The following is a 115,343-nucleotide window of genomic DNA, read 5'->3' on the forward strand; positions in this document are numbered from 1 at the left end:
GAGCGAGAACCCGCCGACCTCGCCGACGGCCTCGGTGACGCCCTCGAACAGGTCCGGCCGGTGCTTCACCAGCCACTGCGCCCCGTACGAGCCGCCGGCCTCCTCGTCCGCCACGAAGGCGAAGACGATGTCGCGGGGCGGCACGTAGCCCTCCCGCTTGAACTGCCGGGCGACCGCGATGATCATCGCGACCATGTCCTTCATGTCGACGGCGCCGCGGCCCCAGACGTAGCCGTCCTGCACCGCACCGGAGAAGGGGTGCACGGACCACTCGCTCGGCTCCGCCGGCACGACGTCCAGGTGGCCGTGCACCAGCAGCGCGCCGCGCTCCGGGTCGGCCCCCTTCAGCCGACAGAAGGCGTTGGCGCGGCGCGGCGCCCCGGACTCGAGCACCTCCACCTCGTAGCCGACCTCGGAGAGCTTCCCGGCGACGTACTCCGCCGCCTCCTGCTCCCCCGTGACGGTGTCCGGGTCGCCGGTGTTGGACGTGTCGATGCGGATGAGGTCCGAGCAGAGCTCGACCACCTCGTCCACCGCGCTGAGCGGGCCGGTCATGACGATGTTCCTACCATCCCCGGCCCACACCCGTGCCCCCTCCGCGGGGCACCGGATCGGCTCCGCTATGCTTCAACGGTCGCACCGGGCGGGGCCCGGGCGGTGCAGGTCCGAGTGGCGGAATGGCAGACGCGCTAGCTTGAGGTGCTAGTCCCCGAGTAGGGGGTGGGGGTTCAAGTCCCCCCTCGGACACAAGATCATCCACGGCGTGCGGCTCGACGAGCAGCCCGCTGACGTCGACCTCGGTGAGATCACCGTCCGGCCGGCAGCCCCGGCACCGTCCCGTCCTGCGGATCCGCACGGACCGTCTGGCTCCCGATGACCGACAGCAGCTGCAACTTGTCGTGGCTCTCGCTGCCCGGGGCCGCGGTGTAGACCATCAGGTAGTGCGACTGCTGCGGGTCGAGCAGCCGCTGGCAGTTCAGCTCCAGTCTGCCGAGCTCGGGGTGGACGAAACGTTTGGTGTCGTGGGGCCGGATCCCGATCTCGTGGTCGTCCCACACGCGCCGGAACTCCTCGCTCTGCTCGAGGAGGAGATCGGCGAGGTGCGCCGCCCGGGAACCGGGACCGCGCAGCGTGACGATCCCGCGCAGGCCCGCGGCGTACATCCGGGACAGGAACCGGTGGTCCTCGGGCGCGTACATCCGCCGGCTGGTGGGGTCGGTGAACCAGCGGTAGCCGTTGCTGCGCGCCGGGCCGGTGTAGATGGTCGTGTCACCGGTGAGGGCGACGCCGAGCGGGCTCTGCCGCAGCGTCTCGCCCAGTTCGGTGACGATCTCCGCAGGGGTGTCGGCGAGGCGGTCGAGCACGCGCAGCAGACCAGGGCTGATGTGCTCGCTGTCCGCTCCCCGGGCGGGTGGGTGGTGCCCGGCGAGCCGGAACAGGTGGTCGCGCTCGTCGAGCGAGAGGTGCAGGCCCTGGGCGATGGAGGCGATCATCTGCTCGGACGGCTGGGGCCCGCGTTCCCGCTCGAGCCGCGCGTAGTAGTCGGTCGACATGTGGCAGAGGGAGGCGACCTCCTCGCGCCGCAGCCCGCTGGTCCTGCGCCGTTGCCCCCGCGGGAGGCCGACGTCCTCGGGTTGCAGTGACTCCCGGCGGTGGCGCAGGAACGCCGCCAGTCCGGCCCGGTCGATCATGGTCCGCCTCCTGGTCCTCGGTGCTGTGTCGTTCCTACCGCCGGTGGGCGCCGGCAGCCACGGATCGTCGGTCCACCCGTCGGGCGTTGCGCTGCGGTGGCTCGCCCATCCACGGATCGGAAGGTCGTGGATGTCCTCACGGCCGGCGCGGAAGTCTCGATCGCACACCCCCTGACCCCAGGAACGACGACACCAGGAGCTCCGTCATGCCACGCACACGACCCGACATCAGCGTCCCCGACCTCTCGGGGAAGCGCGCCGTCGTCACCGGAGCCAGCGACGGCGTCGGGCTCGGCCTCGCCACGAGGCTCGCCGCCGCCGGAGCCGAGCTGGTCCTGCCCGTCCGCAACCCGGCCAAGGGGCAGGCCGCGATCGGCAGGATCGCCGACCAGGTCCCCGGAGCGCACGTGTCCCTGCGCGAGCTCGACCTGTCCTCACTCGCCTCCGTCGCGGCCCTCGGCCGGACCCTGCGCGACGAAGGCCGGCCGATCCACATCCTCGTCAACAACGCCGGCGTCATGACCCCGCCGGACCGGCAGACCACGGCCGACGGGTTCGAGCTGCAGTTCGGCACCAACCACCTCGGCCACGTCGCCCTCGTCGCCCACCTGTTGCCCCTGCTCCGAGCCGGCCGAGCCCGCGTGACCTCGCAGATCAGCATCTCCGCGCGCTCGGGCGCGGTCCACTGGGACGACCTGAACTGGGAGCGTTCCTACGACGGCCGGCGCGCCTACAGCCAGTCGAAGATCGCGTTCGGGCTCTTCGGCCTCGAACTCGACCGTCGCAGCCGGGCAGGCGATTGGGGCGTCACGAGCACCCTCTCCCACCCCGGGGTCGCCCCGACGAACCTGCTCGCCGCCCGTCCCGAGATGGGACGCGGCCAGGACGCCCCCGGGATGCGCCTGATCCGGGGACTGTCCCGGCGGGGCATCCTCCTCGGGACGGTGGAGACCGCCCTGCTCCCCGCCCTCCACGCCGCGACCTCCCCGGACGCCCGGGGCGGCCGGCTCTACGGCCCGAACGGGTTCGGGAACCTCTCCGGCGCCCCCACTGAGCAGCGCCTCTACCGCCCGCTCCGCAGCACGGAGGACGCTGCGCGCATCTGGCGCGTCTCCGAAGAACTGACGACGGTGTCCTTCACAGCGCCCGGCCACACGGCAGGCGACGCCTCGAGCGGGTCGTCCCGGTGACCGGAGCCCGGTCCGCGCGGACCGGGCTCCCGTCGTCCTCAGGGGGTCGCGGGGACGACGGCCGGGCGGATGGTGCGGCGGGTGCGGGCGAGGATCCCGGCGAGGAGGACCAGGCCGCCCGGCAGGGTGCTGAGGACGGTCAGGACGCCGTAGGCGACGGCGGCGGAGAGGCCCTGCGCGGCGCCGAGCCCGACCGCGCCGAACGCGACGGCGGCCACGGCCTCCCGCGGCCCGAACCCGCCGACGTTGACCGGCAGGCCCATCACGAACAGGGCCAGGACCAGCAGCGGGAGCAGCTGCGCGGTGGGCGCGGTGGCGCCGACGGTGCGGGCCGCGACCAGGAACAGCCCCAGGTAGCCGGCGAGTGCGGCGAGGGAGAGCAGCGCGACGCCGGGCCACGCGTCCCGGGCGAGGAGGCCGCGGCGGGCGTCGGCGAGCAGGGTGCCCAGCCCGGTGCGGACCCGGCGGACCCGCGCCGCGAGCAGGGCGCCCGCGGCGAGCACGCCGAGTGCCGGACCCCAGACCTGCGCGGGCAGCGACAGCGTCCCCAGCACGGCCGGCTCGGCGACCAGCACGACCGTGCCGACCACCACGAGCGCGATCTGCCCGGCCACCTTCTCCAGCATCACAGCCCGGGCCCCGCGGCCCACGTCGCCCACCGCGCGTCCGTGCTCCACGGCCCGGCCGACGTCGCCGAGGATGCCGGCGGGCAGCACGGAGTTGAGGAACAGCGCCCGGTAGCAGTGCGCCACGGCCGGGCCGAGGCGGAGCTCCATCCCGAGCCGCCGCGCCACGAGCACCCACCGGGCCGCGCCGCAGACCGTGGTCGCGGCGCCGATGCCGAGGGCCGCGAGGACCGCGGGGAGGTCGAGGGCGCGCAGCCCGTCGACCACCGGTCCGGCGCCCAGCCGCCACACGACGACCGCCAGCAGCGCCACCGCCGCCGCGGTCCGCACCCGTGACGACCCCAGCACCCCGACCGCTCGCCGCCACGCCGGGACGCTCACGACCGCACCCCGTCGAGGATCGCGGCGAGGGCGGCGGAGGGGACGTCCCAGGCCGGGACCGTGTTCCGGCGCTCGTGCGCGGCGCGGCGGAGCCGGGTGCGCAGGGCCGGGTCGTCCAGCCAGTCCTGCAGTCCGTCGGCGAGCCCGTCGGCGTCGGGCGCCACCACCAGGCCGGGCACCTCGCCGGACGACGTCGTGCCCAGGGCCTCCCGCACCCCGCCGACGTCCGTGGCGAGGACCGGGATCCCGCGGGCCAGTGCCTCCAGCACCACCATCCCGAAGGCCTCCGCGCGCGAGGGCAGCACGAGCAGGTCGGCGGCCGCGTACGCCTCGTCGAGCGCGGCACCGGTGAGCGGGCCGTCGAGCCGGACCCGGGCGGCGAGGCCGTGCCGGTCGAGCTCGCGTCGAACCAGGTCGACGTGCGACGGCGCGCGGCCGAGCGGCCCGACGAGCCGACAGGTCCACGACCGCGACGCGACCCGCGCCAGCGCCGCGACCAGCAGGTCCTGCCCCTTGGTCGGGGTCACCGAGCCCACGCACAGCAGGCCGCCCCCGCCGGAGCCCGCCGCCGGCGGCGCAGGGTCGGCACCGGGGGTCACCACCGGGACGTCGTGCAGGCCGTGCAACGCCTCCAGCCGCCGGGCCGACCACGTACTCGTCGCCACGACCGCGGCCGCGGCACCCAGCACCGCCCGCTCGCGGTCGGCCAGCGCGGGGTCGGCGCCGGCCTCGTCGGCGAGCGGCAGGTGCACGAGCACCACCAGCCGCAGCCGCCCGGCCTCCGGCACCACGGCCTCGGGGACCCCGCAGGCCACGAGCCCGTCGAGCAGCACCACGGCGCCGTCGGGAAGGGCGGCCAGCGCGCCCGCGAGCGCCGCCCGGTCGGCGGCCGTCGGGTGCGGCCAGCTCCCGCCCGCCGCGATCTCCTGCACCCCGCCGAGCCGGGCCAGGACCCGGCGGTCGTAGACGTTGCCGCCGCTGGGCCGTTGCGGGTCGTCGACGTCCCCGGGCAGCACGGCCGCCACCACCGGCGCGGACACGATCACGGGAGGGGCCGCTCGTAGCTCGCCCACGCGACGTGGGACTCGTGCAGCGTGACCACGAGCGCCTCCAGGCCCTGTGCGCCCTCGCCCAGCTCGCCGGCGGCCACCCGCTCGGCCAGCCGGTCGGCCACGACCTTGGCGAGGAACTCGGTGGAGGTGTTGCGCCCGGCGAAGGCGGGATCGTCGTCGAGGTTGCGGTAGGTGAGCTCGCCGAGCACCGCCTGCAGGGCCGTGGTGGCCAGCCCGATGTCGACGACGAGGTCGTCGGCGTCGAGCTCCCTGCGCCGGAAGGTCGCGTCGACCACGAACGTGGCGCCGTGCAGGCGCTGCGCCGGGCCGAAGACCTCTCCCCGGAAGCTGTGGGCGACCATCATGTGGTCGCGGACGGTGATCCCGAACAACGTGCTCCTCCTCGCGGTGTCAGTAGGCGACACGGTGGAGGAGCCCGGACGGTTCACCGCCCTCCGCGAGAATCCGCGGCAGGTCCACGGGCAGCGCGTCGAACGGCCCCTCGCTCGTGACGAGGGCGTCGTACCGCGGATCGGCCAGCAGGCGAAGCGCGAGGGCGATCCGGTCGCCGAAGCCCCGCCGTGCGCGCCGGGCGGCGGACACCATGCCGACCTGGCTGCTGCGGATGGTCAGCCGACCGGGGTGGAAGGCCTCGCCCAACGGCACCCGGACCGGGCGGTCGCCGTACCAGGACATCTCGACGACCTCGCCCTCCGGCCCCAGCAGCTCCAGGGACCGGGCGAGCCCCGCCTCGGTGGCGCTGGTGTGCACCACCAGGTCGCAGTCACCCGCCGCCTCCTCCGGCGGGACCCACCCGACGCCGAGGGCGTCGGCGACCGCGGACCGCGCCGGCAGCGGGTCGACCAGTTGCACCCGCACGCCCGGGAACCCTGCGAGCAGCGCGGCCACGCAGCAGCCCACCATCCCGCCCCCGACGACGGCGATCCGGTCGCCGACCAGGGGCGCGGCGTCCCACAGCGCGTTGACCGCGGTCTCCACCGTCCCGCCGAGCACCGCGCGGGCCGGCGGCGTGCCGTCGGGCACCGGGGTCACCGCGGAGGCGGGCACGACGAACCGGGTCTGGTGCGGGTACAGGCAGAACACCACCCTGCCGACCAGCGCGGACGGCCCCTCCTCGACCACGCCGACATTGAGGTACCCGTACTTCACCGGCGCCGGGAAGTCGCCCTCCTGGAACGGCGCCCGCATCGCCGTGTGCTGGCTCGCCGGCACTCCCCCGCGGAACACCAGCGCCTCGGTCCCCCGGCTGACGCCGGTGTACAGGGTGCGGACCAGCACCTCGTCCGGGCCGGGTGCGGGGAGCTCGACCTCGTGCAGGGAGACGCGGCCCGGGGCGTCGAGCCAGAGCGCGCGGTCAGCCACGCCCGGCCCGATCACTCCGGGGCAGGTACCGCAGGAACACCAGGTCCCCGATCTGCCGCGTGTCCGCCAGGGTCATCCGCGAGGTGGGGCCCTGCGGGAAGTCGGCGGGGTTGACGAACCGCGGCGCGTCCCGCTGCCCGACGAAGAAGGGCGCGTAGACCACGTGCAGCTCGTCCACCACGCCCGCGGACAGGAAGAGCGTGTGCACGGCCCCGCCGCCCTCGACCATCAGCCGCTCGATCCCGCGGCCGCGCAGGTCGGCGAGCATCCGCGGCAGCTCCAGCGGGTCGCCCGCGCCGAGGACGGTCGCGCTCCCGCCGAGCTTGGACCGCACCTCGTCCAGCGTGGAGTCACAGGTGTAGACGTACCGCGGGGTGTCCCCGGCGGTGAAGAACCGCGCGCCGGGATCGACCTTGCCGCAGCGGGTCAGCGTGACCTTCGCCGGCGTCTCCGGCCTGCCCGCGGCGACCCGGGCGCGGCGGCGCTCCGCGGACCGGACCAGCAGCCGCGGGTCGTCCGTGCGGATGGTGTTGGCCCCGACGAGCAGGGCGTCGGCCCAGGACCGCACCTCGTCCACACGGTCCAGGTCCTCCTCGTCGGACAGGATCAGGCGCGCCTCGGCGACGTCGTCGATGTAGCCGTCGAGGGACACGGCCGCCGAGGCGATCACGTACGGGCGGTCCATGGTTCCGCATCGTGCCGTCTCGGGAAGGCCCCGTGCCACGTGCCGGGCGGGTACTGCCCCGGACGGCCCAGCGGGGTTCCTCCCGGCGCCGGGCGGGGCGGGCCGGCCGGGCCGCCGGTACCGTCGGCGTGGTGCCTCCCCCGGCGCACGACGTCAACCGCTCCGGCCTGGTGGTCGTGCGGGCGGACCCGGAGCTGTGGTTCCTGCTGTCGCGCGAGCGCCGCCGGGACCGCGCGAGCGTGCCGTGGGACGGCGACGCCACCCTCGGGCACGTCGTGCAGAGCCTCGGCGTCCCGCTGACCGAGGTCGGCGCGCTGCGTCTCGACGGCCGCCCGGCCTCGCCGCAGGAACGGCCGGTGCCGGGCGCCGAGCTGGAGATCCTGCCCGTCGACCGCCCGCAGGTGGTGCCGGGCGCCACCGGCTTCCTGCTCGACGTCGGCCTCGGGACCCTGGCGCGCCGGCTGCGGGTGCTCGGGATCGACGCCGCCTACCGCAACGACGCCGCGGACGCCGAGCTGGTCCGCGAGGGCCTCGAGCAGCGCCGGATCGTGCTCACCCAGGACCGCGGCCTGCTGATGCGTCGCGCGCTCTGGGCCGGCGCGCACGTGCGCGGCGACCGGCCGGACGACCAGCTCGCGGACGTCCTCGACCGCTTCGCCCCGCCGCTGGCCCCCTCGACCCGCTGCACGGCCTGCAACGGCGAGCTCGCACCCGTCGCCGCCGAGGAGGTCGCCGGCGAGCTGCGGGCCGGCACCCGGCGCACGTACGACGAGTTCGCGCGGTGCCGCTCCTGCGGGCGCGTGTACTGGCACGGCGCCCACGGGAAGGGCCTGCAGCGGATCGTCGAGGCGGCGCGCGCGGTGGTCGCGCGCCACCGCGGGTGACTCAGCCCGCCGGCGCCTTCCGCCGCGTGCGGCGGAGCAGCCAGGTCACCACGGCCGCGGAGACCATGCAGATCCCGACCACCCACAGCCCGAGCTTGTTGTTGCCGGTGGCGTCGGACAGCGCGCCCGTGACGTACGGCGCCACGAACCCGGACAGGTTCCCCAGCGAGTTGATCAACCCGATGCCCGCCGCGGCGGCGGCGCCGGTGAGGTACGCCGTGGGCAGCGACCAGAAGCCGGGCAGCGCGGCCAGCACGCCGCAGGCGCAGATCGTGACCGCGATGATCGCGAGCCACGGGTTCGCCAGGTAGAGCGCGACCGGGATCGCCAGGCCGCCGATCAGCGCCGGGACGGCCACCCGCACCGTCGGGTTGGTCGAGCGCCGGGTCCAGAGGATCATCGCGACCAGCCCGACGACGTACGGGATCGCGTTGATCAGGCCCTGCTGGACGGTCGTGAACTGGGTGCCGTACTGCGCGGCGAAGCCCTTGATGATCGTGGGCAGGAAGAAGCCGAGCGCGTAGAGGCCGTAGACCACGCCGAAGTACACCCAGGACAGCGCCAGCACCCGCGGGCTCCTCAGCGCCCCGAGCACCGACCTCGGGCCGGCCTCGGAGACCTCCCGGCCCTCGGCCGCGAGCGCGCGTTCCAGGGCGTCCCGCTCGCCGTGCGGCATCCACGAGGCCGCGGCCGGCCGGTCGGTGAGGAAGAACCACACCACGAAGGCCAGCAGGATCGCCGGGATGCCCTCGACCAGGAACATCACCCGCCAGCCGGCCAGCCCGAACAGCCCGTGCCAGTGCTCGATGATCAGCGACGAGACGACGGCACCGAGCGCGGTGGAGATCGGGATCGCGGTCATGAACCACGCGGTCATGCGGGCCCGCTGCGCCGCCGGGAACCAGTAGGTGAGGTACAGGATGATGCCGGGGAAGAAGCCCGCCTCGGCCACGCCGAGCAGGAAGCGCAGCACGATCAGCACGGTGGCGTTGGGCGTGAACGCCATGACCGTGGCGACGATCCCCCAGGTCACCAGGATGCGCGCGATCCACCGGCGGGCGCCGAAGCGGTGCAGCATCAGGTTGCTGGGCACCTCGAGCAGCAGGTAGCCGATGAAGAACACGCCGGCCGCGACGCCGAACAGCGTGGCCGACAGGCCCAGCTCCTCGTTCATCCCGTTCGGGCCGGCGAAGCCGATGTTCACCCGGTCCAGGTAGTTCACGAAGTACAGCACGATCAGCAGCGGGATGAGGCGGCGGGCGGCCCGGCGCACGCCGGAGCGGACCAGCTGGTCGTCGGTCCCGACGACGGTGTCGGAGCTCATGCGGGGTTCCTTCCGGAGAGGGATCCGGGCAGCGGGCCTTGCCCGGGTCGAGGATGCCCCGGGGATCGCCTACTCGCTGGACGGAGCACGGCACGAAGACCGTTCCCGCAGCTCACCGCCCAGGGCTTCGAGCGCCTCGGCGGCCTCGGCCCGGAACCGTTCGACGGCGGCGAGCTTGATCTCCTCGTAGCCGCGGACCTCCTCGGCGAGCTCCGCGATCGCGACGACCCGGTCCACGGTCTGCGGGGTCAGCCGTTCCAGCGCCGACCGCACCAGCGCCTGGTACTCCCCGACCAGCGCCCGCTCGGTGCGCCGGACCTCCGCGTAGCCGAAGAGGTCGAGCGGGGTGCCGCGCAGGCCCTTCGCCGCACGCAGGCCGCGGAAGGCCAGCCCGGCGGTCCGCCCGGAGAGCCGGATCTTGGTCCTCATGCCCAGCGCCCGCAGCACCGGCGGGTGCAGCAGGACCGAGACGGCGGCGTCCGGCCCGAACTCCGCGTCGCGGCGCGCCTTCTCGACCGGGTCGAGGTGCAGCCGCGCCACCTCGTACTCGTCCTTGTAGGCGAGGAGCTTGTGCAGCCCGCGGGCGTAGGCGACGGCCACCGGCTCGCCGGCGGCGCCGGCCTTCTCCGCGGCGATCGCAGCGACCCGCCGGACCTCCTCGGCGTACCGGGCGGCGAGGGCCTCGTTCTGGAAGCCGGTGAGGTCCTCGACGCGGACGGCCACGGCCTCGTCCAGACCCTCGGCGATCCGACGCGACCGCGCCGAGACCTCCACGGTCGCGCGGGTCGGCGGGAGCGCGGCGGCCAGGACGGCGTCGCGGTCGAGCACCGCGGCCCGCCCCCACCGGAACGCGGCGAGGGTCTTCTCCACCGCCGCCCCGTTGAGCCGGATCGCCTGCTCGATCGCCGCGGCGCTCACCGGCAGGCAGCCGTGCTGGTAGGCCGCGCCGAGCAGCAGCATGTTCGTGGGCATGTGGTCCGCGAACAGCGCCTCGGCCAGCCCCTGCGCGTCGACGTGCAGGTTCTCCGCACCCGTCGCGGCGGCGATCCGCTCCAGCGCGTCGTCCGGCGAGCCGGGCAGCACCACGCGTCCGGTCACCATCGCCGCCGTCGGCACGATCGCGCTGTTCACGACGGCCACGGTGTGCCCGGGCCGGGCGACGGCGAGGTTGGCCGCGTCGGCCGTGCCGAGCAGGTCGAAGCCGATCAGTACGTCCGCGGTGCCGCGCGAGGCGCGCAGCGAGCCGCGGACCGGCTGCTTGGCGATCCGGACGTCGGACACGACCGGGCCGCCCTTCTGCGCCAGCCCGACCTGCTCGAGCCCCGCGGCGAACCGGCCGTCGAGGTGCGCGGCCATCTGCAGGATCTGCGAGACCGTGACCACGCCGGTCCCGCCGATGCCGGGCATGCGGATCAGCGTCTCGGCGCCGTCGAACCGGGGCTCGGGCTCGACGAGCGCGACCGGCAGCGCCGGGACCTCCCGGCGCGGCCGGGTGCCCGGCTCGACCAGCAGGAACGACGGGCAGTCCCCCTTGAGGCACGAGAGGTCGGAGTTGCACGAGGGCTGGTGGATGCGGGTCTTGCGGCCGAACTCGGTCTGCACCGGCTGCACCGACAGGCAGGTGGACTTGTCCCCGCAGTCGCCGCAGCCCTCGCACACCCGCTCGTTGACGACGACCTTCTCCGCCGGGGTGGGCAGCGTGCCGCGCTTGCGCAACCGGCGCTCCTCCGCCGCGCACCGGTCGTCGTGGATCAGCACGGTCACGCCGTCGACCGCCGCCAGTTCGGCCTCGGCCTCCGCGAAGGAGTCCCGGTGCCGCACCGACGCGATCGGGTCGAGCGCGACGCCGCGGTACTTGCCGGGGTCGTCCGTGGTGACCACGATCCGCCGGACGCCCTCGGTGGCCAGCAACCGCGTGATCTCCGGGACCGACAGCCGGCCGACGGCCTGCTGCCCGCCGGTCATCGCGACGGCGTCGTTGTAGAGCAGCTTGAAGGTCATGGTCGCGCCGCCGGCCACCGCCGCGCGCACGGCCAGCGAGCCCGAGTGGTGGAAGGTGCCGTCGCCGAGGTTCTGTACGAAGTGCCGGTCGTCCGTGAACGGGGCGAGGCCGAGCCAGTGCGCGCCCTCGCCGCCCATCTGGGTCAGGCCGATCTGGTGGCCGCGGCTCTCGCCGTTGATCGCGATCATGGCGTGGCAGCCGATGCCGACGCCGACCAGCGTGTCGTCGCCCGCGCGGGTCGAGGTGTTGTGCGGGCAGCCGGAGCAGAAGTAGGGAGTCCGGGACGCGCCGGCCATCGGCAGCCCGATCCGGGACGGCTTCTGCGGCTCGATCGCACTCAGGTGCGCGGCCGCGGTCCGCGGCAGCCGGTCGTGGCCGATCCGGGCGGCGATCGCCCGCGCCACGTCCTCCGCGCCCAGCTGGCCGCGCGCGGTCAGCAGCGGCCGGTTGCGCTCGTCGCGCCGCCCGACCACGAGCGGCGCGTCCGGCACCCGGTAGAGCGCCTCCTTCAGGTGCCCCTCCAGGAACGGCACCTTGTCCTCGACGACGAGCACCTCCTCGAGCCCGGCGGTGTGCGCCGCGAGGTCCTCGGCGTCGACCGGGAAGGGCATGGCGAGGCGGATCAGCCGGACGCCGAGGTCGTCGAGCGCGGCCTCGTCGAGCCCGAGGTCCTCGAGCGCGCGCTGCACCACGGCGTAGCCGGTGCCGCTCGCGAGGATCCCCAGCCGGGCCTGCCGCGCGCTGAAGGTGACCCGGTTGAGCCCGGCCTCCCGGGCGTAGGCGCGGGCGAGGTCGAGGCGGCGGGTGAGCATGTCGTGCTCGGCGTCGAGGGCGGCCGGGCCGACGAGCGCCGCTGCCGGCGGGCGGGGTCGCGCGGGCGGCCTCGGGATCCCGAGCCGCAGGCCCTCGACGTCGGCGGTCGCCGAGGCGTCGGCGATGTCCGCGACGATCTTGAGCCCGGTCCACAGCCCGGACGCCCGGGACAGCGCCACGGCGTGCAGCCCCAGCTCGACGATCTCCGCGACGGTGCCCGGGGCGAGGAGCGGCATCGCGAGGCTCTGCGCCATCGGCTCGCACGAGCTGGGCACGGTCGAGGACTTCGACGCCGGGTCGTCCCCGATCACGGCGACGGCGCCGCCGAGCGTCGCGGTGCCGGCGAGGGTGCCGTGCCGGATGGCGTCCGCCGCCCGGTCGAGGCCGGGGTTCTTGCCGTACCAGAAGCCGACGACGCCCTCGTGCCGGCGACCGGGGACCTGGCCCAGCAGCTGCGTGCCCGCGACCGCGGTGGCGGCCAGCTCCTCGTTGACGCCCGGCCGGAACACCACGCCCGCCGGGTCGAGGAACCGCCGGGAGCGCAGCAGCTCGGAGTCCAGCCCGCCCAGCGGCGAGCCCTGGTAGCCCGAGACGAACACGCGGGTGTCCAGCCCGCGGGCGGTGTCGAGCCGGCGCTGCTCCAGCGTCAGCCGGACCAGCGCCTGGATCCCGGTGAGCAGGACCCGGCCGCGGTCGGCGGCGTAGCGGTCGTCGAGGGTCACGGTGGTGTCGACGCTCACGATCGGCTCCCGTCGCTCCCGGTGCGCCGGTTCCCGGCGCGCGTGGCGTCGAGCACACCGGAGCGATCGGGTCGGACGCAAGCAAGTCTCGGGAAATGGTGCGTAAGACGCAAACCAGATCCCGCTAGAGTCGGTGAGGCCAGAATTCTTTGCGTGAGGAGCGCCCGTGCCCGAGATCGACGCCATCGACCACCGGCTGCTCGCCCTGCTGCAGGAGGACGGCCGCCGCACGTACTCCGACATGGCCGGGATCGTCGGGCTGTCGGTGGCGGCGGTGAAGCGCCGCGTCGACCGGCTGCAGGAGATCGGCGTGATCACCGGGTTCACCGCGCAGGTCGATCACGCCAAGCTCGGCTGGGGCGTCGAGGCGTTCACCGAGCTGCGCTACGCCGGCACCACCCGGGTCGCCGACATCGTCGCCACCGCCAGCACCGTGCCGGAGGTGCAGTCGATCTTCACCATCGCCGGCGACCCGGACGCGCTGGTCCGGGTCCGGGTGCGCGACGTCGCCCACCTGCAGGAGGTCATCGACACCCTGCGCACGGCCGGCACGGTCACCGGCACGAAGACCCTGCTGGTGCTGGGGGCGTGGAACCGCGGCGCCTCCTGAGGCCCCTTGACCCCCTCGCGGTGCGCCGACGACGATCACGGCCGACTGCGAGGAGGAGGTCCCGTGGAACCGAGCACGTTCACGATCACCGGCCGCGACGGCACCGAGGTCACGGCCTACCGGTGGGAGCCCGCGGGCACCCCGCGGGGGATCGTGCAGCTCACTCACGGGATGGGCGAGCACCTGCGCCGCTACGACCGGCTGGCCGCCGGCCTGACCGGGCGCGGGTTCGTGGTGCAGGGGCAGGACCACCGCGGCCACGGGGCCACCGCCGGCACCCCGGAGCGGCACGGCGTCCTCGGTACCACCGGCTGGACGGGCCTGGTCGACGACATCGGGATCCTGCTCGACGCCGGCAGGGCGGCCTTCCCCGGCGTCCCGGCCGTCCTGCTCGGGCACAGCATGGGCTCGTTCGCCGCGCTGCAGTGGGTGCTCGACCACTCGGGGGAGATCGACGGGCTCGTGCTCTCCGGCACCGCCGCGATCGACCTGATGGAGCCCGGACTGGATCTCGACGGCCCGATGGACCTGTCCGCCTTCAACGCCCCGTTCGAGCAGCGGACCGGGTACGAGTGGCTCTCGCGGGACGCGGCGGAGGTCGACAAGTACGTCGCGGACCCGGCCTGCGGCTTCGGCCTCGACGTACCGGGGTCGAAGGCGATGTTCGCCGGCGGGCGGGCGCTGGCCGATCCGGAGCGCGTCGGGCACATCCGGTCGGACCTGCCCGTGCTGATCACCGTCGGCGACGCCGACCCGGTCCACGGCGGCCTCGCGCTGCTGCACCCGCTCACCGACCGGCTCGCCGCGGCCGGCGTCGCGGACGTGACCGTGCGGATCTGGCCGGGCGCACGGCACGAGGTGTTCAACGAGACCAACCGGGACGAGGTCGTCGCCGACCTCCTGGAGTGGCTCGACCGGGTGGTCCCACCCGCCTGACCCGCCGGGATCCCCCCGGGGGCGTGACATTCGGGGCCGCCGCGACGATTCCCCTGTCGTTCCCTGACGACGGAGGAGCCCGGATGCCCGACCCGCACACCCGCGAGCCCGCCCGCGAGCCCCTGGTGTGCCTGCACGGGCTCGGTGGCAGCGCCCGCGCGTGGGACCGCGTGCTGCCCGGCCTGCGGGCCCGGCACGACGTGCACACCGTCTCCCTGCGCGGTCACGTCGGCGGCGAGGGGTTCCCGGTGCGCGTCCACCCGACCGTCCCCGCGCTGGTCGACGGCGTCGAGGCCGCCCTGGACGCGGCGGGGATCGCGCAGGCGCACCTCGTGGGGAACTCGCTCGGCGGCTGGCTCGCCTTCGAGCTGGCCGCCCGGGGGCGCGCGCTGTCGGTGGTCGCGCTGTCCCCCGCGGGCGGGTGGCTGCCGGACAGCGAGGAGGTCCACCGGGTCTGGCGGCTCCTGGTGCCCGCGCACGACTTCGCCCGCCGCGCCGACCGGCACCTGGACCGCGCGGTGCGGCTCGCGCCGGCGCGGAAGGCGCTGCTGCGGCTGGGTGTGGAGCACGGCGACCGGCTGGGGCCGGCGGAGGCCGCGGCCTTCCTGCGGGACAACGCGCGCTGCCGGTTCCTGCGCCCGCTGCTGCGCTCCGCGATCGGCTACGACTTCACCGTGCCCGCGCCCGACGTGCCGGTCCGCATCGCCTGGTCCGCGCGGGACCGGCTGCTGCCCGCCCCGCGCTACGCCGAGCGCTTCCGCCTCCTCTTCCCGGAGGCCGAGCGGCTGACCCTGCCCGACGTCGGGCACGTGCCGATGTACGACGACCCGGCGCTGGTGCTCCGCACGATCCTCGAGGTCACCGCGCCCGGAGCCGTCCCCGGGCATGCCGGGGACCCGGCGAACGCCTGCCCCTGACCGGCGGGGTCACGCGAGCAGCGCCTCCGGGACCTCGACGACGCGGCTGCGCAGGTACTCCCCCAGCCCCTTGGCCTGCGGGTCCGGACGGGTGGAGGAGGCGACGCCCTCGCCGAGGATCCCGTGCACCACGACGTTGAGCGACCGCAGGTTGGGCAGCGGGTGGACGTCGATCGCCAGGTCCGCGGCCTCGGGCCCGAGCAGCTCCCGGGCCTTCTCCGCGGTGAGGAACCCGCGCAGCCACACGTACGCCTCGTCCGTGCGGGCCCAGACACCGACGTTCGCGTCGCCGCCCTTGTCCCCCGACCGCGCCCCGCAGACCGTGCCCAGTGGGACGGGTCGAGTGGGCCCGCCGGGTCCGCCGTCCCGGAGCCCCGCCGGTGGCGGCGACCCCCCGGCGGTCCCGGCCCCGACCGGCGGATCCGCCACGACCCGGCGCTCCCCGCCCGGCAGGACCACGGTGTGCGTGACCGCCTCGCGCGGCACGGCGGCCGGCCGGTAGACGCCGTAGGCGGACTCGGCGCTCGGCGGCGTGGTGGTGTGGAAGCCCGCGTAGCCACCCAGGGCGAGTTCCATGGTCGCGTTGGAGAAGGCCCGGCCGACCGTGCGCGGATCGGGGTCCTTGACGGTGATCCGCAGGTGCGCGGTGGCCCGCTCGTTCGCCGGGGCGTCGGGGGTGTCGAAGCGCAGCAGCCGCACGTCGACCTCCGCGAACCGCTCCCGCCCGCCCAGCACGTCGAACAGCAGCTCCTCGGCGAACGCCGCCTTGGCCTCGATGTCCAGCCCGGTCAGCACCAGCGTCATCGTGTTGCGGTAGCCGCCGGCGTCGTTGAGCGCGACCTTGAGCGTGGCCGGCGGGGCGCTGCCCCGCACCCCGGAGATCGCGACCCGGTGCTCGCCCTCCTGGGCCAGCTGGATGGTGTCGAAGTGCGCGGTGCAGTCCGGGCCGAGGTAGGCGGGCGCCGCGATCTCGTAGAGCAGCTGCGCGGTGACCGTGCCGACCGAGACCAGCCCACCGGTGCCGGGGTGCTTGGTGATCACCGACGAGCCGTCCGCGGCGACCTCGGCGATCGGGAAGCCCGGGTAGCGGCGGTCGGTGATCTCGTCGAGGAAGGCGTAGTTGCCGCCGGTGGCCTGCGGCCCGCACTCGATCACGTGCCCGGCCACCACCGCGCCGGCCAGCGCGTCGAAGTCCTCCCGGCCCCAGCCGTGCCACCACGCCGCCGGCCCGACGACGAGCGAGGCGTCCGTGACCCGGCCCGTCACCACCACGTCCGCCCCGGCCGCCAGCGCCTCGGCGATCCCCCAGCCGCCCAGGTAGGCGTTGGCCGACACCGGCTTGCCCTCGACCGGCGGGTCGATCGCCCCCAGCGCACCCCGCAGGTCGTCGCCCTCGACGTACGCCACCTTCGCGCCCGTGCCGAGCGCCTCGATCGCGGCGGCCAGCCCGGCCGGGTTCAGCCCGCCCGCGTTGGCGACGACCCTGATCCCCTTCTCCAGGCAGGTGGCGAGGACGTCCTCCAGCTGCGTCAGGAAGGTCCGCGCGTAGCCCGCCGCGGGGTCCTTGGCCTGCGCCTTCGCCAGGATCAGCATGGTCAGCTCGGCCAGGTAGTCCCCGCACAGGACGTCGATCGGCCCGCCGTCGACCATCTCCCGCGCCGCCCGCAGCCGGTCCCCGTAGAAGCCCGAACAGTTCCCGATCCGCACCGGCCTGGTCCGGTCGACCCCGGTCATGCGGTACCGCCCACGAACAGCCCCGGCTCCCGGCCGGTCCCGGGCTCGCCGGCGAAGGCCTGCCCGATCTCCACCCACTCCTGCGCCGCCGGGCCGGTGACGACGAGCGCGAGGTCGTCCCGGTGCCGCCGCTGGGTGATCAGCAGCGCGAAGTCCAGGGCCGTCCCGGTGATCCGGTCCTCGGCGTCCTCCGGACCCCAGGTCCACAACGACCCGTCGGGCGCGTCGAGCTCGACCCGGACCGGCACCGCCGGCAGCTCCCGGCCGTGGACGGCGTAGCTGAAGGCCCGGGCGCCGACGCCGATGTGCGCGACGTGCCGCAGCCGGGCGCCGGGCTCGCGGACCACCCCGAGCGCGTCGGCGATGTCCTGCCCGTGCGCCCAGGTCTCCATGATCCGCGCGGTGAGCGACGACGCCGCGCTCATCGGCGGCCCGAACCACGGCACCCGCAGCCCGGGATCGAGCCCGCGGAAGGTCTCGACCAGCCGCTCGCGGGACAGGTCGAACCAGCGCAGCAGCTCGCGGCCGGACAGGTCGCGGAACCGGGCCGCGACCGCGTCCGGGTTCACCCCGCCCTCGGCCTCGATCCGCTCGAGCTCCGCGCGGAAGGCGTCCGGGTCCGTGGCCGACTGCAGCGCGACGTCGTCGAAGTAGGCGAGGTGGGAGACCTGGTCGGCGATCGTCCACCCCTCGGCCGGGGTGTCGCGGGCCCAGCCGTGGTGGTCCAGCGGGGCCAGGATCGCGCGGAGCTCCGCGGACTCGGCCGCGAGGTCGTCGGCCAGCGCGGTCATCGAGACGGGCATGGTTACCTCCCCTTCCACACCGGGGTCCGCTTGTCGCGGAACGCGGCGGGCCCCTCCTGGGCGTCCTCGGACCGGTAGACCGGCGCCCAGATCTCCTCCGCCCGGTCGTACGCCTCCGCGCGGGTGCACTCCGCGGAGAGGTAGGCCGTGCGCTTCGCCGCCCGGACCGAGAGCGGCGCGTTGGCCGCGATCCGCCGGGCGAGCTCCTGCGTGCGCTCCCGCAACTTTCCCGCCGGCACCACCTGGTTGACCAGGCCGACCTCGCGGGCCCGCGCGGCGTCGAGCGGGTCGCCGGTCAGCAGGATCTCCAGCGCGACCCGCGGCGGGACCAGCCAGGACAGCGGCGCGGCCCACGGCGAGCCGCGGCCCACCTTCACCTCGGTGACGGCGAACCGGGCGTGCTCGGCGGCGACGACCAGGTCGCACTGCTGGGCGAGCAGGAACCCGCCGGCGTAGGCGACGCCGTTGACCGCCGCGATCGTCGGCTTCGGCACCTCGACGTTGCGCCCGAACTGGGGCAGGAAGTCCGGCGGCGGGATCTCCAGCGAGGTCTCCGCCATCTCCTTGAGGTCGCCGCCCGCGCAGAAGGCCTTGTCCCCGGCGCCCGTCAGCACCAGCACGGCGGCGGAGTCGTCGGCGACGAACCGGTGGGTGCCCTCCCACAGCCCGTCGCGGACCGCCTTGCTCAGCGCGTTGCGGGCGTCGGGCCGATCGATGGTGAGCCAGGCGACGCCCTCGACGACCTCGTACGTCACCACGTCGGTGAGGGTCTCGCTCACGGGAACGTTCACGACGCCTCCTCCTCGGCGGGCTCCTCGACGACGGCGAGGACCTGGCCGGTCTCGACCTGGTCGCCGGGCCCGACGCGCACCTCGCCGACCACGCCGTCGACCGGCGCGGCCACCGTGTGCTCCATCTTCATCGCCTCGAGGACGACCAGGGCCTGGCCGGCGGCGACGGTGTCGCCGGGCCCGGCCAGCACCCGGACCACCCCGCCGGGCATCGGCGCGAGCAGCGACCCGGCGTGGGCGACGGCGTTGGGGTCGGCGAAGCGGGGCACCTCCGCCAGCGCGGCCGACCCGTCCGGTCCGTCCACGAAGGACCACCCCGGGACCCGGTGCACGGTGTAGCGGCGCCGCACCCCGTCGACCTCCAGCTCGACGGCCTCCGGCGTCGCCCCGAGCAGGCGCACCGCGAGCGGCTCGCCGTCGACCGTCACGTCCAGCCCCGACCGCCGGAACGCGTACGCGACCTCCAGGGTCTCCTCGCCCAGGGTGTAGGCGACCCGCTGCGGCATCCCGCCGACGTTCCGCCACCCGCTCGGCAGCCCGCCCAGCACCCGCGCCTCGCTCCGGTTCGCCGCCTGCCTCGCCAGGGCGGCCGCGAGCGCTCGTGGGTGGCGGTGGTCGCCGGCACGACCGTCGCCGCCGACGAGGTCGGCGTGCCTGGTCAGATAGCCCGTGTCGGTGCGGCCGGCGAGGAACTCCGGCTCGCGCAGGACATCGACGAGCAGGTCCCGGTTGGTGGTGACGCCGTGGATCTCCGCCCGCTGCAGGGCGCGGGCCAGGGTGCGCGCCGCCTCGGCGCGGGTGCGGCCGTGGGCGATCACCTTGGCCAGCATCGGGTCGTAGTGCGGGCTGACGACCGAGCCGTCCTCCACGCCGGTGTCCACCCGGACGCCGGGCAGGTCCGGGATCCGGAACCGGTGCAGCGTGCCGGTGGCGGGCAGGAACCCGGCCGGTACGTCCTCGGCGTAGAGGCGGACCTCGATCGCGTGCCCGTCGAGCACGGCGCCGGTCACCTCCGCCGGCAGCGGCTCGCCCTCGGCCACCCGCAGCTGCAGCGCCACCAGGTCGAGGCCGGTGACCAGCTCGGTGACCGGGTGCTCCACCTGCAACCGGGTGTTGACCTCGAGGAAGAAGAACCTTCCCTCCTGGTCCAGGACGAACTCGACGGTGCCGGCACCGGTGTAGCCGATCGCCTTGCCCGCGGCGACCGCGGCGGCGCCCAGCTCGGCGCGCAGCGCGTCGTCGACCGCCGGCGACGGGCTCTCCTCGACGATCTTCTGGTAGCGCCGCTGGATCGAGCACTCGCGCTCGAACAGGTGCACGACCTCGCCGTGGGTGTCGCCGAGGATCTGCACCTCGACGTGGCGGGGGTCGACGACGAACCGCTCCAGGAACACCGTCCCGTCGCCGAACGCCGACGCCGCCTCCCGCCGGGCGCCCGCCACGGCGTCGACCAGCTCGTCGGCCGAGTGCACCACCCGCATCCCGCGCCCGCCGCCGCCGAACGCGGCCTTGACCAGTACCGGGAACCCGATCTCCGCCGCGATCGCGCGCAGGTCGGAGGAGTCGTCGACCGTCGCGCCGGGCAGCACCGGCACGCCCGCCTTCTCCATCAGCGCCTTGGCCTCCAGCTTGGAGCCCATGGACGCGATCGCCTCCGGCGAGGGCCCGACGAAGGTCGGCCCGGCCGCCGCGCACTCGCGGGCGAACCCGGCGTTCTCCGACAGGAACCCGTAGCCGGGGTGGACGGCGTCGGCGCCGGTGGCCTGCGCGGCGGCGATCACGAGGTCGCCGCGCAGGTAGGTCTCCGACGGGGCGGCGCCGGGGAGGCGCACCGCTTCGTCGGCGAGCCGCACGAACGGCGCGTCCGCGTCGGGATCGGAGTACACCGCCACGGTCGCGATGCCGAGGGCGTGGGCGGTGCGCATGACCCGGGCGGCGATCTCGCCTCGGTTGGCGACCAGCAGTTTCTGGATCATGCAGCTCACATCCGGAAGACGCCGAAGCCGCGGCGGCCGGCGACGGTCTGGGAGTGCACGGCCGACAGCGACAGGCCGAGCACGGTGCGGGTGTCGCGGGGATCGACGATGCCGTCGTCGTAGAGCTTCGCGGTGACGAAGAAGCTGTGCGACTCGGCCTCGATCTGCTGCTCGATCGCCCGGGTGCGCGCCGCGTCGGCCTCCTCGTCGAACGGCCTGCCCTGCGACGCCGCCGACGCCCGCCCCACGATCGACATCACGCCGGCGAGCTGCGCCGCGCCCATCACCGCGAGCTTCGCCCCGGGCCAGGCGAACATCAGCCGCGGGTCGTAGGCGCGGCCGGACATCCCGTAGTTCCCCGCCCCGAAGGACGACGCCATGTTGATCGTCAGGTGCGGAACCCGGCTGTTCGTGACCGCGTTGATCATCTTGGCGCCGTCCTTGATGATCCCGCCCTGCTCGTAGTCCTTGCCCACCATGTAGCCGGTGGTGTTCTGCAGGAAGATCAGCGGGGTGTCGGTCTGGTTGGCCAGCAGGATGAACTCCGAGGCCTTCTTGGCCTCCTCGCTGAACAGCACCCCGCGGTGGTTGGCCAGCACGCCGACGGGATAGCCGTGGATGCTCGCCCAGCCGGTGACCAGCGAGGTGCCGTAGAGCGGCTTGTACTCGTCGAAGTCCGAGCCGTCGACGGTGCGGGCCAGCACCTCGCGCGGGTCGAACGGGATCTTCGCCTCGGGCGGCAGGATCCCGAGGATCTCCTCCGGGTCGTAGCGCGGCGGCTGCGGGTTCGCCGCCGGCGCCGGCCCGAGCTTGTGCCAGTTGATCCGGGACATGATCTCCCGGCCCAGCCGGATCGCGTCCCGCTCGTCCGTGGCGAAGTAGTCCGAGAGCCCGGAGATCCGCGAGTGCATCTCCGCGCCGCCGAGCGACTCGTCGTCGGACTCCTCGCCGGTGGCCATCTTGACCAGCGGCGGCCCGCCGAGGAACACCTTGGCCTGCCGGTCGACCAGCACCGCGTAGTCGCACATGCCGGGCACGTACGCCCCGCCGGCCGTGGAGTTGCCGAAGACGAGCGCGATCGTCGGGATGGCCGACGAGGAGAGCTCGGTGAGCTCGTGGAAGATCCGCCCGGCCGGCACGAACAGATCCGCCTGGGTGGGCAGGTCCGCCCCGCCGGACTCCACCAGGTTGATCACCGGCAGCCGGTTGATCCGGGCGATCTCCAACGCGCGCAACGTCTTCCTCAGCGAGTACGGGTTCATCGCCCCGCCGCGCACCGTCGGGTCGTGCCCGATCACCACGCACTCCACCCCGGACACCACACCGATGCCGGTGAGCACGGAGGCGCCGACGGTGAACTCGGTGCCCCACGCCGCCAGCGGGGAGAGCTCCAGGAACGGGCTGTCCGGGTCGAGCAGCAGCTCCAGCCGCTCGCGGACCGGGAGCTTGCCGCGGTCGCGGTGCCGCTGCACGTAACGCTCCCCGCCGCCGGCGATCGCCAGCTCCAGCTGCTCGTTCAGCTGGTCGATCACCTCCAGCTGGGCCTTGCGGTTGCTCGCGTAGGTCTCCGACGAGACGTCGAGCAGGGACTTCAGGACGGGCATCAGCGTCCCCCGTAGTGGTCCGCGTGCGTCTCGCGGACGACGTTCTTCTGGATCTTCCCGGTCGACGTCCGCGGCAGCTCGTCGACGACGATGACGGACTTGGGCACCTTGTACCCGTCGAGCCGCTCCTTCAGCGCGGCGGTGAGCGCGGCGGGGTCGACCGTCTCCCCCGGCTTCGGCACCACGACGGCGGTGATCGCCTCGCTCCACCGCTCGTGCGGCAGCCCGACGACCACGACCTCGGCGATCTTCGGCTCGGCGTCGTAGACCGCGCGCTCGACCTCGATCGACGCGACGTTCTCGCCGCCCGTCTTGATGACGTCCTTGGAGCGGTCGGCGAACCACAGCACGCCGTCCTCGCCGAAGCGCCCGACGTCGCCGGAGTGGAACCAGCCGTGCCGGAACGCCTCCGCGGTCGCCTCCGGGTTGCGCAGGTACTCCTGCATCGTCGAGGGCCCGCGGTAGACGATCTCGCCCTGCTCGCCGCGTGGCAGCAGGTTCCCCTCGGGGTCCATGATCGCGACCTGGACGCCGGTCAGCGGGGTGCCGACGGCGCCGACGTGCGTGAGCTGGTGCTCGGGCCGGAACAGGGTGGTGATCGGCGACATCTCGGTCTGGCCGAACAGCAGCGCGAACCCCCTGCGTTCTCCCCACCCCGTCGGCTCCGCCTCCTGCCGACCCCCGAAGAAACCGTCCAGGCAGGCCTTGATCTGCGCCTCCGGCATCGGCGCCATCGCGTAGACGGCCCGCCTGAGCGAGGACAGGTCCCGGGAGCCGAACGACGGGTGGTCCAGCGCCGCGCGGTACATCATCGGCAGCCCGAACACCTGGGTGATCCGCTCGCGCTCGATGGTGTCGAGGAAGCGCCCGGGCTCGAAGCCGCGGTGCACGTGGATCGTCGCCCCGACCACGACGGCGGGCGTGCAGAAGGCGTTGAGCTGGGCCGTGTGGAACATCGGCATCATCGCGACGAACCGGTCCGCGGCCGTCCAGCCCGAGTCGAGCGCGGCCGACATCGACTCGAGGTGGATCGCGAGGTGCGTCCCCACCACGCCCTTGGGGAAGGACGTCGTCCCCGAGGTGTAGAGATAGCTCAGCGGCGCCCGGTCGGGGATCTCCACCTCGACCGGGGAGTCGTCGGTGGACTCGACGTCGGTGAACGCGACGGTCCCCGGCGCGGCCTCGCCCACGACGATCGTCTCGGGCAGGTCGACCTCGTCGAGGCCCGCCAGCAGCCCGCTCTCCACCACGATGCCGCGGGCGCGCGAGTGGCCGAGGACGTAGGCGACCTCCTTTGACCGCCAGCCCAGGTTGATCGGCACGCACACGACACCGGTCTTGGCGCAGGCGTAGTACACGGCGAGGAACTCGGCGCTGTTGCCGGAGGCCAGGGCCAACGCGTCCCCGACGCCGTAGCCGCGGGCGAGCAGGCCGTGGGCCAGCCGGTTCACCCAGGCGTCGAACTCGGCGTAGGTCCAGCGGCGGTCCCCGTCGACCACGGCGAGGTGCTCGGGCCGCGCGAAGGCGCTGCGGGTCAGGGCGTCGCCGACGTTGACCCGCTGGATGATGTTCATCGGCGCTCCTGTTCACTGCGATCGGCGGGGCCGCTCGGTTCGAGGGGCCCGGTTCGGGGCCGATGGGTTCTAGTAGGACCGCGGGAGGCCGAGCGAGTGCTGGGCCACGAAGTTGAGGATCATCTCCCGGTTCACCGGGGCGATCCGGAGCAGCCGGGCCAGCCCCCAGTACGGCAGCAGCCCGAACTCCTGCGCCACGCCGTTGCCGCCGTGGGTCTGCATCGCGGCGTCGAGCGCGGCGAGGGCGGCCTCGGCCGCGGCGTACTTCGCCATGTTGGACGCCTCGCCGGCCGGCAGTCCGTTCGCGTGCAGCCACGCGGCCTTGCGGGTCATCAGCGCGGCCAGCTCGGTCTCGATCTTCGCCTTGGCCAGCGGGTGTGCGACCCCCTGGTGCGCGCCGATCGGCCGGTCCCACACCTGCCGGTCCTTCGCGTACCGCGCGGCGCGGTCCAGGGCGTAGCGCGCGATCCCGACGCAGAGCGCGGCGCCGGTGATCCGCTCCGGGTTGAGCCCGTGGAACACCTGCCGGAAGCCCTGCCCCTCCCCGCCGACCAACGCGGACGCCGGGAGCCGGACCTCGTCGAAGTGCAGGGTGAACTGCTTCTCCGGGAGCATGACGTCCACCGGCAGCACGGTCCTCTGCAGGCCGGGCGCGTCCGTCGGCACGAGGAACAGCGACAGCTGCCCCTGGTCCCCGGTGCGGGCGACCAGCAGCAGCGCCTCGGCCTCGTCGACGCCGGAGATGTAGTACTTCTCGCCGGTCACGACCCACTCGTCGCCGACCCGGCGGGCCCGCGTCGAGAGCTTGTGGGTGTTGGACCCCGCCTCGGGCTCGGTGATCGCGAAGACGACCTTCTGCCGGCCGCTCGCCAGCCCGGGCAGCCACTCCTTGCGCTGCTCCTCGGTGCCGTACTCGGCGATCACCTCGGCCGAGATCGCGTGCGTGACCAGCAGCAGCAGGATCGGCGCGCCCTGCGCCGCGATCTCCTCGCACACCAGGGCGAGCTCGACGAGGCCTCCGCCGCCCCCGCCGTACTCCTCCGGCACGTTGACCCCGACGAACCCGGCGTCGCCGAGGGCGTGCCACAGCTCCGTGCACTCGGTGGCCGTGCGCGCGTGCTCGACGTAGTACGCGCCCCCGAAGGGCGCCGCCACGGCCCCGACCGCCGCCCGCAGGTCGCGGTGCTCGTCGCTCTCGGCGAAGTCCACTCCGACTCCCGTCGCGTCCGGAACCGAGTTTGTGATCCTCGGTTCACTCGTGGCGGACCCTACCGTGCGACTGCCATGATGGCCAGGTGCCGCGCCTCCCCACCACCGTCCCCGGCACCGTCGCGGCGCCCGGCGGGCGCAGCCGACGGGACCCGGAGCGCCGCGAACGGATCCTGACGGCCGCCGCGGAGCTCGCCTCCCGGCGCGGCTTCCACACGGTCGGGATGGCGGACATCGGCGCCGAGGCCGGCATCGTCGGGTCGGGCGTCTACCGGCACTTCGACAGCAAGACGGCGATCCTCGTCGCCCTGCTCGACCGGGTGATGACCCGCCTCCAGGAGGGCGCGGCCGAGGTGCTGGCGGGGCCCGGCGACGAGCGCAGGCACCTGTCCGCGCTGATCAGGGACCACATCCGGGTCGCGATCGAGGACCGCAGCGTGCTGGCGGTCTACCACCGCGAGGTCCACACGCTGCCGGAGGAGGACCGGCGGCGGCTGCGCCGGCTGCAGCGGCACTACCTCGAGGACTGGGTGCACGTGCTCGCCCCGCTGCGCCGCGACCTGGCCGACGGCGAGCTCCGGCTGGCCGTGCACGCCGCCATCGGCGCGATCCAGTCCACGCTCTTCTTCCGCAGCGGGCTGGCACCCGACCGGCTCGCCGAACTCCTCGACGGGATGGCCCACGCGTGCCTCGGCGTCGAGCCCGCACCCGAGGCGCCGACAGGGTCGTCGACCGGGCCCGCCGAGTGAATCAGGAATGACTGCATCCTTGCCATCGTGACGGCGATCACGGCATGCTGCCCGCATGCTGCCCCTCCAGCCGCACGGCACGGCGCTGCCCGATCCGGCCTCGATCGACGTCGAGACCCTGCGCGGGCGGCGTGCCGTCCACCGCTGGGAACGCACCTCGGTCGGTGACCTCTTCGAGCGGCTGACCTGGAGCTATCCCGATCGGATCGCGCTCACCGCCGTCGACGGGGCCTGCGGCGAGGACCGGTTCGCGGAGGTGACGTACCGGGAGGCAGACGACACGGCGAACCGGGTCGCGCAGGCGCTTGCCGCCGCCGGGCTCGCCCCGGGCGACCGGGTGCTGCTGCTCTGCGAGAACTCGGTCGAGGCGCTGCTGGCGAAGATCGGGATCGCGAAGGCCGGCATGGTCGCCGCGCCGCTCAACCCGAGCCTGGCGCCGGACGTGCTGGAGCACCTGATCGGGCTGACGGAGCCGCGCTTCGCGTTCGTCGACGCCGAGCTGTGGCCGCGCGTCGAGCAGGTGTTCGCGGTGACCGGGCTGACCGTGGGCGCCACGATCACGGTCGGCGGCGGGCCGGTCGCGGGCAGCCCCTCCTTCGGCGAGCTGGTCGCGGGGGCGCCGGCCGACGAGCCGGAGGTCGAGATCCACGGCGACGACATCTGGCAGCTGCTGTTCACCTCCGGCACCACCGCGATGCCGAAGGGCGTGATGCTCTCGCACAGCTACGCCCACCTGGCCGCGCTGAACTTCGCGCTGTCGCTCTCCCGCGGCCTGCGGCACGACTCCGACCTGCGACTGTGCACCTTCCTGCCGATGATCTACCACATCGGGGACGAGCTCTTCCCGTTCGGCGCGTTCGTCTCCGGCGGGTCGGTCGCGCTCGGCCGCCGTCCGGCCCCGGGGCCGGTCGCCGAGGCCACCGCGGCCTCCCGCGCGACCGCGCTGTGGGCCGGGTCCCCGCAGTTCGTCACCGCCCTGGCCGACGAGCTCGACGCCCGTCCCGACCTGGACGTCTCGGCCCTGTCGATCCTCGTCTACGGCTGGGGCGCGCTGTCCCCCGCGGTGCTGCGGCGGTTGGAGTCCCGGGCCGCGCCGGGCTTCGTCACGCTCGGGATCTTCGGCCAGACCGAGGCGATCGCCTGCCACCGGTTCTGGCCCACGAAGTGGCCCGAGGTGCACGCCCGCACCGCGCCGGCCGTCAACTACGTGGGGGTGCCGAGCGGGATGCTGGCCTCGGACGTCGTCGACGAGCTGGGCGACCCGGTCCGCGGCGAGCCCGGCGAGGCCGTCTACCGCTCGCCGATCATGACCGCCGGCTACTACCGCGATCCCGAGGCCACCCGCGAGGCCTTCCGCGGCGGCTGGTTCCACTCGGGCGACTCGGCGACGGTCGACGAGGACGGTCTGCGGATCATGGTCGACCGCTACAAGGACATCGTGAAGTCCGGCGGCGAGAACGTGTCGAGCATCCGCGTCGAGGCCGTGCTGCACGAGCACCCGGACGTGCTGCGGGCGGCGGTGATCGGGCTCCCGCACGAGCACTGGGGCGAGGCGGTGACCGCCGTCGTCGTGCCGAGGGACGGGCGCAAGCCCGAGGCGGAGGCGATCATCGCGCACTGCCGCGAGCGGCTCGCGGGCTACGAGACGCCCAAGGCGGTGGTCTTCGCGGAGTCGTTGCCGGACACCGTCGGCGGCAAGGTGCTGAAGTACAAGCTGCGCGCGGCCCACACCGACCTGTATCGGTAGACGGGTGGACTTCACCGAGGACGACGACCACCGGCTGATCCGCGAGGCCGTCCGGGACATCTGCGCGAAGTTCCCGGACGACTACTGGAGCGAGCGGGACTCCACCCACACGTTCCCGTGGGAGTTCTACGCCGCGATGGCGGAGGGCGGCTGGATCGGCATCGCCATGCCGGAGGAGTACGGCGGCGGCGGGCGCGGGATCACCGAGGCGTCGATCGTGCTGGAGGAGGTCGCCGCGTCCGGGGCCTGCATGAACGGCGCCAGCGCGATCCACATGTCGATCTTCGGGATGCACCCGGTGGTCCTGCACGGCAGCGAGGAGCTGCGGCGCCGGGTGCTCCCCGCGGTCGCGTCCGGGGAGCTGCACGTGGCGTTCGGGGTGACCGAGCCCGACGCGGGCCTGGACACCACGAACGTCACCACCCGGGCCGTGCTCGACGGCGACGCCTACGTGGTGCACGGCCGCAAGGTCTGGACCTCGAAGGCACTGGAGTCGGACAAGGTGCTGCTGCTGGTGCGCACCACGCCGCGGGCCGAGGCCGCGAAGCCGACCCAGGGCATGACGCTGCTGGTCGCGGACCTGAAGGACCCGGCCGTCGCCGTCTCGCCGATCGACAAGCTCGGCCGCAACGCGATCGCCTCCTGCGAGGTGGTCTACGACGGGCTCCGCGTGCCCGTGGAGAACCGGGTCGGCGAGGAGGGCGCGGGCTTCCGCTACCTGCTCGACGGCCTCAACGCCGAGCGCGTGCTCATCGCCGCCGAGGCGCTCGGGATCGGGCGGGCCGCGGTGCGCCGGGCGGTCGCGTACGCCCGCGAGCGGGTCGTGTTCGACCGGCCGATCGGGGCGAACCAGGGCATCGCGTTCCCGCTCGCCGACGCCCACGCCCGGCTGCGCGCCGCGGAGCTCGCCATCCGGGAGGCGTCCTGGCGGATCGACCGCGGACTGCACGCCGGCGAGCAGGCCAACACCGCCAAGTACCTCGCCGCCGACGCCGCGTTCCAGGCCGCCGACGCCGCCGTCCAGACCCACGGCGGCTTCGGCTACGCCCGCGAGTACCACGTGGAGCGGTACTTCCGGGAGGCCCGGCTGCAGCGGATCGCCCCGGTGCCGCAGGAGATGGTGCTCAACTACCTCGCGCAGCACGTGCTGGGGCTGCCCCGCAGTTACTGATCCGGGGTCACCGATCCGGAGACACCGGTTCGGGCTACAGACCGGCGACCGGCTCCGCGCGGAGCACCTCCGGGCCGAGTTCGCCCTCCAGCTCGACGCCGGGCGACGAGAAGGGCACGACCCGGTCGCCGGGCGTCTTGTTGAGCAGGAGCCGCGTGACGTCCGGGCGCGAGTAGTGCCCGGCGGGATCGGCCGCCGCCTTGGCCAGGGAGATCAGGCGCAGGTCGAGGTCGGCGTAGACGAGGCCCTCGGCGTCGGGCGCGAGCGGTTCGGAGATCAGTCGGCCGTCCGGCGCGTAGATGCCGGCGTACCCGCCGCCGGGCTTCAGCAGGGCGCGCTTGGTGTCGTCCGTGCACAGGAGCTCGACCATCTCCGCGGACACGGTCGCGCAGGGGGCGATCACGAAGGTCTGCCCCTCCACCGCGTAGACCCGGCTCGCGGCGGTGTTCACCTCCGGGCCGAGCGCGTAGGCCCCGCCCTCGTAGAGCGAGAAGCTGGGCCAGGCGCCCACGTGGACCTGCTCGTTCTGCGCGTACATCGCGTACTTCGACAGCGGCTGGAGGTGCTCCCAGCAGCAGAGCCCGCCGAGGCGGCCGAGCGGGGTGTCGTACACGGACAGGTCGCTGCCGTCGCCCTCGCCGAACACGGTCCGCTCGACGTGGGTCGGCTTGAGCTTGCGCCGCCGGGCGATGGTCTCCCCGTCCGGCCCGATCATCCACTGTGCGATGTAGAGGCTGCCGCCCTGCTTCTCCGAGATCCCGAGCACCACGGTGATCCGGTGCTCGCGCGCCGCGGCGGCCAGCCGGTCGGCCTGCGGCGAACCGTAGACCAGGGAGTTGTCGTGGTAGCGGGGGAAGAACTGCAGGCCCCACGCCGGCGCGTCCAGCCAGATGAACCACGGGTAGCCGGGCAGCCAGGTCTCGGGGAAGCCGATCAGCTCGGCCCCGTTCGCGGCGGCCTCGGCGATCAGCGCGACCGCCTTGTCGATGCCGGCGTCCAGGTCGAGGAACTCGGGCGCGGCCTGCACGGCGGCGGCCCGGAACGCGGGGTGCTCGATGCTCATGCCACGGCAGCGTGCCGCGCGGCCCGTCGCGGTGATGGCCCCTGTGTGTCGTTCTCGTTGACTCTGCGACGCACTCCCTTGTCGCGGTGCCGCGCTCTCCCTACCGTCGCGGCATGGCGCGCGTGCTCACCACCGACACGGTCGAGGCGCGCGACCGCCTCGACTTCTGGAACGCCGCGGTCTCCGACGCCTATGTCCGGCTCTCCTGCGCCGCGCCCGGCGGCGACGTCGTCGGGGACATCCGCGTCGACTCGCTCGCCACGCTGGAGCTGTCGCGGGTCACCGCCACCGCACAGCACGTCGTCCGGACGCCCTCGTTGATCGCCTCGACCGCGGAGGACTTCTTCCTGGTCAGCCTGCAGACGCGCGGTCGCGGCCGGATCAGCCAGGACAGCCGGACCGCCGAGCTCGCCGCGGGCGACTTCGCGCTCTACGACTCGACCCGGCCCTACGCGCTCGAGTTCGACGGGCCGTTCCAGCAGTACGTGCTGATGCTGCCCGGCCCGACGCTGCGCTCCCGGCTGCGCGACACCCCGGAGCTGACCGCCCGGCGGGTGCAGGGTGCGGCGGGTGCCGGGCACCTGATGATCGAGATGATCCGGACCCTGGCGGTCGACGTCGACGTGCTGGAGCCGGCCGCGGCCGTCGCCGTCGCGCAGGGGGTCGAGCACATCGTGGTCGCGGGGCTGAGCTCGCTCGGCGAGGCACCCCCGCCGGAGCCGTCACTGGTCGCGCGGCGCGAGGAGGTGAAGGCGTACGTCCGGCGCCGGCTGGGCGACCCCGGGCTCACGGTCGCCGCGATCGCCGCGGCGCTGCACACCTCCGTCAGCAGCCTGCACCGCGCCTTCGCCGACGAGCCCTGCTCCCTGGCCGAGTGGATCTGGGCGCAGCGCCTCGAGGCCGTCCGGGCCGACCTGCTCGACCCGGCGCTGCGCCACCGCACCATCTCCGAGCTGGCCTTCGACCGCGGCTTCGTCGACGCCTCGCACTTCAGCCGCGCCTTCCGCGCCCGCTTCGGCCGCACCGCGCGGGAGGTCCGGAAGGGGTGACCGCGCCCGGCGAGGGTTGCCGGGTGCCTCAGTAGCATGTCACGCTCCACCGTGATCCGGCTCTCACCGTGGAGGCGCCCGTGCGCGGTCTGATGTTCGACAGCCAGCTGCTCCTGCACTCGTTCCTCTGGCGCACGGAACGGCTGTTCGCGGACAAGCAGATCGTCACGCGGCTCGCGCCCGGCGAGTACCACCGGTACACCTACCGGGACTTCGGCAGACGCACCCGCCGGCTCGGCGACGCCCTGCGCACGCTGGGCATCGGGCCGGGCGACCGGGTCGGGACGCTGGCCTGGAACCACTACCGGCACCTCGAGACGTACTTCGGCGTGCCGGGCATCCAGGCCGTGCTGCACACGATCAACCTGCGGCTCTCCCCGGCGCAGCAGAAGTTCACGATCGACAAGGCCGAGGACCGGCTGCTGCTGGTCGACGTCGACCAGCTCGACCTCGTCGCCGACCTGCTGGACCTGGGCCTGCCGACGGTCGAGGCGGTGATCGTCCTCGCCGACTCGGTGCCCGAGCACCGGCTCCCGCTCCCGGTGCACTCGTACGAGGAGCTCCTCGCCGCGGCGGACGAGGACGCGCAGTTCGAGGAGTTCGACGAGCACTCCGCCTCGGCGATGTGCTTCACCTCGGCGACCACCGGCGACCCGAAGGGCGTCGTGTACTCGCACCGCGCGATGGTGCTGCAGGCGATGTGCCTGGCGATGCACGACAAGCTGAACATGTCCGAGTCGCAGGTGTGGCTCGAGGTCGCGCCGATGTTCCACTGCAACGGCTGGAACATCCCGCACACCGCGCTGCTGCAGGGCGCCACGCTGGTGCTGCCGGGCGCGCACCCCACCCCGGGCGACTACGTCGACATCATCGAGGACCTCGGCGTCACCGGCATGAACGCGGCCGTCACCATCGGCACGATGATCCGCGACGCCGTGCGCGCGAGCGCCCGGCCGCGGGACCTGTCGTCGTTGTCGACGCTGTGGCTGGGCGGGCAGGCGCCGTCGAAGGCCGTCATGAAGTGGTTCCGCGACGAGTACGACTGCGAGGTCATGCAGGGCTACGGCATGACCGAGAACAGCCCGCAGATCTGCTTCTTCGCGCTCAAGTCCACGCTGGCCGCCGGCACCGAGGACGAGATCTACGCGCTGCGCCAGACCCAGGGCCTGCCGATCCCGCTGCTGCAGATCAAGGTCGTCGACCAGGAGACCGGCGAGGAGCTGCCCTGGGACGGCGAGAGCATCGGCGACTTCCACGTCCGCTCCCCCTTCACCGCCAGCGAGTACTACAAGGACGACCGGACGAAGGACTCGATCGTCGACGGCTGGCTGCGGACCGGGGACGTCGGCTGCATCGACCCCGAGGGGTACGTCCTGCTCAAGGACCGGTCCAAGGACCTGATCAAGTCCGGCGGCGAGTGGATCTCCACGATCGACCTGGAGAACTCGCTGATGCTGCACCCGAAGGTCGCCGAGGCCACGGTCGTCGGGATCGAGGACGAGAAGTGGCTGGAGCGGCCGCTCGCCTGCGTGGTGCCGTCCGACGACTCGCTCACCCCGGAGGAGCTGCGCGACCACCTGCTGGCCGAGGGGTTCGTCAAGTTCTGGGTCCCGGACACCTTCCTGTTCGTGCCCGAGGTGCCGAAGACCAGCGTCGGGAAGTACGACAAGAAGGCGATCCGCGGAGTGGTCGCGGACGAGGGGCTGGAGCGGGCGAGGGTGCGGCTCGGCGCGGGGTGAGGTCGGTCGGCCGATCGGCCGACCCGGGCGTCGGGCGGGACGTCCGTCGGTCACCGGATCCTCGGCGGAGCCGGGAGACGGGAGCGTGGGTGCCGGGCGAGGAGCCCGAGCCGGACGACGGTCCGGCGACAACCCACGAGAGGAACGACGATGCTCACCACGCTCATCACGGTCCGACCCGGCCCGACCTTCCCGGCACCCGAACACCAGCACGTCTGGACGACCGCCTCGCACCCCTTCCCGGACGGCCCGGTCGGCCACCGGACGTGCCGGTCCTGCGGGGCGTCGGGCCTCTTCGCCCCGACGGCGTCGGCGGGGCACCCGGGCTGACGTCTGAAGCTGACCCCGTGGCGACGGGTGAATCTGGACCGTCGTAGCGACAGTCAGGGGTGCTGAGGGTGGAGGACTGGGCGGAGATCCGCCGACTTCATCGGGCGGAGCAGACGCCGATCAAGACGGTCCCCCGCAAGCTGGGGGTCGATCGTCGGCACCGGATGGATGCCGGTACCTACGAAACGGGGTTCAGTGGTCGCCAGGCCAGCCACTCCAACGATCCGTCGGCCTCGTCGAGGTCGAAGCGGTGTGGGTCGAACGGCCCACCCGCCCACTCGAGGTGTTCGTCGTGGTCGGGATGCTCCGGGTCAGCGAGCGCGGCCTGGAACTCGTCATAGCCCCACGGGCCGCCGACGTCTTCGGGCGGACACGCACCCTGGCCTGCGATGCAGCGCGGGTAGCGCACCCCCGGCTCGGCAGCGGCGACCTTCTCCACGGTGATCCGGTGAGCCCAGTTGTCGCCGAAGTCGTAGAGGTAGCCGAACCGATCTCCCTGCTTGGCCAGCTGGGACAGCTCGGCCTTGGCCTCATCGACGAGATCCTGGTCAGGCCAGTCCGGGTCCGAGATCCCGAAGCGGCGCCCGGCGACGTCGAACTCGTGCAGATGAGAGTTGGTCCAGCCCATCGCCGACTGCACCACCTCGTGCAGCATCGCCAACGACACCTCCCCCGGCACTTGCACACGGCGTCGAACCGGCGGCTGCACCTCCTCCAGCACGATCTCCAGCTCGAAGATCTTCGTCTCCACGGACACTCGAGGCGCGGGCATGCACCGATGCTGTCAGCTCCGCCAGCACTGGCAGGACCGGGATCACCCCCTCTGAAACGACGTCCGAGAGAAGGACCGGCGCCGGCGGCGCCTCGTGCTCGACGCCGAGGCCGCATCGGCGACGGCGTCCGGGCCTCGTGCTGTCTCACCACATCCGGACACCGAGCAGCGTGGCCAGGCGACCGGACCCTGGCGGCCGGCACCTCCGTGGAGAACCGCGAATCGCCGACTTCGCGTGAGAGGCGCCGGTTTCACCGGCGAGGAGGCGGTCCGCACCCTCGCGGCGTTCCGGAACTCGTCCCCGGAGATGACCGAGGCCGAGGTCTGCGAGCGGCTGCTCCGCGAGTGGAGCGACCGACCCCCGAGGGAGGCACTACCGAACCCTCACCCACTCAGCCCGGCAGCACCTTCCGCTCCCGCAGCACCCGGAACCAGTGCCGGAAGGACTCCTCGGTGTCGTAGCAGTCGCCGAAGCCCGCCTGCCGCACCTTGACCGTGCTCACCAGTGCGGGCGGGCGCGCCTCCGTGGCGCCGTGCGCGAAGCAGTAGTCGGCGTAGTGGTGGGACTCGCCGAGCAATGCGTCGAGGGACGGCTCGACGAGCCCCTCGCGCTCCGCGATCCGCCGCCAGACATCGGCGTGCGCGGGGAGGTACTCGGCGAGCCGGACCGGCTCGTCGGGGGCGGGGTCCATGCCCAGCTCGTCGGCCAGCGCCGGCCAGAGGTCGCGCCAGTTGAAGGCCTCGCCGTTGGTGAGGTTGAAGTGCTGGTCGCGGGCGGTCTCGGCGGTGGCCGCCCAGAGCGCGGCGTCGCCGACGAGCCGGACGTCCACGGCCTCGCTCGCGATGCCCGCTCCCCCCGGGTACCCGAACGACTGGCCGAGCTCGCGCCGCACCGCGGCGTAGGCGCCGACCACCGGCGGCAGGTTCATCGCGACCCCGGTCGTCGGGCCGACGACGATCTGCGGGCGCAGGATCGTCCACGCGAAGCCGTGCGCGGCGGCCGAGGCGCGCAGGTGGTCCTCCTGCAGCCAGTAGAAGTTCTCGTGCGGGTCGCGCGGGAACCGCTCGCGCGCGGGCACCGGGATCGGGTGCAGGTGCACGCCGTAGGCCTTGGTCCCCTGCAGCAGCGTGACGTGCTCCAGCCCCTCCGCGAGCGGGTCGAGGAGGGCACGGAACATCGCCAGGTTCGTCCGCATCTGGTCCTGCTCGCGCCAGCCGCGGATCAGTCCCGGCTTCTCGTGCAGCGCCCCGTAGACCAGGTGAGTCGGTCGCAGGTCGGCGACCGCCTCGGCGACGGCCTCGGCGTCCGTCAGGTCGACGGCGAGGTGTCGCACCGGGCGCACCGGCGGCCGCCGCGAGAGCGCGACCACGTCCCACCCCGCGTCGGCGAACGACTCGACCGCCGCCTCGCCGACCAGTCCGCTCGCCCCCGCGACCAGCACCGTCCGCCCGCTCATCGGTCTCCCTTCCGCAACCCGCCCACCACGAACTCCGCGTACTCGTCCGCGATCCGCTCGACCCGGCCGTCGTCGCCCCGGTCGGGGTCGTACCAGACGGTGATCCAGTTGAGCGCCCCGAGCACCGGCTTGGTCGCCAGCCGCGGATCGGTCCCGCGCACGCTGCCCTCGCGCTGGCCCTGCGCGACGACGTCCGCGAAGAGCTGCTCGTACTCGTCCCGCATCGCGACGATCTCGTGGAGCGACTCGTAGCGCGGGCCCTGCCCGAGCCGGCGCATCTCCACGGCCTGCACCGCCACCCGCTGGAAGGCGTGGCGCGTCATCATCATCGCGGCGTGCGTGCGCACCATCCGTTCCAGCCGGCCGACGGCGTCGTCGTCGCCCTCGGCGAGCGGCCGGATCTCGGCGAGCAGGTCCCGCATCCCGGTGTGCACGACGTCCAGGAAGATGTCGGCCTTGCTCCGGTAGTAGTGGTAGACCCGCCCCTTGGTGGCCCGCAGCTCGTCGGCGATGTCGTCGATCGTGGTCGCGTCGTAGCCGTTGCGGGTGAAGGCCACGGCGGCGGCCTCGAGGATGTCCTGGCGTCCGGGCCCCGCGCCGGACCGGGAGAGCTCGCGGGTCACCGTCGGGATCCTCGCACGCGCCGGACCAGGGCGTGCCAGATCCCGACGAGCCCGGTCGGCGAGGCCAGCAGCACCACCGCGAGCACGCCGCCGAGCACGATCTTGTCCGCGTCGCCGCCGAGGGAGAACAGCTGCTGCTGGGCGGTCAGCAACGCCGCCCCGACCAGCGGCCCGAGCAGCAGCCGGCGCCCCGGCAGGATCACCGCGGTGAGCATGAACAGCAGGAAGGTCGGCGAGAGCAGGTCCGGGCTCACGTAGCTGCGCTGGTAGGCGTAGAGCCACCCGGCGAGCGCCGTGATCGGCGCGGACAGCACGAAGACCAGCATCCGGGTGCGCCGGACGTCGACCCCCATCGCCGTGGAGAGCTCTCCGTTCATCTGCGCCATCAGCGCCGTGGTGCCCAGCCGCGAGCGGCGGAAGCGGGACACGAGCAGCACGACGAGCACCAGGCAGACCAGGGCGATCGGCCACAGCTCCGCGTTCGTGCGGGCGACGTAGGTCCCGCCCACCGCAGGCAGCTCCAGCAACGGGACGCCGACGACCCCGTCCGAGCCGCCGAGGGCCTGCGTGTTCTGCACGACGGTCAGCCCGATGATCGCGGCCGCGTACGTGACCAGCGAGAACACGAACTCTCGCGTGCGCAGCGTGGCCAGCCCGAGCAGCAGCGCGAGCAGCAGGGTCACCACGATCGACGCCAGCAGCGCGGGGATCGGCGACCACCCGGACCGCACCGCGAGGATCGCGGTCGTGTACGCGCCGGCCGCCCAGAACAGCGTGTGACCCAGGCTGACCTCGCCGAGGTAGGACAGGACGACGTCCACCCCGTAGGACATGATCGCGAAGATCGCGACCAGCACGACCGTCGCGTAGATCCGGTCCGATCCGCCGAGCACGGCGGGGAGCAGGTACGCGGCCGCGACCAGGACCACCCAGAGCAGCGCGCGCAGCGGCGTGGGGACGCGGCGCGCGGCCGGTGCGCTCGTCTCCCGGGTGGCGACGTCGGCGGTCATCGGCGGGCCCCCAGCCCCTGCGGGCGGACCACGAGCACGACCAGCAGCACGACGAACGCCGCGGCCGTGGAGTAGGCCGGCGGGAAGAACGTGCCGAAGAAGGCCGTGAACAGGCCCAGCCCGATCGCCACGACGAGCCCCCCGACGAGGTTGCCGACGCCGGCGAGCACCACGACGAGGAAGGTGATGATGACCTCCTCGAAGCCCATCGACGTGAGGATCGGGCTGCGCGGCCCCACCACCGCGCCCGCGAGCGCCGCGCAGACCGCGGAGAACACGAAGACGGCGAGGTACACGCGGGCCGCGTCGATCCCGTAGAGCTGGGCGAGCTTGGGGTCCTCGGCGACGCCGCGGACCATCCGGCCGAGGTCGGTGCGGCCGAGGACGACGAACGTGACCGCGTAGAAGGCCAGCGCCAGCACGACGATCAGCACGTCCTGCCCCGTGATCCGGGCCGCGCCGAGCGCCAGGTCCTGCTGCTGCAGCGGGCTGTCGATCGTCTGCGGGTCGCCGCCGAACAGCAGCGCCGCCCCGCCCTGCAGCAGGTAGCCGAACGCGAGGGTGACCAGCATGAGGTTGACGATGTTCTGCTCGAGCGTCATCCGGGTCATCAGCAGCTGGAGGACCACGCCGAGCACACCGACGACCACCAGCGCGACCGGCACGGCGACCCCGTAGGGCCACCCGAACCGGCTGATCACGAACCAGGTCACGAACGCGCCGAGCATGTAGAGCTGCCCGTGCGCGAAGTTGACCAGGCGGGCCGCGCCGAGCAGCACGGTCCAGCCGACGGCGAGGAGTGCGTAGCCCGCGCCGAGCGCGAGCCCGTTGACCAGGGCGGCGAGGATCACGGGCCCAGCCCTCCCAGGTAGGCCTGCGCGACGCGCTCGTCCTCGCGCATCCGCGCGGCGGTGCCGGAGGCGACGATCCGGCCCTGGTCGAGGAGGTGGAGCCGGTCGGCGACCTCGAGCGCCGCCCGCACGTTCTGCTCGACGAGGAGCACCGACAGGCCCGAGTCGACCAGCTCGCGGATGTGCGTGAGCACCTCGACGACCAGGCGGGGGGCCAGGCCGACCGAGGGCTCGTCGAGGATCAGCAGGCGGGGCGCGGCCCGCAGGGCGCGGCCGATCGCCACCATCTGCCGCTCGCCGCCGGACAGGGTGGAGCACCGTGCCCCGATCCGCTCGCGGAGCCGGGGGAAGACGTCGAGCACGTCGTCGACGTCGTAGGCGCGCCCGGCGGCCGCCCGCGGCGGGCGGACGACCTGCAGGTTCTCCCGCACGGTCATCCCGTCGAACACGCCCTTGCCCTCGGGGACCAGCACCAGCCCGAGCCCGGCGCGGCGATGGGCGGCCAGCCGGCCGACGTCCCGGCCACCGAGCAGCACGGACCCGGTGACGGAGGGCCGGCCGCGGGACCAGCCCGCCACGGCGTCGACCAGCGTCGACTTGCCCGCGCCGTTCGCCCCGGCGACGGCGACGAGCTCGCCGGCCCCCACCTCCAGCGAGACCCCGTCGACGGCGAGGCTGTGGCCGTAGCGCACCCGCACGTCGCGCACCTCGAGCAGCGGGCTCACGCCGTCCGCCCCAGGTAGGCCTCCAGCACCCGCGGGTCGCGCTGCACCTCGGCGGGCGGGCCGTAGGCGATCGTCTCGCCGCGGTCGATCACCAGCAGCCGGTCGACGATCTCCATGACCAGGTCCATGTGGTGCTCGATGAGCACGATGGCGACGCCGCGTTCCCGCAGGTCGCGCAGCAGGTCGGCGAGGGCGCGCATGTCGTCGCCGCCGACGCCGGCCGCCGGCTCGTCGACCAGCAGCACGCTCGCGCCCGGGCCGTGGGCCAGGGCGACGGACAGCACCCGCTGCAGGCCGTACGGCAGGTCGTCCGGCCGGGTGTCGTGGTGCCGCTCGGCGATGCCGAAGTCCGCCAGGAGCGCGTGGGCGGCGGCCCGGCACTCCCGGCGCGCCCGGGCCTCCCGCCACGGCGTGACGATCGCGCCCCCGAGCCCGGTCCCCCGCTCGACCTGGAAGGCCGTCATCGCGTTCTCCAGCACGCTCAGCCCACCGAAGAACGAGTTCTGCTGGAAGGTCCGCCGCAGCCCGCGCCGCGCGAGCACCTGGGTGGGCACCTCGTCCGTGTCCTCGCCGTGCAGCAGCACCCGGCCGGTGCGCCGCACCACGTTCGTCACCGCGGCGAAGCTGCTGCTCTTGCCGGCCCCGTTGGGCCCGATGACGCCGAGGATCTCGCCCCCGTCGACGGCGAACGAGACGTCGTCGAGCGCCTGCAGGCTGCCGTACCGGACCGAGAGCCCCTCCACGCGGAGGGCGGTCACGAGTTCCAGACCTCGTCCGGGACCGGGACCTCGTCGAGGACCTTGATCTTCCCGCCCACGACGGTGAAGGCGTACACCTTCGTCTGCATCTGGCCCTTGTCGGTGAAGGTCACGTCGCCCATCACCGTGCCGGTGAAGGTCTGCCCGTGGATCGCGTCCGCGACCGGCTGGCGGTCCAGCGTGCCGGCCTTGGCCACGGCGGCGGCCCAGACGTCCACGCTCTGCGCGCCGAGCGCGGCGTACTTGTCCGGCGGGTTGCCGGTCTTCTGCCGGAACGCGTCGGCGAACTTCTGGTTCTCCGGGTAGCCGTTGAAGGGCGCGACGTCCGGGAAGTAGATGTCCGCGGAGAACAGCCCGTCGACGGCGGCGCCCCCGGCCAGGTCGATCACCTTGGGCGAGACGGTGCCGAGCGCGGCGACGTGCGGCGCCCCGATGCCGGAGCGGGCGTACTGCTGGGCCAGGGCCGGCATCCCGGAGGACTCGGCCGCGTTGGCGGAGAAGACCGCCTGCGGCGCGGCGCCCTGGATGTTCGACAGGGGCACGCGGAAGTCGGTGGCCGAGTAGTCGAAGGTCTGCTCTGAGGCCACCGTGACGCCGGCGGGCTGGAGCTGGGCGGTGAGGAGCGCGCCCAGGTCCTTGCCGTACGCGTCGTTCTCCAGCAGGTAGCCGACGGACTTCGCACCGAGGTTCTTCGTCAGGTACTGCCCGGCGACGTAGGCGCCCACCGCGTTGCCCGCGTTGAGCCGGACGGCGTCCGGGTCGGCGTTGCCGAGGATCGTCGCGTTCTGCGGGATCGTGGTGATGTTGAGGATGCCCGCACGCACCAGCACGGGCTGGATGGCCAGCGTGACGGGCGAGTTCCAGCCGCCCATCACCACCGACACGCCCTCGCTCGCCAGCTGCGTCGCCGCGCTCACGCCATTGGCCGGATTGCTCTGGTCGTCCTTGGCGACGATCTGGAGCTGCCGGCCCAGGACGCCGCCCTCGGCGTTGACCACGTCCGCCTGGACCTGGATGGCGTCGAGCACGTCCTGGCCGTTGGGGCCGGCGGGCCCGCTGAGCGGCACGATCACGCCGACCTTGATCGGACCCGACGCGTCCGCGCCCGTACCGCCCGACCCGCTCGAGGGCGCCGAACCGGTGTTCGCGCACCCCGCCGTCAGGGCGATCGCGCCGACCAGCGCGCAGACCGCCGCCCACATCCTCGTGAATCGCACCGGGTCCTCCAGGTCGTCGTTGACCGTACTACTCGGTATGACGCCCGATGGTCGCCGAAGGACCCGACGAGGTCAAGGCACCTGCATTAGCCGTACGGTTGTCCGGTCAATTGGGGAGCGGTCCCGGGATCCGGTCGCGTGGTTGTCCGGTCCGCCGCGGCGTCGCACGATGGGGTCATGACGACGACCGCGCACCGTGACGGGTCCCCCGCCGCGCTGCGGTCGTTCGATCTCGAGCGCTTCTGGCCCTCGCGCCGGAGCCACGCGTTCGACGAGGGATGTCGCTGAGGGTCGACGCGCCCGCCCGCACCCCGGGCCCGCCGTCGCGCCCTGCCCCGAACCCCCGCCCGAGCGCCGCGCGCACCTGACGCGCCATGCCACCCGCCGGGTCGTCCCGGCCGGTCCGGGGCGGACCGGCGCCCCGGAAGGACCCATCACCGATCATGTTCGCCCCCGCCCTGCGCCGCCGCGCGACCGTCCTGCTCGCCGCCCTGGCCGCCCTCGGCCTGGCCGCCGGTTGCTCGCGCGCGCAGGAGAGCACCCCGACCGCTCCGACGAGCAGCTCCCCCGCCGCCGAGCTCCGCCTCGGCTACTTCCCCAACATCACCCACGCGCCGGCGCTGATCGGCGTGGCCCAGAACTACTTCGCCGAGGAGCTGGGCAGCGGCACGACGCTGACCACCCAGACCTTCAACGCCGGCCCGGACGAGGTGAACGCCCTGCTCGGCGGCTCGCTCGACGCCGGCTTCATCGGCTCGAGCCCGGCCATCAACGCCTTCGCCAAGTCGAACGGCGAGGCCGTCCGGCTGATCGCCGGCTCCACCTCCGCGGGCGCCCAGCTCGTCACCAGCCCGGACATCACCACGCCGGAGCAGCTCAAGGGCAAGGTCGTCGCCACCCCGCAGGCCGGCAACACACAGGACGTCGCGCTCAAGAAGTGGCTGCAGGAGCACGACCTCGAGATCGGCGACGGCCCGGACAAGGTCACCGTCCAGAACATCGACAACCCGCGCACGCTCGACCTGTTCAAGCAGGGTCAGGTCGCGGGCGGCTGGCTGCCGGAGCCGTGGAGCTCCCGGCTGGTCGACGCGGGCGCGAAGGTCCTCGTCGACGAGAAGTCGCTGTGGCCGGACGGCAAGTTCCCGACCACCGTGCTGATCGTCCGCACGCAGTTCCTGCAGGAGCACCCGCAGACCGTGGAGGCGCTGCTGCGCGGTGAGCTGAAGGCCATCGACTTCGCCAACTCGAACCCCGACCAGGCCAAGAAGATCACGAACGACTCGATCAAGCAGATCACCAACTCGTCGCTGTCCCAGCCGGTGCTCGACCGCGCCTTCTCCGAGCTCAGCTTCGACAGCGACCCGTTGGCCTCGACCTTCCCCCAGCTGTCGAAGGACAGCGTGACCGCGGGCGCCACACCGACGGAGACGAACCTGCAGGGCTTCGTCGACGTGCGGGCCCTCAACTCCGTCCGCCAGGCCGCCGGGCAGACCCCCGTCGACGCTGCGGGCCTCGACCGGCAGGGATGAGCCAGTGACCCTCACGGACTCCGATCCCGCGCTCGCCCGGGTGCGCCCCGACCGCGCGGACACCGCCGTGGAGCTGACCGGCGTCGGCAAGACCTTCGGGACCGGCTCAGGCGCCGTGACGGCGCTGCGCGGGATCGACCTGCGCGTGGCCCACGGCGAGTTCCTCAGCCTGCTGGGCGCCTCCGGCTGCGGCAAGTCGACCCTGCTCAACCTGCTCTCCGGGCTGGACGAGCCGACGACGGGCACGGTCACGGTGAACACGGCGCGGCCGTCGTTCATGTTCCAGGAAGCCGCGCTCATGCCGTGGCTGACGGCCGCGCGCAACGTCGAGCTACCGCTGCAGCTCGCGGGCCAGGGTCGCCGGGCCCGCCGTGAGCGGGCCCGCGAGCTGCTCGAGCTCGTCCGGCTCGACGGCGTGGGCGACAAGCGGCCGCACGAGCTGTCCGGCGGTATGCGCCAGCGCGTGTCGCTGGCGCGCGCGCTCGCCGCGGCCACCGCCACCGAGGGTGATGCGCCCGGCCTGCTGCTGATGGACGAGCCCTTCGCGTCGCTCGACGCCATCACCCGGGACGTGCTGCAGGGCGAGCTGCTCCGGGTGTGGGAGGCCACCGGCACCACCGTGGTCTTCGTGACCCACGACGTCCGGGAGGCCGTCCGGCTGGCCCAGCGCGTCGTGCTGCTCTCGTCGCGGCCGGGCACGGTCGTGCGCGAGTGGACCGTCGACGGGCACGGGCCGGAGCTGCACGAGGAGATCACCGGCCGGCTCCGACAGGTGATCACCAGCCATGCCGCCTGAGCTCGTGGAACGGCAGGGCACGACCGGCGCGACCGGCGCGGACGACAGCGCCCGGGCGCTCGCCGGGCTCGACGCGCTCGACACACCCACCGTCAACCGGGTGCCGTGGTGGCGGCGGGCGTCGACGAGCGTGCTGCCACCCGTCGTCGCGCTCGTGCTGATCGTCGTGGTCTGGCAGGTCGTCTGGGCGTCGGCGGTGCTGCCCGAGTACAAGCTGCCCGCCCCCGTGGCGGTCTGGGACTCGGTCCTGTCGATCGTGGCCGACGGCAGCATCTGGTCGATCCTGTGGACCTCGATCAGCCGGGCCTTCCTCGGCTTCGCGATCGCGCTGGTCATCGCCACGCCGCTGGGCCTGCTGGTGGCGAAGGTGCCGGCCGTGCGGTCGGCGATCGGCCCGCTGCTGTCCGGTCTGCAGAGCCTGCCGTCGGTGGCGTGGGTGCCGGCCGCCGTGCTGTGGTTCGGGCTGACGGACGCCACGATCTACTTCGTCGTGCTGCTCGGGTCGGTCCCGTCGATCGCCAACGGCCTGGTGGCGGGCATCGACCAGATCCCGCCGATCCTGCCGCGGGTCGGCCGGGTGCTCGGCGCCGGCGGCCTGGCCAACGCCCGGCACGTCCTGCTGCCCGCGGCGCTGCCCGGCTACCTCGCCGGGTGCAAGCAGGGCTGGGCCTTCTCGTGGCGCTCGCTGATGGCGGCGGAGATCATCGCGGCCGGCCCGGCCCTCGGCGTCGGGCTCGGGGCGTACCTCAAGAACGGCAGCGACTTCAACGACATCGCCGCGGTGTTCGCCGCGGTCCTGCTGATCCTGGTCGTCGGCATCGGGATCGAGCTGCTGGTCTTCCGGCCGCTCGAGCGCCGCGTGCTCCGCGCCCGGGGCCTCACCGGCGCGTGACCGGCGCCTGAACGACACGGACGGCACCGTCGCCCACACCGGGTGGGCGACGGTGCCGTCCGTGTTTCCTACTTGGCCTCGAGGGCGAAGTTCTCCGGGATCACCAGGTCGTCCCGGGACAGCTCGTGGATGCTCGACTTGCCCAGCCCGAGCAGCGTCGAGTCGATGCCCTGGCGCAGCACCTCGAGCACGTTGGTCACGCCGTGCTGGCCCGCGGCCGCCATCCCCCACAGGTAGGCGCGGCCGATCAGTACCGCCTTGGCGCCCAGCGCGAGGGCCTTGACGACGTCCGACCCGCGGCGGATGCCGCCGTCCTGCAGCACCTCGATCTGGTCGCCGACCGCGTCGACGACCGCCGGGAGCGCGCGGATCGAGGCCGGGGTGCCGTCGAGGTTGTTGCCGCCGTGGTTGGACACCGAGATCGCGGTGCAGCCGGCGTCGACGGCCCGGCGGGCGTCGTCCGGGTGCATGATCCCCTTGACCGCGAACGGGCCGTCCCACTGCTCCCGCAGCCAGGCCACGTCCTCCCAGGTCACCGGCGGGGTGCCCATCCACTGGCCGTAGGCGCCGAAGAAGGTCGGCGCCGGCTCGCCGTCGATCGCCAGGTTCGGCGTGGTCAGGTCGGGCAGCTCGCCGGTCTTGGCGAAGTCCCACAGCCAGCGCGGCTTGCGCAGCACCTCGGGCGCGAAGTGGAGGGCGGCCTTGAGGTTCACCTTCTCCGGGATCATCGGGGCGTCCCAGTCGCGGGCGGAGTCGAACGACCAGTCCAGGGTCATGATCAGGCCCTTGGCGCCGGCCTTCTTCGCGCGCTCGGCGCGCGCGAGCAGCTGGTCGCGGGTGCCGACCCAGTACATCTGGAAGAAGGTCTTGTCGTTCACGGCCGCGACGTCCTCGATGGACCGGCTCGCGAAGGAGCTCAGCCCCATGGCCGTGCCGGCCCCGGCCGCGGCGCGCGCGACCGCGACCTCGCCCTCGGGGTAGACGGCCTGCACCCCGGTCGGCGAGATGATCACCGGGAACGAGATGTCCTGGCCCATCACCGTGGTCGCCTGGTTCCGCTGGGCCGGGAGGTCGGCGATGCGCGGGCGGAAGCCCAGCTCGCTGAAGGCCTCCACGTTGTCGGAGATCGTGACGCCCTTCTCGGTGCCCGCGACCAGCGCCAGGTACACGGAGCGGGGCAGGCGCTTCTTCGCCCTCCGCTGTGCCTCGGCGATCGTCTCGAACCATTCCTTGGTGCTGGCCATCGCGCCTGCCCCTTCGCAGCTCGGATCCGCGTGTCTGCCGTCACCCTACTATTTCGGCACTCGGTGCCAAAGAGGGGTGGGGCAACCCACCGTCGAGCCCCTCCGACAGGGCAGGACCGGGCTCCTCCGGCCGGCCGGGCGGGACGTCGACGGCCCGAACGCCGACGGCCCGCGACGCGGTGTGCGTCGCGGGCCGTCGGGTGCGGGGCCGCGCTCAGCCGGTCCGGCGCAGCCGTGGGGCACGGCGCAGGGCCGAGCGGGTCACGGACAGCTCGTGCGCGACCTCGGCCGCGATGAGCTCGGCGTGCAGGTCGACCTGCTCGGGGTTGCCGGCCAGCGCGCGGTGCCGGGCGACGAGGTCCTCCAGCGAGTCGAGCAGCCGGTCGACGATCTCGGTGCGGCGGTCGGTGCGCGTCGGCTTCGGCAGCCGGACGGTCGGGGGGTCGAGCTTCGCGGCCTGCTCGGCCCGGGGGGCCGGGGCGGGGGCCTGCCCGTCGTGGATCGGGGCGGTCATGTCGTACTCCTACGGACGAACGTGGACGGCGGCGGGATCGGCAGCGGGATCGGCGGTGTACCGGACGCCGGCCCGACACAGGGCGCTCGCGGTCCGCAGGTGGTCGACGCAGCGACGACGGATCAGCGACGGACGGATCAGGCAGCGGGATGAGCACGAGGGGCACATCGGGGATCTCCGGGACGGCGACGGGCGGGGGAACGGTCAGCGACCGCGACACCAACCGCGCGCGAGGCGACCGTGACGGCAGGGCACGGGCGGCACGTGCGGCACCGCTCCCACGCTCCGAGTCACGATCACGGAGTCCAGGGTGCCCGTGCTGCCGCGGCTGCGGCAACCGCGTTACCGCCGCGCGGGTCAACATCACATCCGCGTCCACACGGGAACCTTTCCGCCCCGCCGCACGTCCCGGCCCCTCGCCCGCCGACGGCTGCCTCCGGCGACGGCGTCCGGCGAACCGGCCGGAACGGTGAACGGTCGTCCGGTGTTCCCGGACGGTCGTCCGGCGACTGGACACGCTCGGACACGCCGACACCCGCACCGCGGTAGGGCCGTTCGCCTCTGTGGGAGGAACAGCCGTCGACCGGTCGTCGAGCGGACCGCACCCCTTCGCTAGCGTTGTGCCGGCAGTCACCCACAGGTGTCGGGGCACGACAGGTGGCGGTGCCCGCTCCCCGGCCCGCTCCCCGACATGCCCGAGGAGGCGCTCGTGAGCACGCAGGTCTCGGACGGACTGACGGTCCTGGCCGTCGACGACGAGGAACCGGCGCTTCAGGAACTGGCCCACCTGCTGAACGAGGACCACCGCGTCGGCACCGTGCTCACGGCGCCGGACGCGACGGAGGCCCTCCGGATCCTCGGGAGCCGGCCCGGCGCCGCCCCCGGCGAGTCCGGCGTGGACGTCGTGTTCCTGGACATCAGGATGCCGGGCCTGGACGGGCTGGAACTGGCCCGCGTCCTCTCCGCCATGGCGTCGCCGCCACCGGTGGTGTTCGTGACCGCCCACGACGACCGCGCCGTCGACGCCTACGAGATCGGTGCCGTCGACTACCTGCTCAAGCCGCTCCGCTCGGAGCGGCTGGCCGGGTCGATCGACCGCACCATCGCCACCCGGGCGCAGAGCAGGCCCGCGCCGCCCCAGCCCCTCCCGCAGGGCCAGCCGACCCGGCCGGAGCCCCCGGAGGACGAGGTGATCCCGGTCGAACTGGCCGGCACCACCAAGCTCGTCCCGCGCTCCACCGTGCGGTTCGTCGAGGCCCAGGGCGACTACGCGCGGCTGCACACCACGGACGGCGGCCACCTCGTCCGGATCCCGCTGTCCGTGCTCGAGGAGCGCTGGCGCGAGGCCGGGTTCGTGCGCATCCACCGCGCCTACCTCGTGTCGCTGCCACTGATCACCGAGCTGCGGCTGTCCGGTTCCGGGTACGTCGTGCGGATCGGGCACGGGCCGGGTGCGCCGGAGCTGCCGGTGAGCCGCCGGCACACCGCCGCGCTCAAGCGGATCCTCCGCGGCCGGCCGCCTCGCGAGGAGGGTCCGACCGGCCCGCTCGCCCGTATCCGCTGACGTCGGCCGACCGGGCTCCACGCCCTCGGCGCTCCCTCACCGGACCGACCGTCCGGCGCACCACGCACCGCTGGGCCGACCGGGTGCACCCCTGGCCGTCCGCCGCGTGTCGCCGGGCGACCCGATCACGCGTCGCCTAGCGTGATCGTCGATGGCAGCGACGCGGCGGATCCGGTTCCTGCTCCCCCTCGTCGGGTGCCTGCTCGTGCTCGTCGCGTGCGCGACCAGCGCCGCCGCACCACTCGACGCGGCCGCGCCGTCGCCCGCCGAGGCGCCCGCCGCGACCCTGGCCCCCACCCCGGCACCCACCCCGGCACCCACCTCGGCACCGCCGCCCGTTCCCGAGCTGCCCGGCGGCGGCCACACCCTCTTCCCGGGGCGCACGATGGTCGCCCTCTACGGCCATCCGGGTGCACCCGCGATGGGCGTGCTGGGCGAGCAGGGCGTCGACGCCTCGGTGCAGCGGGCCCGCGACCTCGCCGCGCAGTACGCACCCCTCGCCGGCGAGCCGGTGGTCCCGGCCTTCGAGATCATCACGACCGTCGCGACCTCCGCCCCGGGAGCCGACGGCGACTACTCGGCAGAGTCGGCCCCCGAGGAGCTGGTCCCCTGGGTCGACGCGGCCGCCGCGGCGGGGATGTACGTCGTGCTCGACCTCCAGCCCGGCCGCAGCGACTTCCCGAGCCAGGCGCGCCGCTACACGGACCTGCTGCGGCGGCCGAACGTCGGGCTCGCGCTCGACCCCGAATGGCGGCTACGCCCGGGGCAGAAGCACCGCATCCAGGTGGGCTGGGTCGACGCGGCCGAGGTCAACGCCGTCGCGACCTGGCTCGCGGACCTGACCCGAGAGGCGCGCCTGCCGCAGAAACTGCTGATGCTGCACCAGTTCCAGCCGCAGATGATCCGGAACCGGGAGCAACTGGTCACGGACCGTGACGAATTGTCCGTCGTGCTCCACGCCGACGGTTTCGGCACCCGTGCGGAGAAACTGGAGACCTGGAACCGCTTGCACCAGGCCGTCCCGCCCGGTGTCACCTGGGGTTGGAAGAACTTCCACGACGAGGACCGGCCGATGTTCGACCCGGCCGAGACGCTGGCCGTCGGGCCGGGCCGACCGGTGTTCGTGTCCTACCAGTAGGGGTACCCCCGGCCGGGTCGTGACGGGCAGTATCCTCGCCGGGATCTCGCCGCCGAGATCCCGCGTGCCGGCGGTGGGACCGGTGCCCTCCTCGAGGACATCCGCACACCGCCGCCTCACGTACCAGCACGTACGGTCCCGAGTCGCCTGTGGAGAAGGGGGTGTCCGACGTGGCCGACGACGCACGCACCGGACACGCCCGCGAGAACCTGCGGGAGCTCCGCGACGCCCGGGACGCCCGTGGCACCGCGGACGTTCCTCCCGGGCGGCGGCCCTCGCACCCCGCCGAGCCCTGGCCGCGGCGGGCCGAGCGGCCCCTCGGGCAGGAGCCCGCGGCGCCGCCACGACCCGCCGGCGGGTCCTCGAACGGCCGGGCCGGCGGCGCTGCGAACGGCCGGGTCACCGGCTCTGCGAACGGCCCGCTCAACGGCTCCGGGAACCGCCCCCTGAACGGCTCCGGCAACGGGTCGCCGAACGGCTCCGCGAACGGCTCCGCCAATGGCTTCGGCAACGGCTCGGCGAAGGGGCCCGGGAACGAACTCGGGCGGTCCGGAGCCACGCGCGGCGACGCCCCGGCCCCGCGGGAGCCCTGGGCCTCCCGGCGGCACGCGCCGGACGCCCCGCGCCCGGACCTGCCCGGGGCCGCACCGCGGGGGCCTGCGGGCCGCGGCGCCCCGGCCGTGCCCGGCCCCGGAGCTCCCGGCCCCGGCGGCTCCGACGTGCCCTCGCGCAGCAGGCCGAGCTGGAGCGTCCCGGGTGGTCGGCAGGCCGCCGTCGATCCGCGGCGCGGCTCCGAGCGGCCCGGCGAACCCGACCGGTCCGGCAACGCCGATCGCTCCGGCCGCTCCGGCAACCCGGACCGCTCCGGCGGTCCCGGCCGCTCCGGCAACCCCGACCGGTCCGACCGGTCCGCGGGCGGCCCCCCGCGCGGGCGGGCGGGCGGACCTCCCCCCGGCGGTTCCCCGAACGGGGCTCCGGCACACCCCGGGCGCCCCGGCCCGAGCGGTCCCGGCGGTCCCGACCGGTCCGACCGGTCCGCCGGCAGCCGGTCCGGCGGTGGTCCCCGCGATCGCCGCGATTCCCGCGATCCCCGGAACGCCCGTGATCCCCGTGATCCCCGTGATCCCCGTGATCCCCGTGATCCCGGCGGGCGCCCTGGCCCCGAGCGGGGGCGGCCGGCGCAGGGCGGGCCCGCCCGTCCTCCCGGTCCCGGTGCCCCGGCCCGCCCCGGTGAGTCCCGTCCCGGTGACCGCAGCGCCAGCGCCTCCGCGCGCAGTGGTCCGGGTGCGCCCGCGGCGCCGCCCGGCCCGCCCGGACGCGTCGCCGACCAGGCCCGCCGCTCCCCGTCCGACCCCGGCCGGCCTCCCGCGGGCGGAGCCGGTCAACCGAACACTGCCGGGCGGCAGGGCAGGCCGAACCAGGCCGGACAGCAGTCCCGACGCGGGCAGCAGGGCGAACCCGGACAGCAGGGCCGGCCGGGCACGCGGCGGCCCGAGGGCGCGGCGGCCCACCGCACCCGCGCCGCCATCGGGCCCGACGGACGCCCGCCCGGCCAGACCGGTCGGCGCCCCGGCACCCTGCCCCCCGGCGGCCGACCGGCCGGCGCACCCGGCGACACCCGCGTCGACGGTCGCCCCGACCGCCCCGCCCGTCCCGCCCGCTCCGACCGCCCGGACCGCTCCGGCTCGACGGGTGCCCGGTCTGCCGCCGGAGCCGCCGGAGCCGCTGCCGGAGCGGCCGCGGCCCAGGCACGCACCGCCGCCCGGACCGGCGGTCGCGAGGACGCGGCCGCGACCCCCGTCGGCACCAGCGGCACCCGAACCGGCGCCGGCACCCGGACCGGTGCCGAGACCGGCGCCGGCACCCGGATTCCCCGCCGCATCCCGGCGAACGAGGCCGCCGCCGACCGCGCGGCCCGCCGGCGCGCCGAGGCCGAGCAGGGCGGCGTCACCCGCACCGGGAGGAACGGCACGGCCGACCGCCGGCGCGGCACCGCCCGCGAGACGCTGCGGGCCGCCCTGGCGACCACGGCGGCGTCCACCCTCGTTCCCGGGTCCGGGCACCTGATCCTGCGCCGCCGTCGCACCGGCGGTCTGATCCTCGGCCTGTTCCTGCTGGTCGTGGCGGCGGCCGTCGTCGCGGCGCTGACGATGAGCCGGCGCGCGCTGCTCGAGAACGCCGTGTCGACGACGGTCCTCGCCGTCGGCGCAGTGGTCGCCCTCGTCGCCGCGCTCGGCTGGATCGCCCAGATCGCCCGCACCTACGCCCTGGCCCGCCCCCGGGACATGGGCGCCGGGCGGAAGGTCCTGGGCGTGACCGTCGCGGCGGCCCTGTGCATGGCCGTGGCCGTGCCGTTCGGCTACGCGGCCGACCTGGCGAACTCGCAGCGCTCGCTGCTCAACGACCTGTTCAGCGGGGCCGGCGGCGGCACCGCGGCCGCGGAGGCCATTGCGAAGCCGCGACTGAACGTGCTGCTGTTGGGCAGCGACGCCGGCCCGGACCGCACCGGCACCCGGACCGACACGATGATGCTGGCCAGCATCGACACGAGGACCGGGCGCACCACGATCTTCGGGCTGCCGCGCAACATCCAGCGCGCAGAGTTCCCGCCGGGCTCGCCGATGGCCGAGAAGTTCCCCAACGGCTTCCACGACCCCGCCAGCCCGCTGTCCGGCGACTACCTGCTCAACGCGGTCTACGCCTACGGCCACGACAACCCGTCCCTGGCCCCGACCGGGCCGACGGACGACATCGGGCTCAACCTCCTGCAGTCGTCGATCTCGTACATGACGGGCCTGCCGATCGACTACTTCCTCGAGGTCAACATGGCGGGCTTCTCGACGCTGATCGACGCGCTCGGCGGCGTGACGGTCGACGTCGGCCCGGTGCCGCTGCCGATCAACGGCGTCACGGCGGACGGCCGGCACGTCAAGCCGGACGGCTACATCCAGCCCGGCGTCCAGACGTTGAACGGCGAGGAGGCGCTGTGGTTCGCGCGCTCCCGCCGGGACGGCAACGACTACCAGCGGATGAGCCGCCAGCGTTGCCTCATCCAGGCGGTGCTCGACCAGAAGAGCCCCACGGACCTGCTCGCCAACTTCCAGCAGGTGGCGCAGGCGACCAAGGACAACGTCGACACGAACATCCCGCAGGCGGTGCTGCCGGCGCTGGTCTCGCTGGCCGGCGAGGGCTTCACCCTGCAGAGCATCTCGTTCGACCCCAGCCTGCCGGACCCGAACGAGCCGGACGGCAAGTTCGACACCTCGCGCCCGGACGTCGAGTACATGCAGAAGGTCGTGCAGGACGCGATCAACCCGCCGCCGGCGACGGCCGCGCCGCCCACCCCGGCCGCGCCCGGCACCGCGGAGACCCCGGAGACCCCGGAGACCTCGGAGACCTCGGGCTCGGACGAGACCGCGGCCGGCACCGCGGCCCCGACCTCGGTCGCCGACTCCTGCGCCGCCGCGGCCGCGCCGACCGGCGGTGAGGGGAGCGGCGCCGGGAGCGGGGCCGGCACCGGCACGGACGGCGGCACCGTGGGCAACTGAGCGCCGGGACCCCGCCGGGGGCACCGCGCCCGCGGGCCGGGCATTACCCTTCATGCGCGCGGTCCTGCGACGACGCCCGGGCTGCGGTACACCAGACACCGGAACCGGGCACCGGCACGCCCGGGGTCCGGCAACCGGCGCACCAGAGGGGCAGACGGACGTGAGCAGCACTGGGGACACCCCCGCCCGCGAGGGCCGCACGAAGGTCGTCGTCGTCGGCGGCGGTTTCGGCGGGGTGCGCGCCGCGAAGGCGCTGGCCCACGCCGACGTCGACGTCACGCTCGTCGACCGGACAAACCACCACCTCTTCCAGCCGCTGCTGTACCAGGTGGCGACGGGGATCCTGTCGCCCGGCCTGATCGCGCCGGCGCTGCGCCGGGTGGTGAAGAGGCAGTCGAACACGCGCACGTTGCTCGCCGACGTGTTCGAGATCGACCTCGAGGCCAAGGTGGTGCACGCGCTCGCGCCGAACGAGCAGCGCCTGGACCTGCCCTACGACTACCTCGTGGTCGCGGGCGGGGCCACGCACGCCTACTTCGGGCACGACGAGTGGAGCCACTTCGCGCCCGGCATGAAGAGCATCGAGGACGCGCGGATGCTCCGCAGCCAGATCCTCGGCGCCTACGAGCTGGCCGAGGTCGCGACGGACGAGAAGGAGCGGGACGCGTACCTGACCTTCGTCGTCGTCGGTGCGGGTCCGACCGGTGTCGAGCTCACCGGGCAGCTCGCCGAGCTGGCGCGGTACGTCCTGCCGAAGGAGTACCGGACGATCGACACCCGCTCGGCGAGGATCATCCTGCTCGACGCGGCGCCGTCCGTGCTGCCGCCCTTCGCGCCGAAGCTGCAGCAGTACACGCAGCGCCGGCTGGAGAAGATGGGCGTCGAGATCCGGCTCAACACCGCGGCCACGGACATGGACGCGGACACGATCACGGTGAAGGGGCCCGAGGGCGTCGACACCATCACCGCGCGCACCAAGATCTGGGCGGCCGGCGTGCAGGCCTCGCCGCTGGCGGCGATGCTCGCCAAGGCCACCGGCACCGAGACGGACCGGGCCGGGCGCCTGGCCGTCGACCCGGACTGCAGCCTGCCGGGCGCCGAGGGCGTCTACGCGATCGGCGACATGGTCACCACCGTGGACCGGCTGCCGGGCGTCGCGCAGGTGGCGATGCAGCAGGGCACGTACGTCGGCAAGCTGATCGCGGACCGCGCCAAGGGCGACACCACCACCCCGGCCCCCTTCCGGTACTTCGACAAGGGCAGCATGGCCACCATCGGCGCCCGGCAGGCCGTCGCCGACGTGCGCGGCGTCAAGTTCACGGGCTACATCGCCTACCTGCTCTGGTGCTACGTGCACGTGATGTTCCTGATCGGCTGGGGCAACCGGCTCGGCACCCTGTTCAACTGGGTCCGCTCGCTGCGCTACGCCCGGCACCGCGGGCACCGGCTGATCAGCATGACGGGCGCGAAGGCGGTCGCGAAACACCACGAAGCCGCGTAGGTCGCGGCCCGTCGGTTGGAGATCGACGGGCCGCGACCTACGGTTCGGTGCGTGACCCCGGCCATGCAGGTCCTGATGCGCGAGGTCGAGCGCGTGTGGGACGAGTTCTGGTCGGCCGCCTACGAGCGGGGCGACGCGGCGGCGGCCACGGCCCTGCTCGCCCCGGAGGCCGTGCTCGTCGACATGCCCGCGATGACCGGCGGCAACGACCGCGCGGAGGTCGAGCGGCACCTCGCGGAGGTCGTCGCGCCGCACCTGCCGGCCGATCTCGCGCGCCGGCGGATCTCCCGCACCGTCGACACCCGGGGGCTGGTCGACGAGCTGCGGTGGACCTTCACCCACGACCGCGAGCTGCCCTGGCTGCTGCCCGGCGTCCCGCCGTCCGGGCGCCCCGTGCGGGTCCTGGCCGTGTCCGTGGTGGCCGTCCGGCAGGGGCGGATCGCGTCCGTTCGGACCTTGTGGGACGACGCCAGGTTGCGCCGCCAGCTGACCGCCTGACGCCCCGAACCGGCCGTTCGCGGTTCTGTGACACCGTTATCTGCGACTCCGGGCCTCTGAACTGGGGGTTCCCGCGTGGCGCCCTCGGTGTTCTGCCACGCTATGGGCCACGCTGTACCAGGAACGACCACCGACGCACCCCGAGCGGGTGGTCGATGGGAGAGGAGAGGAGCACTCACCATGGCACTGCCCGCACTGACCCCCGAACAGCGCCAGGAGGCGCTCAAGAAGGCCGCAGCGGCCCGGACGGCGCGCAAGGAGCTCCGCGACAAGATCGCCAAGGGCGAGGAGACCATCCCCGCCGTCCTCGACCGCGCGAAGTCCGACCAGATCGTCGGCAAGACCAAGGTCGCGGACCTGCTCAAGAGCCTGCCCGGCTACGGCCCCGCCAAGGTCTCGGCGCTGCTCGAGCGCACCGGCATCGACGCGTCCCGCCGCGCCGCCGGCCTCGGCGAGCGCCAGCGCCAGGCGCTGCTCGACGCGCTGAAGTGAGCCGTCGGGCGGCCTGACGCCCGCACGGCCCCGCACACCCGGTCCGGCCTTCCGCCGGGCCGGGTGTCGCGTTCCGGCGGGGGCGTCCCGCCGGCCCGCCACCCGCCGCCCTAAGGTCCGGGTCGTGGAACTGATGGTCGACGTCGCCCCCGGTGTGCAGCTGTGGGCCGAGGAGATCCCCGGTCCGACACCGGACGCGGAGCCGCTGCTGCTGGTGATGGGCGCGAACGCGTCGGGGCTGGCGTGGCCGGACGCGCTGCTGGACCGCCTCGCCGAACGGCACCGGGTGATCCGGTACGACCATCGCGACACCGGCCGGTCCACCTACGCCTTCGACGACCGCCCCTACGCGATCCGCGACCTCGCCGACGACGCCCTCGCCGTGCTCGACGCGTTCGGGATCGACCGGGCGCACGTCGTCGGGATGTCGATGGGCGGCACCCTCGTGCAGCTGCTGCTGCTCGACCACCCCGACCGGCTGCTCACCGCGACCGTCCTCTGCACGGCGGCCCTCGGTGCGTACGGCGACCCGGAGCTGCCCGGGCCCGACCCGGCGCTGCTGCGGCTGTGGGGCGAGTTCACGGACGACCGCGACCTCGAGGGCGAGCTGGCCTGGCGGGTCGAGCACTGGCGGCTGCTCAACGGCACCGGGACCCCGTTCGACGCCGCGGGGTTCCGCGCGCTGGAGGAGCGGGTCGTCGCGCACTCCGGCCGGGTGGACAACCCGGCCGCGCACGCCGTGGCCGACACGGACGGGCTGGACCGCGGCCCCGAGCTCGCCGGCGTCGCCGTGCCCACGCTGGTCATCGAGGCGCCCGAGGACCCGGTGAACCCGCCGCCGCACGCCGGCCACCTCGCCCGTGCGCTCGGTGCCGGCCGGCTCGTCCGCGTGCAGGGCATGGGGCACGCGCTCAACCCGACGGTCGTCGAGCCGGTCGCCGCGGCCGTGCTCGGCCACACGCGCGAGTACGCGCCCCTGTAGCTCAGCGCCCGGGGCGCGCCCAGCTGTACCGCCGCTCCGGGCGCCCCGTCCCGCCGTAGCGCAGCCGGACGGTCACGGCCCCGGTCTCGACGAAGTGCTCGAGGTAGCGGCGCGCGCTCACCCGGGACAGCTCGGTCCGCTCCGCGCACTCGCTGGCCGAGAGGTCGCCGTCGGCGGCGCGCAGCACGCGCTCCACCAGCTCCGCGGTCGGGGCGGTGAGCCCCTTCGGCAGCCGCGCGGTGCCCGGCGTCGCACCGCCCGGCCGGTCGCCGCCGAAGAGCCGGTCGATGTCGGACTGCCCGGCCCGGCCCAGGCTGGCCAGCCGCCCGCGGATCCGCGCCGCGCGCTCCACCTGCTCCCGCAGCGCCCGCGAGTCGAACGGCTTGACCAGATAGTGCAGCGCGCCGCCGTGCAGGGCGGCGGCGACCGTGGCGCTGTCGTCCGCGGCCGTGATCACCAGGACCGACGGGTCGTCGGGCGCCCCGGTGCGCAGCTCGCCCAGCACGTCGATCCCGGACATGTCCGGCAGGTAGACGTCCAGCAGCACGAGATCGGGACGCAGCCGCGCGGCCAGCTCGAGCGCCTCGGCGCCGCGGTGCGCGACGCCCACCACCTCGCAGCCGGGGATCCGCGCGACGTAGCCGCTGTGCACCTTGGCGACCATGAAGTCGTCGTCGACCACGAGCACCTTCACGCGCCCACCTCCGCCCGGTCCGGCAGCAGGGGCAGCACCGCGGTGAAGGTCGCGCCCCGGCCGTCCGGACCCGCCCCGGCGCTCTCCACCGCCACCCGCCCGCCGCGGCGCAGACACACCTCCCGCACGATCGCGAGTCCCAGGCCTCGCCCGCGTGGCCCGAGGTCCGACTCGGCGGCCTTGGTGGTGAACCCGTGCCGGAACACCTCCTCGGCCAGCTCGGACGCCACCCCCGGACCGGAGTCCCGGACCCGCACGTGCACCGCGGCCTCCCGCTCGGTCAGCCCGATCTCGACGCGCCCGCCCGCCGGCCCGACGGCGTCGAGCGCGTTGTCGACCAGGTTTCCCAGCACCGTGACGAGATCCGAGCCGAGGCCCGCGTCCGGCTCGGCGGGGTGCAGGTCCGTGTCCTCGGACAGGCACAGCCGCACGCCCCGCTCCGTGGCCAGGCTCGCCTTCGCGACCAGCAGCGCCGCGGCGGCCGGCTCCCCCACGCGCGTGACGACCTCGCGCCGCCACCCCTCCGCCGCCGCGACGATCCCGCTGACGAACCGGCGCACCTCCTCGTGCTCCCCCAGCTCGGTCAGTCCGGCGATCGTGTGCAGCCGGTTGGTGAACTCGTGCGCCTGTGCACGCAGGGTGTCGGTGAGCGTGCGGGAGGCGTCGAGCCGGTCCTGCAGCGCGGTCAGCTCCGTCCGGTCCCGCAGCGTCACGACGGCGCCGACCTCGCGCCCGTCGACGTGGACGGGCATCCGGTTGAGCACCAGGACCCGCCCGCCGTGCAGCACGAGCTGGTCCTCCCCCGCCGCGCGGCCGGTGAGGACGTCGGCGAGGCGCGGGTCGAGGCCGAGCGCGTCGACGGCGTCGCCGACCTGCGCCGCGGGCGGCCCGAGCAGCTCCCGCGCGGCCGGGTTGAGCAGCGTCACCCGGCCTTCGGGGTCCAGCCCGACCACGCCCTCCTTCACCCCGAGCAGCATGGCCTCGCGGCGCTGCACCAGCTCGACGATCTCGGCGGGCTCGAGCCCCAGGGTCTGCCGGCGCACCCGGCGGGCCAGCAGCAGCGAGCCGCCGACGCCCAGCGCCAGCGCCAGCCCGAGCAGCGCCGCGACCTCGCCGCGGGCCGGGGCGAGCGCCTCCAGCAGGGTCGGGGCGCGGATCCCGGCCGACACCACGCCCACCACCTGCCCGGCGTCGCCGATGACCGGGACCTCGGCCACGACGGTGCGGTCCGCCGCGCCCGTCCACGCCCGGCCGTCGAAGGCGGTCGACTCGCCGGAGGGGGAGCTCGCGGACCCGACCATCGGATCCGCCGCGAAGGGAGTCCCCAGCTCCGCGGGATCCGGCGAGCTGCGGACCACCCGGTTCGCGTCGACCACCACGATCCGGTCGGCACCGGAGAGGTTCTCCGCGCTGCGGGCGAAGCTGGCCAGCAGGTCGACGTTGCGGTTCACCAGCCCGGCGCGGATCCCGGGCGTGGCGGCGACGTCCTCGGCGACCGACAGCATCCGCCGCCCCTGGGTCTCGCGGAAGGCGGCGTCGGACTGCACGGCGGCGAGCGCGGCGACCGCCGCGAGCAGGATGAGCACCACCAGCAGCTGCCAGACCAGGAACTCGCGGGCCAGCGGGCGTCGGCGCACGTCGCCAGCCTAGGCGGCCCCGGAGCGTGTACAGAACGACCACAACCACCGTTGCGGACACAAGCGCGACACCGGGAACCCCCGCGCCGCACGATGAGCGCCACAGTCCACTCGACGGGGAGGGATCCGACAGCGATGTCCGTCCGGGAGAAACCGACACGCGGCCTGTCCGCCGCGCTGGCGGTGCTGGTGGCCGCGGCCGCGGTACTGCTCGTGCCGCCCGCCGTCGGCGCGCTGACCGGCGGGGGTGACGGGACACAGCTGCGCGGACTGCGCGTGCTCGTCCCGAACTCCCCCGGCGGCGGCTACGACATCACGGCCCGCACCGCGGCCAAGGCCATGGAGGACGCGAAGCTGACCGGCCCGGTCGAGGTGTTCAACCTGCCCGGCGCGGGCGGCACCGTCGGCCTCGGGCGCACGGTCAACGAGAGCGGCAACGACCGGCTCGTGATGTCGATGGGCCTCGGCGTGGTCGGCAGCGTGTACACCAACGACTCGCCCTCCACCCTCGCCGACACCACGCCGATCGCCCGGCTGACGCAGGAGACCGAGATCGTCGTCGTCGCCAAGGACTCGCCGTACACCTCGCTCGGCCAGCTCGTCGACGCGTGGAAGGCGAACCCGGGCGGCGTCCCGGTGGGCGGCGGCTCGTCGCCGGGCGGGCCGGACCACCTGGCCCCGATGCTGATGGCGAAGGCCGCCGGGCTGCCGCCGAAGGACGTCAACTACGTCTCCTACGACGGCGGGGGCGAGCTGCTCGCCGCGGTCCTGGGCGGGAAGGTGGCGTTCGGCGTCTCCGGACTCGGTGAGTACGCCGACCAGATCGACGCCGGCGAGCTGCGGGTGCTGGCCGTGACCGCGGGCGAGCCGGTCCCCGGCGTCGACGCGCCGACGCTGCGGCAGGCCGGCCTGGACGTCGAGTTCGCGAACTGGCGCGGGATCGTCGCGCCGCCCGGCCTGTCCGCCGAGGGCCGGGCCGAGCTGGAGGCCGCGTTCGACGACCTCCGGCGCAGCCCCGAGTGGGCCGCCGCGCTGGAGCGCAACGGCTGGACCGACGCGTACCAGCCCGGGCCCGAGTTCGGGGCCTTCCTGGAGAGCGAGAACGAGCGCGTGGCCGGGGTGCTGCGGGAACTGGGGCTGACGTGATGACCGCGGTGAAGGACCGGACGCAGGAGAAGGCTCCGGCTGCGACGCCGGAGAAGCGGGGCTGGCTGAAGGAGCACTCCGAGCTCGGGGTGTCCCTGCTGCTGTTCGTCGTCGGCGTGCTCGTCGTGGTGGACACGCTGCTGGAGAGCGGCGCGGGCAGCGCCTCCGACCCGCTCGGGCCGCGGACCGTCGCGCTCGTCCTGGGCGGCGCGCTGCTGCTGCTGTCGGTGCTGCTCACCGTCGACGTCCTGCGGGGCGGGCACGGCGAGGCCGAGGCGGGCGAGGACATCGACCTGTCGACGCCGCCGGACCTGCGTACCGTCGGGATGCTCGCCGGGGTCCTCGTGGCCACCGCGGCGCTGATCCCGCTGCTCGGCTGGCCGATCGCCGGGGTGGTGCTGTTCTGGGGCGCGGCCTACTCGCTGGGCTCGCGGACGCTGCTGCGCGACCTCCTCATCGCCGCCGGCGTGTCCGTGGTGACCTGGGTGATCTTCGACGGCCTGCTCGGTGTCGACCTGCCCGGTGGTCCGCTGATGGGGGTGTTCGGGGGATGATCGAGTCGCTGACCAACCTGATGGGCGGCTTCGGTGCCGCCCTCACCCCGGCCAACCTGCTGTTCGCCGCGATCGGCGTGCTGCTGGGCACCGCGATCGGCGTGCTGCCGGGCATCGGTCCGGCCATGGCGGTGGCGCTGCTGCTGCCGGTGACCTACGCGTTCGACCCGACCGGCGCCTTCATCATGTTCGCCGGCATCTACTTCGGCGCCATGTTCGGCGGCTCCACCACGTCGATCCTGCTCAACACCCCGGGCGAGAGCGCCTCGGTGATGGCCGCGCTCGAGGGCAACCCGATGGCCAGGTCCGGGCGCGGTGCGCAGGCGCTGGCCACGGCCGCGATCGGGCACTTCGTCGGCGGCCTCCTCGGTGTGGTCGGGCTGGTGCTGCTGGCGCCGCTGGTCGCGTCGGTCGCGGTCGACATCGGTGCGCCGGACTACTTCGCGGTGATGGTGCTGGCGTTCGTCGCCGTGACCTCGGTGCTCGGCAGCTCGCGCATCCGCGGGTTCGCGGCGCTGGCCATCGGCCTCACGATCGGCCTGGTCGGGCTCGACCCGCTCAGCGGGCAGCCGCGACTCACCTTCGGCGTGCCGCAGCTGGCCGACGGCATCGACGTCGTCATCGTCGCGGTCGGCCTGTTCGCCGTCGGCGAGGCGCTGTGGGTGGCCGCGCACCTGCGCCGCGGGCAGCAGGAGGTCATCCCGGTGGGGCGGCCGTGGCTGTCCCGCGCCGACGTGAAGCGGGCGTGGAAGCCGTGGGTCCGCGGGCCGTTCATCGGGTTCCCGTTCGGGTCGATCCCGGCGGGCGGTGCGGAGATCCCGACCTTCCTGTCCTACGTCACCGAGCGGCGGCTGTCCTCGCACCGCGACGAGTTCGGCAAGGGCGCCATCGAGGGCGTGGCCGGTCCGGAGTCGGCGGCGAGCGCGTCCTCGGCCGGGACGCTGTCCACGATGCTCACCCTCGGGCTGCCGACGACGGCGATCGCGGCCGTCATGTTGGCCGCGTTCCAGCAGTTCGGCATCCAGCCGGGCCCGCTGCTCTTCCAGACCGAGCCGGACCTGGTGTGGACGCTCATCGCCAGCCTGTTCATCGGCCTCGTGCTGCTGCTGGTGCTGAACCTGCCGCTCGCGCCGGCCTGGGCGAAGCTGCTGCGGATCCCGCGGCCGTACCTCTACGCGGGCATCCTGTTCTTCGCCTGCATCGGCGCGTACGCGGTCTCCGGGCAGGCCGTGGACCTGCTGGTGCTGCTGGCGATCGGCGCCGTCGGGTTCGTGATGCGCCGCTACGGCCTGCCGGTCCTGCCCGCGATCATCGGGGTGATCCTCGGGCCGGACGCGGAGCTGCAGCTGCGCCGGGCCCTGCAAATCGCCGACGGCGACGTCTCCACCCTGGTCTCGACGCCGCTCTCGATCACCGTCTACGTCGTGATCGCCCTGCTCCTGCTGTTCCCGCTGGTCCGCAAGGCCCTTCCGGCCCGGAGCGCGCCGCCGTCCGACCGGGACCGGGAGCACACCGCAGTCTGACCCCGGTCCGTCGGGCGGTCCGCGCCGCCCCCGCCCACACCCGCCCCCGCGATCACGAGCATCGCGGGGGCGGGTGGCGTGTGGAGGGCGATGATGCTGCTCGCGCTGTCGGCCGCGCGCTCTCAGGGAGAGGCCGGCAGCTTCTCCCCCGCCTCCACGGCGACGGAGAGGGTGTTGCCCTCGGGCGGCAGCGGGCAGGTCGCGAAGGCGGTGAACACGCAGGGCAGGTTGACGACGCGGTTGAGGTCCAGCGTCAGCGTCCCGTCCGCGGCCGGCGCGCCCACCCTGAGCATCCGCCCGCCGCCGTAGGTGGTGCGGCCGGAGGTGGCGTCGCGGAAGTGCAGGGACAGCCCGTCCGGCTTCCCCGCGAGGGCGACGAGCTCGTGCTCGGTGCCGTCGAGGGTGAAGCGGACGGTGCCGACCGCCGTCGGGAAGTGGTTCAGCCCCTCGACGACCGCGCCGACGGTGATCCGCCGGGGCTCGGGATACGGGGTGAACCGGGCCTCGACCACCCAGCGCGCGTCGACCGGGAAGGCCGGGACGCCGGTGAACGCGGTGCGGGTGGGCGCCTGCGGGTCGCGCACCCGCAGCGCATAGGTGTCCGTGCGCCGGACGACCTCGATCTTCCGGTCGCCCGCGGTGACCAGGGCGCCGGGCAGGCCGTCGCGGGGCTCGAGCCGGACGGTGCCCTCGACCGGCTTCCCCGCCGCGACGAGCCCCTCGGCGGCCGGGGCGGTCAGCTCGACCCCGCCGTCGCCGGTGGCGCGCCAGGTGCCGGGGACGCCGTCGAACCGCTGCGGCGTCCCGGTGATCCACTCCAGCGCGGTGAGGCTGAGCCAGCCGTGGGGCGTGCCGAGCTCCTTCTCGCGCGCCGCGTGCCAGGTGTCCCACTCCTGCCGGAGGGTGCTCGCCGTCGTCGTCGTCTCCGTCGTCGTCACCTCCACGCGAACGCCCGGTGCTCCCGCGGCATTTCGTGGTGGCCACGATTCCCGCCTGCTGGATGGGCCGGTCCGCTGGACGGCGCGATTGTCCGGACCGGTTCGGGATGTGGGAGGCCGTTTGACCTGCCGGGGCCCGTCTGGTGTGGTCGGTGCGTGGCCACGATCCTGCTGACGCGCCGGCGTCACGTCGACCACAAGCGCGTGCACTCCTGCGCCTGTCGCTGACCCGCGATCCCCGCGCGTCCCGACACCCCTTCTCCCCGCAGGAGCACACCCATGTCGTCCCCCGACTCCTCCGCCGAGCCCCTGACGTTCGCCTACTGGGTGCCCAACGTCAGCGGCGGCCTCGTCACCAGCACGATCGAGCAGCGCACCGACTGGGGCTACGAGTACAACGAGCGCCTCGCGCGGACCGCGGAGGACAACGGCTTCGAGTACGCCCTGTCCCAGGTCCGGTACATGGCGTCGTACGGCGCCGACCACCAGCACGAGTCCACGAGCTTCTCCCTCGCCCTGCTGCTCGCCACCGAGCGGCTCAAGGTCATCGCGGCCGTGCACCCGGGGCTGTGGCACCCGGGCGTGCTCGCCAAGTGGGTCGCGACGGCCGACCACCTCTCCGGCGGGCGGGCCGCGGTCAACGTCGTGAGCGGCTGGTTCAAGGACGAGTTCACCAGCCTCGGCGAGCCCTGGCTGGAGCACGACGAGCGCTACCGCCGCTCCGAGGAGTTCATCCGCGCGCTGCGCGAGATCTGGACCAGTGACCACGCCGAGCTGCGCGGCGACTTCTACCGCATCCACGACTTCGACCTGAAGCCCAAGCCGGTCGCGGTGCCGGGCCGGCCGCACCCGGAGATCTTCCAGGGCGGCAACTCCACCGCCGCCCGCCGCAACGGCGGCCGCGTCGCCGACTGGTACTTCTCCAACGGCAAGGACCCCGACGGCTTCACCGAGCAGGTGCTGGAGGTGCGCGAGCACGCCCGCGCCGCCGGTCGCCCGGAAAGCGGCCCGGGCGCGGTCCGGTTCGGGCTCAACGGCTTCCTCATCGCCCGCGACACCGAGCGCGAGGCGCGCGAGCAGCTGCGCGAGATCGTCGCGAGGGCGAACGTCGAGGCGGTCGAGGGTTTCCGCGCCTCGGTGCAGCAGGCCGGTGCCTCCACCGGCGACAAGCGCGGCATGTGGGCGGACTCCACGTTCGAGGACCTGGTCCAGTACAACGACGGCTTCCGCACACAGCTCATCGGCACCCCGGAGCAGATCGCCGACCGCGCGCTCGAGTACAAGCGCCGCGGGGCGAACCTGCTGCTCCTGGGCTTCCTGCACTTCCAGGAGGAGATCGAGTACTTCGGGCGGCACGTGCTCCCCGTCATCCGGGAGAAGGAGGCGGAGCTCGCCGAGCGCGAGCCGCAGCTCGTCGCCGGCTCCTGAGCCGTGCCGCGCCCGTCCCGGCGCGGCGTGCTCCCGGCGGGGGCGGCCCACACCTGGCTGACCCGCCGCCGCCACATCGACCACGCCCGCGCCGTCACCCAGTCCTGTCCCTGACCCGCCCCGTCCGGCTCCCGCGAGTCGGCACTCCCGGGCGGCCGAACCGCACACCCGGTCGCCCGGTCGCCCACCTCACCTTCCGCGTGCCCGCCGCCCGCGTCCGAGCCCTCCCGCCCCGGTCGCCGGTGCCGTCCCCCGACCGCCGGACGCACCGCTCGCGCGGGCGGTGCCGGCACGCGCCCCTCCACCGAACAGGACCTGACATGACCACGCTCGAGACCCGTCCCGAGACCCGTTTCACGACCGTCCCCGTCACGCCCGAGGAGTGGCTCGCCCGCGCCCGCGAGGTCCGCGCGATCCTCGCCGAGGGCGCCGCCGCCCGGGAGCGCGCCGGGGCCACCCCGTACGCCGAGGTCGAGCTCCTCAAGGACGCCGGCCTCGTCACCCTGCTCGGCCCGGCCGAGCACGGGGGCGGCGGCCAGGAGTGGCCGCTCGCCTACCGGGTGATCCGCGAGGTCGCCGCGGGCGACGGCTCCATCGGCCAGCTGCTCGGCTACCACCTGCTGTGGTTCTGGGCCGCCCGGCTGGTCGGCACCCGCGAGCAGATCGAGGCCGTCGAGGCCGAGGCCACCCGCAACCGCTGGTTCTTCGGCGGCGCGGTGAACCCGCGCGACGAGGACGTCGTGATCCGCGACGCCGGCGACCACCTCGTCTACAACGGCCGCAAGTCCTTCTCCACCGGCAGCAAGGTCTCGGACGTCACGGTGCTGGAGGGCGTGCTCGACGGCGCCGATCCCGATGCTCCCGGCGCGCACGTCTTCGCGATCGTGCCGAGCCGGCAGCCGGGCATCGTCTTCCACGACGACTGGGACAACATCGGCCAGCGGCTCACGGAGAGCGGCAGCGTCACGATCTCCGAGGTCCAGGTGCCGTGGGAGCAGGCGGCGGGCTTCAGGGACAAGGCGTTCGAGCCGCGCGTCTACACCACGCTCAACGTCCCGACGATCCAGCTCGTGTTCGTGAGCTTCTACCTGGGCATCGCCCGGGGCGCCCTCGAGGAGGCCGCGGAGTACACCCGCACCCGAACCCGCCCGTGGCTGCACGGCGGGCAGGAGCGGGCCGTCGACGAGCCCTACCAGCTCGACCTCTACGGCGATCTCGCGTCGAAGCTGTGGGCCGTGGAGGCGCTGGCGGACGCCGTCGCGGAGGAGGGCCTGGCCATCCACCGCAGCGCGTGGGACGTCACGCCGCAGCAGCGCGGCGAGCACGAGGTCCGGGTGGCGGCCGTCAAGGCGCGGGCCACGGAGGTCGCGCTCGAGGTGACCAGCCGGGTGTTCGAGGGCCTGGGCGCCCGGGCCACCGCCACCGAGCTGGGCTTCGACCGCTTCTGGCGCAACGTCCGCACCCACACCCTGCACGACCCCGTCGCGTACAAGCGGCGTGAGGTCGGGGCGTTCCTGCTGCGCGACGAGCTGCCCGAGCCGACCTGGTACAGCTGATCCCCGATGAGCGAACGGCGCTCTCGTTCACTCCTCATGAGCGAGAGCGCCGTTCGCTCACCCCAGGACGGGGTCAGCCGACGCGCTCGCGCTCGTTCTCGGGCAGGCCCGCGCGCCGCTCGGGGTGCGGGGTCCGCAGGCGCGGCAGGAACCGGCCCGTGCGGGACAGGTACTCCGCGTACTCCTCGCCCAGGGCCTGGGTGAGCCCGGGCTCGCGGACCGCGCGGGCCTGGATCTGCACGGCGACGACGATCAGCAGGGTCGCGAGCACGCCGAGCATGGTCGGCGCCATGACCAGCCCGCCCGCGGTGGCGACCACCATGCCGGTGAACGCGGGATTCCGGACGCGGGCGTAGAAGCCGCTGCTGGTCAGCGCCAGGTCCTCCCCACGGCGCCGTGCGGTGCCCATCTGGACCAGCGAGGCCAGCACGACGGCCACACCCAGGAGCAGCAGCCCGACCCCGACCACGACCCAGCCCGGCGAGCTGAACACCGCGATCGGCTCGATGACGTCGAACGCCACCAGCAGCGGGGCGACCAGGCCGAGCAGCAGGGCGACCCCGAAGAGCGCCCGCGACCACCAGGCCGGCGAGCCGAGCCCGGTGCGCATCGGCGAGCGGTGGGCGCCGGCGCGGGCCCACCGCCGCCCGACGCCGACGAGCACGCACGCCACCACCCCGAGGCCGACGGCGAGCCACGCGGCCAGGTGGTGGTCCAGCGTCTCCGAGACGACCTCCCAGGCGCCCCGGCCGGTGAGCTGACCGATCGCGTCGACCAGCAGCACCACGCCGAACACGACGAACCCGGCCGCCGCGCCGTAGCGGATCGTCCGCTCCGGCAGCCGCTTGCCGAGCTGCCGGCCGACGACGATCGCCAGCGCGTCGGCCGCCACCATGCCGAGCGTGGAGCCGAGCCACACGCCGAACCAGCCGTGCTGGGTGGCCAGCGTGATCGTGGCCAGCATCGTCTTGTCGCCGAGCTCGGCCAGGAAGAACGCCACCGACGCGGCGACGACGGCGGAGCGCGCCTTCCGGTTGACCTTCTCCTGCTCGTCCTCGGACAGCGAGTCGCCCTTGAGCGTCCACGCGCCGAACCCGAGGAAGGCGACGGCCGCGGCGAGCGCGATCCAGCCGGTCGGGATGGTGGCGCCGAGGCCGTGGCCGACGGCGACGGAGACGAGGTGCACGACCGACGTGGCGATCGTGATCCCCAGCAGGACGGGCCAGGTCTTGTAGCGGGTCGCGAACGTCAGGGCCATGAGCTGGGACTTGTCGCCCAGCTCGGCCACGAAGATCACGCCGAAACTGATCAGGAACGCCGCGAGCACGTCCTGCATCGCCACACAACCCCTCGATCTCGGGCCGGATCGAGGGAACGGGGTCTCTTCGATCCGACGTGAACCGGATCGAAGGTCTCGCTCGCCTGGTGGTGTCAGGCCCCGCAGCCGGGCGATACGGATCGCCAGTATGTCGACCGCGACGTTGAGAGCTACTCCCCTTCGCTGCGGGACAAGCTACCTCATCGATCCAGTGCCCCTCGACCCCGGTTGCGGGCCCGTGAGGTAGTTCACTCGGGTTCTCGTGGGCGGCACAGTGTCGTACGTTCGTTCAGATAGCTCTCGAGAAGGACGCGGAGGAACCATGCCCGAGGCCGTCATCGTCGACGCGGTGCGCACCCCCATCGGGAAGCGCAACGGCTCGCTCGCCGACGTCCATCCCGCCGACCTGTCGGGGTACGTGCTGCGGGCGCTGCAGGAGCGCACCGGCATCGACCCCGAGGTGATCGACGACGTCGTGTGGGGCTGCGTGAACCAGGTCGGTGACCAGGCCGCGCAGATCGGCCGGTACGCGGTGCTCGCGGCCGGCTGGCCGGAGACCGTCCCCGGCGTCACGATCAACCGGGCCTGCGGGTCCAGCCAGTCCTCGTTCGACTTCGCCGCCGGGATGGTGATCGCCGGGCAGTACGACGTCGTCGTGGCCGGCGGCGTCGAGACCATGACCCGGGTGCCGCTCGGTGCCGGCCGCGACCTCGGCCGCCCCTACGGCCCGCTCGTGCGCGAGCGCTACGAGGCCGACCTGACCAGCGGCGAGTTCCCCGGCAACGACTTCAACCAGGGCATCGGCGCCGAGCGGATCGCCAAGAAGTGGGGCTTCACCCGGCAGCGCCTCGACGAGTACTCGTCGCGGTCGCACGAGCTCGCGGCCGCGGCCGTCGACGCGGGCGCGTTCGACGGCCAGCTCGTCCGCGTTCCCGGCAGGGACGAGTTCACCGCCGACGAGGGCCTGCGCCGCGGGACCACGCCGGAGAAGCTCGCGAAGCTCAAGCCCTCCTTCCGCGAGGACGGCGTGATCCACGCGGGCAACGCCTCGCAGATCTCCGACGGCGCGTCGGCCACCCTGATCACCACCCCGGAGAAGGCCAAGGAGCTCGGGCTCACCCCGATCGCCCGCTACCACTCCGGCGCGGTCTCCGGCGCGGACCCGCTGATGATGCTGACCGGCCCGATCCCGGCCACGCAGAAGGTGCTGCGCAAGAGCGGCCTGTCGATCTCCGACATCGGCGCCTTCGAGGTCAACGAGGCCTTCGCCCCGGTGCCGCTGGCCTGGCAGGCCGAGCTGGGTGCGGACGACAAGGTGCTCAACCCGCTCGGCGGGGCCATCGCCGTCGGCCACCCACTGGGCGCCTCGGGCACCATCCTCATGACGCGGCTGCTGCACCACATGCGGGACAAGGGCATCCGCTACGGCCTGCAGACGATGTGCGAGGGCGGCGGCACCGCCAACGCCACCATCGTCGAGCTCCTCTGACCCTCCTCCCGGTCCGGACGGGCCCCGCGGTGCGGCACCGCGGGGCCCTCTACCGGAAACCGTGCCGAACTGCACGTCCTTTCCCAGCCCGAGCACAGGCGCATCTCAGCTTCGGGGCGCACAGTCTGTGTCATGACCGACGAGCAGCGGGGTCACTCCCGGCCCGATGGGGACGTTGCGCACAGCTCCGACAGCACCGTGAGCACCTCCGCCGGGGACTCCCCGACCCAGCAGACCCAGCAGGCCCAGCAGACGGACCCGACCCGTTCCTACGGCTCGCCCTACGCCTACGGCCGCGGCTCCGTGTACGGCACGCCCGGCTACGCCCAGACCGCCGGGCACGGCGGCGACCAGGGCACCCGCCCCTACGGCAGCCCCGCGTACGGCCCGTACGCGCAGCACGGCGCCACCGACCCGCACGGCCCGGCGGCGGCCGCTGGCGGGCCGAATGATCTCCCGCCCGGCGGGAACACCCCCCTCGTGCACGACGAGCGGCCCCGCAGGAACTCCCGCCCCTGGGCCGGCATCGTCGCGGCCGCGCTGATCGCCGGCATCGTCGGCGGCGGCGCGGGCTTCGGCGGCGCCTACGCCCTGCTCGACCGCGACAGCTCGGCGAGCGGGGTCACCCTGTCCGGCCAGCCCGCGTCGAACGCCTCCTCGGTGCAGACCAACGGCACCGTCCAGGCCGCCGCGGCCAAGGCCAGCCCCAGCACCGTCGACATCCGGGTCACCACCGGCCAGGGCACCGCCGAGGGCTCCGGCGTGATCCTCACCTCGGACGGCGACGTGCTCACCAACAACCACGTCGTCTCGGGCTCGACCGGGCAGATCCAGGTCACCCTGTCCGACGGCTCCCAGCACACCGCCTCGGTCGTCGGCACCTCGCCGAGCTACGACCTGGCCGTCATCAAGCTCGACGGCGTGTCCGGCCTGACCGCGGCCGAGCTCGGCCGCACGGGCGACGTGCAGGTCGGCCAGCAGGTCGTCGCGATCGGGTCGCCGCAGGGCCTCGAGGGCACCGTCACGACCGGCATCGTCAGCGCCCTCAACCGCACCGTGCAGGTGCAGGGCGAGGACGGCTCCGCCGTCGTCTACAACGGCCTGCAGACGGACGCCCCGATCAACCAGGGCAACTCCGGCGGCCCGCTGGTGAACCTCGACGGCCAGGTCGTCGGCATCAACTCCGCGATCGCCACCGCGGGGCAGAGCAGCGGCAGCGTCGGCCTCGGCTTCGCGATCCCGGTCGACCAGGCCCGCCGGGTGGCGCAGGAGATCATCGACTCGGGCAGCGCCACCAAGCCGGTGCTCGGCGTGCAGGGCAGCACCCGGTCGTCGGGCGCGGAGAACGGCGCCACCATCGCCGCGGTGACGGACGGCGGGCCGGCGGCGGCCGCCGGGCTCAAGGCCGGTGACGTCGTCACCAAGGTCGGCGACGCCACCGTCAGCGACTTCTCCGACCTCGTCGCCCGGATCGGCTCCTACGCCCCGGGCGACAAGGTCACGTTGGCCGTCGGCAGCGGGTCCTCGGCGCGGACGGTCGACGTGACGCTCGGCAGCACCAAGGACACCGGGGCCACCACCAGCAGCGGCGGCACCAGCCAGGGCGGCGGCAGCAGCAACCCGTTCGGGCAGCTCAACCCGTTCGGCGGCGGCTCGCCGTTCGGCGGCGGCAGCGGCGACGAGGGCGGCAACGGCGGCGGCTGACCCCCGGGACCGGCCACTCGGCCGATCGGAGACCCCGGCCGCCACGGCGGCCGGACCGGCGCGGGCCGGGCGGGGATCCCCTCCCCCGCCCGGCCCGTCCCGTACTCAGCTCTTCAGCCACGCCTTGACGGCCTCGGTGTCCGCGCCGAGCGCCGGCGGGGTGCGCCGGTAGTCCGGCGGGGTCGCCGAGTAGTCCACCGGGTTGCGCACCGCGCCCGGGCCGCCGCCGGGGTGCACGACCGGGGCGAGGCCGAGGCTTTCCGCCAGCTCGATGCCCTGGTCCACGGTGTTGATCGGACCGCACGGCACGCCGGCCGCGCCGAGCACGTCGAACCACTCCTGCGCGCCCTTCGCCGCGAGCTTCTCCAGCAGCAGCGGGCGCAGCTCCTCGCGGTGCCGGGTGCGCTCGACCATCGACCCGAAGCGCGGGTCGTCGAGCAGCTCGGGGGCGTCGATCGCGCCGCAGAGCCGGCGGAACTGGTGGTCGTTGGCCGCGATCACGATCAGCTCGCCGTCCCCGGTGGGGAGCGGCTCGTAGGGGAAGAGCGAGAGGTGCGCGTTGCCCATCCGCTTCGGCACGACCCCGCCCGCCACGTACGCGGAGGTCTGGTTGACCAGGCTGGACAGCGCCGCGGACAACAGGTTGGTCTTGACGTGCTGCCCCTCGCCGGTCGCCTCACGGTGCCGCAGCGCCGCGAGGACCGCCACGGCCGCGTGCAGCCCGGTCATCACGTCGAACACCGCGACGCCGGCCCGGTAGGGCGTGCCCTCGGGGTCGCCGGTGAGGCTCATCAGCCCGGACGTCGCCTGGATCAGCAGGTCGTAGCCGCCGAGCTTGGCGCCGCCCGCGTCGCCGAACCCGCTGATGGAGCAGTAGACGACCGACGGGTTGGTCCCCCGCACCGAGTCGACGTCCAGGCCCCACTTCGCGGTGGAGCCGGGCATGAAGTTCTCGATCAGCACGTCGGCGCGGGCGGCGAGCTGCCGGGCCACCGCGAGGTCCTCGGGGTCCTTCAGGTCGAGGACCACGGAGTGCTTGTTGCGGTTGATGGACAGGTAGTAGGTGGCGACGGGGCCGTCGGGCCCGTTGACCGTGGGCGGCTGCCAGGTGCGGGTGTCGTCGCCGGTCGGGCCCTCCACCTTGACGACGGTCGCGCCGAGGTCGCCGAGCAGCATCGTCGCGTAGGGGCCGGCGAGCACCCGGGAGAAGTCGGCCACCACCAGCCCGGCCAGCGGGCCGGAGGGCGTCGGTTCCTCGGGGTCGAGCGGGGGGAGATCAGCCACGGTTCCTGTATAGCCGCCGTGCGCGGGAAGTGGGGCCCCGGCACCACGTGCCGCGAACGGCGCATCACAGGACGGCGAGGACCACCAGCGCCAGGCCGGCGAGGGCGAGACCGGCGCCGATCCACGCCCAGATGCGCTGGCCCCTGCGGGCGGAGTCGGTGAGCTCCTCCTCCGTCCTCGTGGACATCACGAACGGCGAGCCGTCGCGCGGCGGGCGGACGACGAGCGGGCCGTCCCGGTCGTCGACCTCGCCGAGCACGTACATCCGCGTGCCGGGGCGCAGCACCCACTCGGTGTGCTGGTAGCCGATCGTCTCGTCGCGGTCGCCGCCGGCCAGCGCGCCCAGCACCGAGATCGCGCCGGCGAGCGCGCCCTGCGGCCGGTGGTCGTGCGCGGGCTCGAACCGGTCGAGGACCGTCTCGACGCCGTCGGGCCGCCGGCCGCCGTGGTCGACGCCGATGGTGTGCCCGTCCCGCAGCAGCGCCCAGCCGTGCGGTGAGCTGAGCTCGGCGACCGTCTCGGTGCGGGTGGTGACCCGGATGTCGCCGTCCGAGTCGCGGTCGTAGTGCTTGTAGCGGCGCTGGACGCGGTGCGCGTGCCACACGCAGTCCACCCCGGCGAGCTCGGAGCGCAGCAGCCCGACCGGCGCCGGCACCGTCTCGCCGACGACCTCGCACACCTTGCGGAACCGCCCCGGTCCGGCGAGCTCGGCCGAGATGCCCTGCAGCTCGACCAGCTCCGGCACCGACAGCGTCTCCGCGGCCAGCATCGCGTGCGCCTTGCGCTGCGACCGGGCCGCGGCCCACAGGCAGCCGCACGCCGCCAGCAGCAGGATGATCCCGAACCAGAGCATCGTCGTCCCTCTCGTGAAGCGGTGAGGGGAACGCTAGGCAGCGCGCGGGACCCGGACAGGTGTGCTGGCACCACACCCGGTGGGCGGGCTACCGGCGCCTCCGCACGGGGTCCAGCCTCCGCAGCACCAGCCCGGTCGCCGCGGCGAGCACCACGGCCGTGCCCACGAGCATCCCGGCACCGAGCAGCCAGTGCGCGGCGTCGTGCGTCCAGAGCGGGTCCGGACCCCCGCGCCCGATGCGGTTGAGGTCCACGGTCGCCGCGCCCATCGCGAAGGCCCAGCGGGAGGGGACGAGCCAGGCCAGCTGCTCCAACCCGGCGTAGCCCGCCACCGGGAACAGGCCGCCGCTGACCACGAGCTCCAGCATGAGGACCAGCACCAGCAGGGGCATGCCGCGGTCCGCGTTGCCGATCGCGGCCGAGACCACCAGCCCGACCAGCATGGTCACGACGGTGACGCCCACGACCGCGAGCAGCACCTCCGCCAGGCCCGACCCGAGCACGACCGCCGAGTCGGGCCCGGGTCTTCCCGCCAGCGCGAGCAGCGTGAACACCGCCGCCTGCAGCCCGGTGACCACGCCCAGCACCAGCAGTTTCGACAGCAGGTACGCCGGCAGGGACAGCCCGATCGCGCGCTCGCGGACGTAGACCGGCCGCTCCTTGACCAGCTCGCGGATCGCCGCCGCGATCCCCATCAGCGCACCGCCCAGCACCAGGACGAGCATCAGCTGACTGGGTTGGACCTCCTGCAGCTCCAGCGCCCGGGTCGTACTCAGCCCGGAGCCGCCCGGGACCAGCCGGGCCAGCGCTGCGAGGACCAGCGGCAGCGCCACGAGGAAGATCGCGTACTGCCGGTCGGCGGCGATCACGGCCAGGTACCGGCGGCACAGCACGGCCAGCTGCGCACCGAAGCCCTGCTGGCGCGGCGCCGCCTCCGGGGCCCGCCGCTCGACGATCCTCGGCATCCCCGCCGTCGGCTGGGCCACGTACCGGGAGTGCTGCCGCGACTCCCGGTACCGGGCGGCCAGGGTCTCCCCGGGCACGCGCTCCAGCAGCAGGAACATCTCGGCGTAGTCCGGCGCGCCGAAGTACTCCAGGGCTTCGCGGGGCGGGCCGAAGAAGGCCACGTGCCCGCCGGGCGCGAGCACCAGCAGCCGGTCGCAGAGGTCGAGGTTGAGCACGCTGTGGGTGACCACGACGACCGTGCGCGCGCCGTCGGCCAGCCCGCGCAGCGTCTGCATCACGGACTTGTCCAGGCCGGGGTCGAGGCCCGAGGTCGGCTCGTCGAGGAACAGCAGGCTCGGCCGGGTCAGCAGCTCGAGGGCCACGGACGTGCGCTTGCGCTGCCCGCCGGACAGCGTGTCGATCCGTTGCCCGGCCTGCCCGGTGAGGTTCAGCTCGGCCAGCACCTCGTCGATGCGGCGCTCGCGGTCGGCCTCCGGCACGTCGGCGGGGAAGCGCAGCCGGGCGGCGAAGCGCAGCGCGCGGCGGACGGTGAGCTGGGGGTGCAGCACGTCGTCCTGCGGCACGAGGCCGATGCGGTGGCGCAGCTCGGCGTACTCGGCGTAGAGGTCGCGGCCCGCATAGCGGACCTCGCCGACGTCCGCCGGGCGGGAGCCGGTCAGCGCGCGCAGCAACGTCGACTTGCCCGCCCCGGACGGCCCGACGACGGCGAGCAGGCTCCGGCCCGGGAGCGCGAAGGAGACCTCGCGCAGCAGGGTCCTGCCGGAGTCGGTGGTGACCGCGACGCCCTGGACCGAGAACCCGACGTCGCCGGTGTCCTCGGCCGAGACGAGCCGGTCGCCCTGCAGCTGCAGCAGCGCGTGCCCGATGCCGACGACGTCCCGCGGGGTGATCTCGGCGGAGGTGACCCGGACGCCGTTGACGAACGTGCCGTTGCCGCTGTTCAGGTCCACGATCCGCCAGCCCGCGCCGCTGCGGTGCAGCTCGGCGTGGCGGCGGGAGACGAGCAGGTCGTCGAGCACGACGTCGTTGTCCGGCAGGCGGCCCACCGTGAGCCGGGTGGTGAGGACGTGCCGGACCGAGGTCTGCCCGCCCTGCCGGACGAGGACGTCGGTGGGGGTCTGCGGCGGGACGGGCCGCGCCGGGGGTGCGCTCGCGGGGAGGACCTGCACGACCGCGGAGTCGACGGTGTCGCCGAGCCGCACGGAGACCGGGCCGGCGAGCGGGACCGAGGTGACCCGCCGGCCGTCCACCCAGGTGCCGTTGCGCGAGGCGTCCGTGAGCGTCCAGCCCTGAGGGGTGTGCTCCACGATCGCGTGCCGTCGCGAGGCCCGCGGGTGCCCGACGTCGAGGTCCGCCTCCGGGCCGCGGCCGATCACGAACGGGCGGCCGGGTGGGACCGGCAGCCGCCGCCCGCCGACGACGATCTCCAGGGCGGGCGGCGTCATGCGCGGACGATATCGGGCGGACCGGGCGTCGTCACCGATCACGGCGGCGCCCGGATCGTCCGGGTTGCGACGGCCACCCGAGTGTGCGTCCCTGGGGGCCGAGGCCGGTAGGGTCCCGGCAAGCTACCCGCCCGTAACCCCGGAGAGTCGACGATGACCAACCTGGCCGCGAACCTCGTCGCGACCGCCCGCGAGCACGGCGACCGCCCTGCCGTGAAGCTCGACGAGTACGTGTTGACCTACGCCCAGCTGCACTCCGCCGCCGCGGCCGTCGCCGGGGACCTGAAGGAGCGCGGGATCGAGCCGGGCGACCGGGTCGGTCTGGTGCTGCCCAACGTGCCCGCCTACCCGGTGCTGTACTACGGCGCGCTGCTCGCCGGCGCGGTCGTGGTGCCGATGAACCCGCTGCTCAAGGCCCGCGAGGTGGAGTACTACCTGAACGACTCGGGCATGTCGCTGGTCTACGGCTGGGACGGCTCGGGCGATGTGGTGCCCGAGGCCGCCGCGGCCGTCGGCATCCCGGGCGTCGTGGTGCCGGCGACCGGCCCGACCGGGCTGGGCGGCACCCCGGCCCCGGAGCCGGTCGAGCGCGCCGACGACGACACCGCCGTCATCCTCTACACCTCGGGCACCACCGGGCAGCCCAAGGGCGCCGAGCTGACCCACCACAACCTCGACTCCAACGCCCGCACCACGGTCGAGACGCTGATCGAGATCACGTCCGAGGACGTGATCATGGGCTGCCTGCCGCTGTTCCACGTCTTCGGCCTGACCTGCGGGCTCAACGCCGCCGTGGTCGCCGGGGCCACGCTGACCCTGATCCCGCGGTTCGACCCCTCCAAGGCCCTCCAGGTCGTCGCCCGGGACGGGGTCACCGTGTTCGAGGGCGTGCCCACGATGTACGCGGCGATGCTGCACAGCCCCGACGCCGAGGGCGCCGACATGGCCTCGCTGCGCACCTGCATCACCGGCGGCTCGGCGATGCCGGTGGAGATCCTCAAGTCCTTCGAGAAGCAGTTCGGCTGCGAGATCTTCGAGGGCTACGGGCTGTCCGAGACCGCGCCGGTCGCCTCGTTCAACCAGCCCGGCCGCCCGCGCAAGCCCGGCACCATCGGCTTCCCGGTGCGCGGCTGCGAGATGCGCGTGGTCGACGACGAGGGCAACGACGTGCCGGACGGGCAGCCCGGTGAGATCGCCATCCGCGGCGAGAACGTCATGAAGGGCTACTGGAACCGGCCCGACGCCACCGCCGAGGCCATCCCGGACGGCTGGTTCCGCTCCGGCGACATCGCCACGCGCGACGCGGACGGCTACTACACGATCGTCGACCGCAAGAAGGACCTGATCATCCGCGGCGGCTACAACGTCTACCCGCGCGAGGTCGAGGAGACGCTCTACGAGCACCCGGCCGTGGCCGAGGCCGCCGTCGTCGGGATCAAGCACGCCGAGCTCGGCGAGGAGATCGGCGCCGCGGTCGCGCTCAAGCCCGGCCAGTCCGCCGACCCCGACGAGCTGAAGAACTTCGTCCGGGACCGGCTCGCCGCCTACAAGTACCCGCGCGCGGTCTGGCTGGTCGACGCCCTGCCCAAGGGCCCGACCGGCAAGATCCTCCGCCGCGAGGTGGAGCCCCCGGCCGAGGTGTAGGTGCCTCAGGCGAGGAGGGCGGCGACCGTGCCCTCGGGGTCGGTGACCATCGCGTCGTGCCCCGTGGGCAGGTCCCGCCACTCCCAGCCCATGTCCTTCACCACCTGGTGCGACGACGCGATCACCGGGTAGGGCGGTGCCGAGCAGTACACGTAGGTGACCGGCAGGCCGGCGCCGAGCGGGCCGTCGAGCGCCAGCGGTTCCCGGTAGCTGCGCAGCGGCTGCGCGGTGAGGTGCCGGGCGAGCCACGTGGCGTCCTCCGGGTCGGTCACCCCGAACGCCTCGGGCGGCGGGGGCGGGATCGCGATGCCGTGGCCCCGCCGCCTGGCGTCGAGCTCGCGCTGCACGACGACGTCGTCGGGCAGGGCGTCGAACCCGCGCCGCCCCGCCGCGACCACCAGCCCGTCGAGCAGCACGATCCGGCGGACCCGGTCCGGCGCCCGGTCGGCCGCCCCCAGCACGGGCAGCGCGCCGAAGCTGTGCCCGACGAGCAGGACGTCCGTGAGCTCCTCGGCCTCCAGCAGCGCGGTGACGTCCCGGGTCATGGTCGCGAGCCCCACCTCGGGGGTGAGCAGGTGGGCGCGCTCGCCGAGGCCGGTCAGGGTGGGGGTGAAGACCTCGTGCCCTGTGTCCCGGAGCAGCCGCGCCACCCGGCGCCAGCACCAGCCGCCGTGGTGCGCCCCGTGCACCAGCACGACCGTCCCGCCCATCGCGCCTCCCGCCCCCTCGCGACCCGCTCGCCCAGCCTGCCACCGGGACCACCGGCGAGGAAGCACACTCCCGCGTCACGCCCCGCTCGAAGATCGATCCGAGCTTCACGCCACAGCAGCCGCCGCAGCACTCCCGTCACGCTCGGAACGATCACCGGGAGCGCGCCACCTCTCACCGCAGCTGCGCGGCCCGCTCCGCCACCTCGGCGACGCGGGGGGCCGGGCGGTCGCCGGCGGGCTCGGGGTGGCCGAGGTCGGTGAGCCAGCCCCGCAACACCCGGTGCAGGTGCTCGGCGCCCACGATCTCGCCCGGGTCGGCGAGCTCGGACGGGGCGAGCAGGAAGCCGCGGCTCTGCGGGCCGCCGAGCCCGCCGTGCGACCCGACGTGCGGCTCGAAGGGCGAGGCGTCGTCCGTCGCGGGGTCGTAGCGGCTGTTGATCATGATGTCCGGGCAGTGCGGGAAGGTGTCGACGCGCCGGACGAGGTCGGGGGCGTGGGCGCCGTAGTCCGCCAGCGGGTCCTCGCCGATCACCGTGCCGCTCGCGAGCCGGTGCACCCCGTCGCGGCCCAGCACGACGGCGCCGTGCTCCCCGCTGCGGACCAGCACGAACCCGACGCCGGGGTGGTCGACGAGCGAGGGCAGCAGGTCCGGGAACTCGCGTTCGATCGTCTCGAGCTCCACCCGGCCCTCGTGGTCGGTGAGCGACACCATCGCCACGTGGCCGGACGCGCACACCACGACCCCGGGCGCCGCCCGCGCGACCTCGCCGGGCTTCCCCGACTCGGTCCGGTGCTTGGCCGGTGAGGCCCCCGCCTTCTCCACGCGGGCCCGCAGCCGCCGGGCCACGAACCCGCCGCCCGCCGACGCCTCGGCCAGCGCCGCGCCCACCTGCCAGCCCTCCGCGGCGCGGCGGGTGGAGCGCTCGGCCGGGGTACGCCCGAGGAACCGGCGGCGCGGCCGCGGCGGTGGTCCCCCGCACAGCCGCCCGACGTACTGCTCGATCGTCTCGCCGAACCGCTCGGCGAAGGCCTGGCCCTGGGTCTGCCCGTGGTCGGACAGGCACACGATCAGGTACGGGCGCGGGGCGAGCTGCGCGGCCCGGTGCAGCCGGCCGATCTGCTGGTCGATGGTGCGCCGCACCGCGAGGCTGTCGAAGCGCTCGATGCCCGAGTGGTGGGCGACCTCGTCGTAGCCGAGGAAGTCCGCGTAGGCCACGGCCCGGCCGGCCAGCATGTCCTCGATCAGCGCCGACACCACGACGTCCCGGGCGATCACCGTGGTCCCCGGCCGGGCCAGCGGGTAGATCCCACCGCGGTGGGTGCGCGGGCGGACGTCCGCGCGGCGCTGGTCGGCGGCGGCGACGACCTCGCGCACGGCGTCGACCAGCGCACCGGCGAAGGTGCGGATGCCGTTGACCGGGTTGGCGAAGTAGGCCCAGTACCCGCCGCCGACGTGGTCGCGCCGCCGCACGGAGCGCTTGCCGCCGAGCACGGTCACGGTGCTCATGGTGAGGCTGTAGTGCGGGGCGTCGCCGGTGAAGAGGTTGCCGCGGCCGGCGCCGTCGACGGCGAGCAGGCCCCGCCCGTCCGAGTGCCGGCGTTCGATCTCCGCCGCGTCCGCGGGGTGCGCGCACGCCATGACGTGGTCGCGGTCCTTCTCGTACCAGCGGAACCCGAGGATGTCGTGGTTGTTCCCGTGGAGGATCCCCGCGACGCTCGCTCCCGTCTGCGAGCTCCAGTCCGTGGTCCAGTACCGCAGCGTGTGGCTGCCCTCGGCGAGCCAGCGCGCGAGCGTCGGCATGGTCCCGTCCCGGACCGCCCGGCGGGCGGTGTCGTGGCCCAGCCCGTCGATCTGCAGGAACAGCACCCCGGACGGCTGCTCGGTGGCCGCGCCGGGCCCCTCGGCCTCCGTGGCGACCCGCCGCCGACGGCGCCGCGCGGCGCGGCGGAAGAACAGCTCGTCCTCGTCGATCGCCAGGAGGCTGGTGGCGACGGCGTTGACCACCGTCATCACCACGACCACCACGAACGCGGTGCGGATGTTCGTCAGCTCCACGCCGGGGATCAGCCAGAAGACCGCCAGCACCGCGGCGGCGAGCAGCACGAAGCTGCCGAGGCCGAGGGTGAACAGCGCGAGCGGCAGCGCGACCCGCAGCACCAGCGGCCAGACGACGGCGGTGAGCAGGCCGAGCAGCAGCGCGCAGACCGTGGGCTGCCACCAGCCGGCCATGGCGAACCCGGTGAGCCAGACGTCGAGCAGGTGCAGCGCGGCGGTGACCAGTGCCCACACCAGCACCACGCGGGCCACCACGCGCCCGCCGCGCAGCAGCGGGCCGCGCACGACGGGCGTCACGCGGTAGTCGCGGACGATCGGGCTCGGCAAGGTCACGGATGCTCCTGGTCGGTCGGCGGCTGCGGACCGCCCCGCGCCGGGCCGACCGCGGGATCGATCATCTCCCCGCCCCCGCCGGGAAGGGCCGCCGGGGCACGCCGGGCCCGCCGTCGTCGCACCAGGCGGGCGACGCCGGCGGACAGCGCGCCGACCACGAGCACGAGCGCGGCGGCGACGAGCGTGGCCACGAGCGGGTCGTCGAACAGGCCGCCGGAGAGGATGCCGAGCAGCGCGTACGCGACCGCCCACAGCAGGCACGCGACCAGCGCCGACGGCAGCAGCCGCCGCCACGGGTAGCCGAGCGTGCCCGCGGCGACGAGCGCCGGGATCCGCCCGGCCGGCACGAGCCGCCCGACGACGATCAGCTGCCAACCGTGTCGCGCGAACCGCCTCCTGGCCCGGGCCAGCTGCTCCGGCGTCTGCCCGCGGGCGACGAACCGGACCGCCGCCTCACCACCCAGACGGGCGACGCCGTAGGTCACCACGTCGCCCGCGAACGCGGCCAGGGTCGACGCCAGCAGGACGAGCGGCAGCGACAGGTGGGTGGTCGTCATCGCGACGGCGGCGGCCGCGCCGACGACCGCGCCCGTCGGCACCACCGGCACGACCGAGCCGAGCAGCACGCCGCCGATCAGCACCGGGTAGCCGATGGCCTGCGGGTTCGTCCAGTCCGCGGCGAGGGTGCCCGTCACGCGGCCATCATTCCCGGCGGACCGGGCCCGGACCGTCCGCACCCCGCGCGATCGGCCCGGGCGTGCGATCATCGGGGTCGGGCGCGGTGCCGTCGAGCGGCACGTCCTGCCCGGGCCGGGCGATGGTGACGGTCGTGGCGCTCCCCCGCCGCTCGGTCGCGGCGGCGAACCGGTGGGGCGGGTCGTGCAGCAGCGCCCGCATCCGGGCGCCGTGTCCGGCGGGCGCACGGGTCAGCCCGGCGACGGCGAGCGTGCCCCAGTGCACCGGGACGGCCAGCCGCGGCCGCAGCACGTCCAGGGCCTCGGCCGCCCGCTCCGGGTCGAGGTGCCCCGGCCCCAGGTTCGGGCCCCACCCCCACACCGGCAGCAGGGCGACGTCCAGGCCGAGCGAGCCGAGGTCCGCCATCCCGTCGAACAGGTCGGTGTCGCCCGCGGCGTAGATCCGCAGGCCGTCGGCCTCCAGCACGTGCCCGAGCGCGGGCGACTGCGGCCCGCGCGTGGAGCGCGGGCCCCACCGGTGCCCGCTGTGCGCGGCCGGCACCGCGGTGATCCGCAGCCCGCCCTCGCGGATCTCCTCCCCGACGTCGATCTCCTCGACCCGGCGGACCCCGCGCCGGCGCACCCACTCGGCCGCCCCGCGCGGCACCACGACCCGCGTGTCGGGCCGGAGCAGCCGCAGGGAGGGCAGGTGCAGGTGGTCGCCGTGCAGGTGGGAGATCAGGACGAGGTCGGCGTCCGCCCAGTCCTCGGGGCGCAGCGGCGGCACCACGCGGCGCAGCAGCGACACCCGCGGGGTGAGCACCGGGTCGGTGAGGACCACCCGCCCGCCGAGCTCCAGGCGGGTGGTCGAGTGGCCGAGGAAGCGCAGGGCCGGGTGGTGCACGTGCGCCAGTATGCGGACTCGCGGCGCGTCAGGCGCCGAAGCGGACCGGCTGGCCCGTGGACTCGAGCACCGCCTGCCAGAGGTCGCCGTGCGGGTCGACCTGGTTGCGCTTGCTCACCGCGAGCGGCATCGGGATGTGCACGAACCGGCGCCGCACCCGCCCGACCACCATCGCCGTGCGCCCGGACATGGCCGCGTGCACGGCGGCCTGCGACAGCCGGACGGTGTACACGCTGTCGTACGGGTTCGCCGGCACGGACCGGATCGCGTAGCTGGGGTCGATGTAGCGCACGGAGGTCTCGATCCCGGCCTCGCCGAAGTGGTCCTCGATGCGGTCCCGCAGGTAGCGGCCGATGTCGCCGAGCCTCCGGTTGCCCGAGGCGTCCGTGTTCCGGCCGGCCTGGGCCGCCTCCAGCAGCTCCTGCCCCGCTCCCTCGGCGACGACGACCACGGCGTGCCCGCGCTGCTCCACGCGCCGGCGCAGGTGGGCGAGCAGCCCCGTGTCGCCCTCCAGGGCGAACGGGACCTCCGGGATCAGCACGACGTCCGCGTCGCTGCGGGCGAGCGCGGCGTAGCAGGCGATGAACCCCGAGTGCCGGCCCATGAGCTTGACCAGGCCGATGCCGTTGGCCGTGGACTTGGCCTCGACGGTGACCGCCCGGATCGAGTCCGACGCCCGGGAGAAGGCCGTCTGGAAGCCGAAGCTCTGGTCGATGTACGGGATGTCGTTGTCGATCGTCTTGGGCACCCCGACGACCGCGATCTTGAGGTTGCGCTCGGCGATGACCCGCTCGATGCCCATGGCGCCGCGCATGGAGCCGTCGCCGCCGATCACGAACAGGATGTTGATGTGCATCCGCTCCAGGCAGTCGACGATCTCCTCGGGGTCCTGGTGGCCGCGCGAGGTGCCGAGCACGGTGCCGCCGTCGACCGCGATGTCCCGGACGAACTCGGGCGTGAGGTCGACCTCGTCGTAGCCGTAGCGGGAGATGAAGCCCTGGTAGCCGTTGCGGAAGCCGACGATCCGGCGGACGCCGTAGTGGTAGGTCAGGGTGCGGACGAGGCCGGCGATGACGTCGTTGAGCCCCGGGCAGAGCCCGCCGCAGGTGACGATGCCGACGCGGGTCTTCGACGGGTCGAAGTAGATCTTGCGCCGCGGCCCACAGGGCTCGAGGCCCGGCAGCTGGTCGACCGGCACGCCGCGGGCCGTGACCCGGGCGACGGTGTCGTCGAGCAGGACACGGTCGTCCTCGTCGACGTAGTGCTCGGTGGTCTGCCGCGCGTCGAGCAGGTCGAGCATCGGGGAGTCGATGCGGCTGGTCCCGAGCCGGCGGATCTCCAGGTCCGCCTGGGTGACGGTCTGGGTGCGCGAGAAGTGCACGACGTTGTCCGGCGCGTCCGGCGCGCCGGCCGTGATCGCGCCGTCGCCGGTCGGGTCGGCCGTGCTCGCGGCAGGTTCGTGTGCGCTGCTCACCGTGTCCCTCGGTCCTCGCGTGCTGGTGCGTGGTCTGCGTGCTGTGCTGTCCTGCGCTGCCCGGCACCGGATCGTGACGGTGTGCCGGACGGGCCGGCCCGCGACGGTGGGGACTCCTGACCCGGTAAGTGCGTTCAGCGTGCCCGATCCGGACACGATCCGACAGGTCCTGCTTCGGGATCGGTTCAGACCATACCGAGGACGCGGTCGACGCGGATCTCGATGACCACCCGCTCCGGGTTCGGCCGGGGCACGCGGAAGCGCGCGGCGTAGCGCTGCTCGGCGTCCCGCACGCCCTCCGGGTCGTCCCGGACCACGGCGACGCCCTCGAGCGTCGACCAGCGCCGGCCGTCCACCTGTGACACCGCCACGCGAGCGCCCTCCGGCCCGGCCTCGGCGACGTTGCGGGCCTTCTGCGAGCCCCCGCGGCAGATGACCCGGGCGACGCCTTCCTCGACGTCGACGGTGACCCCGACCGGCACGACGTGCGGCGTCCCGTCCTTGCGCAGCGTGACCAGGGTGCCCAGGTGCCGCTCGGTCCAGAACGCGCGGAAGTCCGCGGAGACGACGTCGGGGGCGAGGCGGGTACGCAGGGGGCGTGCGGTCACGCCCGCATCATGCCTGCGCCGACACGGCTGCGCCCCGGCGCCCGCCCCACCGGACCGCGCCCGCGCCCGCGGCGACGACCAGCCCGATCGCGACCGCGCCGAGCGGGCTGAGGGTCTGCCCCAGGACCAGCGCGCCCGCGAGCGCCGCGACGGCCGGTGAGAGGCTCATCACCACGGCGAAGGTGCTCGCCGGGACACTACGCAGGGCGAGCAGCTCGAGCGAGTAGGGCAGCAGCGAGGACAGCACCGCGACGGCCGCGCCGAGCCCCAGGGCGACCGGGTCGAGGAGCGCGGCCCCGGCGCCCGCGACGCCCAGCGGCAGGGCCACCACGGCGGACACGCCGAGGGCGAGGGCCAGGCCGTCGAGCTTCGCGAAGGAGCCGCCCGCCCGCTGCGCCAGCACGATGTAGCAGGCCCACAACACGCCCGCGAGCAGCGCGAACCCCACCCCGACGAGGTCGAGGCCCCCGGTGAACCCGTCCTCCCCCAGCAGCGCGACGCCGGCGAGCGCGAGCGCCGCCCACAGCGCGCTCAGCAGCCCGCGGCCGGTGAGCACCGACAGGGCGAGGGGCCCGAGCACTTCGAGCGTCACGGCGGCGCCGAGCGGGATCCGCGCGATCGCCTCGTAGAAGCAGATGTTCATCCCGCCGAGCGCCAGCCCGTAGCCGAGGACGGTGAGCAGGTCGCCGCGGGTGCGCCCGCGCAGCCGGGGCCGGCAGACCAGCAGCAGGACGAGCGCCGAGATCCCGAGCCGCAGGCCCACCGTGCCGGTCGCGCCGAGGCGGGCGAACAGCAGCGCCGCCAGGGCCGCACCGAACTGCATCGAGAACTCGCCGCCGACGACCAGCCCGATCGCCGTCCGGCGCGCGGGGCGGGTCGTGTGTGTCGTCGGGCGGGCGGCGAGATCGGTCACCCGATCGACGCTAGGAGCCGGATCGGCCGCCGGGAAATGCCGGTCCAGCGGTGGTTATGCTCCTCAGGCATGAGCGCCGACGTGCGGCACCTGCGGGCCTTCCTGGCCATCGCGGAGGCCGGCACGATCACCCGCGCCGCCGCCCGGCTGCACCTCGGCCAGCCCGCGCTCTCGCGCTCGCTGCACCAGCTGGAGGCGCACCTCGGGGTGCGGCTCGTCGACCGCTCGACCCACCACCTCGCGCTGACGCCGGCCGGGGTCGCCTTCCGGGAACGTGCCGAGCGGGCCGTCGAGGCCGTCGACGCGCTGCTCGACCCGGCCCGGGCCGGCGAGTGGCTGCGGGTGCCGCTGCGCCTGGGGCACGCGTGGTCGGCGCTGGGCGGGCGCACGCCGGAGCTGCTGCGGCGCTGGCGGGCGGCGCAGCCGGACCTGCCGCTGGAGCTGGTGCAGATCGACGCCCGGACCGCCGGGCTCGCCGACGGCCGGGTCGACGCCGCGGTGCTGCGCGGGCGGGCGCGTGTCCCGGGCACCCGTACGGTCCGGCTGCCGGACGAGGCGCGGATGGCGGCGGTGCCCGAGGGCGGAGACCTGGCCGCCCGCGGGTCGCTCACCCTCGCCGACCTCGCCGGTCGCACCGTGGCGGTCAACCGCGACACGGGGACCACCACCGCGGCGCTCTGGCCGGCGGACGCCCGGCCCGAGACCGTCTGGGTGGCGACGACCGAGGACTGGCTGGTCAGGATCGCGTCCGGCGGGGCCGCGGGGGTCACGGCGGCCGCGACCTCGGAGCTGCACCGCTTCCCCGGCGTGGCCTACGTGCCGCTCACCGACGCCCCACCGGTACCCGTCTGGCTGGCCTGGAGCGACCCGCCCACGCACCCGGCCGTGCCGCGCCTGGTGGAGCTCGTGCAGGAGGTCACCGGCGCCCCAGCAGGGTGACCGTCCCCGCGGAGCCGTCCACCCGGACCCGGTCGCCGGTGCGCAGCCGCGTCGTCGCGTCCCCGCAGCCGACGACGGCCGGGAGCCCGAGCTCGCGCGCCACGATCGCCGCGTGCGACAGCGGCGCGCCGACGTCCGTGACCACCGCCGCGACCAGCGGGAACAACGGCGTCCAGCCGACGTTCGTCACCGTGGTCACCAGGATCTCGCCGGGCTGCAGGGCAGCGCCCTCGGCCACGTCGGTGAGCACCCGGACGGGGCCCTCGACGATCCCGGCGGCGCCCCCGAACCCGGTCACTGTCCCGCCGGTGCGGTCGGCGGGCACCGGCCGGGACGGGGCGCCGGCGACCCACACGTCGGCGCGGCGGTGCGGGTCGGCGGCCCAGGCGAAGGGATCGAAGGTCCCGCGGATCACCGCGGGGTACGGCGGCAACGCGTCGTAGGCGTCGAACACCGCGCGGTTCCGTGCCGCCCGGGCCGCCGCCCCGGTCAGGTCGGCGTCCGGTTCCAGCGCGCCGAGGAGCGCGTCGAGCTCGAGGAAGAACACGTCGTCGCCGAGCCCGGTGACCTCGCCGGCCCGCAGCGCCCAGGCCCGGAGCACACCGAAGACCCGCACGACCTCCGAGCGGGTGCGCTCCCGCATCCCGGCGGCGCGGATCCAGCGGGCGACGGCCCGCCGCGCGCCGCGGACCCGGTGGGGATGCTCGCGCCCGAGCCGCGCCCAGGCCGCCTCGCGTGTCGCGCGTTGCCGCTCCAGCAGCGCCGCGGGACCCGCGCCGGCCGCGCGGAGCCGGGCCAGCTCGGTCCGCACCCACGCCGGGTCCTCCGCGGGCCGCGGCGTCGAGACCTCGAACTCGCGGGGGCCCCGGTGCCCCCACCGTCGCAGGTACTCCGCCTCGGCCAGCTCCCCCGTCTCCACCCGGGCGAGCCCGACGACGGGGCCGAGGCTCTCGAGCTCGCCCCCGGTGGCGAGCGCGGCCGCGGTCTCGGGCCCGAGCAGGCGCTCGAGCCGGGACCGGGCGCCGAGCAGCGCGCGCGGATCGCTGCGCCCGGCCACCTGCAGCATCGTGCTGGTGTGCACCAGCAGCGGGCGCAGCTCGGCCGTCCAGGTGGTGAGCAGGCCGGCGGCGTCGAGCCCGGCGACCCGCTCGGTCAGCTCCGCGCAGCGCGCCGGGTTCCCGGCGACGGAGGCGTCGACGTGCGGTTTCTCCCGGCGAACGGCCCGCACGACCTCCCACACGGCCGGCAGCAGCACGCGCCGGGCCGCCCGGCGGTCGAGGGCGGCGCGCGGAACGGCGAGGCCGGCCGGGATGCGGCCGAAGGCGCTGCCGACGAGGCGCACGAACAGCCCCCGCGGCACGCCGACGAGCCCGGCGAGCGCCGAGGCCGTGGACAGGTCCATGTAGGCCCGGCCGCCGATCCGGCCGTAGGCCCGCAGTCCCGGCAGCGCCATCGTCGTCATCGCGTGCGCGCTGAAGATCTCGAGGAAGGACCAGGTCAGCGGCGTGACGGTGCCGGGGACCGCCTCCCCGAGGTTGCCGTTGGTCCACAGGTGGTCGCGGCCGCGCGAGTCGTTCCAGGGGTCCCGGACGGTCGTGACGGGGCGGGCCTGGAGCAGCGCGAAGCGACCCCCGGCGCGCGCCCACTCCACGTCCGTCGGGCCGCCGTACAGGTCCGCGACCCGCCGGCCGAGCGCGACGAGCTCGGCCACCGCGGCGTCGTCGAGCACGGGCGCGTGCCGCCGCTCCTCCGGGACCGGGCGCTCGACCGTCCCGCTCCCGGTGCGCACCGTCATGACGGCCTTCTCGGCCGTCCGCCGGGAGCGGACCGCGCCGGTGGCCGCGTCGGCGACGATCGCGTCCGGTGTGACCAGCCCCCCGACGACGGCCTCCCCCAGCCCCCACGCGGCGTCGACGAGCATGCGGTCGGTCTCCCCCGTCACGGGGTCGGCGGTGAACAGCACGCCGGAGCACTCCGCGGGAACCAGCTCCTGCACGACGACGGCGGTCTCCGCCCCGGTGCTCCCCGCGCGCTCGCGGTAGGCCACGGCCCGCTCGCCCCACAGCGAGGCCCAGCAGCGGCGCACCGCGTCGAGCACGCCGTCCGCGTCCCGGACGTCGAGCACCGTCTCCTGCTGACCGGCGAAGGAGAACCCGGGCAGGTCCTCGGCGGTGGCCGACGAGCGGACCGCGACCGGCGGGGCCCCGAGGGCCGCGTAGGCGACGCGGACGGCCGCCGCGACCTCGGCCGGCACCTCGGGCACGTCCTCCGGGCGCGGGCGCTCCGGCAGCCCCGCGGCAGCCCGCCGGTAGGCCTCGGTCGCGACGACGAAGCCCTCGGGCACGGGCAGCCCCGCGCGTCGCGCCCGGGCCAGCGAGGCACCCTTGCCCCCGGCCGTCGCGAGGTCGGTCGCCGCGGGCGAGTCGAGCAGGAGCACCAGGTCCGGCACGGGAGAACCGTAGCGTCCTCCGTATTCCCGGACGGACGTCCGGCGTGAGTTACTTGGCAAAGGCAAGGTTTCGCCTTGCCACGGACTCGGAGTCGTGGTCACCTGTTTGAGCACCCTCTCGTGGACGGAGACCCACCCCTCGTGAGCGCCGACCTGGCCGTAACGCCCACCTCCGCCGCAACCGAACCGCCCGCCCGCCCGACCGTGGCCATCCTCGTGCTCGCGTCCTGCGGTCTGCTGGTGTCGCTGATCCAGACGATGGTCGTGCCGCTCCTGCCGCAGTTCCCGCGGCTCATGTCGGTCTCGCCGTCGACGGCGGCCTGGCTCGTCACGGCCACACTGGTCGCGGGTGCGGTGTCCGCGCCGGTCCTCGGGCGGCTCGGCGACATGTACGGCAAGCGCCGGATGCTGCTGGTGTCGATCGCGCTGATCCTGCTGGGCTCGGTCATCGGGGCGACGGCGCCGAACATCGTGCTGCTGATCGTGGGGCGGGTGCTGCAGGGCGTGTCCTTCGGCGTCATCGCGCTCGGGATGAGCCTGATGCGGGACGTCCTGCCGCCCGAGCGGGTCGGCAGCGGCGTCGCCCTGATGAGCTCCTCGCTCGGCGTCGGCGGCGCGATCGGGCTGCCGATCACCGGGCTCGTCGCGCAGTGGGCCTCCTGGCGGTGGCTGTTCGCCGGCGCGGCGGTGGTCGCGGCGATCCAGATCGTGCTGGTCGGGAGGCTGGTCTCGGAGTCGCGGGTGCGCACCGGCGGCCGGTTCGACGCCGTGGGCGCCGTGGGCATCGCGGCCGCCCTGGTCTGCCTGCTGCTCGCCATCTCGAAGGGCACGGACTGGGGGTGGGCCAGTCCGACCGTGCTGGGCCTGTTCGGCGCGGCGGTCGTGCTGCTCGCGGTGTGGGCGCGCTGGGAGCTGCGCCGCCGCGCCCCGCTCGTCGACCTGCGCGTCTCGGCCCGTCCCGCGGTACTGCTGACCAACGGCGCCTCGGTGCTGATCGGCTTCTCGATGTTCGCGACCTTCATGCTCGCGACCCAGATCCTGCAGGCCCCCGTCGAGACCGGCTACGGCTTCGGGCTGTCGCTGCTCCTGGCCGGTGTGGTGCTGCTGCCCATCGGCGGCTCGATGGTCGTCTTCTCCTCGGCCTCGGCGATGATCTCCCGGATCCGCGGGCCCCGGACCACGCTGCTGATCGGTACGGCGCTGCTGGCGGTGGGCAACGTCGGGTTCGCGCTGCTGCCCGACTCGATGCTGCTGCTGATCGCCACCGCCACCATCGGCGCCATCGGGGCGACCCTCGCCTACTCGACGCTGCCGCTGCTCATCATGCGCGCCGTCCCGGAGACCGAGACCGCCGCGGCCAACAGCCTCAACACGCTCATGCGCCAGCTGGGCACCTCGACCTGCACCGCGGTCGTCGCAGCCGTGAGCACCGCGCTGGTGGTGGACGTCGGCGGCGAGACCCGGCCCGCCGGCACGGCCTACACGGTGGTCTTCCTGGCCGCGGCGGTCGCCGCCGTCCTGGCGATGGTCGTCGCGGCGGTCACGCCCGCCCCCGAGGGCGTCGCCGACCCGCGCGACGACCCCGCGCTGATCCGCCGGGCCGCCGCCTGAGCGTCGCCCGGGTTTCTGGCGGCAACCCAGCCGCGCGGCTACCCTGACGGCATGGCGTCCGCAGCGTCTGCCCCGGCCCCCGGCTCGCCCTGGACCGACTTCGACAGCAGCACATGCTCCGTCGCCCGCACGGCGGCGATCGTCGGTGACGCCTGGACGGTGCTGGTGCTGCGGGACATGTTCAACGGCGTCCGCCGGTTCGACGACCTCGCCGCCCACCTCGGGATCGCCCGCAACGTGCTGACCCGTCGGCTCGCCGGCCTCGTCGAGGCGGGCCTGGTGGAGAAGGTGCCCTACCGGGAGCCGGGCCGCCGGGAGCGCCACGAGTACCGGCTCACGCCCGCGGGGAAGGACCTGCGCACGGTGATGACGGCGCTGCGGGACTGGGGCGACCGGCACCTCGCGGGCGAGGCGGGACAGCCGCTGGTGATCCGGCACGCCGACTGCGGCGCCGAGGTGCACGCGGAGCTGCGCTGCGAGGCGGGCCACCTCATCGAGCCGCGGACGAGGCTGACCTCCGACCCGGGCCCCGGCGCCCGCCTCCGCTCCGCCTGACCGGCCCTCGGGCCGCAGTACGGCTCCATCACGCGCTCAGGAGCCGCCTCCCGGGCGCGCTGTGGCTCCATGACCCGCTCGGGCCGCTCCGGGGCGCGTGACGGCGCCACGACGCGTGTCGGGAGGCGCCGGCGCGGTCAGTCCCCGCGGGTGTCCCGGCGCAGCGGGTGCTCGGGCGGGATCTCGATGAGGCCGATCCGGACGCCGTCCGGGTCGGTCACCCACATCTCGTCGAGCCCCCAGGGCTCGCGGCGCGGCTCGCGGACGATCGTGGCGCCCCGGTCCGCCAGTTCCTTGTGCGCGGCCGCGATGTCGCGCACCTGCATCCACAGCGCCACGCCCGTGCGCTCGGCGCGTTCCCCCGCCTGGCCCGACACCTCAAGGAAGCCGCCGCCGAGGAAGAACACGGTGCCGCCCGGGAACTCCCGGTAGACCGCCAGCCCGAGCACGTCCCGGTAGAAGGCCGTCGTCACGTCCGGGTCGGAAGGGCGCAGCAGCACCCGGCCGGCGAGGATCTCCATCCCGCCGAGCCTACCCAGCGGACGGTCGCCCCAGGCGGGCCGCGGGCAGGCCGTCCGGGCCCGCCGGCGCATCGGGGTCGATCCGCAGCGCGGTCATGATGCGGGCGAGGCCGAGGTAATGGGCCGCGGTGATTGCGATCTCCACTATTTCCCGTTCCGAGAACTCCGCCGCGAGCGCCGCGTAGTTCTCGTCCGACACCTCGCCGTCCCGCACGAGTGCGGCGGTGAATTCGAGTGCCGCGCGGGTACCAGGGTCGAAAGACCCTATTTCACCCCGGTCGAGGGCCTCGATCTGCTCGGCGGTACCGCCCGCGGCGAGGGCGATGGGCACGTGCTGCTCCCACTCGTAGCGGGCCGCGAGTCGTCCGACCTGGAGGATCACCAGCTCGCGCAGCAGCGGGTCGATCGCGAGGTCGGAGAGGATCGCGCCGCCGAACTTCAGCCACGGCCGGAAGGCCGTCTCGGCGTGCGCCATCATGCGGAAGACGTGCAGCGGAGGCATCTTGCCGAGCGTCGAGGCGACGGCGGGCGGGGCGGACTCGGGGGTCAGGTACGTGACACGGGCCATGCCCGTGGACCCTAGAGCGGATCGGCACCCGGTGCCACAACCGGTGGACCCGTCCATGCCGGGTACCGTCCACACCGGACGGTGATACGTCCGCGATCTGCGCCGATCCACACCCGGCCCGCCGAACCCACTGGTAAAACCCTTGAGTAGTACTCGCGGGTAACATTTCCTCGGAGACCCAACAAAGGTATCGGCAGACGGGTGAAGAGCCAGGTCACGTTCCGATCTCCCGGCAATTCCCGCTACGGTTCCCTCACCGCCGAAGACGAAACCGCCGGGTCCGTCGCGCCACCGCTCGCCGCACCGACCTGTGTTTCCTTCTCGTTCGGCCCACGTTCCGACCAGCGTCCGCCGCCTGGAGGCACCCGTAATGAAGCCGTTCGTGGTCAACCGCCACGGCCGCCTCGTGTTCCCCGCGAACTTCTCGCCGGATCTCGATTTCTCGGTGCTCGACACGCTCGAGGGCGCGGCCGCCGTCATCGGCCGCGACTTCGAGTCGAAGGCACCCACCGGGACCGAGATCGCCGAGCGCGTGGCCCGGGGCGCCTACACCCGCCGCTTCGACCTGCTGCGCGACCTGGGGCAGAACCTGTTCTGGGTCAACCGGTGGGCGCTGACCATGTACGAGAAGCGCCCGACCCGCTGGCGCGACCTGCCGCGCACCCGGGACGACGTGTTCCTGCCCGTCGTCACGCCCTGGGTCGACGGCGAGCGCAAGGCCGCCGCGGTGGCCGAGGCCTGGCGTGCCCTGCCCGAGGGCCGGTACCCGGAGGTCGAGGAGCGCCTGTTCGGCCTGCTCTACGACGTCTACGGCAACCGGAAGCACCACGGGACGGACCTCGAGGCCGTCAAGCCGACCGTCGCGGAGTTCCTCGAGTCGCCCGGCGCCCTGACCTTCGTCCTGCCCGACCTGGAGCCGGACTACCCGACCTTCTCCACGACCGAGATCCTCGACGCCCACGAGGAGGCCCCCGAGCTGGAGGCCCTGTCCCGCTGGGCGATGGTGCTGCACAACCAGTACCCGTGGACCCGCTCGCGGACCGAGCTGCGCGAGGCGTCGGCGATCGGCGACGACGAGGTCGTCATCGCGTTCCACCCGCGCACCCGGGAGGTGGCGGCGTTCCTGGAGCGGGTCCGCAACGGAGCGCCCGTCCGGACCCGCCCCTCCCGGCCCGCCGCCGCGCCCGTCGCGCCGGCGCGGCCGCTGCCGCCCGTGAAGGTCCCGGAGACCTTCTCGGTGGCCCCGAAGCTCGAGGCGCTGGCCGTCGTGCGCGGCGAGCACGTCTGCGAGAACGCGGACGTCGTGCGCAACTCCAGCTTCTCCTGGTCGCCGATGAGCGCCGCGGAGATCACCGCGAAGACCGGGATCGAGCGCCGGCGCTACTCCGAGCACGACATCGGCGACCTCGCCCTCGCCGCGGCGGACGCCGCGCTCGCCCACTCCGGCCGCGCGCCGGAGGAGATCGGCGCGGTCCTCGTGGCGACCTGCACCAGCGATCGGCTCATCCCGTCCCTGGCCACGTGGCTCTCCGGCGAGCTCGGCCTCCTGCAGACCCACTGCTCGGCGGACATCGTGGCGGCCTGTGCCGGGCTGCCCTACGGGCTCGCCGAGGCGGTTCGCCAGCTGCAGGAGGTCGGGCGACCGGTGCTGCTGGTCTGCGTCGAGAAGTTCAGCGACAAGATCGGCGGGGTCCGGACCTCGCGGATGATCTTCGGGGACGGCGCGGCCGCCCTCGTCGTCGCCCCGGCGGAGGAGGGGTCCGCCGGGGACGTCGAGGTCCTGCAGACCTACGCGAGCGGCCCGGCCTCCCAGGTCAACTCGATCATCTGGCCGAACCCGGAGTTCGACAACGACATCACGGTGTACGGACCGGAGGTGAAGGCGCTCGTCGCCCGCTACCTCGACCAGATGATCGGCGAGCTCGACGCGCTGCCGGGCCCGGACGGCGGGAAGCTGCTCGACGCCATCGAGCTGATCGTGCCGCACCAGGCCAACCGCACCATGGTCGTGCAGCTCGCCGAGAAGGCGGGGCTGAGCGCGGACCAGCTGTACTTCGACATCGGCGACATGGGCAACGTGTCCGCCGCGTCCATCCCGATCGCGCTGTTCGACGCCGTCCGGGACGGCGTCGTCACGCGGCCGACGCGGGTCTTCGCCCCCGGCTTCGGCGCCGGCGCCGTGGGCGGGTACGCGGTGCTCACCGTCGACCCCGCGATCATGGCCCCGGAGGTCGTGCTGCCGCCCGCGGTCCGGGACCGCTCGACAACGCCGTTACCGCGCAACCCGGTCGCCGGAACCTCCGTCGAGGATGTCCACGTGGCGTTCGGGGCGTAGCAGGATGGCCCTCGTGAGCAGCTTCTCCCGGATCGCGATCGTCAACCGTGGTGAGCCCGCAATGCGGCTCATCCACGCCGTGCGCGAGTGGAACGCGGCGGGTGGATCCCCGCTGCGCACCATCGCGCTGCACACCGCCGTGGACCGCAGGGCCATGTACGTGCGGGAGGCCGACGAGGCCGTGCTCATCGGCCCGGACGACCCCGACCACCTCGGCCCGTCGCCCTACCTGGACTACGCGGAGCTCGAGCGCGCGCTGAAGGTCGCCCGCGCCGACGCCGTCTGGCCGGGCTGGGGCTTCGTGTCCGAGAAGGCGGAGTTCGCCGAGCTGTGCCGGAACCTCGGCATCACCTTCATCGGCCCGTCGCCCGAGGTCATGCGCGACCTCGGGGACAAGATCGCGGCCAAGAAGCTCGCCGAGCGCGTCGGCGTGCCGCTGGCCGCGTGGTCCGGCGGGCCGGTCGCCGACCTCGGCGACGCGCGGCAGAAGGCCGAGGCCATCGGCTACCCGCTGATGGTCAAGGCCACCGCGGGCGGCGGCGGGCGCGGCATCCGCTACGTCGCGACGCCGGACGACCTCGCCGAGGCCTTCGAGCGCGCCGCGTCCGAGGCCGGCAAGACCGCCGGCGACGCCACCGTGTTCCTCGAGCGTGCCGTCCGCGGCGGGCGGCACGTCGAGGTGCAGGTCGTCGCCGACGCCACCGGGGACGTCTGGACCCTCGGCGTCCGGGACTGCTCGGTCCAGCGCCGCAACCAGAAGGTCATCGAGGAGTCCGCCTCCACGGCGCTCGACGCCGAGCAGGAGGAGCTGCTGCGCAGCTCGGCGGCCGAGCTGGCCCGCGCCGCCGGCTACGTCAACGCCGGCACCGTCGAGTTCCTCTACGAGCCCAAGGAGCGGCTGCTGTCGTTCCTCGAGGTCAACACGCGGCTGCAGGTCGAGCACCCGGTCACCGAGGCGTGCACCGGCGTCGACATCGTCAAGCTGCAGCTGCACGTGGCCGGCGGCGGCAAGCTCGCCGACATCTCCTCGGAGCCCCCGCGCGGCACCGGCTGGGCGATCGAGGCCCGCCTGACCGCCGAGGACCCGGAGCGCGGCTTCGCGCCCGCACCGGGCCTCATCGAGCACCTCGCGCTGCCCGCGGGCCCGGGGATCCGGGTGGACACCGGCGTCGCGACCGGCGACGTCATCCCGCCGCAGTTCGACTCGATGATCGCCAAGGTCATCGCGTGGGGCCGGGACCGCGACGAGGCCCGCGCCCGGCTGCTGCGCGCGCTGCGCCAGACCGCGGCCGTGATCGACGGCGGCACCACCAACAAGGCCTTCCTGATCGACCTGCTCCAGCGGCCCGAGCTCGTCGCCGGCGAGACCGACACGACCTGGCTCGACGGGCTGATGGCGCAGGGCTACACGCCGCCGCGCCGGCTCGACGTCGCGCTGCTCGCCACCGCCGTCGAGGCGCACGACGGGCACGTCGCCCGCCAGAAGGCGCGGCTGTTCACCGCCGCCGAGCGCGGCCGGCCGGAGGTCGGGGCCGAGACCTGGCACCAGACGGACGTCCGGGCGGCCGGTGAGTCCTACCGGCTGCGGGTCGCCCGCACCCGGGCGAGCCGCTACCGCGTGGTGCTCGACGTGCCCGGCGGCGCCGCGCAGGCGGTGGACGTCGACGTCGAGCGGTCCGGCCGCTTCGAGCGCAGGCTCACCGTCGGCGGCACCACGTACTCGGTGCTCTCGGCGCCGCAGGACACCGACTACCTCGTCGAGGTCGACGGCGCCGTGCACCGGATCTCCGGCGGCGAGGCCGGCATGGTCCGGGCGCCCGCGCCGGCGATGGTCGTCGCCGTGCCGGTGACCGCCGGCCAGGAGGTCGCCGAGGGCGACGTCGTCGCGATCGTCGAGTCGATGAAGTTGGAGACCGCGCTGCGCGCCCCGTTCGCGGGCACCGTGGCCGAGGTCCTCGTGCCGTCGAACACGCAGGTCGAGGGCGGCACCAAGCTCGTCCGGCTGGAGCCGGCGGCCGACGCCGCCGGGCCCGCCGCGGGCGGCGACCGTGCCGACTTCTCGGCGCTGCTCGGCACCGGCGCGGACACCGACCCGGCCGCCACCGCCGCGGACGTGCTCACCGCGCTGCGCTGGCAGGTGCTGGGCTTCGACGTCGACGAGCGGGAGTCGCGGCCCCTGCTCGCCAAGCTCGACGCCGCGCGCGCCGCGCTGCCCGGGGACGACCCGGCCGTGCTCGCCGGCGAGACCGCGGTGCTGCGGATCTTCACCGACCTGTCGGCGCTGTCGCGCAACCGCCGCGAGTCCGACCCCGAGGGCCCGGAGGCGAACGGCAACGGCGAGTCGGGCCGCAACCCCCAGGAGTACCTGCACGCCTACCTGCGCTCCCGGGACGCGGAGGCCGAGCAGCTGCCGGAGTCCTTCCGCGCCAAGCTGCGCCGCGCGCTCGCGCACTACGGCGTGGAGCTGGACGGGGACCCGCAGCTCGAGCCGGCGCTGTACTGGATGTTCCTGGCGCATCGCCGCGCCACCGCGCACGAGCCTGTGATCCTCAACCTGCTGCAGTGGCGGCTGGCGCACCCGGAGTCCCTGACCGGGCTGCCGGCGGCGAGCCGCGAGGAGTACCTGCGCACCCTCGACGACCTGGTGCTGGCCACCCAGCTGCGCCACCCCGTCGTCGGCGACCTGGCGCGCCGGGTCCGCTACCACTCGTTCGACGCCCCGGCCGTCGAGGCCGAGCGCGAGCGCGTGCAGCGCGAGGTCCGCGCGCAGCTCGACGAGCTGGCCGAGCGCCCGGACACCCCGGACCGTGCGCAGCGGATCGAGGCGCTGGTCGCCTCGTCCGAGCCGATCCTCGGGGTGTTCGGCGCGCGGCACAACGCCGCCCTGCTCGAGGTCATGACCCGGCGCTACTACCGGATCCGGTCGCTGCAGGACCTGCGGATCAGCGAGAGCATCGGGCTGCCGGTGCTCACGGCGTCCTACACGCACCGCGGCAACGACCACTCGGTCCTCGCCACGGTGATCGACAACAACGACCCGCGGCGCGCGCTGGCCGCGGCGAACCAGATGCGGCGCCTGGTCGAGGAGCTGCCCGAGGGCCGCACGGCGCTGGTGGACCTGTACGTGACGTCCACGCACGCCGACGACCGGGGCGACCCGGACGCCCGCGCCGACCGGGTCCGCGCCGCGATCGGGGCGGTGCCGCCCGGCCGGGTGGCCCGCGTCGCCGTCGCCGTGCGGCCGAACCCGTCCGGGGCGCCGGACGCGCTCGCCGACCCGGGCCCGGTCTGGTTCACCTTCCGGCCGGAGGCCGACGGCACGCTCGTCGAGGACCGCACGCTGCGCGGCCTGCACCCGCTCGTCGCCGAGCGGCTCGGGCTGTGGCGGCTCGGCAACTTCGACCTGCGCCGGCTGCCGGCCGAGCCGGACGTGCACCTGTTCCACGCCACGGGCAAGAACGTGCGCGAGGACCAGCGCCTGCTGGCCCTGTCCGACGTCCGGCGGCTCACCGTGCTGCGGGACGACGCCGGCGTCATCCGGTCGCTGCCGGAGCTGGAGCGGGCGATCGACGCCTGCCTCGACAGCCTGCGCAGCGTGCGGAGCCGGGACCCGAAGCTGGCCAAGCTCAGCTGGAACCGGATCCTGCTGCACGTCTGGCCGGTCGTCGACATCCCGTTCGAGGAGCTCGACACCGTGGTCCGGCGGCTCGCCGCCCGCACCGGGTCGCTGGGCCTGGAGCAGGTGCTGGTGCAGTTCCGGGCCGACCGCCCGGGCACGGACACACCGCACGAGTACCTCCTGCGGCTCTCCCGACCGCCGGGCGCGGGCCTGACCGTGCGGCTCGACGAGCCGCCGACGGGCCTGATGCGCGAGCTCGACGCGTACGCCCAGAACGTCATCAAGGCGCAGCGACGCGGGGCGGTCTACCCGTACGAGATCATCCCGATGCTCACGGGGCCCGAGGGCCGGTTCGTCGAGTACGACCTGGTCGAGGGCTCGGGCACCGACCCGGTGGCCGAGCCGGTCGAGCGCGAGCCGGGCCGCAACACGGCCAACATCGTGCTCGGGACGGTCACCGCGCCCACGGCGAAGCACCCCGAGGGCATGACGCGGGTGGTGCTGCTCGGCGACCCGACGCGGGGGCTGGGCGCGCTGGCCGAGCCCGAGTGCGCGCGGGTGTGCGCGGCGATCCGGCTCGCCCGCGAGCTGGACGTGCCGGTCGAGTGGTTCGCCGTCTCGTCCGGCGCCAAGATCGCCATGGACTCCGGCACGGAGAACATGGACTGGATCTCCCGGGCCCTGCGGGCGATCATCGAGTTCACCCAGGCGGGCGGCGAGGTCAACGTCGTCGTCACGGGGATCAACGTCGGCGCCCAGCCCTACTGGAACGCCGAGGCCACGATGCTGTTGCACACCAAGGGCATCCTGGTGATGACGCCGGACAGCGCCATGGTGCTGACCGGCAAGCAGAGCCTGGACTACTCCGGCGGGGTCTCGGCCGAGGACAACTTCGGCATCGGCGGCTACGACCGGATCATGGGCCCGAACGGGCAGGCGCAGTACTGGGCGCCCGACCTGGCCGGGGCCGTCGACGTCCTGTTCCGGCACTACGAGCACACCTACCGGGTGCCCGGCGAGCGGTTCCCGCGGCCGGCGCCGACCAACGACCCGGTGCAGCGCGACGTCACCACCGCGCCGCACGAGGGCGGGGAGTTCACCACGCTCGGCGAGATCTTCTCGGCCGACACCAACCCGGGACGCAAGAAGCCCTTCGACATCCGCTCGGTGATGCGCGGCGTGGCCGACCTCGACCACGCCCCGCTCGAGCGGTGGGCGGACATGCACGACGCGGACTCCGTCGTCGTGTTCGACGCCCACCTGGGCGGGCAGCCCGTGTCCCTGCTCGGCATCGAGTCCAAGCCGATCCCGCGGCGCGGCGTGCTGCCCGTCGACGGGCCCGAGCAGTTCACCGCGGGCACGCTGTTCCCGCGGTCGTCGAAGAAGACGGCGCGGGCGATCAACGCGGCGAGCGGCAACCGGCCGCTCGTGGTCCTGGCGAACCTCTCCGGGTTCGACGGCTCGCCCGAGTCGCTGCGCGAGCTGCAGCTGGAGTACGGCGCGGAGATCGGCCGGGCCATCGTCAACTTCGACGGCCCGATCGTCTTCTGCGTGGTCTCCCGCTACCACGGCGGGGCGTTCGTGGTCTTCTCCGCGACGCTCAACGACCACATGGAGATCGCGGCCGTCGAGGGCTCGTACGCCTCCGTGCTGGGCGGCGCGCCGGCCGCCGCCGTGGTGTTCGCCGGCGAGGTCCGCAAGCGGACCAACGCCGACGAGCGGGTCACCGAGCTCGAGGCGCGCATCGCCGCCGCCGTCGAGAGCGGGTCCGACGCGGAGGCCTCGCGGCTGCGCGCCGAGCTCGCCGGGGTCCGCGCCGCGGTCCGCTCCGAGAAGCTCGGCGCCGTCGCCGAGGAGTTCGACAGCACGCACTCCATCCAGCGGGCCCAGCGCGTCGGGTCCGTCCACCACATCGTCGATCCGCACCAGCTCCGGCCGTACCTCGTCGACGCCGTCCGCCGGGGCATCGCACGCACCCTCGAGGAACTGGAGACCTGATCATGACCTCCGCCGCCGCTCCGCTCGCCACCGACGCCCACCCCGAGCCCCGCGTCGCCCTCGTCACCGGTGGCGCCCGCGGGATCGGGGCGGCGATCACCACCACCCTGGCCCGCGCCGGGGTGCACGTGGCCGCCGGCTACAGCTCCAACTCGAAGGCCGCCAACGACCTCGCCGAGAAGCTCCGCGCCGAGGGCTGCTCGGTCTCGGTGCACCAGGGCAACGTCGGTGTCCCGGAGGACTGCCAGCGCTACGCCGACGAGGTGCTCGAGGCCCACGGGAAGATCGACTACCTGGTCAACAACGCGGGGATCACCGTCGACAAGACGGTGCGGCGGATGACCGTCGAGGACTGGCACGCGGTGCTGCGGATCAACCTCTCCGGCGCCTTCTACATGACCAAGGCCGTGCTGGACCACATGTCGGACAACGGCTTCGGCCGGATCGTCAACATCAGCTCGGTGATCGGCGAGTCCGGCGCCGTGGGCCAGGCCAACTACGCGGCGTCGAAGTCCGGTCTGTTCGGGTTCAGCAAGAGCCTCGCGCAGGAGGTGGCGCGCAAGGGCATCACGGTCAACTGCGTGGCTCCGGGCTACATCGAGACCGAGATGGTCGCCGCGGTCCCGGAGAAGGTGCTGGAGAAGCTGCTCGCGAACGTCCCGGTCGGGCGGCTGGGGCAGGCGCACGAGATCGCCCGCGCCGTCCAGTTCCTCCTCGACGACGAGGCCGGCTACATCACCGGCAGCGTCCTGGCGGTCAACGGCGGCCTGGACATGTGAGGTCCTGACCAGCCGAACGGCGCTCTCGCTCACACCTGGTGAGCGAGAGCGCCGTTCGTGTTCTCTCATCAGTGTTCTCATCAGTTCTGACGAAGCCCGCGAGGAGCGGTAACAGGAGCAGTGGGTTGCGCCGAAAGGCCCATCGTGACCACCTCCTCGCAGCCGCCGCAGAGCGGACAGCCCCAGCACCCCGGCCCGTACGGCCCGCCGCAGCAGTACGGCCAGTACCCGCAGTACGGCCGGTACGGCGCCCCGCAGCAGCCGTCGGCGCAGGTCCCGCCGCAGTACGCCCCGGTCCCTCCGCCGGCGCCCCAGCCGCGCAACGGCCTCGGCACCGCCGGCTTCGTGCTCGGCCTGCTGGCCCTGCTGTTCGCGTGGATCCCGTTCGTCGGTGTGATCGGCTGGCCGCTGTCCGTCCTCGGCCTGATCCTCTCGGGCTTCGGCCTGCAGCGGGTCACGACCGGCAGGGCCGACAACAAGGGCCTGTCGGTCGCGGGCCTCGCGCTCTCGGCGATCGCCCTGCTGGTCTGCGTCCTCTGGGCCACCGCCTTCGCCAGCGCGGTCAGCGAGACCTCCGCGTCCTCCGGCACGGTGTCCGGTGCCACCGCGCCGACCGCCGCGGCGACCGCGCCGGCCGCCTCGCAGGCGGTGGGCTTCGGGCAGACGTACACGTACGAGGACGGGCTGGCGGTGACGATTGCGGCGCCCGAGGCGTACACCCCGTCGACCTACTCGAGCCCGGCACGCAGCGAGATCGCGCGGGCGGTCGTCGTCTCCATCACCGTGCAGAACGGGACGAGTTCGCCGTTCGACCTCAGCACCATCTGGAGCGGGCCCGACGCGAGCTTCAGCGGCGGCGCTGCCGAGAAGATCTACGACTCCACGCAACTGCCTTCGGTCGAGTCGCCGACCGTGCTGCCCGGCAAGAGCTACACCTACGAGCGGGCGTTCGCCGTCGGTTCGGCTCCCGGTGAGTTGCAGGTCGAATGGACCCGCGACTTCCTGTCCGACCCCGTGATCTTCACCGGCCAGGCCTGACCCCCGAGCCCGTCACCGGGCCGCACCGGGTGGTCACGCACCGGCCCGGTGACACGAACGGCACTCTCGCTCATACCTACTGAGCGAGGGTGCCGTTCGCTCATGTGCGGCGGCAGAGGTTCTTCGCGGCGAGGATCCGCTCGACCGCGCGGTCGTTGTCCGCGGCGGGGATCTTCCCGGAGTCGAGCGCCTGCTGGAGGGTGTCGAGGATCGGGGCGACCGGCTCGACGTTCGACGACAGGGCGACGTCCGCGCCTGCCTCGAGCGCCGCGAGGCTCGCCTGCGGCAGGGTGAACCGGTTGCTGATCGCCTTCATCGCGCCCAGGTCGTCCGTCATGACCACGCCGTCGAACCCGTACTCGTCGCGCAGCAGGCGGTAGGTCGCCGGGGTGAGCGAGGAGGGCAGGTCGTCGGTCAGGCCCGGGACGTCCAGGTGCCCGACCATCACACCGACGCGATCGTGGTCGAGCCGGGCCAGCAGGTCGGCGTAGGGCTTGAGGTCGGCCTGCCGCAGCTGGTCGAGCGGCGGCACGGAGACGCGGCCCTGGTGCGAGTCGCCGCTCGAGTGCCCGTGCCCCGGGAAGTGCTTGAGCACCCCGTAGACGCCGGCCTGGCGCAGCCCCTCCTCGAAGGCGCCGGCGTAGCGGGTCACCACCGCGGGGTCGTTCGAGAAGGAGCGGTCACCGATCACGGAGTTGGCGGGCTGGTTGCTGACGTCGACGTCCGGAGCGAGGTCCCACGTCACGCCGCGGGCCGCCAACTGCCGGCCGCGCTCCTCGGCGAGGGCCCGCACCTGCTCCGGGGTCTTCCTCGCCATCGCGCGGGCACTGACCAGCTCGCCGTCGAGGTCGTCGATCCGCTGGACCCGGCCACCCTCGTCGTCGACGGCCACGGCGACGGACAGGTTCCCGGCCTGCTGCACGGCGTCGAGCGCCTTGTTCCGCAGCAGCGCGGTCGCGTTGCCGCCGAGGAAGATCCCGCCGACGTGCGAGTCGCGCACGATCCGCGCGGCGCCGGCCGGGTCGCCGGCGTCGACGCCCACCATCAGCCGCTGGGCCAGCCGGTCGCGTGGGCCGAGCGCCTGCACCATCGAGACGCAGGTGGGGCGCGGGTCCGCAGGGGCCTGCTCGGGCGCGGGTTGCGGGGCGCGGGGGGCGGCCTCCTGATGGGGGGCCTGCTGGGGCGCCTGTTGGGCCCGGGCGGAGAGCGCGACGTCCGGCGCGGCCCCGGTGATCACCCCGATCCCCGCCAGCAGCGCGCCCACGACCAGCCCGGCGCTGAGGACCGAGACCGCACGCCGGCGCCGACGCGGCGGGCGCGGCGTCGGCGGGTGCTCCGACGCCAGGTCTCCGGGAGGGAAGCTCTCGATCCGCATCGCCCCCCAGTGTCCCTGCCGGCACCCGCCGCCCCGCACACCCCCGCCCCGCGCGTCGGGATGCGGGTGACGATCACCGGAAGTGGAGCGGACCGCGCGGTGAGCGCGGACCTCGCTCCCGACTCGGGATCATGCCGACCGGGTAGCGCCGCACGGGCCGCTCGTGCACCACGAGCCGCCGGTCAGCGCAGGGGCGGGACCTGCTCCCCCACCGGCGGCGGCTCCGGCGGGGTGCCGTCGCCGAAGGGGCGACCGCCCAGCTCCTCGCGGTGGTGCGGGGTGAGCCAGCCGGAGAGGTCCGGACCGACCGGGACGATGCCCGTCGGGTTGATCTCCCTGTGCACTCCGTAGTAGTGCTGCTTGATCTGGGTGAAGTCGATGGTGTCGCCGAAGCCGGGGGTCTGGAACAGGTCGCGCGCGTAGGCCCACAGCACCGGCAGCTCGGTGAGCTTCTGCCGGTTGCACTTGAAGTGGCCGTGGTAGGCGGCGTCGAAGCGGACGAGCGTGACCCACAGCCGCACGTCCACCTCGGTGAGGGTGTCGCCGACGAGGTAGCGCTGGTCCTCGAGCCGCTCGGACAGCGCGTCGAGCCGGTCGAAGAGCGCCGTGTACGCCCGCTCGTACGCCTTCTGCCCCTTGGCGAAGCCGCACTTGTACACGCCGTTGTTGACGTCGTGGAAGATCTGCTCGGAGAGTTCCTCGATCTCGTCCCGGTACTTGTCCGGGAACAGGTCCGGCGCGCCCGGGCGGTGGTAGGCGGACCACTGGGTGGCGAAGTCGAACTCGAGGGCCTTGTAGTCGTTGGTGACGACCTTGCCGGTGGCCACCTCGACCACCGCCGGCACCGTGACGCCCTTGTCGTAGCCCGGCTCCGCCTTCTCGTAGGCCTCGCGCAGGTACTCGATCCCCAGCACCGGGTCCTTGTCGTCCGGGTCGAGGTGGAAGCGCCAGCTCCGGTCGTCGTGCAGCGGGCCGGCGATGCCCAGCGAGATCACCGGCTCGAGACCGTGCAGTCGCCGCGAGATGATCGCGCGGTTCGCCCACGGGCAGGCCCGGGCCCCGACCAGCCGGTAGCGGTCCGGCTCGACCGGCCAGGGCGAGGAGCCGTCCGAGGTGATCCGCTCCTGCACGCCGAGCGGCTCGCGCTCGAACTCGTCCGTGCTCGACTGGGCGGCGCCTGCGATGTCGGCCATACCTGGAATCTAGGTCCTCCCGGCCCGTCCCGCCGTGTGGTCGAATCCGACCATGGTCACCGCGACGGAGCTGTCGGATCTGGTGCGCCCGGGCATGCGGGTCGCCCTCGGCGACGGGTGCGGGACGCCGGTCTCCCTGCACGGCCCGCTGAGCCGCGCGGCCGAGGGCAAGGCGGTCCGGCTGGTGCTCGGCTGGATGCCCGGCCTCGCGCCCGACCTCGATCCCGCGGCGTTCGCGGACGTCCGGGTGCTGATGGGCGGGCCCGGCGTGCGGAGCATGGTCGAGGCCGGGCAGGCGCACGTCGTCCCCTGCCGGCTGTCCGCCGTCCCGGCCCTGGTGGCGGGCGCGCTGAAGCCCGACCTGCTCGTCGCGACGCTGGTCCGCGGGCCCGACGGGCTGCACCTCGGCGCGGAGGCCTCCTACCTGCGCGGGATCGTTGACGCCGGAGTGCCGGTGGCTGCCGTCGTCTCCACGGCCGCGCCGCTCGCCGAGGTCGGCCCGCCGATCCGCGAGGGACAGGTCACCGTCCTGGGCGAGACGGACGCGCCGCCGATCGAGATCCCCGACGCCACCCCCACCCCGGCCGACGAGATCGTGGCGCGGCACGTCGCCGGGCTCGTCCCGGAGGGCGCGCGGGTGCAGGTCGGACCGGGCCGGCTCGCCCAGGCGATGGTCGGGGCGCTCGAGGTGCCGGTACGGATCGACTCCGGGCTGCTGCCCGATCCCGTCGTCGACCTCGACGCGAAGGGCCTGCTGCTCGACGAGCCGGTCGCCGCCTACCTCTGCGGCACGCGGCGGCTCTACGACTGGGCGGACGGCCGGCGGATCCTGCACCCGGTCGAGGTCACGCACGACATCGGGCGGCTGTCCGCGGCCGGCGCGCCGCCGTTGATCGGGCTCAACGCCGCTCTCGAGATCGACCTCGACGGCCAGGTCAACGTCGAGGGCGTCGGCCGGGCCAGCGCCGGCATGATCGGTGGGCACCCCGACTTCTGCGCCGCGGGCGTGCGGGGGTCCGGGCTGTCGGTGATCGCGATGCCGTCGACGGTCAAGGACCGGCCCACCCTCGTCGAACGGCTCTCCCGACCGGTCACCACGGCGTCGCACGACGTCGAGGTCGTGGTCACCGACCGGGGCGTCGCCGACCTGCGCGGACTGGACCGGGCGGAACGCCGGGCCGCGCTGCTGGAGCTCTGGGACGGGCAGGTGCGGCCCGCACCATGATCGCTGATCGCGGTCGGGGACGGTCGGAGATCGACCGCCCCGCTCCACGACGAGTGATCATGCTGCTCGACGGAGCGCCGCCCGCATCCCTGAGCAAGATCGTCGATCGTGGTCGGGACGGTCGGAGATCGACCACCCCGCTCCACGACGGGTGATCATGCGCCGGGCGGCGGGCCATGATCGTTGCTCATGGTCCGGGAGGGTCGGGAAACGACCTCCCCGCTCCACGACGGGTGATCATGCTGGTCGGCGGAGGGCCGCCCGTACCCCTGAGCAAGATCGTCGATCGTGGTCGTGGACGGTCGGGACACGACCTTCCCGCTCCACACGAGTGATCACGCGGCCCGGCGGCGGGGCATGATCGTCGATCGTGGTCGCGGACGGTCGGGACACGACCTTCCCGCTCCACAACGAGTGATCACGCGGCCCGGCGGCGGGCGTGATCGCCGATCGTGGTCCAGGACGGTCGGAAACGACCCTGCCGTTCTACGACGGGTGATCATGCTGGCGACGGAGCGCCGCTCGCACCCCCGGAGCAAGATCGTCGATCGTGGTCCGGGACGGTCGGGAAACGACCTTCCCGCTCCACGACGAGTGATCATGCTGCTCGACGGAGCGCCACGCGGATCCGCGCGACGACGTCGTCGGGCCGGTCCTCGACGTCGTGCCAGGTCACCCGGAGCACGGTCCACCCCGCGGCGACCAGCGCGTTCTGTTTGTCGCGGTCGTTCTGGAAGCGGGCGGCGTCGACGTGCCACGCCCAGCCGTCGAGTTCGACGGCGACCCGTTCCGCCGGGAACGCCAGGTCGATCGTCCACGGCCCGAACGGCAGCGCACGCACCCCGCCCTCGATCCCGGCCCGGCGCAGCAGGGCGAACAGGACCCGCTCGCCTCCGGAGTCGGCCCGGTCGGCCGCGGCGGTGAGCAGGGCCCGCATCCGCGCGGCACCCGTGCAGCCGAGCGCCCGGTGATAGGCCGAGAGGAGCTCGTCGAAGGCGACGTGGCGCTGCAGGGCCCGGTCGAGCAGGACCGAGCCGCCGGTGGGCAGCGCGGCCGCCACCTCCAAGACGGTGAGGGCCGGGGCGGTGATCCGGACGCCCCGCACGGACCGGACGTCGGCCGGGTCGAGCGCGCGACGTCGCACCACGATCCCCTCCGGCGGACGGGGACGCCGCATCGGCGGCACGGTGACCTGGATGCGCGGCGGGCAGCGGTCGGTCATCCGGTGCCACCAGCCCGCGGCCTCGCCGGACACGACGGCACCCTGCCCGGCCCAGATCGAGGCGATCCGGATCCGCGCGGCGTCGCTGAGCGGATGTCCGGCGACGAGGAAGACCCGGGGCGCCACCCGCCGCCACGCCCCGGAGGAGACCCGCCGGTGCACCGCGCGGGCGGACAGTCCCAGCTCACGGGCCTGGTCCAGGCCGAGCACGCCGTCCTGGCGCACGAGAAGGCGGTGCAGGTGGTCGTCCATGGCGACCAGCGTCACCGGCGTCCGGGGGCCGACGGGCCCGTTCGCTCACCTCGTTCACCACCGCGAACCGGCCTTGATCACCGGTCGTGGACGGAGAAGGTCGCTCTTCGACTCTCCCATTCCACGATCGGTGATCACGACGAGGGGCACTGCGCCTCCCCGCCAATTGCCCCCCGACCATGATCACTTCTCGTGGACTCCGAGAGTTGCTTTCCGACTCTCCTGGTCCAGAAGCGGTGATCGATAACAGAGACGACGGTCCGCGGCACCACAATCACGGCCGCAGCTCAGCCGGGGTCGTGGCAACTGCCGCTCTCGCGGCAGGTGCCACTCACAGGAAGTCGCGCAGGGCCGAGACCGTGGCCGGGAGGTTCTCCTCCACCAGGAAGTGCCCGGCGTCGGGGATCGCGTGCCCGGTGACGAGGGCGGGGTCGGCGGCCTGCCGGCGCCAGACGTCGAGCGGGGACTCGGGGTTGCGGCCGACCACGCCCTTCTCGCCCCACAACACCAGCGTCGGCGCGGCGAGCCGCCCGCCCTCGGCGTCGTGCTCCAGGTCGATCGTGGCGCCCGCGCGGTAGTCCTCGAGCATCGCGTGCCGCGCCTCGGGGTCGGCGAAGGCCTTCTCGTAGGCGGCGAGGGACTCGGCGTCATGGGCCGCGAGCCCGCTCCCCCAGCTGCCGAGCAGCCGGTGCAGGTAGTAGATCGGGTCGCCGGCGATCAGCCGTTCGGGCACGTCGGCGGGCTGGGTGAAGAAGAACCAGTGGTAGTAGGCCTGGGCGAGTGCGCGGTCGACGTGGTCGTACACGTAGGCCGTGGGCAGGATGTCCAGCAGCGCCAGCTTCTCCACCCGGTCGGGGTGGTCGAGGGCGAGCCGGTGGGTCACCCGGGCGCCCCGGTCGTGCCCGACGACGGCGAACCGCTCGAACCCCAGCTCGGCCATCACCCCCGCCTGATCGGCCGCCATGGCGCGGAACGAGTAGCCGTAGTGGTCCTCACCGGCGGGTGGTCGGTCGGAGTCCCCGTAGCCGCGCAGGTCGGTCGCCACCACCGTGTGCCGCGCCGCGAGCTCGCGCATCACCGGCCGCCACATCACGTGGTTCTGCGGGAAGCCGTGGAGCAGGAGCACCGGCGGGCCCTCGCCGCCGCGCGTCCCGTGGATCCCGACCCCGTCGACCGTGACGTCGAACGCCGTGAGCCCCGTCATGTCCACCATGGTCCGGACCGTAGCCGGGCTCGCCGGCCGCGGCACCCGCGTCGCCCTCCCGGGCCCCGGTCTCGAACACCCACGCCTTCAGCACGGCGAAGCGCACCAGCCCGCCGAGCACGCTGGCGAGGGTGACCGCGGCCGTCTCCTCCAGCGGCGTGGCGCCGGGGACGACCTCGTGCAGGACGAGCAGCACCGCGGTGCTGTAGAAGGCGTAGAAGGCGACGGTCCCGGCGTCCTGGACGTAGACGCGCCAGCGGTGGGCGGCAGCGCCCTGGAAGGTGAAGCGCCGGTTGACCTCGGTGCTCACCGCCGTGCTGAGCAGCAGGGCGACCAGGTTGGCCGGCACGGCGTCGAGGACCAGCCGCATCAGCAGGTAGAGGGCGGCGTTGACGGCCGTGCCGAGCCCGCCGACCACGCTGTACCGGATCAGCTGCGCCAGCAGCGGGAACCGCGCGCGGAAGGCCGTGATCCGACGACCGGCGCCGCGGCCGACCCGGCCGGCCGGACCCGCGACGGCACCGCGGACGACCTCCGCGAGGGCGTGCGCCGGGTGCGTCCCCCCGATCGCCCTGCTCGCCGTCACCCGTCCACCTCTTCCGCCGACCGCCGTCCCGATCGGTACCTTTGTCGCATCCCCGCCTGGGTCTCCGCCCTCTCCCAGCTGTGTGAACGCTGTGCGAGGCGATCTTTCATCCCTTCGGGGAAGATCCGTGACGAGGTCGTGATCACCTCTACCCGTCACCGGGCGGAGGTACGCGCGTTGACCGTGTGAGGTCGATCGCCACCCGTCCGGGTGGCAGGCCCGAGCACCGACAGGGGGACGACGGCGGATGCGTCGGACGGCACTGGCACTCGTGGTCACCGCGCTCGTCGCGGCGGGCGGCGTCGCGGCCGCCACCGCGGCCTCGGCCGCCCCGACGAGTGATCCCGCCGTCGCGCACGGCTACTACCTGGCGCAGAACGGCACCGCGCCGAACGGCGCGTGGTCGCCGCAGTCGGACACGCTCGTCGACCCGCAGGTCGGGCGCTGCTACGACCTGACGTCGCTGGCCACTGGCCCGGGCGCGGACTGGACAGAGTCGGTCAACCGCACCGACGAGGTCGCCCTGCTGTCGACGAGGACCTGCGCACAGCAGGAGGCGGACGCGGAGGACGCGAGCGGGGAGGCCGCGGCGGCCGCCCATCAGGCGGCGCGCTGGACCTCCCCGGACTCGGTCTCGGCGGGCTCCGGCGAGTACACGTTCCGCTCGGTGAGCTTCGCGAACGTGCCCTGACCGGAGCTCGGACCAGCACTAGACCTGCAGGAACACGGTCTCCCGGTCGCCCTGCAGGTGGATGTCGAAGCGGTACTCCGCCTCGCCCACCTTCTCGGCCACGAGGGTCGCCCGCCGCTCGGCCGGCACGGCGGCGAGGAGCGGGTCGGTGTCGTTGCCGGGCTGGTCGGCGAAGTAGATCCGGGTGACGACGCGGTCGAGCAGGCCGCGCGCGAACACCGAGACGTCGAGGTGCGGAGCCTCCTCGGCGTCGCTGTCGAGCGCCGGCAGCGCGCCGGGCAGCACGGTCCGGATGCTCCACCGGCCCGTCTCGTCCGTGCAGCTGCGCCCGAACCCGAGGAAGCCCGGCACCGAGGGCTCGACGGCCCCTCGCGGGTCGTCCGGGTGGGCGAAGCGGCCGTCGGGGTCCGCCTGCCATGTCTCGACGAGCCCGTCCGTGATCGGCACGCCGGCGCCGTCGTAGAGGATCCCGGCGATCACGATCTCGCCCGGGGTGCCGGGCGGGACGACGTCGGCGCCCTTCGACCAGTCCAGCCCGAGCCGCAGGTACGGCCCGACGGTCTGGGACGGCGTCAGGGGCAACTGCTCACTCATGGGGCTCCTCGAACGGGGTCTGCTCGCGGCCGCGCAGCACGATGTCCCAGCGGTAGGCCAGCGCCCACTCTGGCTGCGTGGCGTCCATGTCGAAGGTGGAGACCATCCGCCCGCGGGCGCCCTCGGGCGCGGAGTTGAAGATCGGGTCGAACGGGAACAGCGGGTCGTCCGGGAAGTACATCTGCGTGACGAGCCGCTGTGTGAAGGCCCGCCCGAACAGCGAGAAGTGGATGTGGGCCGGCCGCCAGGCGTTGTGGTGGTTGCCCCACGGGTAGGCGCCCGGCTTGATCGTGGTGAAGGAGTACTCGCCCTTCGAGTTCGTGACCACGCGGCCGCCGCCGGAGAAGTTCGGGTCGAGCGGCGCGGGCCAGTTGTCGCGCTTGTGCGCGTAGCGGCCGGCCGCGTTGGCCTGCCAGACCTCGACGAGCGTGTCCGGGACCGGGCGACCGTCCGAGTCGAGCACCCGACCGGACACGGTGATCCGCTGGCCCAGGGGCTCGGCGTCGTGCTGGCGGGTCAGGTCGTGGTCGTTCGGCCCGATCTCGCCGACGAGCAGCGGGCCGGTCACCTCGGTCAGCCGCTGCGGCACGAGGATCGGCCGCTGCGTGGGCGCCCGCAGCCCGGTGCTCTTGTAGCCCGCGAAGTCGAGCGGGGGGTGGGTGTCCCTCGGCTGCTGATAGGGCCGGGGATGGGCCAGGGTCATCGACCGCTCCTCTCCGAGCGTCTCGCTCCGCCGCAGTACACGTGTCGGCGCGTCGGACAGCACTGTGCGGCACGGCGCGGCCACGGCTCGACCCCCCTTCCGCTGTGCGGAAGAATGGCCGCTCGTGGCGGGAAGGTCGACGGTGACGGCACGGGTCCTCGACGTCCTCGGCGCCTTCTCCGCGGCCACCCCCGAGCTCTCCCTGACCGAGATCAGCCGGCGCACCGGGCTCCCGCTCACGACGACCCACCGACTCGTCGGCGAGCTCGCCGCCTGGGGCGCGCTCGAGCGCGGCGAGGGTGGGCTGTACCGGGTCGGCCTGCGGCTGTGGGAGGTGGGGGCGCTCGCCCCGCGGGGGCTCGGGCTGCGCGAGCGGGCGATGCCCTACCTCGAGGACCTGCACGAGGTCACGCGGGAGAACGTCCAGCTCGCGGTGCTCGACGGCGCCGAGGTCGTCTACGTCGAAAGGCTGGCGGCCCGGGACGCGGTCAGCATCCGGTCCCGCGCCGGGTCCCGGCTGCCCGCGACGGCGACGGGCGTCGGGCTGGCGCTGCTCGCCCACGCCGACCCCGAGCACGTCGAGAAGGTGCTGGCGGCCCCTTTCCGCCGGTTCACAGTGAAGACGCTCACGGACGCGGACCGGGTCCGGCACCTGCTCGGAGAGGTCCGGCGCACTGGCGTGGCGATCAGCGAGCAGCAGATCGAGATGGTGTCGCAGTCCGTCGGCGCGCCGATCCGGGCCGGCCAGGGACGCGTCGTCGCGGCGCTCTCGATCGTCGTGCCGATCGAGGCGAACCCGCACGCCTACGTCCCCGCGGTCCTCGCCGCCGCGCGGGGGATCTCCCGGGCCCTGGGCGCCTCCGCGCTCGCCACCCAGAGCTGAGCGAACGGCGCGTTCGCTCAGTCCTGGTGAGCGAACGCGCCGCTCGCTCAGTCCTGGTGAGCGAACGCGCCGCTCGCTCAGCCGGGCGGCGAGGGCATCGCCGAAGGCAGCCCATGGCACGAGCGGCACTCTCGTTCACTAGGACTGAGCGAACGCGCCGTTCGCTCACCTGCGGGGGTTGTGGCGGGATGGTGGAAGGCGCAACGATCACGCGATGGACGTGGTGGAGTACCGGCCGACGCGTGACCAGTACGTCTGGACCTTCGGCGGGGTGGCGCCGTCGCACCGGATCACGCCCGGCACGTTGCTGCGGCTCTGGACCGAGGACGCCTTCTCCGGACGGCTGACCTCCACGGACGACCGGCCCAGCGCCGTGCTGAACATGGCCGAGGTCAACCCGCAGACCGGCCCGTTCTTCGTCGAGGGCGCGGAGCCGGGGGACACCCTGGCCCTGCACTTCGTCGACATGACACCGGCACGGGACTGGGGCGCCTCGACGACCATCCCCTTCTTCGGAGCCCTGTCCACCACGGACCGCACGGCGCTGCTGCACGACCCGCTGCCCGAGCGGACGTGGATCTACGAGCTCGACCGGGCCCGCAACGTGGTCCGGTTCGCGGCGCAGAGCGTGGACCTGCAGCTCGAGCTGCCGTGCAACCCGATGCTGGGCACGGTCGGGGTCGCACCGGCGGGGCGCGAGGTCCGTTCGAGCCTGGTGCCGGACCTTTTCGGCGGCAACATGGACACGCCCGAGATGAAGCCGGGCGTGACCTGCTACCTGGGCGTCAACGTCGAGGGCGCGCTCTTCTCGGTCGGGGACGGGCACTACCGCCAGGGTGAGGGCGAGAGCTGCGGCACCGCGGTCGAGGGCGCCATGGACGTCACCCTGATCGTCGAGCTGATCAAGGGCACGCCGACGGTGTGGCCGCGGATCGAGTCGGACACGCACTACACGGTCGTCGGCTCGGCCCGGCCGCTGGAGGACGCCTGGCGGGCCAGCCAGATCGGCATGATCGCCTGGCTCGGGGAGCTGTACGGGCTGGACCGGCTCGACGCCTACCAGCTGCTCACCCAGATCTCCGAGTCGCCGCTCGCCAACGTGGTCGACACGAACTACAGCGCGGTCACCAAGATCGCGAAGAACCTGCTGCCCGCCGGGTCCGCGTACGGGGGCATGCACGCCCACCTGCGCGACACGGCCCGCACGATCTAGAGGAGAGACGCGTGGACCTGCAGCTCCGCGGCCGGAAGGCCCTGGTCACGGGCGGGACGAGGGGGATCGGCGGCGCGGTCGTCGACCTGCTCGTCGAGGAGGGTGCGACGGTCGCCTTCTGCGCCCGCAACCCTGACGAGGTCAAGGCCAAGGCCGAGGCGACGGGCGCGTCCGGCCGGACGCTCGACGTCGCCGACGCCGAGGCGCTCGCGGCCTGGGTGCGCGACGAGGGCGACGTCGGCGGCATCGACATCGTGATCGCCAACGTGAGCGCCCTGGCCATCGGGCCGGGCGAGGAGAACTGGAGGAACTCGTTCGAGGTCGACCTCATGCACACGGTGCGGATGGTCGAGGCGGCGCTGCCGTACCTCGAGAAGAGCGAGGTGCCCTCGATCGTCGCGGTGTCGAGCGTGTCGGGGCGCGAGGCGGACTTCGCCGGCGGCTCCTACGGCGTCATGAAGGCCGCGATCGTGCACTACATGTCCGGGCTCGCGTTCGACCTCGCGGCGAAGGGCATCCGCGCCAACACCGTCTCGCCCGGCAACGTCTACTTCGACGGCGGCGTCTGGCAGAACATCGAGCGTTCGCAGCCGGAGTTCTTCGCCGAGGCCATGGCGCTGAACCCCACCGGCCGGATGGGCACGCCGGAGGAGACGGCCTACGCCGTCGTCATGCTCGCCAGCCCGCGCGCCAGCCGGATCAGCGGGACCAACCTGGTGGCCGACGGCGCCCTCACGCGCGGCGTGCAACTGTAGGGGCCGTGCGCGACTTCCGGATCGAGATCCCCGAGTCCGACCTCGACGACCTGCGCGAGCGGCTCCGCCGCACACGCTGGCCGGAGCCGTCGACGGTGGAGGGCTGGGCCCAGGGCGTCCCGCTCGAGTACGCCAAGGAGCTCGTCGCCTACTGGGCGGAGGAGTACGACTGGCGGCGCTGCGAGCGCGAGCTCAACTCCTACCCGCAGTTCACGACGGGTCTCGACGGCGGCGGCGACGACACCCTCGAGGTGCACTTCCTGCACGTCCGGTCCCCGCACGAGAACGCGATGCCGCTGATCCTCACGCACGGCTGGCCCGGGTCGGTGATCGAGTACGTCGGGCTGATCGACGCGCTGACCAAGCCGGAGGACCCGGCGGACGCCTTCCACGTCGTCATCCCGTCGCTGCCCGGGTTCGGGTTCAGCGCCAAGCCCTCGGTGTCCGGCTGGGGCGTGGCGCGGATCGCGACCGCCTGGGCGCAGCTCATGGACCGGCTCGGCTACGACCGCTACGGCGCGCAGGGCGGCGACTGGGGCTCGATGATCACCGCCGCGCTGGGCACCGGGATCCCTGAGGCGATCACCGGGATCCACCTGACGATGCCGCTCGCCGAGGCACCGCCCCAGGAGGAGCGCCGGGCCCTCTCCGCCGAGGAGAAGGAGGCGCTGATGTTCGCGAAGCGCTTCAAGGTGACGGGCACCGGCTACTCGGCCGAGCAGGCCACCCGCCCGCAGACGCTCGGGTACGGGCTCACCGACTCCCCCGTCGGTCAGGCGTGCTGGATCGTCGAGAAGTTCTGGGACTGGACGGACTGCGCCGGGCACCCGGAGAACGTGATCTCGCGGGACCGGCTGCTGGACAACGTGATGATCTACTGGCTCACCGCGAGCGCCGCCTCCAGCGCGCGGCTGTACTGGGAGAGCTTCCGCAAGCAGCGGCTGGACGTCGTCGAGGTCCCGACCGGCGCGTCCGTGTTCCCGCACGAGATGAGCCGGCTACCGCGGCACTGGCTCGAGCGGCGGTTCACGGACCTGCGGTACTTCTCCCACCCGGTCGCGGGCGGGCACTTCGCGTCGCTGGAGCAGCCGGAGACCTTCGTCGACGAGGTGCGCACCTTCTTCCGGATGGTGCGCTGACCGGGCGAGGGCCGGCGCCCTCCTACTCGAACGCCAGCACCGAGGCCGTGAAGCTGTGCAGGTGGTTCCGCCCACCCACCGGCCCGATCTCGCCGGCGGCGAAGAAGCCCGCGACCGGTACGTCGCCCAGCCGGGAGCGGACGATGCGGCTGTCGTGGTCGGCGTCGGGGAACATGGTCGTCCCGCGGCCGTTGCAGGAGAACAGCAGGGCGCCGCGCACCCGCGGCAGCTCGTCGAGCAGGTGGGCGAGGTCCTCGCCCGCGCCCACGGCGTCCCGCACCTGGAACTGCACGGTCCGCCCGACCTCGACGAGGTCGCCGACCGCCACCGCGCCCGCCTCCGGGTCGATGCCCATCACCCCCCGGACGAGGAAGTCCCCGCGGCCGTGCTCGTCGGCGTACTCGTCGATCGCGACGCCCAGGTGCAGCGACTGCGCAACCTGGTGCTGCTCCTCCGCCGGCAGGGCCTGCACGATCGCACCGAGTTTCGCGTAGGCCTGCTCCCCCGCCAGCTCCAGCAGCAGGTTCGCCTTCGCGGCCGTCACGATCATCGGCGGCCCGATCGGGCGGCAGCCCTGGCTCACCACGGTCCGGACCCCCGCGCCGCGCCCGATCAGCACGCCCGCGCCGCCGCCGTCGAGCACCTCGCCGTCGAGCACGAGACGGTTGCCGCCGGGAGCCGCGCCGACGCTCGCCAGCCCGCCCATCAGCGGTAGCCCGGGGAGCAGCTCGCCGGACCGTTCGACGTACCCGCCGACCGGGAACGAGAAGGGGTCGACGAGCAGGATCGCCGCCTCGGCCCCGGCCGCGGCCGCGGCGGGCGGGGTGCCGGTGACCTCGACGCCCCCGGGTCCGGGCCGCGCGCCGAGCCGGAAGGTCTCGAGCGGGACGCCGGGCAGCGCGGCGGCGAACACGGAGACGGACGGCTCCTGCTCGACGCCCCGGCCGTCCGCGATCACCCCGTGCGCGGTGGTGCCGACGGCGGCCCGCGCGCCGGCGATCTCCATGGCGCGCACGGCGGCCGCGGCGGCCTGGTCCGGGTCGCCGGCGCGCCCCGTCGCCACGAAGACCACCAGCAGGTCGGGCGCCCGCCCGCCGAACCCGGACAGCGCCTGGGCGGTCGCGACCTCCGCGGCCCCGCGGAGATCGGGCCCGACGCCCAGGCCGTCGCCGAACATCCTGCCGTCGTCCACGTCGTCCCCTCCCCCGCCACCGCGGGGAGCGCCGGTGGCGACACCGGAAATCCTCGCAGGCCGACGCCGGGGCGGCCAGCCGCGGAGCAGGGCGGAACGGGGCGAGGGGGCCGCCGGGCGCACCGGTCGACCCCCTCGCGGCGCACGCTGTCGAGCTGCCAGAACGACCACCCACGCCGGGCGCCCGCACCGGGCGGACGAGATCACCTTATCGCAAGAGTTTCTGAACTGCGAACGTCTTGCAATTGGGGATAGCGTCGGTGCGGACGGACCCGACAGCGAACGGAGTACCTCTCGTGGCCGAGTACACACTGCCCGATCTGCCCTACGACTACGGCGCGCTCGCCCCGCACATCGCGCCGGAGATCATGGAGCTGCACCACTCCAAGCACCACAACACGTACGTCACCGCGCTCAACGGCGTGCTGGACAAGCTCGCCGAGGCACGCTCCGCCGGGAACTTCGACGCGATCGTCGGGCTGGAGAAGACGCTCGCGTTCAATCTCGGCGGGCACGTCAACCACTCGATCTTCTGGCAGAACCTCTCGCCGGAGGGCGGCGACAAACCCGACGGCGAGCTCGGCGCCGCGCTCGACGAGCACTTCGGCTCGTTCGACGCCTTCCAGGCCCACTTCACCGCGGCCGCCACCACGATCCAGGGCTCCGGCTGGGCGATCCTCGGGTGGGACCGGCTCGGCGAGCGGCTGCTGGTGCACCAGCTCTACGACCAGCAGTCCCAGCTGCCGGCCGGGCAGGTGCCGATCGTCATGCTCGACATGTGGGAGCACGCCTTCTACCTGCAGTACAAGAACGTGAAGCCGGACTACGTCAAGGCGTGGTGGAACGTCGTGAACTGGGCGGACGCCCAGCAGCGCTTCGCCGCCGCCCGCGCGAGCTGAACCGGCGGGCCGGGCCCGCACGGGCGGGCCCGGCCCGACTCGCGGGAGCCCACAGCGCGACTCGCGGGAACCCACAGCGCGACTCGCGGGAACCCACAGCCCGACTCGCGGGAACCCACAGCCCGACTCGCGGAAGCCCAGAGCGCGATTCGCGGGAGCAGAACTCAGTGCGGGAGGCCGCCCGCGGCGCGGAGCAGCAGGTGCATCGCCAGGTCGGTGGAGCGCTCCCGGATGTCCCCCCGGGCACCGGGCAGCACGGGGTCCCGGGCGAGGACCTGCCCGTCCGCCGTCGTGACGCAGAAGCAGACGTACCCGACCGGCTTGGCCTCGGTGCCGCCGCCGGGCCCGGCCACCCCCGTGATCCCGACGCCGATCGACGCGCCGAACTTCTCCCGTGCCCCGTCGGCGAGCGCGCGGGCCACCTCCGGCGACACCGCCCCGTGCTCGGCGATCATCTCGGCCGGCACGCCCAGTAGCGCGGTCTTGGCCTCGTTCGAGTAGGCGACCACCCCGCCGTTCACGTAGTCCGACGAGCCGGCCCGGTCGATCAGCCGCGAGGCCAGCATTCCGCCGGTGCACGACTCCCCCGTCGCGACCGTGAGCCCGTGCTCGAGCAGCGCCTCGGCGAGCAGCTCGTCCGTGCTCGCGCCGACCGCGCTGACCAGTTGCCTCCGGTGCCGGGCGATCAGCTCGTCGGCGAGCTCGGCGGCGACCGGTTCGGCGCCGGGCAGCGGGTGCAGGTCGACCTCCAGCTCCGAGCGGCGCAGGCAGGTCGTCACCTCCACGTCGGACAGGTCGCGGGAGCGCTCGATGTCACGCAGCGTCGCGGCGATCTCGGACTCGGGCAGGTTGAAGAAGCGCAGCGACCGCGCCTCCGCCCGCGGCACCGTGGCCAGCAGCTCCGCGAACGGCGCCGCCTCCAGCATCGCCGGCCACATCCCCTGCAGCTCGCGCGGCGGCCCGGGCAGGACAGCGACCAGCGGCCCGTCCGGACGCCGGACGACGAGCCCGGGCGCGGTCCCGACCGGGGGCAGCACGACCGCCCCGCGCGGCACCGTCGCCTGCTTGCGC

96 protein-coding genes and 1 tRNA gene (2 of these 97 running past the window's edge) are annotated in these 115,343 nt (G+C 74.1%); 44 read left to right on the top strand and 53 right to left on the bottom strand.

The window, feature by feature from the left end:
- On the bottom strand, positions 1-555 hold the beginning of the coding sequence (locus ABD990_RS08730) for a M20/M25/M40 family metallo-hydrolase (protein ID WP_345379642.1). The gene continues 762 nt to the left of window position 1, outside the view; only the first 555 of its 1,317 coding nucleotides appear in the window; the start codon lies at positions 553-555; the stop codon falls past the left edge of the window.
- Between the two features lie 108 nt (positions 556-663).
- On the opposite strand from ABD990_RS08730, the gene ABD990_RS08735 reads away from it, so the two are divergent.
- Positions 664-747: transfer RNA gene (locus ABD990_RS08735), tRNA-Leu, on the top strand.
- A 59-nt stretch (positions 748-806) separates the two neighbouring features.
- Here ABD990_RS08735 and ABD990_RS08740 read toward each other — a convergent pair.
- Positions 807-1,691 carry a helix-turn-helix transcriptional regulator gene (locus ABD990_RS08740; protein ID WP_345379643.1) on the bottom strand — a complete coding sequence of 295 codons (885 nt, stop codon included), beginning with the start codon at positions 1,689-1,691 and terminating at the stop codon, positions 807-809.
- A gap of 206 nt (positions 1,692-1,897) precedes the next feature.
- On the opposite strand from ABD990_RS08740, the gene ABD990_RS08745 reads away from it, so the two are divergent.
- A complete protein-coding gene (locus ABD990_RS08745; protein WP_345379645.1) occupies positions 1,898-2,881 on the top strand; it encodes an SDR family oxidoreductase in 984 nt (327 codons plus the stop codon).
- A gap of 38 nt (positions 2,882-2,919) precedes the next feature.
- Here the strand turns inward: ABD990_RS08745 and ABD990_RS08750 are convergent, their stop codons facing one another.
- From ABD990_RS08750 to ABD990_RS08770, 5 genes are read right to left on the bottom strand one after another with little or no spacing between them, the layout of a single operon-like run.
- A complete protein-coding gene (locus tag ABD990_RS08750; RefSeq protein WP_345379646.1) occupies positions 2,920-3,888 on the bottom strand; it encodes a lysylphosphatidylglycerol synthase transmembrane domain-containing protein in 969 nt (322 codons plus the stop codon).
- Positions 3,885-4,934: a glycosyltransferase family 4 protein gene (locus tag ABD990_RS08755; RefSeq protein WP_345379647.1), complete on the bottom strand. Its 1,050-nt coding sequence runs from the start codon at positions 4,932-4,934 to the stop codon at positions 3,885-3,887. Before ABD990_RS08755 ends, ABD990_RS08750 begins: the two co-directional genes overlap by 4 nt.
- Positions 4,931-5,332: a 6-pyruvoyl trahydropterin synthase family protein gene (locus tag ABD990_RS08760; protein ID WP_345379649.1), complete on the bottom strand. Its 402-nt coding sequence runs from the start codon at positions 5,330-5,332 to the stop codon at positions 4,931-4,933. The genes ABD990_RS08755 and ABD990_RS08760 overlap by 4 nt, the downstream gene beginning before the upstream one ends.
- Before the next feature lie 19 nt (positions 5,333-5,351).
- Positions 5,352-6,323: a zinc-dependent alcohol dehydrogenase gene (locus ABD990_RS08765; protein ID WP_425569558.1), complete on the bottom strand. Its 972-nt coding sequence runs from the start codon at positions 6,321-6,323 to the stop codon at positions 5,352-5,354.
- On the bottom strand, positions 6,316-7,008 hold the full coding sequence (locus tag ABD990_RS08770) for a RibD family protein (protein WP_345379652.1): 693 nt from the start codon (positions 7,006-7,008) through the stop codon (positions 6,316-6,318). The genes ABD990_RS08765 and ABD990_RS08770 overlap by 8 nt, the downstream gene beginning before the upstream one ends.
- 131 nt (positions 7,009-7,139) lie before the next feature.
- Between ABD990_RS08770 and ABD990_RS08775 the strand changes: the two genes are divergently transcribed.
- Entirely contained in the window at positions 7,140-7,892 is a 753-nt protein-coding gene (locus ABD990_RS08775) for a Mut7-C RNAse domain-containing protein (RefSeq protein ID WP_345379653.1), read from the top strand.
- 1 nt (position 7,893) lies between these two features.
- On the opposite strand, the gene ABD990_RS08780 is transcribed toward ABD990_RS08775, so the two are convergent.
- Both ABD990_RS08780 and ABD990_RS08785 read right to left on the bottom strand, forming a co-directional pair.
- Positions 7,894-9,216: an MFS transporter gene (locus ABD990_RS08780; RefSeq protein ID WP_345379654.1), complete on the bottom strand. Its 1,323-nt coding sequence runs from the start codon at positions 9,214-9,216 to the stop codon at positions 7,894-7,896.
- Positions 9,217-9,285: 69 nt separating this feature from the next.
- Positions 9,286-12,771, bottom strand: coding sequence for an indolepyruvate ferredoxin oxidoreductase family protein (locus tag ABD990_RS08785; protein WP_425569559.1), 3,486 nt, complete (start codon positions 12,769-12,771; stop codon positions 9,286-9,288).
- Positions 12,772-12,937: 166 nt separating this feature from the next.
- On the opposite strand from ABD990_RS08785, the gene ABD990_RS08790 reads away from it, so the two are divergent.
- The 3 genes from ABD990_RS08790 (at position 12,938) to ABD990_RS08800 (ending at position 15,234) form a co-directional block, all read left to right on the top strand.
- Positions 12,938-13,381: an Lrp/AsnC family transcriptional regulator gene (locus ABD990_RS08790; RefSeq protein WP_345379655.1), complete on the top strand. Its 444-nt coding sequence runs from the start codon at positions 12,938-12,940 to the stop codon at positions 13,379-13,381.
- A 63-nt stretch (positions 13,382-13,444) separates the two neighbouring features.
- Complete coding sequence (locus ABD990_RS08795; protein ID WP_345379656.1) at positions 13,445-14,317, top strand: alpha/beta hydrolase; 873 nt, start codon at positions 13,445-13,447, stop codon at positions 14,315-14,317.
- Positions 14,318-14,400: 83 nt separating this feature from the next.
- Positions 14,401-15,234, top strand: coding sequence for an alpha/beta fold hydrolase (locus ABD990_RS08800; RefSeq protein ID WP_345379658.1), 834 nt, complete (start codon positions 14,401-14,403; stop codon positions 15,232-15,234).
- A 9-nt stretch (positions 15,235-15,243) separates the two neighbouring features.
- Here ABD990_RS08800 and ABD990_RS08805 read toward each other — a convergent pair whose 3' ends face one another.
- The 7 genes from ABD990_RS08805 to ABD990_RS08835 form a co-directional block, all read right to left on the bottom strand.
- Positions 15,244-16,968 (bottom strand): acyclic terpene utilization AtuA family protein, encoded by a 1,725-nt coding sequence (locus ABD990_RS08805; protein ID WP_345379659.1) that lies wholly within the window; start codon positions 16,966-16,968, stop codon positions 15,244-15,246.
- Positions 16,965-17,771 carry a TIGR03084 family metal-binding protein gene (locus ABD990_RS08810; protein WP_345379660.1) on the bottom strand — a complete coding sequence of 269 codons (807 nt, stop codon included), beginning with the start codon at positions 17,769-17,771 and terminating at the stop codon, positions 16,965-16,967. Before ABD990_RS08810 ends, ABD990_RS08805 begins: the two co-directional genes overlap by 4 nt.
- Positions 17,772-17,773: 2 nt before the next feature.
- Positions 17,774-18,562, bottom strand: a complete 789-nt coding sequence (locus ABD990_RS08815) for an enoyl-CoA hydratase/isomerase family protein (protein ID WP_345379661.1) — start codon at positions 18,560-18,562, stop codon at positions 17,774-17,776.
- Positions 18,559-20,538 carry an ATP-binding protein gene (locus tag ABD990_RS08820; RefSeq protein WP_345379662.1) on the bottom strand — a complete coding sequence of 660 codons (1,980 nt, stop codon included), beginning with the start codon at positions 20,536-20,538 and terminating at the stop codon, positions 18,559-18,561. The genes ABD990_RS08815 and ABD990_RS08820 overlap by 4 nt, the downstream gene beginning before the upstream one ends.
- A gap of 5 nt (positions 20,539-20,543) precedes the next feature.
- On the bottom strand, positions 20,544-22,142 hold the full coding sequence (locus ABD990_RS08825) for an acyl-CoA carboxylase subunit beta (protein WP_345379664.1): 1,599 nt from the start codon (positions 22,140-22,142) through the stop codon (positions 20,544-20,546).
- Positions 22,142-23,716, bottom strand: a complete 1,575-nt coding sequence (locus tag ABD990_RS08830) for an AMP-binding protein (RefSeq protein WP_345379665.1) — start codon at positions 23,714-23,716, stop codon at positions 22,142-22,144. Before ABD990_RS08830 ends, ABD990_RS08825 begins: the two co-directional genes overlap by 1 nt.
- Positions 23,717-23,785: 69 nt before the next feature.
- Positions 23,786-24,925: an acyl-CoA dehydrogenase family protein gene (locus tag ABD990_RS08835; RefSeq protein ID WP_345379666.1), complete on the bottom strand. Its 1,140-nt coding sequence runs from the start codon at positions 24,923-24,925 to the stop codon at positions 23,786-23,788.
- 86 nt (positions 24,926-25,011) lie between these two features.
- Here ABD990_RS08835 and ABD990_RS08840 point away from each other — a divergent pair, with 86 nt between their 5' ends.
- Genes ABD990_RS08840 through ABD990_RS08850 form a run of 3 tightly spaced genes read left to right on the top strand, consistent with a single transcriptional unit; the run spans position 25,012 to position 28,592 of the window.
- Entirely contained in the window at positions 25,012-25,674 is a 663-nt protein-coding gene (locus ABD990_RS08840) for a TetR/AcrR family transcriptional regulator (protein ID WP_345379667.1), read from the top strand.
- Positions 25,675-25,729: 55 nt separating this feature from the next.
- Positions 25,730-27,421: a class I adenylate-forming enzyme family protein gene (locus tag ABD990_RS08845; RefSeq protein ID WP_345379668.1), complete on the top strand. Its 1,692-nt coding sequence runs from the start codon at positions 25,730-25,732 to the stop codon at positions 27,419-27,421.
- A gap of 4 nt (positions 27,422-27,425) precedes the next feature.
- Positions 27,426-28,592 carry an acyl-CoA dehydrogenase family protein gene (locus tag ABD990_RS08850; protein WP_345379670.1) on the top strand — a complete coding sequence of 389 codons (1,167 nt, stop codon included), beginning with the start codon at positions 27,426-27,428 and terminating at the stop codon, positions 28,590-28,592.
- 34 nt (positions 28,593-28,626) lie between these two features.
- Here ABD990_RS08850 and ABD990_RS08855 read toward each other — a convergent pair whose 3' ends face one another.
- Positions 28,627-29,655: a carbon-nitrogen hydrolase family protein gene (locus tag ABD990_RS08855; protein WP_345379672.1), complete on the bottom strand. Its 1,029-nt coding sequence runs from the start codon at positions 29,653-29,655 to the stop codon at positions 28,627-28,629.
- A gap of 113 nt (positions 29,656-29,768) precedes the next feature.
- Between ABD990_RS08855 and ABD990_RS08860 the strand changes: the two genes are divergently transcribed.
- The 3 genes from ABD990_RS08860 (at position 29,769) to ABD990_RS08870 (ending at position 32,773) form a co-directional block, all read left to right on the top strand.
- Entirely contained in the window at positions 29,769-30,704 is a 936-nt protein-coding gene (locus ABD990_RS08860; protein WP_345379674.1) for an AraC-like ligand-binding domain-containing protein, read from the top strand.
- A gap of 80 nt (positions 30,705-30,784) precedes the next feature.
- A complete protein-coding gene (locus ABD990_RS08865; RefSeq protein ID WP_345379675.1) occupies positions 30,785-32,443 on the top strand; it encodes a long-chain fatty acid--CoA ligase in 1,659 nt (552 codons plus the stop codon).
- A gap of 150 nt (positions 32,444-32,593) precedes the next feature.
- Positions 32,594-32,773 (top strand): hypothetical protein, encoded by a 180-nt coding sequence (locus tag ABD990_RS08870; protein WP_345379676.1) that lies wholly within the window; start codon positions 32,594-32,596, stop codon positions 32,771-32,773.
- 178 nt (positions 32,774-32,951) lie between these two features.
- Here ABD990_RS08870 and ABD990_RS08875 read toward each other — a convergent pair whose 3' ends face one another.
- The 8 genes from ABD990_RS08875 to ABD990_RS08910 form a co-directional block, all read right to left on the bottom strand.
- Entirely contained in the window at positions 32,952-33,524 is a 573-nt protein-coding gene (locus tag ABD990_RS08875) for a plasmid pRiA4b ORF-3 family protein (RefSeq protein WP_345379678.1), read from the bottom strand.
- Between the two features lie 413 nt (positions 33,525-33,937).
- Positions 33,938-35,002, bottom strand: coding sequence for an NAD-dependent epimerase/dehydratase family protein (locus ABD990_RS08880; RefSeq protein ID WP_345379679.1), 1,065 nt, complete (start codon positions 35,000-35,002; stop codon positions 33,938-33,940).
- Positions 34,999-35,625, bottom strand: a complete 627-nt coding sequence (locus ABD990_RS08885) for a TetR/AcrR family transcriptional regulator (protein ID WP_345379680.1) — start codon at positions 35,623-35,625, stop codon at positions 34,999-35,001. Before ABD990_RS08885 ends, ABD990_RS08880 begins: the two co-directional genes overlap by 4 nt.
- On the bottom strand, positions 35,622-36,635 hold the full coding sequence (locus ABD990_RS08890; RefSeq protein WP_345379681.1) for a branched-chain amino acid ABC transporter permease: 1,014 nt from the start codon (positions 36,633-36,635) through the stop codon (positions 35,622-35,624). The genes ABD990_RS08885 and ABD990_RS08890 overlap by 4 nt, the downstream gene beginning before the upstream one ends.
- Positions 36,632-37,486: a branched-chain amino acid ABC transporter permease gene (locus ABD990_RS08895; RefSeq protein WP_345379682.1), complete on the bottom strand. Its 855-nt coding sequence runs from the start codon at positions 37,484-37,486 to the stop codon at positions 36,632-36,634. Before ABD990_RS08895 ends, ABD990_RS08890 begins: the two co-directional genes overlap by 4 nt.
- Entirely contained in the window at positions 37,483-38,211 is a 729-nt protein-coding gene (locus ABD990_RS08900) for an ABC transporter ATP-binding protein (protein ID WP_345379684.1), read from the bottom strand. The genes ABD990_RS08895 and ABD990_RS08900 overlap by 4 nt, the downstream gene beginning before the upstream one ends.
- Positions 38,208-38,969: an ABC transporter ATP-binding protein gene (locus tag ABD990_RS08905; protein ID WP_345379685.1), complete on the bottom strand. Its 762-nt coding sequence runs from the start codon at positions 38,967-38,969 to the stop codon at positions 38,208-38,210. The genes ABD990_RS08900 and ABD990_RS08905 overlap by 4 nt, the downstream gene beginning before the upstream one ends.
- Positions 38,966-40,186 (bottom strand): ABC transporter substrate-binding protein, encoded by a 1,221-nt coding sequence (locus ABD990_RS08910; RefSeq protein WP_345379686.1) that lies wholly within the window; start codon positions 40,184-40,186, stop codon positions 38,966-38,968. Before ABD990_RS08910 ends, ABD990_RS08905 begins: the two co-directional genes overlap by 4 nt.
- 443 nt (positions 40,187-40,629) lie before the next feature.
- Here ABD990_RS08910 and ABD990_RS08915 point away from each other — a divergent pair, with 443 nt between their 5' ends.
- The 3 genes from ABD990_RS08915 to ABD990_RS08925 are packed head-to-tail and all read left to right on the top strand — an operon-like array spanning position 40,630 to position 43,403.
- Positions 40,630-41,715: an ABC transporter substrate-binding protein gene (locus ABD990_RS08915; protein WP_345379687.1), complete on the top strand. Its 1,086-nt coding sequence runs from the start codon at positions 40,630-40,632 to the stop codon at positions 41,713-41,715.
- A 4-nt stretch (positions 41,716-41,719) separates the two neighbouring features.
- Positions 41,720-42,511, top strand: a complete 792-nt coding sequence (locus ABD990_RS08920) for an ABC transporter ATP-binding protein (RefSeq protein ID WP_345379689.1) — start codon at positions 41,720-41,722, stop codon at positions 42,509-42,511.
- Positions 42,501-43,403 carry an ABC transporter permease gene (locus ABD990_RS08925; protein WP_345379690.1) on the top strand — a complete coding sequence of 301 codons (903 nt, stop codon included), beginning with the start codon at positions 42,501-42,503 and terminating at the stop codon, positions 43,401-43,403. Before ABD990_RS08920 ends, ABD990_RS08925 begins: the two co-directional genes overlap by 11 nt.
- Before the next feature lie 68 nt (positions 43,404-43,471).
- Here the strand turns inward: ABD990_RS08925 and mftD are convergent, their stop codons facing one another.
- Both mftD and ABD990_RS08935 read right to left on the bottom strand, forming a co-directional pair.
- Positions 43,472-44,647 carry a pre-mycofactocin synthase MftD gene (gene mftD, locus ABD990_RS08930; RefSeq protein ID WP_345379692.1) on the bottom strand — a complete coding sequence of 392 codons (1,176 nt, stop codon included), beginning with the start codon at positions 44,645-44,647 and terminating at the stop codon, positions 43,472-43,474.
- 214 nt (positions 44,648-44,861) lie between these two features.
- Complete coding sequence (locus tag ABD990_RS08935) at positions 44,862-45,161, bottom strand: hypothetical protein (RefSeq protein ID WP_345379693.1); 300 nt, start codon at positions 45,159-45,161, stop codon at positions 44,862-44,864.
- Between the two features lie 691 nt (positions 45,162-45,852).
- On the opposite strand from ABD990_RS08935, the gene ABD990_RS08940 reads away from it, so the two are divergent.
- The 7 genes from ABD990_RS08940 to ABD990_RS08970 all read left to right on the top strand — a co-directional run bounded on the left by ABD990_RS08940 (position 45,853) and on the right by ABD990_RS08970 (position 54,884).
- Positions 45,853-46,725 carry a LytR/AlgR family response regulator transcription factor gene (locus ABD990_RS08940; RefSeq protein WP_345379695.1) on the top strand — a complete coding sequence of 291 codons (873 nt, stop codon included), beginning with the start codon at positions 45,853-45,855 and terminating at the stop codon, positions 46,723-46,725.
- 151 nt (positions 46,726-46,876) lie between these two features.
- Complete coding sequence (locus ABD990_RS08945) at positions 46,877-47,863, top strand: hypothetical protein (protein ID WP_345379697.1); 987 nt, start codon at positions 46,877-46,879, stop codon at positions 47,861-47,863.
- Positions 47,864-48,033: 170 nt separating this feature from the next.
- The gene (locus ABD990_RS08950) at positions 48,034-51,411 is read left to right on the top strand and encodes an LCP family glycopolymer transferase (RefSeq protein WP_345379698.1); all 3,378 of its coding nucleotides are present in this window, start codon (positions 48,034-48,036) and stop codon (positions 51,409-51,411) included.
- A 160-nt stretch (positions 51,412-51,571) separates the two neighbouring features.
- Positions 51,572-52,912, top strand: coding sequence for an NAD(P)/FAD-dependent oxidoreductase (locus ABD990_RS08955; RefSeq protein ID WP_345379700.1), 1,341 nt, complete (start codon positions 51,572-51,574; stop codon positions 52,910-52,912).
- 51 nt (positions 52,913-52,963) lie between these two features.
- Complete coding sequence (locus tag ABD990_RS08960; RefSeq protein WP_345379701.1) at positions 52,964-53,410, top strand: nuclear transport factor 2 family protein; 447 nt, start codon at positions 52,964-52,966, stop codon at positions 53,408-53,410.
- A gap of 180 nt (positions 53,411-53,590) precedes the next feature.
- Positions 53,591-53,902: an integration host factor, actinobacterial type gene (mihF, locus tag ABD990_RS08965; protein ID WP_037049162.1), complete on the top strand. Its 312-nt coding sequence runs from the start codon at positions 53,591-53,593 to the stop codon at positions 53,900-53,902.
- A gap of 133 nt (positions 53,903-54,035) precedes the next feature.
- Positions 54,036-54,884, top strand: coding sequence for an alpha/beta fold hydrolase (locus ABD990_RS08970; RefSeq protein WP_345380018.1), 849 nt, complete (start codon positions 54,036-54,038; stop codon positions 54,882-54,884).
- A 1-nt stretch (position 54,885) separates the two neighbouring features.
- On the opposite strand, the gene ABD990_RS08975 is transcribed toward ABD990_RS08970, so the two are convergent.
- Both ABD990_RS08975 and ABD990_RS08980 read right to left on the bottom strand, forming a co-directional pair.
- Entirely contained in the window at positions 54,886-55,578 is a 693-nt protein-coding gene (locus ABD990_RS08975) for a response regulator (RefSeq protein WP_345379702.1), read from the bottom strand.
- Positions 55,575-57,215, bottom strand: coding sequence for a sensor histidine kinase (locus tag ABD990_RS08980; RefSeq protein WP_345379703.1), 1,641 nt, complete (start codon positions 57,213-57,215; stop codon positions 55,575-55,577). The genes ABD990_RS08975 and ABD990_RS08980 overlap by 4 nt, the downstream gene beginning before the upstream one ends.
- A gap of 135 nt (positions 57,216-57,350) precedes the next feature.
- Between ABD990_RS08980 and ABD990_RS08985 the strand changes: the two genes are divergently transcribed.
- Genes ABD990_RS08985 through ABD990_RS08995 form a run of 3 tightly spaced genes read left to right on the top strand, consistent with a single transcriptional unit; the run spans position 57,351 to position 60,438 of the window.
- A complete protein-coding gene (locus tag ABD990_RS08985) occupies positions 57,351-58,361 on the top strand; it encodes a Bug family tripartite tricarboxylate transporter substrate binding protein (RefSeq protein WP_345379704.1) in 1,011 nt (336 codons plus the stop codon).
- Positions 58,361-58,915: a tripartite tricarboxylate transporter TctB family protein gene (locus ABD990_RS08990; RefSeq protein WP_345379705.1), complete on the top strand. Its 555-nt coding sequence runs from the start codon at positions 58,361-58,363 to the stop codon at positions 58,913-58,915. The genes ABD990_RS08985 and ABD990_RS08990 overlap by 1 nt, the downstream gene beginning before the upstream one ends.
- A complete protein-coding gene (locus ABD990_RS08995) occupies positions 58,912-60,438 on the top strand; it encodes a tripartite tricarboxylate transporter permease (protein ID WP_345379708.1) in 1,527 nt (508 codons plus the stop codon). The genes ABD990_RS08990 and ABD990_RS08995 overlap by 4 nt, the downstream gene beginning before the upstream one ends.
- A 122-nt stretch (positions 60,439-60,560) precedes the next feature.
- Here the strand turns inward: ABD990_RS08995 and ABD990_RS09000 are convergent, their stop codons facing one another.
- The gene (locus ABD990_RS09000) at positions 60,561-61,376 is read right to left on the bottom strand and encodes a DUF1684 domain-containing protein (protein WP_345379710.1); all 816 of its coding nucleotides are present in this window, start codon (positions 61,374-61,376) and stop codon (positions 60,561-60,563) included.
- A gap of 279 nt (positions 61,377-61,655) precedes the next feature.
- Between ABD990_RS09000 and sfnG the strand changes: the two genes are divergently transcribed.
- Both sfnG and ABD990_RS09010 read left to right on the top strand, forming a co-directional pair.
- Positions 61,656-62,804, top strand: a complete 1,149-nt coding sequence (sfnG, locus tag ABD990_RS09005; RefSeq protein ID WP_345379711.1) for a dimethylsulfone monooxygenase SfnG — start codon at positions 61,656-61,658, stop codon at positions 62,802-62,804.
- 320 nt (positions 62,805-63,124) lie between these two features.
- On the top strand, positions 63,125-64,360 hold the full coding sequence (locus ABD990_RS09010) for an acyl-CoA dehydrogenase family protein (protein WP_345379712.1): 1,236 nt from the start codon (positions 63,125-63,127) through the stop codon (positions 64,358-64,360).
- A gap of 73 nt (positions 64,361-64,433) precedes the next feature.
- On the opposite strand, the gene ABD990_RS09015 is transcribed toward ABD990_RS09010, so the two are convergent.
- Complete coding sequence (locus ABD990_RS09015; RefSeq protein ID WP_345380019.1) at positions 64,434-65,696, bottom strand: TMEM165/GDT1 family protein; 1,263 nt, start codon at positions 65,694-65,696, stop codon at positions 64,434-64,436.
- A gap of 304 nt (positions 65,697-66,000) precedes the next feature.
- Between ABD990_RS09015 and ABD990_RS09020 the strand changes: the two genes are divergently transcribed.
- A complete protein-coding gene (locus ABD990_RS09020) occupies positions 66,001-67,167 on the top strand; it encodes a thiolase family protein (RefSeq protein WP_345379713.1) in 1,167 nt (388 codons plus the stop codon).
- 132 nt (positions 67,168-67,299) lie between these two features.
- A complete protein-coding gene (locus ABD990_RS09025) occupies positions 67,300-68,871 on the top strand; it encodes a S1C family serine protease (RefSeq protein WP_345379714.1) in 1,572 nt (523 codons plus the stop codon).
- A 105-nt stretch (positions 68,872-68,976) separates the two neighbouring features.
- Here the strand turns inward: ABD990_RS09025 and ABD990_RS09030 are convergent, their stop codons facing one another.
- From ABD990_RS09030 to ABD990_RS09040, 3 genes are all read right to left on the bottom strand, one after another.
- Positions 68,977-70,155: a CaiB/BaiF CoA transferase family protein gene (locus tag ABD990_RS09030; protein WP_345379715.1), complete on the bottom strand. Its 1,179-nt coding sequence runs from the start codon at positions 70,153-70,155 to the stop codon at positions 68,977-68,979.
- 64 nt (positions 70,156-70,219) lie between these two features.
- On the bottom strand, positions 70,220-71,008 hold the full coding sequence (locus ABD990_RS09035) for an E3 ubiquitin ligase family protein (protein WP_345379716.1): 789 nt from the start codon (positions 71,006-71,008) through the stop codon (positions 70,220-70,222).
- Between the two features lie 88 nt (positions 71,009-71,096).
- Complete coding sequence (locus ABD990_RS09040; RefSeq protein ID WP_345379717.1) at positions 71,097-73,418, bottom strand: FHA domain-containing protein; 2,322 nt, start codon at positions 73,416-73,418, stop codon at positions 71,097-71,099.
- Positions 73,419-73,571: 153 nt separating this feature from the next.
- Here ABD990_RS09040 and ABD990_RS09045 point away from each other — a divergent pair, with 153 nt between their 5' ends.
- Positions 73,572-75,062, top strand: a complete 1,491-nt coding sequence (locus tag ABD990_RS09045; protein ID WP_345379718.1) for a long-chain-fatty-acid--CoA ligase — start codon at positions 73,572-73,574, stop codon at positions 75,060-75,062.
- 5 nt (positions 75,063-75,067) lie between these two features.
- Here ABD990_RS09045 and ABD990_RS09050 read toward each other — a convergent pair whose 3' ends face one another.
- From ABD990_RS09050 to ABD990_RS09080, 7 genes are all read right to left on the bottom strand, one after another.
- A complete protein-coding gene (locus tag ABD990_RS09050; protein WP_345379719.1) occupies positions 75,068-75,772 on the bottom strand; it encodes an alpha/beta fold hydrolase in 705 nt (234 codons plus the stop codon).
- Positions 75,773-75,944: 172 nt separating this feature from the next.
- The gene (locus ABD990_RS09055; RefSeq protein ID WP_345379720.1) at positions 75,945-78,161 is read right to left on the bottom strand and encodes a phage holin family protein; all 2,217 of its coding nucleotides are present in this window, start codon (positions 78,159-78,161) and stop codon (positions 75,945-75,947) included.
- The gene (locus ABD990_RS09060) at positions 78,158-78,856 is read right to left on the bottom strand and encodes a DedA family protein (protein WP_345379722.1); all 699 of its coding nucleotides are present in this window, start codon (positions 78,854-78,856) and stop codon (positions 78,158-78,160) included. Before ABD990_RS09060 ends, ABD990_RS09055 begins: the two co-directional genes overlap by 4 nt.
- A gap of 7 nt (positions 78,857-78,863) precedes the next feature.
- Positions 78,864-79,739: an MBL fold metallo-hydrolase gene (locus tag ABD990_RS09065; protein ID WP_345379724.1), complete on the bottom strand. Its 876-nt coding sequence runs from the start codon at positions 79,737-79,739 to the stop codon at positions 78,864-78,866.
- Between the two features lie 28 nt (positions 79,740-79,767).
- A complete protein-coding gene (locus ABD990_RS09070) occupies positions 79,768-81,120 on the bottom strand; it encodes an ATP-dependent 6-phosphofructokinase (protein WP_345380021.1) in 1,353 nt (450 codons plus the stop codon).
- A gap of 278 nt (positions 81,121-81,398) precedes the next feature.
- Complete coding sequence (locus ABD990_RS09075) at positions 81,399-81,821, bottom strand: TIGR03618 family F420-dependent PPOX class oxidoreductase (protein ID WP_345379725.1); 423 nt, start codon at positions 81,819-81,821, stop codon at positions 81,399-81,401.
- 7 nt (positions 81,822-81,828) lie between these two features.
- Positions 81,829-82,734, bottom strand: coding sequence for an EamA family transporter (locus ABD990_RS09080; RefSeq protein WP_345379726.1), 906 nt, complete (start codon positions 82,732-82,734; stop codon positions 81,829-81,831).
- Between the two features lie 69 nt (positions 82,735-82,803).
- Here ABD990_RS09080 and ABD990_RS09085 point away from each other — a divergent pair, with 69 nt between their 5' ends.
- Complete coding sequence (locus tag ABD990_RS09085; protein ID WP_345379727.1) at positions 82,804-83,673, top strand: LysR family transcriptional regulator; 870 nt, start codon at positions 82,804-82,806, stop codon at positions 83,671-83,673.
- On the opposite strand, the gene ABD990_RS09090 is transcribed toward ABD990_RS09085, so the two are convergent.
- Positions 83,651-86,122 carry a PEP/pyruvate-binding domain-containing protein gene (locus ABD990_RS09090; RefSeq protein ID WP_345379729.1) on the bottom strand — a complete coding sequence of 824 codons (2,472 nt, stop codon included), beginning with the start codon at positions 86,120-86,122 and terminating at the stop codon, positions 83,651-83,653. The two genes, ABD990_RS09085 and ABD990_RS09090, sit on opposite strands and share 23 nt — an antisense overlap.
- A gap of 141 nt (positions 86,123-86,263) precedes the next feature.
- On the opposite strand from ABD990_RS09090, the gene ABD990_RS09095 reads away from it, so the two are divergent.
- Both ABD990_RS09095 and ABD990_RS09100 read left to right on the top strand, forming a co-directional pair.
- Complete coding sequence (locus ABD990_RS09095; RefSeq protein WP_345379731.1) at positions 86,264-87,733, top strand: MFS transporter; 1,470 nt, start codon at positions 86,264-86,266, stop codon at positions 87,731-87,733.
- A 51-nt stretch (positions 87,734-87,784) separates the two neighbouring features.
- Positions 87,785-88,288: a winged helix-turn-helix transcriptional regulator gene (locus tag ABD990_RS09100; protein WP_345379732.1), complete on the top strand. Its 504-nt coding sequence runs from the start codon at positions 87,785-87,787 to the stop codon at positions 88,286-88,288.
- Between the two features lie 137 nt (positions 88,289-88,425).
- Here the strand turns inward: ABD990_RS09100 and ABD990_RS09105 are convergent, their stop codons facing one another.
- Positions 88,426-88,809 (bottom strand): VOC family protein, encoded by a 384-nt coding sequence (locus tag ABD990_RS09105; protein WP_345379733.1) that lies wholly within the window; start codon positions 88,807-88,809, stop codon positions 88,426-88,428.
- Between the two features lie 10 nt (positions 88,810-88,819).
- A complete protein-coding gene (locus ABD990_RS09110) occupies positions 88,820-89,377 on the bottom strand; it encodes a carboxymuconolactone decarboxylase family protein (protein WP_345379734.1) in 558 nt (185 codons plus the stop codon).
- Positions 89,378-89,747: 370 nt separating this feature from the next.
- On the opposite strand from ABD990_RS09110, the gene ABD990_RS09115 reads away from it, so the two are divergent.
- From ABD990_RS09115 to ABD990_RS09130, 4 genes are all read left to right on the top strand, one after another.
- Positions 89,748-91,712, top strand: coding sequence for a 3-oxoacyl-[acyl-carrier-protein] synthase III C-terminal domain-containing protein (locus tag ABD990_RS09115; protein ID WP_345379735.1), 1,965 nt, complete (start codon positions 89,748-89,750; stop codon positions 91,710-91,712).
- Between the two features lie 13 nt (positions 91,713-91,725).
- Positions 91,726-97,329 (top strand): ATP-binding protein, encoded by a 5,604-nt coding sequence (locus tag ABD990_RS09120; protein ID WP_425569560.1) that lies wholly within the window; start codon positions 91,726-91,728, stop codon positions 97,327-97,329.
- Positions 97,330-97,331: 2 nt separating this feature from the next.
- Positions 97,332-98,108 (top strand): beta-ketoacyl-ACP reductase, encoded by a 777-nt coding sequence (locus tag ABD990_RS09125; protein WP_345379738.1) that lies wholly within the window; start codon positions 97,332-97,334, stop codon positions 98,106-98,108.
- Between the two features lie 144 nt (positions 98,109-98,252).
- Positions 98,253-99,146 (top strand): DUF4190 domain-containing protein, encoded by an 894-nt coding sequence (locus tag ABD990_RS09130; protein WP_345379739.1) that lies wholly within the window; start codon positions 98,253-98,255, stop codon positions 99,144-99,146.
- A 100-nt stretch (positions 99,147-99,246) separates the two neighbouring features.
- Here the strand turns inward: ABD990_RS09130 and ABD990_RS09135 are convergent, their stop codons facing one another.
- Together ABD990_RS09135 and ABD990_RS09140 are read right to left on the bottom strand one after the other, a co-directional pair.
- Positions 99,247-100,521, bottom strand: coding sequence for a glycoside hydrolase family 3 N-terminal domain-containing protein (locus ABD990_RS09135; RefSeq protein ID WP_345379740.1), 1,275 nt, complete (start codon positions 100,519-100,521; stop codon positions 99,247-99,249).
- A 182-nt stretch (positions 100,522-100,703) separates the two neighbouring features.
- On the bottom strand, positions 100,704-101,714 hold the full coding sequence (locus tag ABD990_RS09140) for a glutathione S-transferase family protein (protein WP_345379741.1): 1,011 nt from the start codon (positions 101,712-101,714) through the stop codon (positions 100,704-100,706).
- A gap of 52 nt (positions 101,715-101,766) precedes the next feature.
- On the opposite strand from ABD990_RS09140, the gene ABD990_RS09145 reads away from it, so the two are divergent.
- Positions 101,767-102,939 (top strand): acetyl-CoA hydrolase/transferase C-terminal domain-containing protein, encoded by a 1,173-nt coding sequence (locus tag ABD990_RS09145; RefSeq protein ID WP_345379742.1) that lies wholly within the window; start codon positions 101,767-101,769, stop codon positions 102,937-102,939.
- Between the two features lie 598 nt (positions 102,940-103,537).
- Here the strand turns inward: ABD990_RS09145 and ABD990_RS09150 are convergent.
- The 3 genes from ABD990_RS09150 to ABD990_RS09160 form a co-directional block, all read right to left on the bottom strand.
- On the bottom strand, positions 103,538-104,413 hold the full coding sequence (locus tag ABD990_RS09150) for a DUF559 domain-containing protein (RefSeq protein WP_345379744.1): 876 nt from the start codon (positions 104,411-104,413) through the stop codon (positions 103,538-103,540).
- Between the two features lie 331 nt (positions 104,414-104,744).
- Positions 104,745-105,488 carry an alpha/beta fold hydrolase gene (locus ABD990_RS09155; RefSeq protein ID WP_345379745.1) on the bottom strand — a complete coding sequence of 248 codons (744 nt, stop codon included), beginning with the start codon at positions 105,486-105,488 and terminating at the stop codon, positions 104,745-104,747.
- On the bottom strand, positions 105,406-106,203 hold the full coding sequence (locus ABD990_RS09160) for a GtrA family protein (RefSeq protein WP_345379747.1): 798 nt from the start codon (positions 106,201-106,203) through the stop codon (positions 105,406-105,408). Before ABD990_RS09160 ends, ABD990_RS09155 begins: the two co-directional genes overlap by 83 nt.
- 247 nt (positions 106,204-106,450) lie before the next feature.
- On the opposite strand from ABD990_RS09160, the gene ABD990_RS09165 reads away from it, so the two are divergent.
- Entirely contained in the window at positions 106,451-106,894 is a 444-nt protein-coding gene (locus ABD990_RS09165; protein ID WP_345379748.1) for a hypothetical protein, read from the top strand.
- An 18-nt stretch (positions 106,895-106,912) separates the two neighbouring features.
- Here the strand turns inward: ABD990_RS09165 and pcaG are convergent, their stop codons facing one another.
- Positions 106,913-107,488 (bottom strand): protocatechuate 3,4-dioxygenase subunit alpha, encoded by a 576-nt coding sequence (gene pcaG / locus ABD990_RS09170; protein WP_345379750.1) that lies wholly within the window; start codon positions 107,486-107,488, stop codon positions 106,913-106,915.
- Positions 107,481-108,191, bottom strand: coding sequence for a protocatechuate 3,4-dioxygenase subunit beta (pcaH, locus tag ABD990_RS09175; RefSeq protein WP_345379752.1), 711 nt, complete (start codon positions 108,189-108,191; stop codon positions 107,481-107,483). The genes pcaG and pcaH overlap by 8 nt, the downstream gene beginning before the upstream one ends.
- Before the next feature lie 142 nt (positions 108,192-108,333).
- Here pcaH and ABD990_RS09180 point away from each other — a divergent pair, with 142 nt between their 5' ends.
- The 4 genes from ABD990_RS09180 (at position 108,334) to ABD990_RS09195 (ending at position 112,181) form a co-directional block, all read left to right on the top strand.
- On the top strand, positions 108,334-109,074 hold the full coding sequence (locus tag ABD990_RS09180; RefSeq protein ID WP_345379753.1) for an IclR family transcriptional regulator: 741 nt from the start codon (positions 108,334-108,336) through the stop codon (positions 109,072-109,074).
- A 214-nt stretch (positions 109,075-109,288) separates the two neighbouring features.
- Positions 109,289-110,287, top strand: a complete 999-nt coding sequence (locus ABD990_RS09185; RefSeq protein WP_345379755.1) for an acetamidase/formamidase family protein — start codon at positions 109,289-109,291, stop codon at positions 110,285-110,287.
- An 11-nt stretch (positions 110,288-110,298) separates the two neighbouring features.
- A complete protein-coding gene (locus tag ABD990_RS09190; protein WP_345379756.1) occupies positions 110,299-111,042 on the top strand; it encodes an SDR family NAD(P)-dependent oxidoreductase in 744 nt (247 codons plus the stop codon).
- 5 nt (positions 111,043-111,047) lie between these two features.
- The gene (locus tag ABD990_RS09195; protein ID WP_345379757.1) at positions 111,048-112,181 is read left to right on the top strand and encodes an epoxide hydrolase family protein; all 1,134 of its coding nucleotides are present in this window, start codon (positions 111,048-111,050) and stop codon (positions 112,179-112,181) included.
- A gap of 22 nt (positions 112,182-112,203) precedes the next feature.
- On the opposite strand, the gene ABD990_RS09200 is transcribed toward ABD990_RS09195, so the two are convergent.
- Entirely contained in the window at positions 112,204-113,373 is a 1,170-nt protein-coding gene (locus tag ABD990_RS09200; protein ID WP_345379758.1) for an FIST signal transduction protein, read from the bottom strand.
- A 296-nt stretch (positions 113,374-113,669) separates the two neighbouring features.
- Here ABD990_RS09200 and ABD990_RS09205 point away from each other — a divergent pair, with 296 nt between their 5' ends.
- Complete coding sequence (locus tag ABD990_RS09205) at positions 113,670-114,272, top strand: superoxide dismutase (RefSeq protein ID WP_345379759.1); 603 nt, start codon at positions 113,670-113,672, stop codon at positions 114,270-114,272.
- Positions 114,273-114,436: 164 nt separating this feature from the next.
- Here ABD990_RS09205 and ABD990_RS09210 read toward each other — a convergent pair whose 3' ends face one another.
- Positions 114,437-115,343, bottom strand: the 3' portion of a protein-coding gene (locus ABD990_RS09210; protein ID WP_345379760.1) for a competence/damage-inducible protein A. It continues 392 nt past the right edge of the window; only the last 907 of its 1,299 coding nucleotides appear in the window; its start codon lies off the right edge, out of view — the gene reads right to left on this strand; its stop codon occupies positions 114,437-114,439.

Source organism: Pseudonocardia yuanmonensis (assembly GCF_039542425.1).
GTDB classification, from domain to species: Bacteria; Actinomycetota; Actinomycetes; order Mycobacteriales; family Pseudonocardiaceae; genus Pseudonocardia; species Pseudonocardia yuanmonensis.

Coding starts and splice junctions, on each gene's coding strand:
- ABD990_RS08740 (WP_345379643.1), bottom strand. CDS start 1,691: ATGATCGACCGGGCCGGACTGGCGGCGTTCCTGCGCCACCGCCGGGAG.
- ABD990_RS08745 (WP_345379645.1), top strand. CDS start 1,898: ATGCCACGCACACGACCCGACATCAGCGTCCCCGACCTCTCGGGGAAG.
- ABD990_RS08770 (WP_345379652.1), bottom strand. CDS start 7,008: ATGGACCGCCCGTACGTGATCGCCTCGGCGGCCGTGTCCCTCGACGGC.
- ABD990_RS08780 (WP_345379654.1), bottom strand. CDS start 9,216: ATGAGCTCCGACACCGTCGTCGGGACCGACGACCAGCTGGTCCGCTCC.
- ABD990_RS08800 (WP_345379658.1), top strand. CDS start 14,401: ATGCCCGACCCGCACACCCGCGAGCCCGCCCGCGAGCCCCTGGTGTGC.
- ABD990_RS08805 (WP_345379659.1), bottom strand. CDS start 16,968: ATGACCGGGGTCGACCGGACCAGGCCGGTGCGGATCGGGAACTGTTCG.
- ABD990_RS08810 (WP_345379660.1), bottom strand. CDS start 17,771: ATGCCCGTCTCGATGACCGCGCTGGCCGACGACCTCGCGGCCGAGTCC.
- ABD990_RS08820 (WP_345379662.1), bottom strand. CDS start 20,538: ATGATCCAGAAACTGCTGGTCGCCAACCGAGGCGAGATCGCCGCCCGG.
- ABD990_RS08825 (WP_345379664.1), bottom strand. CDS start 22,142: ATGCCCGTCCTGAAGTCCCTGCTCGACGTCTCGTCGGAGACCTACGCG.
- ABD990_RS08830 (WP_345379665.1), bottom strand. CDS start 23,716: ATGAACATCATCCAGCGGGTCAACGTCGGCGACGCCCTGACCCGCAGC.
- ABD990_RS08845 (WP_345379668.1), top strand. CDS start 25,730: ATGCTGCCCCTCCAGCCGCACGGCACGGCGCTGCCCGATCCGGCCTCG.
- ABD990_RS08855 (WP_345379672.1), bottom strand. CDS start 29,655: ATGAGCATCGAGCACCCCGCGTTCCGGGCCGCCGCCGTGCAGGCCGCG.
- ABD990_RS08860 (WP_345379674.1), top strand. CDS start 29,769: ATGGCGCGCGTGCTCACCACCGACACGGTCGAGGCGCGCGACCGCCTC.
- ABD990_RS08870 (WP_345379676.1), top strand. CDS start 32,594: ATGCTCACCACGCTCATCACGGTCCGACCCGGCCCGACCTTCCCGGCA.
- ABD990_RS08880 (WP_345379679.1), bottom strand. CDS start 35,002: ATGAGCGGGCGGACGGTGCTGGTCGCGGGGGCGAGCGGACTGGTCGGC.
- ABD990_RS08890 (WP_345379681.1), bottom strand. CDS start 36,635: ATGACCGCCGACGTCGCCACCCGGGAGACGAGCGCACCGGCCGCGCGC.
- ABD990_RS08915 (WP_345379687.1), top strand. CDS start 40,630: ATGTTCGCCCCCGCCCTGCGCCGCCGCGCGACCGTCCTGCTCGCCGCC.
- ABD990_RS08925 (WP_345379690.1), top strand. CDS start 42,501: ATGCCGCCTGAGCTCGTGGAACGGCAGGGCACGACCGGCGCGACCGGC.
- mftD (WP_345379692.1), bottom strand. CDS start 44,647: ATGGCCAGCACCAAGGAATGGTTCGAGACGATCGCCGAGGCACAGCGG.
- ABD990_RS08935 (WP_345379693.1), bottom strand. CDS start 45,161: ATGACCGCCCCGATCCACGACGGGCAGGCCCCCGCCCCGGCCCCCCGG.
- ABD990_RS08940 (WP_345379695.1), top strand. CDS start 45,853: ATGCCCGAGGAGGCGCTCGTGAGCACGCAGGTCTCGGACGGACTGACG.
- ABD990_RS08945 (WP_345379697.1), top strand. CDS start 46,877: ATGGCAGCGACGCGGCGGATCCGGTTCCTGCTCCCCCTCGTCGGGTGC.
- mihF (WP_037049162.1), top strand. CDS start 53,591: ATGGCACTGCCCGCACTGACCCCCGAACAGCGCCAGGAGGCGCTCAAG.
- ABD990_RS08970 (WP_345380018.1), top strand. CDS start 54,036: ATGGTCGACGTCGCCCCCGGTGTGCAGCTGTGGGCCGAGGAGATCCCC.
- ABD990_RS08985 (WP_345379704.1), top strand. CDS start 57,351: ATGTCCGTCCGGGAGAAACCGACACGCGGCCTGTCCGCCGCGCTGGCG.
- ABD990_RS08990 (WP_345379705.1), top strand. CDS start 58,361: ATGACCGCGGTGAAGGACCGGACGCAGGAGAAGGCTCCGGCTGCGACG.
- ABD990_RS08995 (WP_345379708.1), top strand. CDS start 58,912: ATGATCGAGTCGCTGACCAACCTGATGGGCGGCTTCGGTGCCGCCCTC.
- sfnG (WP_345379711.1), top strand. CDS start 61,656: ATGTCGTCCCCCGACTCCTCCGCCGAGCCCCTGACGTTCGCCTACTGG.
- ABD990_RS09010 (WP_345379712.1), top strand. CDS start 63,125: ATGACCACGCTCGAGACCCGTCCCGAGACCCGTTTCACGACCGTCCCC.
- ABD990_RS09015 (WP_345380019.1), bottom strand. CDS start 65,696: ATGCAGGACGTGCTCGCGGCGTTCCTGATCAGTTTCGGCGTGATCTTC.
- ABD990_RS09020 (WP_345379713.1), top strand. CDS start 66,001: ATGCCCGAGGCCGTCATCGTCGACGCGGTGCGCACCCCCATCGGGAAG.
- ABD990_RS09025 (WP_345379714.1), top strand. CDS start 67,300: ATGACCGACGAGCAGCGGGGTCACTCCCGGCCCGATGGGGACGTTGCG.
- ABD990_RS09035 (WP_345379716.1), bottom strand. CDS start 71,008: ATGCTCTGGTTCGGGATCATCCTGCTGCTGGCGGCGTGCGGCTGCCTG.
- ABD990_RS09040 (WP_345379717.1), bottom strand. CDS start 73,418: ATGACGCCGCCCGCCCTGGAGATCGTCGTCGGCGGGCGGCGGCTGCCG.
- ABD990_RS09045 (WP_345379718.1), top strand. CDS start 73,572: ATGACCAACCTGGCCGCGAACCTCGTCGCGACCGCCCGCGAGCACGGC.
- ABD990_RS09050 (WP_345379719.1), bottom strand. CDS start 75,772: ATGGGCGGGACGGTCGTGCTGGTGCACGGGGCGCACCACGGCGGCTGG.
- ABD990_RS09085 (WP_345379727.1), top strand. CDS start 82,804: ATGAGCGCCGACGTGCGGCACCTGCGGGCCTTCCTGGCCATCGCGGAG.
- ABD990_RS09100 (WP_345379732.1), top strand. CDS start 87,785: ATGGCGTCCGCAGCGTCTGCCCCGGCCCCCGGCTCGCCCTGGACCGAC.
- ABD990_RS09105 (WP_345379733.1), bottom strand. CDS start 88,809: ATGGAGATCCTCGCCGGCCGGGTGCTGCTGCGCCCTTCCGACCCGGAC.
- ABD990_RS09110 (WP_345379734.1), bottom strand. CDS start 89,377: ATGGCCCGTGTCACGTACCTGACCCCCGAGTCCGCCCCGCCCGCCGTC.
- ABD990_RS09115 (WP_345379735.1), top strand. CDS start 89,748: ATGAAGCCGTTCGTGGTCAACCGCCACGGCCGCCTCGTGTTCCCCGCG.
- ABD990_RS09125 (WP_345379738.1), top strand. CDS start 97,332: ATGACCTCCGCCGCCGCTCCGCTCGCCACCGACGCCCACCCCGAGCCC.
- ABD990_RS09135 (WP_345379740.1), bottom strand. CDS start 100,521: ATGCGGATCGAGAGCTTCCCTCCCGGAGACCTGGCGTCGGAGCACCCG.
- ABD990_RS09140 (WP_345379741.1), bottom strand. CDS start 101,714: ATGGCCGACATCGCAGGCGCCGCCCAGTCGAGCACGGACGAGTTCGAG.
- ABD990_RS09145 (WP_345379742.1), top strand. CDS start 101,767: ATGGTCACCGCGACGGAGCTGTCGGATCTGGTGCGCCCGGGCATGCGG.
- ABD990_RS09150 (WP_345379744.1), bottom strand. CDS start 104,413: ATGGACGACCACCTGCACCGCCTTCTCGTGCGCCAGGACGGCGTGCTC.
- ABD990_RS09155 (WP_345379745.1), bottom strand. CDS start 105,488: ATGCGCGAGCTCGCGGCGCGGCACACGGTGGTGGCGACCGACCTGCGC.
- ABD990_RS09165 (WP_345379748.1), top strand. CDS start 106,451: ATGCGTCGGACGGCACTGGCACTCGTGGTCACCGCGCTCGTCGCGGCG.
- pcaG (WP_345379750.1), bottom strand. CDS start 107,488: ATGAGTGAGCAGTTGCCCCTGACGCCGTCCCAGACCGTCGGGCCGTAC.
- pcaH (WP_345379752.1), bottom strand. CDS start 108,191: ATGACCCTGGCCCATCCCCGGCCCTATCAGCAGCCGAGGGACACCCAC.
- ABD990_RS09185 (WP_345379755.1), top strand. CDS start 109,289: ATGGACGTGGTGGAGTACCGGCCGACGCGTGACCAGTACGTCTGGACC.